Here is a 97,849-nt window from a genome sequence, read left to right on the forward strand (position 1 = left end):
ACTCATGCCGGCACTCCGCTTCGCTGCGTGCCGCCATGAGGCACCATCGCACTGAGCCCGATGATTCGTTCGCTGTGCTCACTCATGCCGGCACTCCGCTTTCAATCCGTAGCTGCCGGCCGATCGTACCGGTCGGGGTGACGTAGCCGACATCCCGCCCGCCGCCGATCGTCGGGGCGTACCGTCCGGGCAGCTCAGGTGGCCGCGGCGTCGGCGGCGCGCTCGCGGGCCTCCTGGCGGTCCAGGTCGCGGTCGACCCGGCGTGCCTCGCGCTCGGACTGCTTGATCCACTGGACCACCAGCACCGCGAGCATGGTCACACTGACGAATTCGCCACCGGCCCAGAGGATGCCGCCCGCGACCACCTGGTCGGCCTTCGGGTCGGACCAGGCGAGGTTGAGCGACGGGTACCAGTCGCCGCCGAAGAGCGTGGTGCTCTGCATGATCGTGAGACCGAGCACGGTGTGGAACGGCACGGAGAGCAGCATCAGCAGCGCACGTGCCGGGTACGGCCAGCGGCCGGGCAGCGGGTCGAGCCCGAGCAGCGGCCAGAAGAACACGCAGCCGGTCATGATGAAGTGCGCGTGCACCAGCTCGTGCGCCCAGGCGTGTTCGAGGGTGAAGCGGTACAGGTCACTGAAGTACAGCACGAACGGGTTGACCACGAAGATGGCGAACGCCACCAGCGGGAAGCTGTAGACCCGGGCGACCCGGCTGTGCACGATCGCCAGCAGGCGCTTGCGGGGCCCGACCGGCAGGGTGCGCAGGGCCAGGGTCATCGGCGCGCCCAGCGCCAGGAAGATCGGCGCCACCATGGAGAGCACCATGTGCTGGATCATGTGCACGGACAGCAGTGCGGTGTCGTACGCGTGCAACCCGCTGACCGTGACCAGCGCGATGCCGCCCAGCCCGGGGCCGAGGAAGAACACGGTACGGGCGATCGGCCACCGGTCACCCCGCAGGCGCAGCCGGTACACCCCGTAGAGGTACAGGCCGGCGGCGAGCACCAGGCCGAGGGCCAGCCAGCTGTCCAGCCGGGTCTCGGTCAGCACCGTGCCGACGGTGAACGGCGGCGGGGCCGAGGTGGCGGCGAGAATCGGATCGACGTGCAGCACGCTTTTCAGGCTAGGCCAGGCGAACCGGACCCTGACGGTCGGGCCACGGAAGGCGCAGGTTTGCCACCCCGCTGATCGGCGGCCCCGGTCAGGGGCAATAATGACGGCGTGACTGCGGCCCCAGCCATTGACAAGAGCCGGATCCACTCTCTGACCCGACCGAACATGGTCAGCGTCGGGACGATCGTGTGGCTCTCCAGCGAACTCATGTTCTTCGCGGCGCTGTTCGCGATGTACTTCTCGATCCGCGCAGCTGCGCCGGAGCAGTGGGAGAAGCACACCGAAGCGCTGAACATCCCGTACGCGACCACCTTCACGGTGATCCTGGTGCTGTCCTCCGTGACGTGCCAGCTCGGCGTCTTCGCGGCGGAGAAGGGTGACGTGCACGCGCTCAGGCGCTGGTTCACCGTCACCTTCGTGATGGGCCTGATCTTCGTGCTCGGCCAGCTGAACGAGTACCGGCACCTGGTCGCCGACGGCGTCAAGATCAACGAAGACGGTTACGGGTCGGTGTTCTACCTGACCACCGGCTTCCACGGTCTGCACGTGACCGGCGGCCTGATCGCCTTCATCATCTTCATGGTCCGCACGACCATGGGCCGGTTCACCCCGGCGCAGGCGACCTCGGCGATCGTCGTGTCGTACTACTGGCACTTCGTCGACGTCGTGTGGATCGGGCTGTACGCCATGATCTACTGGCTTCAGTGATCTTGCGCGTCACATTCCGCGCTGCTGCTCCGTCCCCTGAGACAGGTCCAACCGGTTAAGGACACCGCTCATGACTTCTGACAACGACCGCCGACGCGGTCTGCTTGCGCGGTTGCGCGAGCGGCCCGCCGCGCGCAGCAGGGGCCGCCGCCGGCTGGGCGCCGCGGTCCGGCTGATCGCCGCGCTGATGCTCGCCGGTGGCGCCTACACCGTCTTCGCCCCGGGTGCCCAGGCGCAGGACAACCCGCAGCTGACCGGCGCCGCCGCCGAGGGCAAGGCGCTGTTCGACGTGAGCTGCGTGACCTGCCACGGTCGCAACGCCCAGGGTGTCGAGGGCCGCGGGCCGAGCCTGATCGGCGTCGGAGCGGCCTCGGTCGAGTTCCAGGTCAGCTCCGGGCGGATGCCGCTGGCCCGCCAGGAGGCCCAGGCCCACCGCAAGCCGCCGGTCTTCACCGACGAGCAGACCCGTCAGCTGGCCCAGTACGTCCAGGAGCTGGGTGGCGGCCCGGTCGTGCCCGACGGCGACGACCTCCGTGAGGACGGCAACATCGCGTCCGGCGGTGAGCTGTTCCGGATCAACTGCTCGCAGTGCCACGCGTTCGGTGGCGGCGGCGGTGCGCTCTCCTCGGGCAAGTTCGCCCCGAGCCTGCACCCCGCGACCGACCGCCAGATCTACGCGGCGATGCTGAGCGGCCCGCAGAACATGCCGGTGTTCGGCGACAACCAGCTTCGGCCGGAGCAGAAGGCCGACATCATCGCCTACATCCAGGAGACGCTGAAGCACGACCAGGACCCGGGCGGCTTCAACCTCGGGCGGTACGGCCCCTCCACCGAGGGCCTGGCGATCTTCCTGGTCGGCATCGTGGCGCTCGTGTTCGCCAGCCTGTGGATTGCGGGCAAGTCGTGACCGAGCGGATACTCCTAATCAGCGCTGTGGTGCCGCTCGGCGCCACCCGTAGCGAGGTGACGGCATGAGCACCCACACCGAGCACCAGGCCTCGCAGGGCCCGGAGCCGCTCGACGTGAACGACCCCAAGCTGACCCGGTTCGACATCGTTCGTGAGGGCGCGCGTCGGGACGACATCGAGATCGTCCACTACGAGCCGCAGGTGCTGCCCGGCACCAAGGCGGAGCGTCGGCTGACCCGGGTGGTCGCCGGCTTCTTCCTGCTCACCGGTCTGGCCGCGACCGCCTTCATGGTCATCTACATCGCCTGGCCGTGGCAGTACGAGCCGGGCCGGGGCGGCGACAAGTTCTACACCCCGCTGCTCGGTTTCACCCTCGGCATCGCGCTGCTCGCCGTCGGCTTCGGCATCCTGACCTGGGGCAAGAAGTTGCTGCCCAAGGAGGTCTCGATCCAGGACCGGCACGAGGGGCAGGTGGACTCCGAAGGCCGCACCATCACCGGCCAGACCATGCTCTACATGGCGGACGAGCTGGGCGTGAAGCGTCGCCCCCTGCTCGGCATCTCGCTGCTGGCCGGTCTCGCGCCGGTCGGCGCGGTCCTCGCGGCACCGCTGGTCGGTGGTCTGATCTCCCAGCCGCACAAGAACAACCAGATGTTCACCACTGGGTTCGCCACCGCCGAGGGCGGCGAGCGGATCCGCCTGGTCCGCGAGGACGGCCGGCCGGTCCGCCCGGCGGACATCAGCGCCGGTGGCCAGCTGACCGTCTTCCCCGGCATCGACCACGGCGTGAGCAACAAGCACGCCGACTCGCCGACGCTGCTGATCCACCTCCGGGACTCGGACGCGCAGGAGTCGCGTCGGGCCAACGAGAAGATCGGCCACGGCGACTACATGTGGGGCAACTACGCGGCCTTCTCCAAGATCTGCACGCACGCAGGCTGCCCGGCCAGCCTGTACGAGCAGCAGACCAACCGGCTGCTCTGCCCGTGCCACCAGTCCCAGTTCCTGATCACCAACAACGCCAAGCCCATCTTCGGCCCCGCCAGCCGGCGGCTGCCACAGCTGCCGATCGAGGTGGACTCGGAGGGCTTCTTCGTGGCGAAGTCCGACTACACCGAGACCGTCGGGCCTGATTTCTGGGAGCGGCCATGAAGCGTCGAAAGTTTGACCTTGCGGCGACGCCGGGCAAGGCCGCGGTGGGAGTGGACGACCGCTTCGCGGTGGCCACGCCGCTGCGCAAGCTGCTGAACAAGGTCTTCCCGGACCACTGGTCCTTCCTGCTCGGCGAGATCGCGCTGTTCTCGTTCGTCGTGCTGTTGCTGACCGGTGTCTTCCTCACCCTCTTCTACGAGCCGGCGATGACCGAGGTGGTCTACGACGGCAGCTACGCGCCGTTGCAGGGCACGCCGATGTCCGCCGCGTACGCCTCCAGCCTGGACCTGTCGTTCGACGTCCGCGGTGGTCTGGTGATGCGGCAGATGCACCACTGGGCGGCGCTGCTGTTCATGGCCGCGATCGTCGTGCACATGCTGCGGGTGTTCTTCACCGGCGCCTTCCGCAAGCCGCGCGAGACCAACTGGATCATCGGTTCGCTGCTGTTCTGGGTCGGCTTCCTCGCCGGCTTCACCGGTTACTCGCTGCCGGACGACGGCCTGTCCGGCACCGGCCTGCGGATCGCCTCGGCGATCATGCTGTCCATCCCGGTGATCGGCTCCTGGGTCACCTCGTCGATCTTCGGCGGCGAGTTCCCCGGCACGATCATCATCAGCCGGTTCTTCATCGCCCACGTGCTGCTCATCCCGGGCCTGCTGCTCGCGCTGATCAGCGTCCACCTGGGCCTGGTCTTCAAGCAGAAGCACACCCAGTGGCCCGGCCCCGGCCGGACCAACAACAACGTGGTCGGCGAGCGGATGTTCCCGCGGTACGCGCTGAAGCAGGGCGGCTTCTTCATGGTCGTCTTCGGCGTCATCGCGCTGATGGGCGGCCTGTTCCAGATCAACCCGATCTGGCTGTTCGGCCCGTACGAGGCGTGGGTGGTCTCGGCCGCCAGCCAGCCCGACTGGTACGTCATGTTCCTCGACGGGTCGACCCGACTCATGCCGGCCTGGGAAATCAACATCCCGCTCGGCGACGGGTACGTGATTCCGCCGCTGTTCTGGCCGACGGTCGTGCTGCCCGGCATCCTGGTCGGCCTGTCGACCATGTACCCGTTCCTGGAAGCCCGGCACCTCAAGGACCGCAAGAGCCACAACCTGCTCGAGCGTCCCCGTGACGCTCCGGCCCGGACCGCGGTCGGCGCCATGGCCGTCTCGTTCTACGTGGTCCTGACGCTCTCCGGCGCCAACGACGTGATCGCCGACAAGTTCCAGATCAGCTTGAACGCTATGACCTGGGCCGGCCGGGTCGGTCTGCTGGTGGTCCCGCCGATCGCGTACTACATCACGTACCGGCTCTGCCTGGGTCTGCAACAGCACGACCGGGAGGTGCTCGCGCACGGCGTCGAGACCGGCATCATCCGGCGCATGCCGGACGGCCAGTTCGTCGAGGTGCACCAGCCGCTCAGCGCGCAGAACGGGCACGCGGACGGTCACGGCCAGCTGGAGTACGTCGGCTGGGTCGTACCGAAGAAGATGAACCGGCTGGGCGCCCTCGGGCCGGCCATCCGAGGCTTCTTCTACCCGATCGAGAAGCCCGCCGAGGCGCCGGTCTCGCCGGGGCACCCGCCGGTCGAGGCCCGGCCCGAGCGCGAGGAGATCGGCAGCGGCGAGAGCCGCCGCTGACCGCCCGATCGCACCGTTACGTGGCGCCCGCCGGATTCCGGCGGGCGCCACGTCGTATCCGCAGTCGCCGCCCATCCGAGGCGGAGTCGGACGACCGCGGCGGGACCGGTCGACCCCGCGCGACGGGCGATCGCAGGAATAACCCCGGTGAGCCGGGTATCCGTGCGGTCCAACGTCTCAAGGGGGGGAAGCATGTTGGGTATCAAACGCCTCGGCCTGTTGGCCGCGCTGGTACTGGTCGGTGTCGCGCCGGCTGCGGCCGCGCAGGCCGCGGCACAGCCGTCGACGCAGGACACCCAGTACCTGCAGGCGGTTCACCAGGTCAACCTGTTCGAGATCACCGCCGGTGACCTGGCCCAGCAGAAGGGTCAGGACCAGGGGGTCAAGGACCTGGGTGCGATGCTGAAGACCGACCACACCCAGCTGGACCAGACGGTGCAGCAGACCGCGTCCCAGCTCGGTGTGGAACTGCCGAACGAGCCCAGCGCCGATCAGCAGGCGGTCATCGACAAGCTGAACAACGCCAGCGGTGCGGAGTTCGACCGGCTCTGGGTGACCAGTGAGCTGGCCGGTCACGTCCAGGCCATCCAGGCCACCCAGACGGAGATCTCGCAGGGCTCCGAGCAGTCGGTGGTCCAGTTGGCACAGACTGCTCTGCCGACACTTCAGGCGCACTACGACGAGCTGGTGCAGCTCGCCAACCAGTTGGGCATCCCGGTTCCGCAGACCAGCGCCAGCGGTACGCCCAGCCCGGGCGGCACCGGCACTGAGTCGCCGGCTCCGGGCGGCACCGGCACCGAGTCGCCGGCTCCGGGTGGCAACACCGAGTCCCCGGCTCCGGGCGGCGGCACCACCGAAACGCCGGCTCCCAGCGAGAGCTGACGTAGCGACAGCAGACGGCCGGTCCACCCGCGCGGTGGACCGGCCGCCGTGCGTGCGGGTCAGTCGGCGCTGGCCAGCCCGATAGCGAACGCTTCCTCGAGGTCGGTCTGCGAATACGCCCGGAACGCGATGTGCGACTCGGTGTTGAGCACGCCCGGCACCTTGGAGATGCTGCCCGCGATGACCTGGGCGATCTGGTCGAACTCGCGGACCCGGACGATAGCGATGAGGTCGACGTGCCCGGCCACCGAGTAGACCTCGCTGACGCCGGGAAGGTTGGCCAGGGTCTCCGCTACCTCGGGGATCGCATCGGTGGCGCAGTCGATCAGCACGATCGCGGTGATCACGGGACATCTCTCCGTTCGTCGGCGTCGTCGCCCATGCTAGATGTTTCGGTCGGGAACTGGAGGCGGGAGCCGTCGGGCCTCAGCCGTGCGCGGTGCGGGGCACGGTGAGGTCGTCCCCGGCCCGGATCGCGTCGTGCAGCCGCTCGCCGTCGCGCACGGTCGCGCCCGGCCAGACCACCGCGCGGCGAACATCGCCGCCCACCCGGGCGCCAGCGCCGACCACCGACTCCACGCAGTGACCGGTCACTGTGGCCGACGGGTCGACGAGGACGCCACCGGCCGCGGCATGCAGGTTGGCCGCCAGGTAGTCGGCCGGGGTGCCGGTGTCGTAGAAGGTGCCCGGGAAGGGCACCACCTCCAGGGCGCCCGCTGCCTCGGCGGGGCGCCACACCGCGTGGACCAGGTCGGAGACGACGACCGGCAGGTCGCGGACCAGTCGCCAGGGCAGAAGCGAGAAACCGGTGAAGCAGTGCCCGGAGAAGGTGCCCGGCGCCGCCGGGTCCGCGGCGGGCTGACCCAGCAGGCGTACGGTGTGCCCGTCCCAGCCGTCGAGCAGAGCGGCCACGTCCGGGCCGGGCGCAGCCGCCGGATCGGCGAGGTACGCGTCGGCGTTGCCGACCAGCACCGGCCGCCCGTCGATCCAGTCCCGCAGGCGGGCGACCCCGCCCGCGGTGCCCAGCGGGTCACCCGGCTCCACCGACAGGTGCGCGCGGTCGCCGACGTGTGCGACGACCTGGTCGCCGAGGTAGCAGGCGTTCACCGCGACCCGGCCGGGACCGGTCAGGCCGAGCCCGGCCAGCCGGGCCAGCGCGAGGTCCAGCAGTGGCACGTTGCCCACCGGGCAGAGCGCCTTGGGGACCCGCTCGGTCAGCGGGCGCAGCCGGGTGCCCTCGCCGGCGGCGAGCACCACCGCGCACAGCTCCGCCGGCACACCGGCCGTGCCGGTCACGGCAGGTTGTCGGGCACCGGTGGCGGGAACTGCCCGGCCAGCGGCCCGATGTCGTAGTAGGCGAGCAGCCGGGCCGTCGCCCAGCTCAGCTTGGGCAGGTCGTCCAGCGGGTGCCAGGCGGCCTCGAAGACCTCCGCGCCGTCGACCGCCAGCTCGGTGGTGGACGCCGGCACCTCCGTCTCGAAGACCATGTCCACCCAACCCTTGGCGTGCACGATCGCGTTCGGCACCGCCGGGCGCAGTCGGGACGGGGGGAGCCGGATGCCGGACTCCTCGAACAGCTCGCGGGCCGCTCCCACCACCGGGGGCTCGCCGCGGTCCAGCAGGCCCGCGGGCAGTGACCAACCCCGGCCGGGCGGCTGGCGCAGCATCAGCAGACGACCCGCGCCCGTCGCCTCGCTGTCGCGGACCAGGGTGACCGCGCCGACGATGTACTTGGGCACGGCCAGCCGGACCAGGCGCCGACGCACCGGCAGCGGCAGCCGGTAGAAGGCCTGGTAGAAGATGGCCCGACCGGTGGCGCGGGAGCGGGGGATCATGACTCCAGGCTAGTGGTCACGAATGTCCCTCGGACGCGCCGGGGCCGGACCGGTCACTGTCGATGGTCGACCAGGTCGATGAGCTGGCGTACAACGGTGTCGGGTTCGATCACCCGGTCGAAGACCGCGACCAGCAGGGTCTCCAGGTCGGGATAGCCCAACTCCTCGGAGAGGCGCAGCAGTGGCAGGTCACTGGCGAGGCCACGGTTGTGCTGACGAAGGGCCAGCCCGATGGTGGCCCGCCCGAGACGGACCTTGTCGCTGATCGTGATGCCTGGCTCGGTGTGCTCGGCGAACCACCTGTTGATCTGCATCTGCGCGTGCGGCGACTTGACGAAACTCAGCCACTCCCGGCGGGGGCCGCGCGGCGCGACACCGGCCTCGAAACCGTTGTCGCCGTCGTTCTCCGTGAAGATCTCCACCACGTCGCCCTCGTCCAGCTCCGAGCTCAGCGGGGCCAGCCGACCGTTGATCCGGGTGGCGAGACAGTGGTCGCCCCGCTCGTTGCCCAGCTCGTACGCGAGGTCGACGGGCGTCGCGCCGGCCGGCAGCACGATCTGCCGCCCCTCGGCGAAGACCTGGATCTGGCCCTCGGCGAGGTCGCACCGCAGCGATTCGAGGAACTGCGCCGGGTCGGCCGCACCCGGCTCCCAGTCGAGCACCCGGCGCAGCCAGTCCAACTGCTCGGCGCGCGCCGCGGCGCTGCTGGCCCCCGAGCGGGGAAAGCGGAAGTCGGCGGCGATGCCGTACTCGGCCGCGCGGTGCATCTCCTCGGTGCGGATCAGCACCTCGACCGTGCGGTCCTGCGGGCCGCAGACGCTGGTGTGCAGCGAGCGGTAGAGGTTGTTCTTGGGGGAGGCGATGAAGTCCTTGAAACGGCCGGGGATCGGCCGCCAGGTGCCGTGGATCGCGCCCAGCGCGGCGTAACAGTCGGTGGGCGGGCCGTCGACCACCACCTCGATGCGGGGCAGATCGTACGGGGCCGTGTGCTCGCCGGCGATGGTGTCTTTCCAGATCGAGTAGAGGTGCCGGGGGCGAGGGCTCACCTCGGCGTCGACCCGGCTGCGCTTGAGCGCCCCCTTGGCCCGGGTGACCACCGAGTCGAGGTACGCGTCCCACCCCGGCCGGTCGTGCACGTGCCGGGCCAGCCGGGCGTGCTCGTCGGGCTCCAGGTGCAGCAGCACCACGTCGTCCAGCTCGCGCTTGAGGGTCTGGATGCCCAGCCGGTCACAGAGCGGGACCAGCACCTCCTGGGTCTTGCGGGCGATCCGTTCCCGGGAGGACGCCGAGCGCACCCCGAGGGTGCGCATGTTGTGCAGCCGGTCGGCCAGCTTGATGATCAGCACCCGGACGTCCTTGGCGGCCGCGACGATCATCTTGCGGATCGTCTCCGCCTCGGCGGCCTTGCCGTAGAACGCCTTGTCGAACTTGGTCACCCCGTCGACCAGGTGGGCCACCTCACCGCCGAAGTCCTCGGAGAGCGCCTGGAGGGTGTAGCGGGTGTCCTCCACGGTGTCGTGCAACAACGCCGCGACCAGGGTGGTGGTGTCCATCCCCAGCTCGGCGCAGATCTGCGCCACCGCGAGGGGATGGGTGATGTACGGTTCCCCGCTCTTGCGGAACTGCCCGCGGTGCATGTTCTCCGCGATCGTGTACGCGCGTCGCAGCACCGCGGGGTCGGTGCCGGCGTGGATGCCCCGATGGGTGCGCACCAACTGGGTCACCGGATCGGAGTCGGTGGTCGGCCAACTGAGCAACGACCGCAGCCGGCGGGCGAGCGGCAGCTCACCAGGCTGTGTCGGCAGGGCGCCCCCCAGGGCGGCGCCGTGTCCGGCGTCGACGTCCACGAGGGACACCTCCTCACCCCGGCTCCGCATCGCCGAAACCCGGCGGCGGGGAGCAGGCCCACGAATCGGGCAGGACTGCACTTCTCTAACAGCCTAAGCGAGTCGACGTAGTCCGATCGGTCAGTTGGTCATGAGCGTTCGGTCGAGAGTTGGTGGGACGCGCCGTTCTCGGCCTTCGCCAGCAGGTCACGGAACCGCCCCGCACCACCGGCCGGGGAGGACCAACCGGAGGACATCTCCACCAGTCGGGTCTCCGGTCGTTCCAACCAGGACAGAATCCGCTCGGACTCCTCGGCGGTGGCCGCCGGCACCGGACCGTGCCCGCCCGACACCGTCTCGGCGGTAGCCCGGATGGTGGTCAGGGTGGGCCGCGGGTGCACGCCCGGCGGGGACACCCCCGCACCGGCCAGCCGGCCGTGCCGCACCAGCGCCAACTCCCAGCCGCCCCGGGCGGCCGGCCGTGCCGCGGCCAGCTCCACGATGCCGGTCAGCGCGGCCAGCCGCTGCATCCGCACAGTGGCCCGCAGCACCGCGGCCAGCCGGGACCGCAGCACCGCCGCGTCCTCGTAACGCTGGTCACGGGAGAGCACGTCGATCCGGGCGAGCAGCGCGTCCACCACCGGCTGCGGGTCGCTGGCGGTGGCGGTGCGGAAGGGCGCGGCCGCCTGGTGGTCGTACTCCTCGGGGGTGATCTTGTGCTCGCACGGTGCCGGGCAGCGACCCAGCTCGGCCAGCGCGCAGGCCGGCGTGACCGTGCGCAGCGAGAGCCGGTGCGTGCACTGGCGCAGCGGCACCGCGTCGTGGAAACCGGCGGCGGCCAGCTCCGCGGCTCGGCGGGAGGTGAACGGCCCGAGGTACGCGGTGTCGGTGGGGGAGAGGTCGCGGACGATCGACAACCGAGGGTACGGACCGTCGGTCAGCTTGAGCCAGACCATCCGCTCCGGGTATTTCGACCGCCGGTTGTACGGCGGTGCGTGCGCGGCGATCAACCGCAGCTCGCGGACCTCCGCCTCCAACGAGTGCGCGCACTCCACCGCCTCGACCCGCTCGGCCGCCGCCAACATCTCGGAGATCCGGGCGCGCTTCTCCCCGGCGGTGAAGTAGCTGCGCACCCGGGTGGCGATGTCGACGGAGGTGCCCACGTAGAGCGGGCGGTCGTCGGCGGCCCGGAAGATGTAGACCCCGGGGACCTTCGGCAGCCCCTCGGCCAGGTGCCGCTTGCGTCGCTGGGTCGGGGTGACCGCCCGGGCGAACTCGATGGCGTCGCCGACCGTGTCGACCCGGTGCCCGCCGAGCCGGCCGATCAGCCCGTGCAGCACGTCGACGGTGGCCTTCGCGTCGTCGAGCGCCCGGTGCGTGGGCTGGGTATTGGTGCGAAAGTAGGCGGCCAGGGTGCCGAGCTTGCGGTTGGGCACCTCGTCGCGGGTCAGCACCCGGCGGGCGAGCGCCGCCGTGTCCAGAACCCGGGGGTTGGGCCAGCGGTAGCCGTGCTTCGCGCAGGCGGCCTTGAGGAAGCCCACGTCGTACGGGGCGTTGTGGGCCACCAGCACCGCGTCGGCGATGAACTCCAGGAAGCTCGGCAGCACCTGCTCGATCGGCGGCGCCGGCAGCAGCATCGCCTGGGTGATCCCGGTCAGCACAGTGATGAAGGGTGGGATCGGCTGCCCCGGGTTGACCAGGGTGGCGAGCACGCCCAACTGCTCACCACCGCGCACCTTGACCGCGCCGATCTCGGTGATGCCGCCGCCGTCCGGCGCGCCGCCGGTCGTCTCCAGGTCGACCACCACGAAGGTGGTCGCATAGAGCGGCAGCGCCGGGTCCACCCCACCCACCGCCGGGTCGAGACCCGCCAGCGACTCCTGGACGTACTCCGCCTGTGCCATCGGCGGCACGCTAGCGTGTCGGTCCGACACTCCCGTCGCAGCCGTCTCACCAGTCACCATGGGGCTAGGATGAGAGATCGGCTCACTCACCGGGCGGTGGGCCCGGTCGCGGTGGGAGACTTGCCACATGCCCCTCGCCGAGCCGCACGACGACCACCTCCCAAAGGAGGATCAGGTCGCGCTCGACGGGGCCTTCGGCAACCCGGACGACAACGTAGTCAGCGAGACATCCGGGACATCCGGCCCCACGGCAACAGGCGACGGCCCGAGCGTCCAGTCGGAGTCGGCCCTGCCTGAGTCGGCCTTGCCCGAGTCGGCCTTGCCTGAGTCGGCTCTGCCTGAGTCGGCTCTGCCTGAGTCGGCCTTGCCCGAGTCGGTCCTGCCCGAGTCGGTCCTGCCGGAGCCGGAGCCGACCCTGCCCGAGCCGGTCCGGCAGCGGATCGTGACGCTGACCGCCGCGGTGCTGCCCACGCTGCCCGCCGACGAGGTGCCGGTGCCGTTGCGCCGGGTGGCCAAGTTCGCTCCCAACCGGCGGGCCCGGCTCGGCGCGCCGGTCATCGCCGCCCAGCTCACCGCAGACCCGCTGTTCCGGCAGCGGGTCACCGCCCGCGTCCTGGCCGACGCCGGTGACCTCGGTGCCGCCGTCGTCGAGGGCACCGCCCCCGCCGCCGCCGACCCGGTCGAGGTCGCCGCGCTGGCCTACCTGGCCCGGCCGCGCGGTTGGCGGGAGCTGATCGACGCCAGTGGCGCCGCCGTTCGCGCCGAGGCGGACAGCGCGGTCGTCGCGGAACTGGTCCGGGAGGCCGAGCAGCGCGCCACCCGCGCCGAGCACGACCGGGCGGTGGCCCGGGTCGAGGCGGAGAAGTTGCGCGACGAGCTGGCCCGCGTCCGCGAGGAGCTGGGTCAGCTCCGTGAGGAGTCCCGGCAGGTGGCCCGTACTCTGCGGGAGACCCAGGCCCGCGAGCGCAAGGCCACCGAACTGCTGGCCACCGAACGCGGCCGGGCCGCGCGGGCCAGCGCCGACGTGGACGCCGAGCTGCGCCGCGCCCGGGCCCGGCTGGCCGAGGCGGAGGCCGCCGCCGGCGTGGCCCGGGCGAGCGCCAAGGAGGCGCGCTCGGTCGACGACGCCCGGCTCTGGCTGCTGCTGGAGACCATCGGTCAGGCCGCCGTCGGCCTGCGGCGGGAGCTGGCCCTCGACCCGGTGGACAAACTCCCCGCCGACTTCGTCGCCGACGCGTTCGCCGAGCAGCCGGGCACCGCCCCGGCCAGCCCCGCCGCACGCGCCCGCGACACCGACGACCCGGCCCGGCTCGACCAGCTGCTCGCGCTGCCCCGGGCGCACCTCGTGGTGGACGGCTACAACGTCACCAAGCGTGGCTTCGGTGACATGTCCCTGGAGCAGCAGCGCAAACGCCTCATCACCGGGCTCGGCGGGATCGCCGCGCAGACCGGCGACGAGATCACTGTCGTGTTCGACGGTGCCGAGCGGATGCACGGGCTGCCGCCCGCGCCGCGCGGCGTCCGGGTGCTCTTCTCGCGCAAGGGCGAGACCGCCGACGAGCTGATCCGGCGGCTGGTCCGTGCCGAGCCGTCGGGTCGACCGGTGGTGGTGGTCTCCTCCGACCGCGAGGTCGCCGACGGGGTACGCCGGCACGGCGCCTACCCACTGGGCGCCGACTCGCTGCTGCGGCGGCTCGCCCGCTCCTGAGGGCATCTCGCAGGGGTCGCTGCCACGAGGCTCGCCGCGGCCCTGTCGGACGGTGTCGCACGCGGTCCTCTCGCTAGATCGACACGGGTTTCTTGAAGTCGGGGCGTCCGGCCGGGCGGGATGGCCCGGTTTCGCGGAACTGGAGTGGATCTCACCCTCGAACGACCGGTCGGTGCGGTTCTGTCGTACCCGGTGGTTAGCGTCGATGTGACCGACGGTGCCCGGGTGGCGACGACAAGGCGTCAGCTGGGCATCGCGAGCCGATCAGGAGGCGTGATGCTCATCGACTGCGACGGGTGCGCGAAGCGGGCCGACGGCTGTTCCGGCTGCCCGCTGACCGCCCTGTTCGACGAGACGTCCCCGGCGGCGGGGCTGGTCGCCGCAGAGGTCGAGGCCATCGAGGTGTTCGCCCGGGCCGGCTTCGACGTGGAGGTGCTGGCCGCGCCCGCGCGGCCGGAGACCGCTCGTCGCCGTGCCACCCGCCGGGTCGCCTGAGCGCGACACCGCGCCCGGGAGCGCGCTTTCCGCGGGCCATAGGATGGGCGGTCACGGCGGGAGGAGCGGCGCGATGAGCGGGGTACGACGGGACGACGGCACACTCGTCGGCGCTGCACCTGCTGGCGCTGCACTAGCTGGCGCTGCACCTGCTGGCGCTGCACCTGTCGGCGCTGCACTTGCTGGCGCTGCACCTGCTGGCGGCGACGACGCCCGCCGTGCGGGGTGCACGGCGGTGATCCGGTGACCCCGCGCGGGTGGGCGTTGCTGACCCTGGCCGGGCTGACCGTCGCGTTGGTCGTGCTCGCCGCGCTGCTCATTCCGTGGCACCGGCCGCCCGCACCCCGCGCCGACCAGCTCGCCGCGCTGGGTGACCTGCCGGCCGAGCAGGTGGCGAAGGGGCGGGAGTTCCGGGCCGCGCTGCGCCCCGGCGGCTACACCGCGCTCGCCATCGGGCTGCTCGTCGCCCTGGCACTCGGGCTCACCCCGCTGGGCAGCCGCCTGGTCGAGCTGGCGGGCCGGCCCTTCGGCGGGCACTGGGCCGCGCAGGCCGTGCTCGGTGGGCTCGCCGTGGTGCTCGTCGCCGACCTGGTGACACTCCCGTTCGCCGCCTGGCGCCAGAGCGTGCTCACCCGTTACGGGTTGAGCACCAACGGTTGGAGCGGCTGGGCGGTCGACCTGCTCAAGTCGTACGCGGTCAGCGCGGTGATCGGCGCGGTGGCACTGTTCGGCTTCTACGCGGTCATCCGGCTCGCGCCGCGCTGGTGGTGGGCGTTCGGCGCGGGCGGCGCGGCGCTGCTGGTGGTGCTGCTGTCGTTCGTGCTGCCGGTGCTGGTCGAGCCGGTGTTCAACCGGTTCACGCCGATGGAGCAGGGCCAGCTGCGCACCGAGCTGATGAGCATGGCGGCCCGCGACGAGGTGCCGGTGCGCGACGTGCTGGTCGCCGACGCCTCCCGGCGCACCAAGGCGGTCAACGCGTACGTCTCCGGGCTCGGCCCGACGCGGCGGGTCGTCGTCTACGACACGTTGCTGACCGAGGCGACCCCGGCCGAGGTGACCGCCGTGGTGGCGCACGAGTTGGGGCACGCCAAGGACTCCGACGTGGCGGCCGGCACGCTGACCGGGGCGCTGGGCGCCGCCGCCGCGGTGGTGGCGCTCTACCTGCTCGGCTCGTGGGGGCCGCTGCTCCGGCTGGCCGGCGTCGACTCGGTCGCCCAACCGAGCGCGTTCCCGTTGCTGCTGGCCGTCGTCACGGTGGCCGGGTTGGTCGCCGCGCCGGTCCAGGCACTGATGTCGAGGCGGGTGGAGGCACGGGCCGACGCGCACGCGCTCGCGCTCACCCGTGACCCGGAGGCCTTCGAGTCGATGCAGCGTCGGCTCGGCTCGGTCAACCTCGGCGACCCCGATCCGCCGCGCTGGGAATACCTCTACTCGGCCTCGCATCCGTCCACCGTGGAGCGGATCGCCGCCGCCCGCGCGTACGCCCGGGAGTTTGGTCGATGAACCGCACACTGCTGATCACCAACGACTTCCCGCCCCGCCCGGGCGGGATCCAGTCCTTCGTGCACAACCTCGCGGTGCGTCAACCGGCCGGCTCGGTGGTCGTGTACGCGTCGAGCTGGCGCGGAGCCGCGAAGTTCGACGCCGACCAGCCGTTCGAGGTGATCCGGGAGCGCACCCGGGTGCTGTTGCCCACCCCGTTGATCGCCCGCAGGGCGGCGCGGCTGGCTCGCGAATACGACTGCGACACGGTGTGGTTCGGCGCGGCGGCACCGTTGGGGCTGCTGGCCGCCGGTCTGCGGCGGCGGGCCGGCGTACGCCGGGTGGTGGCGCAGACCCACGGCCACGAGGTTGGTTGGGCGGCGCTGCCGGCGGCCCGGCCGGCGCTGCGACGCATCGGCCGAGGCGTCGACGTCACCACCTACCTGGGTGAATACACCCGCAGCCGGTTGGCCCGCGTGCTGGACGGGGTGACCGAGCTGCGCCGGCTGGCGCCCGGGGTCGACGTGGACGCCTACCACCCGACCGTGGACGGCGAGCAGGTCCGGGCCCGACTCGGGCTGACCGACCGGCCGGTGGTGGTCTGCGTGTCCCGGCTGGTGCCGCGCAAGGGTCAGGACATGCTGATCCGGGCACTGCCGGAGATCCGTCGCCGGGTGCCCGAGGCGGCGCTGCTGATCGTCGGCGGCGGTCCGTACCGGGCCACGCTGGAGAAGCTGGCCCGGCAGAGCGGGGTGGAACGGGACGTGGTGTTCACCGGCTCGGTGCCGTCGGCCGAGTTGCCGGCGCACTACGCGGCCGGCGACGTCTACGCGATGCCGTGCCGCACCCGCAACCGGGGTCTCGACGTCGAGGGGTTGGGCATCGTCTACCTGGAGGCCTCCGCGACCGGCCTGCCGGTGGTGGCCGGTGACTCCGGCGGCGCACCGGATGCGGTCCGCGAGGGGGAGACCGGTTACGTCGTCCGCGGTCGGGACGTCGCCCAGCTCGCCGACCGGGTCGCCCGGCTGCTCGCCGACCGGGACCTGGCTCGCCAGTTGGGCGCCGCCGGCCGGGCGTGGGTGGAGCGGGAGTGGCGCTGGGAGGCGCAGGCGGACCGGATGGCGGCGTTGCTGGCCGGCTGATCGCCGAGCCGCGCTCAGCTCTCCCGGGGCGGTGCGTAGCGCGGCACGTACTCCTGGCCGGTGAGCTTCTGGATCGCCGCCATGACCTCGTCGGTGATCGTCCGGATGTCGCGTGGCCCGGTGATCCGCTCGGCGACCGGGATCGGCGGGCCGAAGCGCAGGGTGACGGGGTGTCGGCGGGGCAGCCGCGCGTCGACCGGCAGCACCTCGGCGGTGCCGGTCACGCCGACCGGGATGATCGGCACCTCGGCGTCGCGGGCCAGTCGGGTCATCCCGACGCGGCCCCGGTAGAGCCGTCCGTCCGGGGAGCGGGTGCCCTCCGGGTAGACGGCGACGAGGCCGCCCGCGCGCAGCACCGGTACGGCGGCGTCGAGGGCGCGCAGAGCGGCCCGGCCGTCGGCGCGGTCGACCCGGATGGCACCCATGCCGGCGACGATGCGCCGGTTGAGCCAGCCACTCGGACCGCGGCCGGTGAAGTACTCGGCCTTGGCCCAGAAGGTCACGTGTCGGGGCGTCGCGGCGACGAGGAACAACTCGTCGGCGACGGACAGGTGGTTGCCGGCGAGGATCGCGCCGCCGTGCCGGGGCAGGTGCTCCAGCCCTTCCACACGAGGGTGCCAACCCAGCCGCAGTGCGGCGCCGACGGTCAGCTTGGTGAGGTCGTACAGCAGGGGCACGTGTTCTCCGGGGCTCTCGGGGTCAGGTGGGGGTCGGGCCGAGATGGGCATCGAGCGCGGCGTGCAGCAGGGCGTCGTCCTCGGTGGCGCCCGTGGCCAGCGGCAGACTGCCCCAGGCCCAGAGCTGGGCGATGCCGTGCAGGTTGGCCCAGAGCGCGCCGGCAAGCACCGGCGCGGGGGCGTCGGTCGGTCGGCGTACCTGGGCCACCAGGTCGGCGAGCACGGCGAACAGCGGCAGGCTCGTCTCGCGCAGCCGCAGACGGCCGCTGTCCAGCAGGTCGTGGCGGAACATCAGCTCGAACATGCCGCGGTGGGCCGCGGCAAAGTCCAGGTACGTCCGGGCCAGCGCGGTCAATCGGGTACGCGGGTCCGCCTCGACGTCGCGCATCGTTGCTTCGACGCGGGCGGTGAGGTCGGCGAAGCCCTCCCGGGCGATGGCGGAGAGCAGGTCGACGTGGGTGGGGAAGTAGCGGCGCGGGGCACCGTGTGAAACCCCGGCGCGGCGGGCGATCTCCCGCAGTGACACCGCCGACTGGCCCTCGCTGAGCACCAGGTCCACCCCGACGGCGACCAGTCGCGCTCGCAGCCCCTTCTCGTCCGCGTCCATAGACAGTGTCTACCAGCAGCCGTAGACGCTGTCTACTCGGCGTGCGGGTTCGTGGGCCTGCTCAGCCGGCATCGGGTCTGTCGTTGGTCTGCCGGGGACGTGGGAGTGGTCGTGTGAGCGGTATACCTCTGAGTCATATAAATACCTGTGCGGTATACCGCCTTCGCTCGACCTTGCCGCTCGACCGCGAACCCGATGATCTGAGGTGAGCGGGCGGGGCGGTGGTGGGACTCCGGCGACGTTGCGCGGCGCCCAAAAAGGACAGACCGTGCAGCCCGCGATCGCGCCGTCGTGTGATCCACTCCGGTTTCATGAAGTCGGGGTGTCCTGTTGGCAGGGATACCCCGACATCCTGAAAGGCGAGTGGATCATGCCCGATCGAGCTGGTCGCGGGCGACCGGCGGACCACGTGCGGCGGTCGGCCCGAGGATTCAGCGGATGCGGGCCAGGATGCGATCGGCGGGGGCCGGGCGGCCGAAGTGCCAGCCCTGGGCGGCGTCGCAGCCGATCGCCCGCAGTCGCTCGGCCTGCCCGGCGGTCTCCACGCCCTCGGCGGTGACCGTCAGGTCCAGCGCGTGCGCCAGCGAGACCAGCGAGGCGAGGATCCGCTCGTCGGTCCGGCCGACCGACGGCGACCGCAGGCCGGCCACGAACTCCCCGGCCACCTTCAGCTCGGTAACCGGCAGATCCCGCAGGTACGCCAGGTTGCTGTAGCCGGTGCCGAAGTCGTCGATGGCGATCCGCACCCCGAGGTCGGCCAGGACCCGCAGGGCGCGTACCGGCTCCTCGGCGGTGCTCATCATCGTGCTCTCGGTGATCTCCAGTTGCAGCCGCTCCGGCGGTAGGCCGGTCTGCCGCAGCAACGCGCGGACCTCCTGCACCAGCCCGGGCCGGTGCACCTGGCGTACCGCCAGGTTGACGCTGACGAACGGTGCGGCGGCGCCACCGGCCGACCAGGCCTCCGCCTCGCGGCACGCCTCGGCCAGCACCCACCCACCCAACTGCACGATCAGGCCGGTCTCCTCGGCCAACCCGATGAAGCTGTCCGGTCGCAGCACGCCCAGCTCCGGGTGTCGCCAGCGGACCAGCGCCTCGACGCCGACCAGGCTGCCGTCGCGCAGTGAGGTCAGCGGCTGGTAGTCGAGGTAGAACTCGCCCCGCTCCAGGGCGGCCGGGATGGCGGCGGAGAGCGCGTACCGGGCCAACTCACGTTGGTTGCGCTCGGCGTCGTAGAGGGCCCAGCGGGCCCCGCCGGCGGCCTTCGCCCAGTGCAGCGTGCTGTCGGCGGCCCGCATCAGGTCACTGGGGTTGGCCCCGGCCACCTGGCGCTCCACGATGCCGATGCTCGCCGAGATCTGTAGCTCGTGCCCGTCCACCAGCGCCGGTGTGCGTACCGCGGCCAGGGCGGTCTCGGCCACCTCCACCATGCCGTCGGTGCCGCCGCTGCGCTCCACCAGGATGACGAACTCGTCCCCGCCGAGCCGGGCCACCAGGTGCTCACCCATGGCCTTGCACAACCGCTCGGCCACGGTGACCAGCAGCTGGTCACCAACCTGGTGGCCCAGGGTGTCGTTCACGACCTTGAACCGGTCCAGATCCAGGAAACACACCCCGACGCGTTCCGCGCCGCGGCCCGGCTCGTTCAGCGCGGCGGTGAGCCGCTCGGTGAAGAGCGTCCGGTTGGGCAGGCCGGTGAGGGGGTCGTGGGTGGCCTGATGCCGGAACCGGGCCTCGCTGGCCCGCAGCGCCCGCTCGGCCTGGGTGCGGGCCCTCATCGCGGCCCGACGGATCGACTCCTGCTCGTCGAGCGTCCGGTCGCGCAGCGCCCGGGCGTAGCCCGTCGCCACCGCCGCCAGCAGCCGGGCCATGCGGTCCTCGACGTCCTCGGCCACCAACCCCAGGTCGCGTACCAGGCGGAGTTGGATGACCTCGACGGTACGACCAAGGCCCTCGGCGGAGGCGATGTGCGCGGCCACCAGCTCGGCGCCGACCCGGTGCCCGGCACGCAGGTCGAACGGCTCGGTGAGCAACGCGCCGGCCAGTTGCCCGGTGAGCCGGTGCAGCAGGGTTTCCAGCTGGGCCTGCGTCATCGGCAGGTAGCTGGTGCCGGAGACCGCCTTCGCCCAGGCGCGCGCGAACGTGCCCGGGTGGGAGGTCACCCCGGGCAGCTCAGCCACCGAGTCGCCCGACGCCGCCCATGAAGACCGCCCGCTCGGCGTCCTCCGCGCTCTCCGGGGTGTCCGGTCGCCACTCGGGCACCCAGACCACGCCGGGGTCGAGCAGCTCGAACCCGTCGAACAACGCGGTCAGCTCCGCACGGCTGCGCACCCAGAGCGGGTTGTCGGTGCGCCGGTAGACCCGCTCGGCCTCGGCGCGTTCGTCCTCGCTGCGCCCGTCGTCGCTGGCCTGCGACAGCACGAGGTAGCTGCCGGGGGCCATCGCGTCGCGCAGTGTCCCCAGCAGCTCCGCCGGGCGGTCGTCGTCGGAGACGAAGTGCAGGACGGCCACGACCATCACGGCGACCGGCTGGCTCAGGTCGAGCAGCTTGCGGACGTCCGGGTGGGCCAGGATCGCCTCCGGGCGCCGCAGATCCTCCTGGACGACCACCGCCCGCTCGTTGCCGGCGAGGATCTCACGGCTGTGTGCCACGGCCACCGGGTCGACGTCCACATAGACCACTCGCGACTGCGGGTCGAGCCGCTGGGCGATCTCGTGCACGTTGCCGACGGTCGGGATGCCCGAGCCGATGTCCAGGAACTGCCGGATCCCCGCGTCGGCGAGGTGGTGCACGGCCCGGCGCAGGAACGCCCGGTTGGCCTGGGCCATCAGTGGCGCCTCGGGCACCGCCGCGACCATGGCCTGCGCCGCGGCACGGTCGGCGGCGAAGTTGTGCGAGCCGCCGAGGTAGTAGTCGTACATCCGCGCGACGCTCGGGCGCTCGATGTCGATGGTTTCGGGTGCCCAGTCCGGCCGCTGCATGCGTCAACCCCTCGAATCCGCGACGCGGGCGTCGTCGCCCGCGCGGGTATTGTGCACCCGCCACGCACGCCAGACCATAGCGCGCCGGAGGTTGCCCGCCGACGTCGGTCGCGACGTCCCGCTCGACGAGCGGGGACAGGTCAGAACTTGGGAGCGTCCGGTGCCTCGAGCAGGCCGAGCCGGAGCGCGGTCATCAGGGCCTGAGCCCGGTTGGCCGCACCGAGCTTCTCGTAGAGCTTGGAAATGTGCGTCTTGGCGGTGGACTCGCTGACGAACAGCTGCTTCGCGATGCCCGCCACGCTCATCCCGTCGGCCAGCAGCCGCAGCACCTGCCCCTCCCGCGGTGACAACTGCGGGCCGGACGGGGCGAGCCGACGCTTCATGGCCTCGGCCAGGTCGGCGGCGGTGAACGCGCTGGGGGAGGAGGCGGCGTGCCGTGCGGCGGCCACCACCTCGTCGGCCGGGGCGGTCTTCGGCACGAAGGCGCTCGCACCGGCCTCCAGGGCGCCGAAGAGCTGATCGTCGCCGGCGTACATGGTCAGCACCACGATGCCCATCGACGCGCTGGACTTGCGCAGCGCGCGGGTGGCCTCCAGGCCGCTGCCGTCGGGCAGCCGCAGATCCATGATCACCACGTCCGGCTGCAGAGCGCCGGCCTGGCGTACGCCCTCCGCCGCCGTGGCCGCCTCACCGACGACCTCGAACTGGCGGTCACGCTCGAAGGCGTGCCGCAGGCCCTTGCGAATCAGGTCATGATCGTCGACAAGGAGGACCTTGGTGCGGGTGGCCGGTGTCGGACTTGTGGTCATCCTCGGGTTACTCCCCTTCTGATGGTGCTGCGCTGTCGCGCACGTTGTCGCGCCGGGCCGAGGTGCCGAGAACCACCGCCACGGTCGTGCCGCTGGGTTGCCGCGGCCTGATCTCCAACCGGCCCCGGATACGTTCCGCCCTCTCGGCCATGATCGCAAGACCGTACCGTCCGTCGGGGCGCTGGTCAGCCATCCCCTGACCGTCATCCGACACTTCTATTTGTGCATACGGCGGGTCGACCTCACACGTGACCCACAGATTCGAGGCTCCGGCGTGCTTACGCGCGTTGGTCACCGCCTCCTGCGCGATGCGCAGCAACTCGGCCTCGGTGGCGGCCGGCAGCCGCGCGGTGGACTCGTCCAGCGAGAGGTGCACCCGCAGCCCGCCGGACGCGCCCACGGTGCGCGCGTACTCGGCGATCGCCGCGGCCAACCCACCCTGCCGGTCCACCTCGCTGCGCAGCTCGAAGAGGCTCAGCCGCAGCTCCTGGATCACCCGGGTCACCTCGGTGCGCAGCGTACGCAGGGCCTCGGCGGTCTCGTCGGCGTCGTCGAAGACGGTGGCCAGGGCGTTGTCGATGCCGTAGCCGACCATCACCAGCTCCTGCGCCACCCCGTCGTGGATCTCCCGGGCCAGCCGCTGCCGCTCCTCGTTGGTGGCCAGCGAACGCACCTCGTCGAAGAGCAGCGCCGCCTCCAACCGCAGCGCGGCCGGGCGGGTCAGCGCGGTCACCCGGGACACGACCGGCGGGGGGTACGCGTGGGCGGCGTCCGCCTCCAGCACCACCAGCCCCACCGTGCGTACCCCGGCGACCAGCGGAACGATCAGCGCGGACACGTCACCGCCGCGGTGCGAGCGGGACTGCGACCGTGCGGCCGTCGTGGCCTGCTGGCTGGCCCAGGCGTCGGCGATGGCCGAGTCCGCGTCGAGGGTCGTCTCCCAGTCCACCCGGTCGACGCCGGCCTGGGCGAGCACCACGAGCCGGCCGCCGCCACTGGCCGACAGCACCGCGCCCCGGTCGGCCTGGGCCACCGTGCGCAGCTCCTCCAGCAGGTGCTCGGAGATGCCGCCCGGATCCAGGGTGGCCCCGGGCAGCTGCCGGGCGACCGTCCGCAGCTGGGTCAGCAGTCGGGTGGCCTCGGCGTACGGCTGGGGTTTGCCCTCGTTGCGCACGGCCATCACCCGGTGCAGGGTGCCGGCGGCGTAGAGCCCCAGCGCCGCCAGGATGAGCCACTGCGCGCAGACCGCGAGGTAACCGAGCTGGCCGAGCTGGAGCCCTCCGCCGACCTGGGTCAGCGCGCCGCTGACCAGCAGGGTCGCGGCGGTGACCGCGAGCAGGGCGGTGCCCTCGGAGAAGCGGCGGCGCAGCGCGGTGACGGTCACCGGGACCGCCAGGTAGGGCAGCACCGCCGAGGCGCCGAGGCCGTCGACGGTGCCGCCGATCGAGGCGACCGCCGCCACGTGGCTCGCGGCGAGGCCCAGCACCACCACCTCCGCCACCCGGCTCAGCGGCGCGATCAGCCGGTGCTGTGGTGCCAGCAGGGACGGCAGCCCGGCCACCGCCAGCAGCGCGATCCACCAGAGCTGGCTGACGTCACGGGTGGCGAACAGGGTCAGGATGGCGATCAGCGCCAGCATCACCAGGCGGGCGGCCGCGGCGAGGGGATGCGGGTGCGGTGCGGTTGCTGTGGATGCGGGCACGTGACGGATGGTAGTCAGCCTCGGTAGATATCGGCGATCTCCGCCGCGTACGTCTTGTGGACAACCTGGCGTTTGACCTTGAGCGACGGGGTCAGTTCCCCGGTCGCCTCGGTGAAGTCGCGGGGCAGGACCCGGAACACCTTGATCGCCTCGGCCTTGGACACGGCCTGGTTCGCCGCGTCGATCGCGGACTGGATCTCCTGACGCAGGCCCTCGTGCTCGCGTAGCTGCTCGACGGTGGTGTCGGCGGGCATGCCGGCGCCCTCCAGCCAGGTCGGCAGCGCCTCCTCGTCGACGGTGACCAGCGCCGCGATGAACGGCTTACGGTCACCGACCACCACACACTGGCTGATCAACGGGTGCGCCCGGACCAGGTCCTCCAGTACCGCCGGGGCGACGTTCTTTCCGCCGGCGGTGACGATCAGCTCCTTCTTGCGGCCGGTGATGCTGAGGTAACCGTCAGTGTCGAGGTGGCCCAGGTCGCCGGTGCGGAACCACCCGTCGGAGCTGATCGCCTCGGCGGTCGCCGTCTCGTTGCGCCAGTAGCCCTGGAAGACCAACTCGCCGGAGATCAGGATCTCGCCGTCGTCCTCGATGCGGACGGTCACGCCGGGCAGCGGACGGCCGACGGTGCCGATCCGGGTGCCGTTCGGCAGGTTCGCCGCGGCGGCGGGCGACGTCTCGGTGAGGCCGTAGCCCTCCAGGACCGTCACGCCGATGCCCCGGAAGAAGTGACCCAGCCGGGCGCCGAGTGGCGCACCGCCGGAGATGGCGTCCCGGCACCGGCCGCCGAGGGCGGCGCGCAGCTTGCGGTAGACCAGCCGGTCGAAGACGACGTGCTGGGCGCGCAGCGCCAGGCCAGGCCCGCCCGGGGTCTCCAGAGCCTCGCTGTACGCGATGGCGACCTGCTCCGCGCGGGCGAAGATGCCGCCCTTGCCGTCCGCCTCGGCCTTCTGCTTGGCCGCGTTGTAGACCTTCTCGAACACCCGGGGCACGGAGAGCACGAAGGTCGGCCGGAACTCCTGCAGCTCCGCGACCAGGTTCTTGGTGTCGGCGCAGTGCGCCATGGTGGCCCGGGCCTGCACGACGCCGATCTGGATCAGCCGGGCGAAGGCGTGCGCCAGCGGCAGGAAGAGCAGCGTGGTCGCGCCGGGGTTGAACAGGTTCGGCAGCACCGGCACCGCGTTGGCGATGTCGGCGTACATGTTGCGGTGGGTGAGCACGCAACCCTTGGGCCGGCCGGTGGTGCCGCTGGTGTAGATGATCGTGGCGAGGTCGCCGGCGTGGACGGCCTTGCGCCGCCGCTCGACCTCGGCCAGCTCGACGGTGGCACCGCTGGTGACCAGTTCGTCGACCCCGCCCTGGTCGATCTGCCAGACGTGGTTCAGCTCGGGCAGCCGGTGTCGGACGCCGGCGACCAGGGCGGCGTGCGCCTCGGTCTCCACCACGACGGCGACCGCGTTGGAGTCCTCGAGGATCCACGCGGCCTGCTCGGCGCTGGAGGTCTCGTAGATCGGCACGGTGACCGCGCCGACGGCCCAGATGGCGTAGTCCAGCAGCGTCCACTCGTAGCGGGTGCGGCTCATCAGGCCGACCCGGACACCGGGCTCGATGCCGGCGGCGACGAGCCCGCGGGCGACGGCGGCCACCTCGTCGCGGAACTGGAGGCAGGTCACCTCGGCCCAGGCGGTGACGGCGCCCTCGGCGCTCGCGGTGGGGCGGGCGAACTGGACGGCGTCGGGCGCGACCTCGGCGTTGTCCCAGACCGGATCGGTGAGGTTGGCCGCGTCGCCAACGGTGACGATCGGCGGGACGGAGAACTCGCGCACCTGCACTCCTTCGTGCTCGTACTGGTCGGGCCAGCCGCCACCGTGGGCGTCGGCTGTGTGTCGAAACCTACCCGGTGAGCATGGGCACACCGCCAACGCCCGGGGCTGTTGCGGCCCCCTGCGGACCTCGGCGACGTGCCGACGGGGGCGGCGCGGCGCGGGGGCGGTACCCGCCGGGTAGCCTCCCCCCATGGCGGACTCCTCCACCCAGTCGATCATCATCGGCGCCGCACCGGAACGGGTGACGGCGGTCATCTGCGACTTCGCGTGCTACCCGGAGTGGACCGACGCGGTGCGCCGGGTCGAGGTCGTGGAGGAGTACGAGGACGGCTACGCCAGCCAGGTGCGCTTCACCATCGACGCCGGGGTGATGGCCGACGAGTACGTGCTCGCCTACTCCTACGCCGAGGACCTGTCCCGGATCGAGTGGCACCTCGTCGCCCCCTCGAAGATGCAGAAGAGTCAGCGCGGGTCGTACGACCTGGTGGGCAACCCGGACGGCAGCACGACGGTGACCTACACGCTGGAGGTCGACCTGTCGGTGGGAATGCTCGGGATGTTTCGGCGCAAAGCCGAGAAGATGATCATGGACACCGCGTTGAAGCAGCTCAAGCGCCGGGTAGAAGCAACCGGTGCGGCGCAGTGACGTGTCCGGTGGCACGGTAGAGGAGCCGAGGGTGGGCGCAACGGATCCGGGTTCGGCCCGGGAAGAGGCGGAGCGGCTGGTCGCCACCCTGCTCGCGGGGGCCCGACTGGCCTCCGCCGGCTCGGCGAACGGCGCGTTCGGCTCGCTGGGCGGGGTGCTGGCCGGTGTCCTCGGTCACAGTGCCGGCCCGGAGGGCCGGCCCGGCCCCGCAGGTGCTTTCGCCACCGGATCGGCCGAATGCTGCGTCTGCCCGGTCTGTCGGGGCATCGCCGCGTTGCGCGACCCTAGTCCGGAATTCGCCGAACGCCTGGCGACCGGCGCCGGAGACCTGGCGGCGGGCGTCGCCAGCCTGCTCCGCGCGTTCTCCCCGGCGGAACCGCCCCCGACGAGCCCCTCCGAGCCGCCATTCGAGCGGCCCGCCGCCACCTCGCCGACACCGGCCCCGAGCACCGACGATGTGCTTCCGCAGCCGGCACCGCACGAGCCGTCCGCCGCAACCGGCGACAACCACGTGTGGCGCGATGCCACCCGCACCGGGCATGATTCTCAGCCGGCGCCGGAGCGGGATGTCTGGTCGGTCGCCACCCGGACGGCGGACCCACTCGCCCCGGCCGCCGCACCACCCGTCGACGACGCCGGGTCGGCGACCGTACCGGCACCGACCACCCGTCCCGTGGTGCCCGCCTCGCGGGCGCCTGACGACACCGACGCGCAAGCATCGGGCGACGGCGCCTGAGCGCGGGACATTCCGACCCGGACCGGCATGCCGCCGGGACACCGGCCGGACGGCACAGCAGAGGGGGCGGCAGCGGTGACGCTGACCATCGGAGTCGACGTCGGTGGCACGAAGGTGGCCGGCGGTGTCGTGGACGACACCGGCAAGGTCCTCGTGCAGACCCGACGGGACACTCCCGCCGATGACGTCGGCAAAACCCGCGACGTCATCATCGAGCTGGTCGGCGAGCTGGCAGCCGGGCGGACGATCGAGGCCGTCGGCATCGGCGCGGCCGGCTGGATCGACGCGAGCCGCTCGACAGTGCTCTTCGCCCCGAACCTGGCCTGGCGCGACGAACCACTGCGCGAGTACGTCAGCAAGGCCGTCGGCCTGCCGGTGATCGTGGAGAACGACGGGAACGTGGCCGCCTGGGCCGAGTTCCGGTACGGCGCCGCCCGCGCCGCCGACGACTCCATGATCATGTTCACCATCGGCACCGGTGTCGGCGGCGGCATCGTCCTCGGCGGCGAGCTGATGCGCGGCGCGCACGGAATCGCCGCGGAACTGGGCCACATGCTGGCCGTCCCGGACGGGCACCAGTGCGGCTGCGGCCGGCTGGGCTGCATCGAGCAGTACGCCAGCGGCAGCGCCCTCGTACGCTTCGCCCGGGCCGGCGCACGCCAGGAGCCGAACCGGGCCACCGCGCTGCTGGATCTGGCCGGCGGCGAGGCCGAGGCGATCACCGGCCCGATGGTGACCGCCGCCGCGCAGGGCGGCGACCCGATCTCCGCCGAGGCGTTCGCCCAGATCGGCCGGTGGCTGGGCACCAGCCTCGCCGACATGGCGCAGATCCTCGACCCGCAGACCCTGGTGGTGGGCGGCGGTGTGATCGACGCTGGTGACCTGCTGCTCGGCCCGACCCGCCGTTCCTACCGCGACGCGCTCGCCCAGCGTGGTCGCCTGCCCGTCGCCGAGGTGCTTCCGGCGGAGCTGGGCAACAGCGCCGGCGTGATCGGCGCCGCCGACCTGGCCCGCCGGATCTGAGGCGGTCGGGGATGGGCTCACCACTGCGGGTGGTGTCGTACAACATCCACAGCCAGCGCGACGACACCGCCGCGCTGGCCGCGGTGGTCCGGGCCGCGCGCCCGGACGTGGTGATCGTGCAGGAGGGGCCGCGCCGGTTCCGGTGGCGGCAGAAGTCCGCCACGCTGGCCGAGTCCTTCGGCCTGGTGGTGGCCGCCGGCGGGCTGCCGGCGCTGGGCAACCTGCTGTTGACCAGCCTGCGGGTCCAGGTGCGGGCCACCCGGTGCCAGCGCTTCCCGCTGACCCCCGGCCGGCACCTGCGCGGCGCCGCCTACGCCGACTGCCGGGTCGGCGACGCCCGCTTCACCCTCGCCGGCTCACACCTGTCCACCGACCCGGCTGAGCGGCCGGCTCAGGCCGCCGAGTTCAAGCGCGTGCTGGACGAGGCGACCAACCCGGTGCTGGCCGGGGCGGACCTCAACGAGGGCCCGGACGGGCCGGCGTGGGCGACCGTGTCGCGCGGGTTGACCGACGCCGCGGTCGCGGCCGACCGGGCGGACCGGCTCACCTACTCCTGCGCCGAGCCGCGCCGCCGCATCGACGCGCTCTTCGTCGACCCGCGGATCACGGTGGTCGACTACGACGTGGTGGACACCCCGCAGACCCGCCGGGCCAGCGACCACTTCCCGGTCCTGGTCGACCTGCTGCTGCCCGACGCCGACTGACCCCCGACGCCGGCTCGACCGTCGACGCTTCCCCGTCAGGGCTGGACATCCGGCTCCGTTGTGGAGAGGATTTCGCGGCGACCGGCACGCCTGCCGTACCAAAAGGAGTTGTTCCGGTGTCCACCTCCACCGACCACGGCCGGCCCGACCCCGAGACGACCCCGTCCGCGCTGAGCAGCGACGGTCGCCCGGTCTCCGACCGGGGCGACACGGTCTGCGTCATCGGGGCCGGGGCCAGCGGCCTGACGGCCATCAAGAACCTGCGCGAGCACGACTTCGGCGTCGACTGCTACGAGCGGGAGACCGGCGTCGGCGGCGCCTGGAACTGGCGACACGACCGCAGCCCGGTGTACGCGAGCACCCACCTGCTGTCGTCGAAGCCGTTCACCCAGTTCCCCGACTTCCCGATGCCGGACTCCTGGCCGGACTACCCGCACCACAGTCAGCTGCTGTCGTACTTCGAGCGCTACGCCGACCACTTCGACCTGCGCTCGCACATCTGGTTCGGCACCGAGGTGATCCGGGTCGAGCCCGCCGAGGGCGACCGGTGGGACGTGACCACCCGCTCCACCGGCGGGTACGGCCCGGAGCGCACCTCCCGCTACGCCGCCGTGGTGATCGCCAACGGCCACAACTGGTCGCCGAAACTGCCCCGCTACGAGGGGCTGGAGGAGTTCCGCGGCGAGATCATGCACGCCTCGTCCTACAAGGACCCGGCGCAGCTGCGCGGCAAGCGGGTGCTGGTCGTCGGCGCCGGCAACACCGGCTGCGACATCGCCGTCGAGGCCGCCCAGCAGGCGTCGCGCTGCTGGCACTCCACCCGGCGCGGCTACTGGTACGCGCCGAAGTACGTGCTCGGCCGCCCCGCCGACCAGGTCAACGACACCCTGCTGGCGCTGCGCGTGCCGCTGCGGGTGCGGCAGTGGCTCTACCACTGGACGCTGCGCCTGACCGTCGGCGACCTCACCCGCTTCGGCCTGCCCAAGCCCGACCACCGGGTGTACGAGACGCATCCCATCGCGAACAGCCAGCTCGTCTACTACGTGGGCCACGGCGCGATCGGCCCGGTGCCGGACATCGCCCGGTTCCACCCGTACGCCGTGGAGCTGGCCGACGGTCGTCAGATCGACCCCGAGGTGGTCATCTTCGCCACCGGCTACCTGCCGCGCTTCGAGTTCCTCGACGCCTCGGTGTTCGCCGACAGCGCGGGCGCGGGCCGGCCCACCCTCTGGCTCAACGCGTTCACCCCCGGGCACCCGACGCTGGCGGTCGCCGGCCTGTTGCAGCCGGACTCCGGGTTGTTCACCCTGTCGCACTGGCAGACGGTGCTCTTCGCCCGCCTGCTGCGGGCCCGTCGGGACCGGCCGGAGCGGGCCGCCGCGTTCGCGTCTCGGGTGCGGGAGCGGGCCGGGGAGCGCTACTCCGGGCAGGTCAAGGAGAGCAGCCGGCACTGGTTCGAGGTCGGTCACGCCGACTATCTGCGCGCCATCCAGCGCGCCCTGCACGACCTGGAGGCCAAGTGACTTCCCCCGGCCGCGGACGAGAGGCAGACCAGTGACCGAGCTGCGGATCATGCGAGGCCGGGAGTGGTCGCGTCCGGTCCGGCCGGCGCGGCGGGAGGTGCTCAGCGCCCTTCCCGAGCTGGAGGAGGGGCGTCCGCCGCTGCTGTTCGTCCCCGGCTTCGGGCACGGCGCGTGGGCGTTCGCCGAGCACTGGTTGGGTCACGCCGCGTCGCGGGGTTTCCCGGCGTACGCGGTGAGCCTGCGGGGGCACGGTGGCAGCGAGCCGGCGCCGGAGGCGACCCTGCGGGCGTACGCCCATGATGTGGTCCAGGTGGCGGCGAGCCTGCCGCGGCAGGCGGTGCTGGTGGGCCACGGCGCCGGTGCCCTGGTGGTGGCGCACGCGTTGGCCCGCTACCCGGCGCGGGGCGCGGTGCTGGTGGCACCCGTCTTCGGTGGGTGGGGGGTGCTGGGCGCGGCGCTGCGCCGGAACCCGGCGGGCACCCTGCCGGCGGTGTTCGGCGGGCCGCTGCGGCTCAACCGCGGGCAGTTGTTCAGCCGCGAGCTGCCCGACGAGGAGGCCCGACGGCACGTCGGACGGCTCGGTCGGGCGGGCCGGCGGGCGCAGTGGGCGCTGCTGGGCGAGCCGGAGGCCGAGCCGGCCGTGGGCTCGCCTCCGGTGCTGGTGCTGGGCAGCCCGGACGACCGGGTGGTGCCGGCGTCGACGTTGACCCGGGTGGCCCGCCGCTACGGTTCGGCCCCGCTGCTCTTCCCCGGCATGGGCCACGACCTGATGTTGGACGCGCGGTGGGCGGAGCCGATCGACGCGATCCTGGACTGGCTGGAGAAGGAGCCCGCCCCGGCGCGATGAGCCCTGGGGCCTCGGTGCGGCCCGTCGGTCAGCCGCTGGCCTGGTGGGTGGCCGGGCTGGCGGTCGGGGCGGTGGCGGGTCGCGGCACCCGGGCGACGCCGTCGGGGTTGGCGTCGGTGCTGGACAGGCGACCGACCACGGTGCCGCCCTCGTCCAGCGCCCGGAGGTAGGAGCGGGCCCACGCCTGGATGTCGTGCTCGTCCAGGTGGGCGCGCATGGCCCGCATCCGTTGGGTGACGTCGGCCGGGCTGGCCCGCAGCGCCGCACGGAGGCCCTGCTTGAGCCCTTCCAGGTCGTGCGGGTTGACCAGGTACGCCTGGGACAGCTCAGCGGCGGTGCCGGCGAACTCGCTGAGCAGCAGCGCGCCGGTGTCGTCCACGCGGGCGGCCACGTACTCCTTGGCGACCAGGTTCATCCCGTCGCGCAGCGGGGTCACCGCCATCACGTCGGCGACCCGGTAGAGCGCGGCCAACTCGGCCCGGTCGAAGGGCTGGGTGAGGTAGTGGATCGCCGGCTCGCCGACCCGCCCGAACTCGCCGTTGATCCGGCCCACCTCGCGCTCGATGCGCTCACGCAGGATCTGGTACTGGCCGACGCGTTCCCGGCTCGGCATCGCGACCTGCACCAGCACCGTGTCGCGGACCTTGACGTCGCCGGTGGCCAGCAGTTCGCTGTACGCCTTGAGGCGCTGCTCGATGCCCTTGGTGTAGTCCATCCGGTCCACGCTGAGGATGACCTGCCGCGGGTCGCCGAGATCCTGTCGGAGTCGGCGGGCCCGGGCGGCCACGTCGGGCCGGGCGGCGAGCGCGCCCATCTCGGCGGTGTCGATGGAGACCGGGAACGCGCCGATGCGGACGACCCGGTCGTCGATGCCGATCCGGCGGTCGGTGGCCGGCAACTCCAGCACCCTGGTCACCAGCTGGGCGAAGTTGTGCGCCGCCTGCACGCGCTGGAAGCCGACCAGGTCGGCGCCGAGCATGCCGCGCAGCAACTCGGCCCGGCGGGGCAGTTGCATGAACAGCTCCGGCGGCGGGAATGGCACGTGCAGGAAGAACCCGATGCGCAGGTCGGGGCGGAGCGTGCGGAGCAGGCCCGGGACGAGTTGCAGGTGGTAGTCCTGCACCCAGACCACCCCGCCGGGCTCGGCCACCTGGGCGGTCGCCTCGGCGAAGCGCTGGTTGACCCGCTGGTACGCCTCCCACCAGCGGCGGTGATGCTGCGGCTGCTCCACGGCGTCGTGGTAGAGCGGCCAGAGGGTGGCGTTGGCGAACCCCTCGTAGTGGTCGCGCAGGTCTTCCGGGCTGAGCGCGACGGTGTGCATCCGGACGCCGTCCACGTCCGGCAGTGCGGGGGCCGGCCCGGTGCCGCCGGCCCAGCCGACCCACGTCGCCGGGGTGTGCCGCAGAAGTGGGTGCAGCGCGCTGACCAGCCCACCCGGACTGCGTCGCCACTCGCAGGCCCCGTCCGGGGCCTGGCTGTCGTCGATGGGGAGGCGGTTGGCGACCACCACGAGGGAACTCTGTCGCATCTCGGGCATTCCGATCAGCAGAGGACTGACCGCCGCGAGCAAGGGAAAACCGGTCAGTCAGCGGGGGAAGTGACGTACAGCGGTATTCCTACTGACAGTAAGTTACACCACTGTTACGGCGTCGGCGGGCCGGTGCTGTCCCGGGATGCGGGCCGGAGGTCAGACGACGGCGCCGTTGTCCGGGTCGTCCTCGTCCTCGTCGCCGGGGCGCAGCCGCCAGATCAGCGTGACGAAACCGGCCAGGATGCCGGTGAACCCGAACAGGGTGACCGCCGACTTGTCGATCGGGAGCAGCCAGGGGAAGAGGAAGAGCATGAACCCGACGACCACCCCGAGCACACCGATCACCGCGTACTTGCTGAAGCGGGGCAGCGGCGGCGGCGGGGGCGGGTGGTAACCCTCGTCGTCGTCCTCGTCGTCGGGCAGGTCGGCGCCGAAGGTGTCCAGCCCGTCCAGGAGTGACGGCTCGTCCGGTCGGGTGCCGCGCCCGACCGAGATCCCCGAGATGTCGGTCGCGGACGGCAGCCGGCGCACGTCGGTGGCGGTCGGACCGGGCTCGTCGGCCCCGGAGCGGGTCAGCGGACCGGCGGTCGGCTCGTCCCGGGCGTCCCGTTCGTCCACGTTCTCCGAGGCCGGCCACGGGTGCTCGTCGGTCGTCGGGGTGGTGTGGAAGCCGGCCACGATGCGCGCCCACTCGGCGTCGATGTCCGGTTCGTCGCGCGCTGGCGGCTGCTCCGGGGTGCTCTCGTCGGCAAGCTGGGTCAGGTAGTCCCGTGCGGTGGTCAGGTGCGAACGGTCGACGTAGAGCCGGTCGACCGGCCGGGCCGGCACGGTGGTGGTGCGGGTGACCGGGTTGAGGTCGGCGGAGGGCTGGAGGTAGGCGGCGATCCCGCCCGCGGCCAGCACGTCGAGCAGGTGCTCGCCGACGCGCGGATCGACGTCGCCGACGACGGCGTACTCGTTCGCGTCGAGCCCGTTGTCCCGCCGTCCCCGGCGGGCCCCACCCGCTGACACCCGGACTTCCCCCTTAACGCGCCTTCCGGCGCGGCCACTTCGCCCCTCGACGCCCGTCCGCACGCCGTGCTCTGAATCGTGACACGTCAGGGCATGGTTCCGGGAGTGCGTTGTGTCGCGTCTTCCAAAGTCACGGCTGCTGCCGCAGGTCACGGCAGGGCTCCTTTGTCCGTTCTTGCGCGACAAGTGCGATCTCGGTGATCGGTGGCATTCAGGCGACCGACGCCCTGTTCACCTACCAACGATCGAGGACCGGGGGTGCGGTCGATGCGTCAACTCGGCGCTTCGTCCGTTGTGGGGAGGGCGCGCGCTTCGTAGGCTCGGCGGCACGCTCCCGGGCATGGTGCTGTCCCGGGGCACACCACGGGAAAGGACGCCGGTGCTCTACTGGCTGTTGAAGTACGTGCTCCTCGGTCCGCTGCTCAAGCTGATCTTCCGCCCGCAGGTGGAGGGGCTGCACCACGTGCCGGCGACCGGCCCGGTGATCCTGGCCAGCAACCACCTCTCCTTCTTCGACTCGATCTTCATCCCGTTGATCGTTTCGCGGAGGGTCACCTTCGTGGCCAAGGCGGAGTACTTCACCGGCAAGGGGATCAAGGGCCGGTTGATGAAGATGTTCTTCGTCGGCACCGGCACGATCCCCGTGGACCGTTCCGGCGGTCAGGCCGCCCGCGCCGCCCTGGACACCCAGTTGCGGGTGCTGCGCGCTCAGGGAGTGGCCGGCATCTACCCCGAGGGCACCCGCTCCCCGGACGGGCGGCTCTACCGGGGAAAGACCGGGGTGGCCCGGCTGGCCCTGGAGAGCGGTGCGGTGGTGGTGCCGGTGGCGATGCTCAACGCCGACGAACTCCAGCCGCCCGGCCGGCTCCTCCCGCGGGTCGGCCAGGTGCGGGTCCGCTTCGGCGCGCCGCTGGACTTCTCCCGCTACGCGGGGCTGGCCGGCGACCGGTTCGTCGAGCGCGCGGTCACCGACGAGGTCATGTACGAGTTGATGGAACTCTCCGGCCGCGAGTACGTCGACATCTACGCGCAGAAACTCAAGACGCCGGTCGCGGCTTGACGCGGGCTCAGCCGTTGAGCCGCGTCAGACGGCTCAACACGCCACCGCCGGCCCGGTCGGGCTGATCGGCCGACCGGTCAGGGCGAGCAGACCGGGGGCGTCGTTGCGCAACGCGAAGGTGCGTACCTCCGCGCGGGTCGTCCGTGCGCCCGCCGGGTCGCCGGCGCGAGCCTGCTCCGCCGCCGCTAGCGCGAGCGCCAACACCCGGTCGCTCACGTCCGGGATCCGCCCGTAGGTCTCGGCGGCGGCCAGGTGCAGCTCGGCGGAGCGCCGGTGGTCGCCGTCCGCCGCGGCCAGGGCCGCCGTCACCGTCCGCAACGCCGCCTCCGACCAGGGCGTGCGGTGCCCGACCCGGCCCAGCATCGTGCGGACCCGCACCGCCGCGCTCCGACCGCTCAGGGCTGCGGCGTACGCGGCCGCGGCGATCCACTCGCCACTGGCCAGGGCCGGCACCGCCGACCAGCGTTCGTCCAGCTCCTCGATCAGCTCGGCAGCCTCGGCGGCGCGCCCCTGCAACGCCCGGCACAACGCGGCCATGCCCAGCATCGTCCAGAGCAGCCGGTGGAACCCACTGCGCCGTGCGGTGTCCAACGCATCGGTCAGGTCGTCCGGATCCTCGTCGTCGCGCAGCACCAGCAGACAGCAGCGCAACCCACGCACCTGCATGTCCCAGCTCCCGGTGGGCGTGTCCACGAACGCCTCCGCCGCCGCGAGGAGCCGGCCGAAGTCGCCGTCGAACCAGGCCAGCATCGCCTCCGCCGAGTAACTGGTGGTCAGGGTCTGACCGCTGGCGGTCCGCGCCGGCGCGGCCGAGAGCAGGGCGTTGGACCGCAGCCAGTCGCCCTCCTCCCGGATCGCCCAGGCGAGGTTCTGGGTGGCCCGGGGCAACGCCAGCAGCTGACCGGCGCGGGCGAACTCGACGATCGCGTGCAGCTCGTCTAGGCCGACCCGGTCCCCGGACTGGTAGCGGGCGGTGGCCGCGGTGATCCGGGCGTTGGTGCGGGTCTCGGTCAGGCCCAACCGCTCGGCGATCTCCGCCGCCGTGTCCGCCGCTGTCACCGCCGGGTCCCGCTCGTAGTTGAGCATGTGCAGCCGGCCCATCTCGGCGTACGCGTCCGCCTTCTGCGGGCTGTCCGGTAGAGGTTCGAACAACTGCACCGCGCGGTCCAGGCAGGCCAACGCGTCGCCGCGGTCGGCCCGCAGCCAGGCGGCCTGGCCGAGCAGCGTCCACGCCCGGGCGGCGCAGGCGTTGTCGCCGTGCGACAGCAACCGGTCGGCGAGCGTGTGCACCTGCTCCGCCCCGCCTCCGGAGAGGAACGCGTTGCCGTCCCGGTAGAACGAGATCTCCGTGCTCAACAGCTCCAACTGGAGCCGGCCCACCGGGTCGCTGTCGTCGGTCAGGCCCAGTGCCCGGCCCGCGTGGCTGGCCGCCGCGTCCAGCCCGTGCAGCGCGTACGCCCGTCGGGCCGCCCGGTGCAGCGCCTGCCGCGCCGGCCCGGCGTAGCGCCGCACCTGCATGCCCAGCGAGCGGGCGATCTCGTGCGCCGCCCAGCGGTGGTGGGCGAGCACCTCGGCCAGGTCGGTGTCGCGGGAGTGCGACAGCGCGTCGAGCCAGTCGGCGGCCCGCTCGTGCCGGGCCACCCGCTCGGTGCGCGGCAACCGCTGGTAACAGACGTCGCGGACCAGCACGTGGCGGAACCGGAACTCCGCCTGCCCGGCCATCGTCGACGCGGCCTGCTCGTGCACGAAGTCGCGCTGTTCGAGTCGGCGCAACGAACGCTCGACCGACTCGACCTGTTGCCCCAGCGCGGCAGCCACCGCGCCGGGCCAGAACTGCACCCCGACCACCGACGCCGCCAGCAGCACCGCGCGGTCCTTGGCGTCGAGCAGGTCCAGCCGGTTGGCGATCACCGCGTGCACGCTCTCCGGCATGGTCAGCTCGAGCTGCTTGTCCAGCGACCACCCCCGCCCCGACTGGCGCAGCGCCCCCTGCTCGATCAGCATCCGCACGTACTCGTGCGCGTAGAGCGGATTGCCGCCGGCCACCTCGATCAGCGGGGTCAGCATGTCGGCGGAGAACGCCGCCTGGCCGAACAGGTGCGCGTACAGGGCGGCGATGCCGGTGTCGCGCAGTGGCGGCAGGGTGATGGTCACCGAGCCGGTGATCGTCCCCGCCCAGCTCGGGTCCCGGTCGACCAGCTCCGGGCGGGCGGTGCAGAGCAGCAGCAGCGGCACGTCGCGGGCCGCCGCCCCGAGCAGCTCCACGAAACGCAGCATCGCGTCGTCGGCCCAGTGCAGGTCCTCGAAGACCAGCACGGTGGGACGCCGGGTGGCCAGCGCCAGCAGGAAGCGACGCCACGCCGACTCCGCCTCCTCGGCCGGCAGCGGCGTGCCGGGCAGCCCGACCAGCGGGCGCAGCGCGTCCACCACCCGGTCCCGTTCGCCCGGACCGATCAGCTCGCCCACGGCGGCAGCCAGCCGCTGCGCGGCGCTGGCCGCCGGGTCGGTGTCGAGGATGCCGGCCTCGGACTTGACGATGTCGGCGAGCGCGGCGAAGGTGACGTTCTCCCCGAACGGCGGGCAGCGCCCGGTGCGCCAGGTCAGCGGCTCGTCGACCAGCCGGCCGGTGTGCCGGTAGAGCTCCCGCAGCAGCCGACTCTTGCCGATGCCGGCCCGACCGAAGATGGTGACCACCTGCGGTCGCCGGTCGCGCAGCGACCGGTGCAGGGCGTTGACGAGCATCCCCAGCTCGTGTTCCCGGTCGACCAGCGGCGTCGTGTCCGGCTCCCGGTCGGTGGGTTGGCGGCGCAGCGGGGACAGGGCGAGCCACACCTCGGTCGGTGACGACCGGCCGCGCAGGGTGACCGGGGGCTGCTCCTCGTAGCGGATCGCGTCCTTGGTGAGCGCGTGGGTGGTGCCACAGACCAGCACCCCTCCTGGTGGCGCGACCGACTGCATCCGGGAGGCCGTGTTGACCACGTCGCCGGCCACGATGGCCTGACCGCCGTCGCGCGCGGCGGCCACGTCGACCAGTGCCTCGCCGGTGGCCACCCCGACCCGGAACCGCAACTCGGCGCTGCCCGTCGGCGCGAACCGGGTGAGCACCCGTTGCAGCTCCAGACCGGCCCGTACGCAGCGCAGCGCGTCGGTCTCGGTGGCGATCGGGGCACCGAAGAGCGCCATCACCGCGTCTCCGATGTACTTCTCCACCACCCCGCCGTACTGACCGACCACCCGGCGGGCGGCGGAGAAGAACCCGGTCTGCATCCCGCGGACCTGCTCCGGGTCGGCGCGCTCGACGTACGGCGTGAAGTCGATCAGATCCACGAAGAGGACGCTCACCCGGCGGCGGTCCTCCTGCGGGGTCACCGCGGCCGGCCGATCCGCGCCCGGTCGGGGCGACCCGCAGGACGTGCAGAACGTGACGTCCGAGGCGAGTGGGCGCAGGCAGTGCGGGCACACGGCACCCAGCTCGGCGCCGCAGCCGCCGCAGAAGCGGTCCCCCTCGGCGGCCGTGCGTCCACAGCGTCCACACTGCGCGGCGATGACATTCCCCCAGAAGTGAACGGGTCGACGCCGATGGCGTCCCCTGACCGGAATTATCGCCCCCACCGGCCTCTGTCAGGTACCGGCCTGTTGGCTTGTGGACAGTCACCAAGGGTGCTGACCGACTAGATTCAGGCGGCCAGATATCGATCAGGGACCAGAGGGGGACAGGTCAATGGTGTACGTCAAGCTGGAGAGCGACTGGACCGACGGCAACGGGGTCAGCCACTCCGCGGGCGACTCGGTGGACGTCGACGCTGCCACGCTCGCCACGCTGCAGGCCGAGGGCATCGTGAGCGAGCAGTCCCACGGCCCGGGTGGCGACGGCAAGGGCCCGGACAAGTGGGCCGGGCCGGGCAGCTCCGGGGTGTGACCTCACGTCGATGACGCTGAGACGGCCGGGTCGCCCACGGGTGACCCGGCCGTTTCGCGCCGTGTGTGAGGTGTCAGCGGTCGTTCATGCCGGCGCGGCGGCGCAGCGCGGCAACGTCGGTCACCACGATCCGGCGGCCCTCCGTGCGCAACCAGCCGCGGCTGGCGAACGAACCGATCGCCTGGTTGACGCTCTGCCGGGAACCGCCGGCCATCTCGGCCAGCTGACTCTGGTTGAGCTCGATCGTGATCATGGGTGCCTGGCTCTCGCCGGCCAACCGGACCAGCGTCTTGGCCACCCGACCGGGCAGGTCGAGGAACACGTGGTCGGCGTTCTGCTCGGTGAGCCGACGGATCAACCCGCCCAGCGAGCGCATCACCGCGTCCAGGATGCGCGGGTTGGAGTGCACCAGCTCCATGAACGCGCCCCGGGAGAGCGCCAGCGCGGCGCAGTCCTCAATGGCCTCCGCGGAGGCGGACCGGGTCGACGCGTCGAGCAGGGAAACCTCGCCGAGCACGTCCGGGGGTCGGATCACCGACAACACGGCCCGCTCGCCGGTCGGCGCGGTACGAAAGACGGCCACCGCGCCGCGGCGCAGCACGATCAGTGATTCACCCGGGTCGTTCTCCACGAAGAGCAGTTGGCCCTTGCGGTAGGTGCGCGGGACGGCGGCGGCGATGACACGCTGTCGTACCTCAGGCTCCAACCCGGCGAACATCTCCACACCCGTGAGCGCGTCACCCGGCTCCGGCAGGCGCATCTCCACGGCCCAACCCCTCCCCGGTCATGGACCACAAACTCGCTCACCGGGTGAACCTGATGGCCCTGACAAGGTGAACTGACACCGATTCGGCGTCCGGTAGCGGTACACATCAGATCATGACGGTCCGGTCGCTTGCTGTACACCCCTCGAAGCACTTCCGTGACCGTCGCGAGCTGCGGGCGTACCCCTTTTGGAGTTGCCGGCCCGGCCTGGACGCCCGCGTGACCACCAGAGCCGGGGCGGACCCCCCGCCGGGTACGGCCCGGCGGCGGTGGGCGAGGATGGCCGGAATGGTCTACCGCTACTTCTACGACTGCGAGTTCATCGAGGACGGCACCACCGTCGACCTCGTCTCGATCGGTGTCGTCGACGAGTACGGCCGCGAGTTCTACGCGGTCTCCACCGAGTTCGACGACTCCCGTGCCGTGCCCTGGGTCCGGCGCAACGTACTGGACAAACTGCCCTCCCCGGCGGACCGGGCCTGGCGGTCGCGCGAGCGCATCCGCGACGACCTGTACGACTTCCTGGTCGAACCGATTCGGGACCGGCCGGGCGAGCAGTTGGAGCTGTGGGCCTGGTTCGCCGCGTACGACCACGTGGTGCTCGCGCAGCTCTGGGGTGCGATGCCGGCGCTGCCCCGGGAGATCCCCCGCTACACCAAGGAGTTGCGGCAGCTCTGGGACGACCGCGGTCGCCCGACCCTGCCCGAGGCGGACGCGGCCCGGCACGACGCTCTCGTCGACGCCCGGCACAATCTGGCCCGCTGGCGGGCGATGACGACCCGCTGAACGCCGGTCGTGCCGTCGTAGGTTTGACCGGTTCTGTCCCGGGCATCGGTTCGACGAACCGAAGCGGAGGAGAGTGCCATGAGCAACGAGCCGACCAGCGCCGCCGAGGCCCGCGCCCGGGTCACCGAGTTGGCCCGGGCCGCACGGATCTGCATGCTCACCACGATCGCGCTGGACGGGCGACAGGTGAGCCGGCCGATGGGGCTCCAGGAGGCCGAGTTCGACGGCAACCTGTGGTTCTTCGCCCACGCCGACTCGGCCAAGATCCGTCAGATCCGGGTGAACCCGGAGGTCAACGTCGCCTTCTCCGACCAGAAGCACAACGCCTGGGTGTCGATCTCGGGGACCACCACCGAGGGGTTCGACCGGGCCCGGGCCGAGCAACTGTGGAACCCGCTGCTCAAGGCGTGGTTCCCCGACGGGCTGGAGACCCCCGGTCTCACGTTGATCAAGGTGCACGCCAGCTCGGCCGAGTACTGGGACTCGCCGAGCAGCACCGTGGTCAATCTCCTCGGCTACGCGAAGGCGGCGGTCACCGGCCACCCGCCGAAGGCCGGGGAGAACCACGAGGTGACCTTCTGAGTCGGGTCGCCCCGGGGCGCGCTGTCGTCGCACCGGCACGCGGACTACAGTTCGCAGTGACGGCCCGCCCCGGGCCGGCAACGGCGCCGATGGTCTGACCTGACACATACCCTGGGGCATATCGGGCTTTACCTGATGCTCCAGGAGGATGACGGATCATGCGTATCGGCGTGCTCACCGGCGGCGGCGACTGCCCAGGTCTCAACGCGGTCATCCGGGCGGTGGTCCGCAAGGGTGTCGCCACGTACGGTCACGAGTTCGTGGGCTTCCGGGACGGCTGGAAGGGCCCCCTGGAGGGTCTGTCCCGCCCCCTGGACATCGCTGACGTTCGCGGCATTCTGCCCCGCGGCGGCACCATCCTCGGCTCGTCCCGGACCAACCCGTTCAAGATCGAGAACGGCGTCGAGCGGATCAAGGACAACCTCGCCGCCCAGGGCGTGGACGCACTCATCGCGATCGGCGGCGAGGACACCCTCGGCGTGGCCACCAAGCTCTACGAGCTGGGCGTGCACGTGGTCGGCGTGCCGAAGACGATCGACAACGACCTCGGCGCCACCGACTACACCTTCGGCTTCGACACCGCGGTCAACATCGCGATGGAGGCCATCGACCGCCTGCACACCACCGCGGAGAGCCACCACCGCACCCTCGTCGTCGAGGTGATGGGCCGGCACGCCGGCTGGATCGCCCTGCACGCCGGCCTGGCCGGCGGCGCCAACGTGATCCTGCTGCCCGAGCGGCAGTTCGACGTCGACCAGGTGGCCGGCTACGTCGAGAAGCGCTTCCAGCACCAGTACGCCCCGATCGTGGTCGTCGCCGAGGGCGCACAGCCGCTCGACGGCCAGATGGTCCTCGCCAACCAGGAGCTGGACTCGTTCGGTCACGTCCGCCTCGGCGGCATCGGCCAGTGGCTCGCCGAGCAGCTGGAGGCCAAGACCGGCAAGGAGGCCCGCACCGTGGTGCTGGGCCACATCCAGCGCGGTGGCACCCCGACCGCCTTCGACCGGGTGCTCGCCACCCGCCTGGGCCTGCAGGCCATCGACGCGGTCAACGACGGCGACTGGGGCAAGATGGTCGCGATGCAGAGCACCGACATCGTCCGGGTGCCGCTGGCCGAGGCCACCCGCGAGCTGAAGACCGTGCCGCTGGAGCGGTACGCCGAGGCTGAGGTGTTCTTCGGCAGCTGATCGACGGTCGGCGGCGCGGCGGGCCTGCGGGTCCGTCGCGCCACGACCCGACGTGGCGCGGCCGGACCTGCGGGGTCCCTCGCGCCGCGAGCCGACGTGGCGCGGCGGACCCGCGGGGCCCTCGCGCCGCGACTCGATGCGGAGAGGGGTACGGCCGAGATGTCAGCAGGGGTGCACACGGTCGCGGTGATCGGCGCGGGCAAGATCGGTGAGCTGATGCTCTCCGGCCTGCTGCGCTCGGGATGGCCGGTGGACCGGCTGCTGGCAACCGCCCGCAGGCCGGCCCGCGCCGAGGAGTTGACTGCCCGCTACGGCGTACGGGTGGTCGACAACCTGACGGCGGTGGACGAGGCAGCGGTGCTCGCGGTCTCGGTCAAGCCACAGGACGCCGCCGCGCTGCTCGACGAGATCGGCCCCAAGGTGCCGGCCGACAAGCTCGTCATCTCGCTCTGCGCCGGCCTGCCCACCAGCTTCTTCAGCCGCCGGCTGCCCGACGGCACCCCCGTCGTCCGGGTGATGACCAACACCCCGGCGCTGGTCGACGAGGCGATGACCGCGATCTCGGCGGGCGCGCACGCCACCGGGGAGCACCTGGCGTTGGCCGAGGAGATGTTCAAGCCTCTCGGCCAGACGATCCGGGTGCCCGAGTCGCAGCAGGACGCGGTCACCGCGCTCTCCGGCTCCGGCCCGGCCTACTTCTACCTGCTGGTCGAGGCCATGATCGACGCCGGCATCCTGCTCGGGCTGCCCCGGCAGGTCGCCCACGAACTGATCGTGCAGACCGCGATCGGCTCCGCGGTGATGCTGCGCGACTCGGGCGAGCACCCGGTCAAGCTGCGCGAGGCGGTCACCTCACCGGCCGGCACCACCATCTCCGCGATCCGCGAGTTGGAGAAGCACGGCGTACGCGCCGCGATGCTCGCCGCACTGGAAGCCGCCCGCGATCGAGCCCGCGAGCTGGCGGCACAGGCCGACTGAGCGTTCCGGGCGCGTCGGGGAGCCGAGCGTGCCGCATACTGGCGCGGTGTTCACACTTGCCCAGGCCCGGCACCTCGTGGCCACCCTGCAGCCGCGCGTCAACGAGCTGATCCGGGTCCGGGCCGACCTGGCCGAGCTGCGCGCCGACCTGGCCGACCACGGCGTCAGCGCGCTCGGCGGGCTGGCCGAGGTCAAGGGGCTGGAGGCCCGGCTGCACGCCGTCGTCGACGAGCTGCACCAGCACGACATCCAGGTCAAGGGCATCGCCCCGGTCCTGCTCGACTTCCCCGGCGAGCGCGCCGGCCGCGCCGTGCTCTGGTGCTGGCTGGAGGGCGACTCCGACGTGCGCTGGTACCACCGGGCCGAGTGCGGCTTCGCCGGCCGCCGCCCCCTCTGACCCACCCGCCGCAGGCCGTCCGCCGGGCGTCGTGGGCTGGCCCGTGCTGGGGCGCGTGATCGACTCGGGTTCCTGTAAACCGTGGTGTCCGGGTGGGGTGGATACCCCGACTTCCGTGAACCCGAGTTGATCGAGCTGTGACGGGGGCTGCGGCCCGCTCGGCCCGCTCGGCGGCCCGGTGAGCGGCCTGCCGCTCACCCGGTTTTGGAGCCCGGCAGCACCGGATCGGGCGCTTCGGTCACCGCGAAAACCACGACGTTGTCCCGGTAGTGCCCGCTGCGCCGGTCGAAGTCACCTCCGCAGGTGACCAGGCGCAGCTCCGCGCCGGGCGTCGGCCCGTAGACCGCGGCGGTCGGGAACTCGTCCTTGCGCGCACGGATCGACCCGGTCACCCGGAACGACAGCCGTTGCCCGCCGCGCCACACGTCGACCCGGTCGCCGGGCCGCAGCTCGCCGAGCCGGGCGAAGACCGCCGGGCCGCGTCGCGAGTCCAGGTGGCCGGCGAGCACGGCGGGGCCGGTGTCGCCGGGGGCCGGGCCGCCCCCGTACCAGCCGGCGGTGTGGAAGTCGGTCGGCGGGATCAGTGCACCGCCGCGGTCCAGGCCCAGCACCGTGAGCGCGGAGTCGACACCGATGCGCGGTACGCGTACTCGCGTGGGTGGACCCTGTGGCGTGGGCGCGGCGGCCACCGACGGGCAGTCTGCGGTGCAGCCGGGGTGCCAGATCGCGGCCGGTGGCGCCGGGCCGGTGGTGGCCAGCCCGACCCCGGTGCCGGCGGCCAGGCAGACCGCCGCGCCTGCCGCGACCAGCCCGACCAGCGGCACCCGGCGGTCGCGGTGCCGCCGGATCGACGGGTCGGGCCCGGTGGTCACCAGGTGGTGCGCCGCCGCCGGCGCCACATCAGCAGGCCCACCACGACGGCCGCCGCGGCCAACCCGCCGGCCACCAGGGGGTACGCCCCGAGCCCGGTCGTGGCGGTGCCGCCAGCGCCGGTGTCCACCCCGCCCGCGGGAACGACGGTGCCGCCCTCGGCGTCGCGGCGCAGCTCGGCGGTCAGCCCGCCCTGCTTCGCGTCGAGCACCAGCAGTGAGTAGACGGCACCGCCGACGAGCCGCACCTCGGCGTCGGTGCTCGGCCCACCGGCACCCGTCAGCCGTAGCCGCCAACTGCCGGGGTCGACCTGCTGGTAGGCGGTCGTCGTCGCGAACTGCACGCCGTCGGCGATCATCGGCCCGTCGGCGGCGGCCACGTCGAGCACCGGGGTGCGCACGGAGGCCTGCACGACGCGCACCTTGGCCCGGCCCTGCGTGGGGGCGCTGAGGTCGTCGTTGAGCACCCGCAGCCCGAGATCGGCGTGTCGGCCGACGCCGGCCACCGTGTACGCCTCGCCGCTGGTCACCGCGACCTCGGTGGTGAGCACCGGGGGGTCGCTGGCGGGCGCGCCGGCCTCGCGCATCGCCACCGCGTAGCGCCCGGGTGCGAGTTCCAGGTAGTCGGAGACCACGCCGTAGCCGACCCCGGGGAAGACCCTCGGTTTCGCGGCGTCCGGCGCGGCCAGGTAGACGTCGACGGCCGGGGTGTCGGGGGAGAGGTGAGCCAGCCGGACGTAGCCGACGGTGTCGGCGCCGGTCGCGGCACCGGCCGGAACCGGGACGCCGGTGGCAGCCAGGGCGGTGGTGACCAGGAGCGCGCCGGAGCCGGCCAGCAGCCGGCGGGGAAGGGTGCGGAGCGTGTACATGTCGCCTCCGGAAGCACTTTCGGTGAGCGGGCGGCAACCCAGAGAACAGGGTCCCGCGCACGGGACTGCAACGCAAGTTGCCGACGAGATGTTTCTCGGCGTGTCCTCGCCCGCTGTCGCCCCTCGGCGCCGCGCCCGACCCCCGGCGCGTCGCCCTCCGCGCCGCGCCCGACCCCCGGCGCGTCGCCCTCCGCGCCGCGCCCCCTCGCAGGATCCGCGCAACTTCGGCGAAACTGCTGCCTCGTTTCGTGTTGAGGCAGCAGTTTCCCCGAACCTGCGCGGATCTTGGCTCTTCGCGCGGGGCGCGGGGCGGGCGACGTGTCGCTACCCCTCGCGGACGGCCAGGAGGCCGAACAGGTCGAGGGCAGAGGTGCCGACGTCTGTCACTACGGGGCCGCCGCGGACGGCAGCGCTCGCCTATCCTCGATCGATGCGGGATCGCCGGGTGGCGCTGGTGTGGGCGGCCTTCGTCGTCGTCGCGCTGGTGTCCTGTGCGCTCGTGCTGCGGCGCGATGACCGCCTCTCGGACCTGCACATCTACTACGGCGCACTGTCCGATCTGCACGCCGGTCGCCCGCTGTACGGGTTCGTGGCGGCCAACGGCGGTCCGTTCACGTACCCGCCGTTCGCCGCGCTCGTGCTGGCCCCGATCACGGCCGTGAGTGAGGGCGTACTCCAGGGGATCTGGCTGGTGGCGACGTGCGCGGCGGTCGTCGCCATCGCCGGGGCGGTCGGCGTCGCGCTGACCACCCGGCGGTCCCGGCGGCCGCTCGTGGTGGCGGTGGCCGCCACGGCGCTGATGCTCTCCGCGCCGGTGCAGAGCAATCTGCGCTTCGGTCAGGTCAGCATCTTCATCGTGCTGATGGCCCTGCTCGACGGGATGGGTGTCGTCCCGCCCCGGCTGCGCGGGGTGTTGGTGGGGGTCGCCGCGGCGATCAAGTTGACCCCGCTGCTGTTCGTGGTCTACTTCCTCGCCACGGGCCGCTACCGTGACGCCGGCCGCACGGTGGCGACGTTCCTGGCCTGCGCGGCTCTCGCCGCGGTGGTGTTGCCGGGGGAGAGCTGGACGTACTGGACCGAGGCCGTGCGGCAGACCTCGCGGATCGGCAACCTCGCCTCACTGGGCAATCAGTCCCTGCACGGGATGTTGCTGCGCGTCGGCGTCGACGAGGCGATGTTGCCCCTGCTCTGGGCCGGTCTGGTGGCACTCGTGTGCGCGGCGGCGCTGCTGCGGGCCCGACAGTTGACGGTGCGGGGCCGCCCGGGGCACGCGGCCGTGCTGGTCGGCTGCGCCACCGTCGCCGCGTCCCCGGTGTCCTGGACGCACCACCAGGTGTGGCCGGTGCTCGCCGCGATGCTGCTGATCGGCGCGTCCGGCGTCGCCCAGCGCGCCGCCGGCGTGGCGCTGCTCGCCGCCATGGTCGTCTCGTTGGGCGCGGTCCTCGGCCCGGTGTCGACACGGCCGGGCGTGCAGTTCCTCTTCGAGAACGCCCGCGCGGTCGGGGTGTGCCTGCTGTGCCTGGTCGGCTTCGGCGGCGTCGCGGTCGCCGCCACCCGAACGGCTCGCAGGCCGGCCGGCGCGCGGGGTTGGCTGCGGGTGGGCGTCACCGCCACGGTGGCGGTCGCGTTCTTCGCCGTGCAGCCGCTGCCCGCCGGAGCGGACCCCACCTTCAAGGCGTACGCCCTCGACGACGTGGTCAACCCGCGATACTTCTTCGTCTGCCGTGGCCCGGCCGAGTGCGCCGCCTACGGCACCGACGCGCCGGTCACCTTCGGCACCCGCGCCGAGAAGACGAAGGTACGGGTCAACGGCGTGGTCTCCCCGCAGGTGACCCGCCTGGAGTACTACTCCGCGCCCGGCGGGGCGCCCCGGGCCATCCCGCTGCTCGACGCGTACCCGGGTAGCCGGACGTTCTCGTTCCGCTCGGCGCACATGGCACAGGGGCGGCTCGTCGCGTACGCCTCGGACGGCCAGCCGATCGCCAGCTACGACGAGGAACTGGCCGCCGCCCTCCGTACGACCACCCGGTAGGTGAGCGGGGGAGGGCGGCGGGTCAGCTCAGCGGGTCGCGGCGGCCAGGGCGGTGCGCAGCTTGTCGGCGTCACCCGGTGCGGGGTGCTCCCAGTCGGTCGGGCTGGCGGAGTAGAGCGTGCCGTACGCCGGGGTGTCCGGCTGGTAGCGCCACCCCTCGGCCAACGGGCCGACGTCCACCGCGTCGTAGCCGATCCGGTCCAGGAAGGCGGTCACCTCGGCCTTCGCGGCGTCGTCGTCGCCCGCGATGGCGAGGGCGCTGCGGTCGGCCGCGCCGGACGGGCGGGGGAGCGCGGCAAGGCCCTTGTAGTAGATGTTGTTGAAGACCTTGACCACCCGCGAGTCCGGCAGGTGCCGCTGGAGCAGTTCACTGCTGGTGGTCTCGCCGGAGTCCAGCTCGGGGAAGGTCCCGTCGCGCTGCGGGTAGTAGTTGTTGGTGTCGATGACGACCTTGCCGGCCAGTGGCTCGACGGGCACCGCGCGGTACGCCTTCAGCGGCACGGTGACCACCACCAGGTCCCCGACCTGCGCCGCGTCCTGCGCCGTGCCGGCACTCGCGTGCTCGCCCAGCTCGTCGGCGAGGTCCTTCAGCGTCTCGGGGCCCCGCGAGTTGCTCAGCACCACGTCGTAGCCGGCGTCCACCGCCAGCCGGGCCAGGGTGCCGCCGATGTTGCCACTGCCGATCAGTCCCACAGTTGTCATGTTCGTTCCCAACTCCGTCCACCCACGACCCATTCCCGACCGAGGTGGTGGGTTATTCCGGTTACCCGGAGTCGACCGGCTGCGCAGACTGCCGGGAATGCGCTGTCTCGTCGAGGACCTCGCGACCTTCGCCGTCACGGCGGGTGTCTGGCTGCGCCGCGAGCCCGTCCTGCACAACGTACTGCTCACACGTGTCGCCGACCGGGTCTCCGCGGACGTGCCACTCTCCGGTGACGGGCGGTCGCCGCGTCCGCAGAGGTGTGATCAAGAGGTTTGTGTCGGGAACGGGCGCCGGGCTGACGCGAACCTCTTGATCACCGCTCTCAGGCGGGGAGGGCCTTGTCGATCGCTGCCTGGAGGTCGGCGGAGTCGGGGGTGACCGTGGGGGCGAAGCGGGCGGCGACCGTGCCGTCCGGGGCCACCAGGAACTTCTCGAAGTTCCACCGGACGTCCCCGGTGTGCCCGTCGGCGTCCGGGGTGTCCACCAGCGCGGCGTAGAGCGGGTGCCGGTCGGGGCCGTTGACGTCGACCTTCTCGGTCAGCGGGAAGGTCACCCCGTAGTTGACCTGGCAGAAGTCGCTGATCTCGGCGGCGCTGCCGGGCTCCTGCCCGGCGAACTGGTTGCACGGCACGCCGAGCACCACGAGGCCACGGTCGGCGTAGGTGTCCGCGAGCGTCTGGAGGCCGGCGTACTGCGGGGTGAGGCCGCAGCGGGAGGCCACGTTGACGACCAGCAACGCCTTGCCGCGGTAGCGGGCCAGGTCGGCGGGCCCGCCGTTGAGGGCGTCGATCGGGATGTCGAAGACGGTCATGGGCCGAGGCTACGCGCCGGCCGGGCACCGACCCCTGGTGGGCGCAGCGTACGCACTCCGTGCACCAGGAGAAATCGAAACATGGACATCTTGACGAACTGATGACGCCGTGAGTACCGTCTCACCATCTCTTTTGGAAAGTTTCCTAACAGTTCGGGAGACGCCTCATGAAAAGATCGCTCCGCCGGGCCCTCTGGGCCGGTGCCGTGGTCGCCGTGACCGTCGCAGCGGTACCGGTGACGACTGCGTTCGGCGCCGGCACGGTCACCACCACGTTCACCAGGGCACAGGACTGGGGGACCGGTCACGAGACGAGGGTGACCGTCACCAACGGATCGAGTGCCGCCATCAGCACCTGGCGCATCGAGTTCGACCTGCCGTCGGGCACCACCATCAGCAGCGCCTGGGACGCCGACGTCACCAGCAGCGGCAACCACTACGTCGCGGTCAAGAAGAGCTGGGCCGGTGGCATCGCCGCGGGCGCCTCGTTCAGCTGGGGCTACAACGGCACCGGTGCCTTCAAGGCGCCGCTGAACTGCACCATCAACGGTGCCGCGTGCGGCGGCGGTACGACCCCGCCGACCACCACGCCCCCGACCACCACCCCGCCGACCACGACGCCCCCCACCACGCCCCCGCCCACCACGCCGCCGCCGACCACCAACCCGCCGAACCCCGGTGGCAAGAAGGTCGTCGGCTACTTCGCCGAGTGGGGCGTCTACGGGCGCAACTACCACGTCAAGAACATCCAGACCAGCGGCTCCGCCGCCAAGCTGACCCACATCCTGTACGCCTTCGGCAACACCACCGGTGGTCGTTGCTCCATCGGCGACAGCTACGCCGACTACGAGAAGGCGTACACGGCGGCGGACAGCGTGGACGGCGTCGCCGACACCTGGGACCAGCCGCTGCGGGGCAGCTTCAACCAGCTGCGCAAGCTCAAGCAGATGAACCCCCACCTCAAGGTGATCTGGTCGTTCGGCGGCTGGACCTGGTCCGGCGGCTTCACCCAGGCCGCGCAGAACCCGGCCGCGTTCGCCGAGAGCTGCCACAACCTGGTCGAGGACCCGCGCTGGGCGGACGTCTTCGACGGCATCGACGTCGACTGGGAGTACCCGAACGCCTGCGGTCTGACCTGTGACACCAGCGGCCCCAACGCGTTCAAGAACGTGATCAGCGCGCTGCGGTCGAAGTTCGGGTCCAGCGCTCTGGTCACCGCCGCCATCACCGCGGACGGCAGCAACGGCGGCAAGATCGACGCCACCGACTACGCCGGCGCCATCGGCAACCTCAACTGGCTGATGCCGATGACCTACGACTACTTCGGGGCGTTCGCCGCGCAGGGTCCGACGGCACCGCACTCCCCGCTCACCTCGTACACCGGCATCCCGCAGCAGGGCTTCAACTCCGACGCGGCGATCCAGAAGCTCAAGAGCAAGGGCGTCCCGGCCAACAAGCTGCTGCTCGGCATCGGCTTCTACGGTCGCGGCTGGACGGGTGTCACCCAGGCCGCACCGGGTGGCAGCGCCACCGGGGCGGCACCGGGCACCTACGAGGCGGGCATCGAGGACTACAAGGTCCTCAAGAACACCTGCCCGGCCACCGGCACGATCGCCGGCACCGCGTACGCCAAGTGCGGCAACAACTGGTGGAGCTACGACACCCCGTCGACCATCAACGGCAAGATGACGTACGCGAACAACCAGGGCCTCGGTGGCGCGTTCTTCTGGGAGCTCTCCGGTGACACCAGCAACGGCGAGCTCATCGGCGCCATCAAGGGCGGTCTCGGCTGAGCCGACGGCCGACGCGTCACCCACACGGCGGGGAGGGGCCCGCACCGTCCCTCCCCGCCCGTGACACCACGACCCGGCCGGCGCCCAGCGTCGGCCGGGTCGCCGTCGTTGGGCTGGCCCAGCTCGATGTGGCAGACTCGCGGCTCGGCACGTCTCGATCTCGATGGCACCGGCGACGGAGGTGGTCATGCGTCCGACCCACCGCAGGCTGGCGGCAACCGCCGCCGGGCTGGTGCTGCTGCCGGTCGCCCTGGTCGGCTGCGGGATCGGCGGCGACGACGACACCAAGGACGAGCCCACGCCCAAGCCCGCGCGGGCCCCCGCCGAGGAGGCCGCCGCCCGCTCCCGCGAGCGCGTGCAGGCGTACCTCGACGCGATGACCGCGAAGGACGTCGCCGCCGGCCGGAGCCAGCTCTGCGCACTCCTGCACGACGGCTTCGACCTGGGTGCCACCGGCCCCAACGGTGACTTCGCCGACCACTTCCAGGTGCCCGAGACGGCCATCACCGACATCCGGTCCGGCCCACTGGGCCAGGAGGTCAGCGTCTCGGTCTCGGTCACCGCCGGCAAGAGCACCGTCACCCGGGCGCTGGTGTTCACCGTGACGCGCGACGGCAGCGACTGGTGCATCGCCGCGGAGGCGCCCGCCGGCCCGCCGCCGGCCGGCTCGTCGAGTGCCGGCCCACCCCCGACCGGCGTCGCCCCGACCCGCGCGTCCTGACCGGCTCCCGGCGGATTGATCTCCCATCTGCCGGAACCGTCCCCCTCGCCGCCCGGTCACCCCGACCGTCGCCGTACGCTTTCTGTCATGCGCCATGAGTGGCATCAGCTGAGCCATCCCGCGGTGAGCAGCCCGGGCCTGCAGACCAGCCGACCGACCGTCGACTCCGCCGAGGACGCCGCGCTCGGGCTGGACCGATGGCGGGAGCTGCCCCGCGAGCAGGTCCCACCGTGGTCCGACCCGGCCGCCGTCGCGGCGGTCTGCAAGGTCCTCGACACCGTGCCGTCGGTCGTCGCGCCCTACGAGGTGGACCAACTCCGGCAGAAGCTCGCTCTGGTCTGCGAGGGCAAGGCGTTCCTGCTCCAGGGCGGTGACTGCGCCGAGACGTTCGTCGACAACACCGAGAGCCACCTGCTGGCCAACGCCCGCACCCTGCTCCAGATGGCGATCGTGCTCACCTACGGCGCGTCCCTGCCGGTGGTGAAGGTCGCCCGGGTGGCCGGGCAGTACACCAAGCCCCGCTCGCTGCCCACCGACGCGCGCGGCCTGCCCGCGTACCGCGGCGACATGATCAACTCGCTGGAGGCCGACCCGGCCGCCCGGGTCGCCGACCCGCAGCGCATGATCCGCGCGTACGCCAACTCGGCGGCGGCGATGAACATGCTCCGGGCGTACCTGGCCGGTGGTCTCGCCGACCTGCATGCGGTGCACGACTGGAACAAGGGCTTCGTGAAGAACTCCCCGGCGGGGGAGCGCTACGAGGCGATCGCCCGGGAGATCGACCGGGCGCTGGCGTTCATCCGGGCCTGCGGGATGACCGACGACGAGGCGCTGCGGACGGTCACGCTCTACTGCTCCCACGAGGCCCTGGCCCTGGAGTACGACCGGGCACTCACCCGGGTCTCCGACCGTCGGGCGTACGGGCTCTCCGGGCACTTCCTCTGGATCGGTGAGCGCACCCGGCAGATCAGCGGCGCGCACATCGACTTCATCTCCCGCATCGCCAACCCGATCGGCGTCAAGCTCGGCCCGACCACGTCCCCGGACGAGGCGATCGAGCTGTGCGAGAAGCTCAACCCGGACAACGTCCCCGGTCGGCTCACCCTGATCAGCCGGATGGGTAACCACCGGGTGCGCGACGCCCTGCCGCCGATCGTCGCCAAGGTCACCGCCGCCGGCGCCAAGGTGGTCTGGCAGTGCGACCCGATGCACGGCAACACGCACGAGTCGTCCAACGGCTACAAGACCCGGCACTTCGACCGCATCGTCGACGAGGTGCTCGGCTACTTCGAGGTGCACCGCGGGCTGGACACCCACCCCGGTGGCCTGCACGTCGAGTTGACCGGCGAGGACGTCACCGAGTGCCTCGGCGGCGCCCAGGGCATCGAGGATCTCGACCTGCCCGACCGGTACGAAACCGCCTGCGACCCGCGACTGAACACCCAGCAGTCGTTGGAGTTGGCGTTCCTCGTAGCGGAGATGCTCCGTGGCTGAGCTTGCGAGCCCCGCAGTCGGCAGCCGAAAGGACGACAGTGGCTGATCTTTTTGTGGACCTGCGTTCCGACACGGTGACCCGGCCCACCGCCGGGATGCGGGAGGCGATGGCCACCGCCGAGGTCGGTGACGACGTCTACGGCGAGGACCCGACCGTCAACGCGCTGGAGGCCGAGGTCGCCGCGTTGTTCGGGCACGAGGCGGCGCTGTTCGCCCCGAGCGGGTCGATGGCCAACCAGATCGCCCTGCAACTGCTGGTGTCGCCCGGCGACGAGCTGCTCTGCGACGCGGACGCGCACGTGGTCACGTACGAGATCGGTGCCGCGGCCGCGTACGGCGGGATCTCCTCGCGGACCTGGCCTGCGGTCGGCGCGAACATCGACCCGGAGGCGGTGGCCGGGATGATCCGGCCGGACGGCTACTTCGCCGTTCCCACCCGTGCGATCGCCGTCGAGCAGACCCACAACCGGGGCGGTGGCGGGGTGATTCCGCTGGCCACCCTGCGGGATCTGCGGGGGGTTGCCGACGAGGCGGGTGTCGCGCTGCACTGCGACGGCGCCCGGATCTGGCACGCGCACGTCGCGGACGGGGTGCCCCTGATCGAGTACGGCCGGCTCTTCGACACGCTGTCGGTGTGCCTCTCCAAGGGCCTCGGCGCGCCGGTCGGCTCACTGGTGGTGGGCAGTGCGGACAAGATCGAGCGAGCGCGGATGATCCGTAAGCGGATGGGCGGCGGTATGCGTCAGGCCGGCATCCTCGCCGCGGCCGGCCGGTACGCGCTCGCGCACCACGTCGACCGGCTGGCCGACGACCACGCCAGGGCCGCCCGGCTCGCCGAGGCGGTCGCGCCGTTCGGCGTGCTGGCCACCACGGCCCGCACCAACCTGGTGGCACTGGATCTGACCAAGCACGCGGTGGACGCGCGTACCCTGGCCGCCGCCGCGCGGGCCGAGGGCGTACTCATCTCGGTGCTCGGCCCCCGCAGCGCCCGCCTGGTCACGCACCTGGGCCTCGACGACGCGGCCATCGACCGCGCGGTCGCGGCCCTGCCCCGCGTCCTCGCCGCGTCCTGACCTCCGGCCGGCGCCCTTCCACGGCCTGGTGATCAAGAGCTTTGCGTCAGATTCCGGTCTCCGGATGACGCAAACCTCTTGATCACCGAGGTGGGGTGGGGGGTGGGGTCAGGCGGGTCAGCGTCGTTATGTCGGCGGTGTGGCCGATCTGCTTCTCGCTCGGGGTCTCCACGACGACGGGGACGCCGGCGGTGGCGGGGTGGGTCATCAGCTCCGCGAAGGCGGGCTCGCCGATGGTGCCCTTGCCGATGTTCTCGTGCCGGTCCCGGGTGGAGCCGCACAGATCCTTCGAGTCGTTGGCGTGGACCAGTCGCAGCCGGTCCGCGCCGACCGTGGCCACCAGTGTGTCCAGCGTCGCCGTCATGCCGCCCTCGACCGCCAGGTCGTGACCGGCCGCCCAGGCGTGGCAGGTGTCGAAGCAGACCCCGAGCATCGGGTGCCGGTCCACCGCGTCCAGGTAGGGCCCGAGCTGCTCCACGCGGGAGGCGAGTGAGCGGCCTCCGCCCGCGCTCGGCTCGACCAGCAGCATCGGCCCGCCAGCGTCGGCGGCCCAGTCGAGCAGCGGCAGCAGCTCCTGGCGGACCTGTCGCATCGCCGCCTCGGCGTACCCCTCGTCCACCGAGCTGCCGGCGTGGAACACCACCGCCCGAGCACCGATCGCCACGCCCCGACGCAGCGCGTGCGCCAGGGTCTGTGCCGACCTCTCGACCGTGGCCGGGGTGGGCGAGCCGAGGTTGACCAGCAGCGAGGCGTGGATGAACGCCGGGATGCCCCGCTCGGCGCAGCCGTCACGGAACAGGGCGTCCTGCACGGGGTCACCGTTGGGCAGTGCCCAGCCCCGCGAGTTGGAGACGTAGACCTGCACCACCTGGGCGCCGGTCGCGTCGGCGTACGGCAGGGCGGCCTTGGCCAGCCCACCGGAGGTCGGGGTGTGCGCGCCCACCGGACGCGAGGTGACCGCCGGCATCAGAAGCACGTGAGGGTGACCGGGGTGCCCGGCGGCACCTGCGAATTCTCGCCCGGGACCTGGATCCGGACCACGGCGTTCGGGTTGACCACGACCGTCACCGGGAAGCCCTGGGCCTCCAACGCCTGCTTGGCCTGCTGACACGGCAGGTCGATCACCCGCGGCACGACGATCGCCGGGGGGCCCTTGCTGACGTCCAGTTTGACCTGGGTGCCCTTCTCCACGCCGGCACCATCCGCGGGGCTCTGGCCGAGGATCTCGTCCCGGGGCTTGTCGGAGTCCTTGTAGGTCTCCACCAACACCAGGTTGAGTTGGGCCAGGGTGGTCCGGGCTTCGGCCAGGCTCTTACCGACCAGGTTCGGCACCGACACCGGCGCCCGGCCGCGACTCAGAATGAGGGTGATCTTCGCGCCGGGTTTGACCTCGGTGCCCACCTTGGGGGAGGTGTCCAGTACGACCCCGGCCGGCAGGCTGTCGTCGTAGCGGGGGGCGCCCTTGGCCACCACCAGCTTCACGTTGACCAAGTCCGCCTCGGCAAGCTCGAACTCCTTGCCGATCACGTCCGGCACGGGGAAACGCTCCGGGCCGAGGGAGAGGGTCAGGGTGATCGCGCCACCCTTGACGATCTTGGTGGCGGACGCCGGGCTCTGCTCCAGCACGCTGTCCTTCGGTGCCTGCTCGTCGAAGCGCGGCTCACCGTACTTCAGGGTGATCCCGGCGCGATCGGCCTGCGCCTGCGCCTCGGCCTTGCTCAGACTCACCAGCTGCGGGGCATCGGTGTAACGACCGACACCGAACCACCAACCACCGATCGCGGCCACCAGGCCCAGCGTCACCACCACGGCCGCGACGGCCAGCCGGCCGCGCGGGCTCGCCAGCAGGGTGCTGCGCAGCGCTGCGAGTCGGGACCCCAGGCCCTCCGTGGGCTCCGGAGCAGCCCGACGTCGACCCGGCCCCTGGTTGCTGGCCCCCTCGGGCAGCCGTGCCCAGGCCGGGCGGTCGGCGGGGCGGACCGTCGCGACCACCATGGTCGGCTGGGAGAGTGGCTCGCCGCTCACCGGGCGGAGCACGGCGGTGTGGCTGTTGGCGTCACCCAGGCGGTCCCGGGCGACCTGCACCTCGGTCAGCAGCGCGCCGGCGTCGGCGGGCCGCGCACCGGGGTCGCGCCGAGTCGCCCGTTGCACCAGGTCGTCGAGGACCGACGGCAGGCCGGGCACCAGCGTCGAGGGTGCCGGCACGTCCCGGTCGACGTGCTGCCAGGCGACGTCCACCGGGCGGTCCCCGTCGTAGGGCACGCGGCCGGTGAGCATCTCGAACAGCACGATGCCGGCCGAGTAGACGTCGGTACGGGGATCGGCGCGGCCCTCGGTGACCAGCTCCGGGGCGACGTACGCCACGGTGGCCATCAGCTGGTTGCCCTGCTCCTCGTCGGCGCTCGCCTCGACCGCCCGGGCCAGCCCGAAGTCGGCCACCTTGACGACGCTGTCGACCAGGTTGGCGACACCGCCGGTGGGTGCCTCGGCGACCAGCACGTTCTCCGGCTTGACGTCGCGGTGCACCAGACCGGACCGGTGCGCGGCGGCGATCGCGGCGAGCATCTGCTCGACGATGGCCAGCGCCTCGTCCGGGTTGAGCCGGCGTCGCTCGGCCAACACGTCGCGCAGCGTACGGCCGCGGACGTACTCCATCACCAGGTACGGCAGGCCGGCGTGGGTGCCCTGGTCGTAGACCGCCACCACGTTCGGGTGGGTCAGCCGGGCGATGGTCTTCGCCTCGTCGGTGAACCGGGCCACGAAGTTGGCAATCCGGGCTCTGGCCTCGGGCGCCTGGGTCGGGTGAATGATCTTGACAGCGACGGTGCGCTCGAGGCGCTCGTCGGTGGCGGTGTACACGGTCGCCATGCCACCACGGGCCACGCGACCGCGAATGCGGTAGCGCCCGTCGATCAGCGAGCCCAGCAACGTGTCGGCGACCTGAGTGTCCATCGGCAGGGAGTCTATGTGTCCAGGGGGTGAAGGATGAACAGGATGCTACAGCCGTCCGCCGAAATGGTCCGTCCCGCCGCGCTCGCCGCCGCTCACCCGCCGCTCACCCGCTGGTCAGCGATGCGGACGAAACCGGGCACCAATCGGTCGTCCGGGGTGCCGGTGGCTCGTCGTGATGACGACGTGGCAGGGTGGTCGGGTGACCGAACCCGTACCTGAGCAGGCCGTGCCCGGCCCGGAGCTCGCCGGACCCACCGACCCGGCCGGTTGGCTGACCCTGCCGGACGTCGCCGAGCGCCTCGACGTGTCGATCAGCAAGGTGCACCAGATGATCCGTGACCGGGAGTTGCTGGCGGTCCGCCGCGACGGCGTCCGCCGGATCCCGGCGGAACTGGTCGCCAACGAGACCGTGCTCAAGCACCTGCCCGGCGTGCTCAACCTGCTCGCTGACAACGGCTACGACGACGAGGCCGCCCTGCGCTGGCTCTACGAGCCGGACGACACCCTCCCCGGTGCCACCGCAGCCGCCGCCCTCTCGGGTGACCAGGCCCGCGAGGTGAAACGCAGAGCCCAAGCCCAAGCCTTCTAACCCCACCCGGACCGACCCCCGCCCACCTCCGGCCCACCCACCCCACCAGCTCTCGTCGATCATGAAGTTAGCGACGCGACACGCCGTCGCGGACGCCGCTAACTTCATGATCGACCGGGCCGGGGGCGGGGCCGGGGGTCGGGGTCGGGGGTTAGTCGGCTCGGCGGGTTGCGGCTATGGCCAGGTCGACCAGGGCCTGGCGGGCCTCGGTGTCGAGGTCGACGGCGGCCAGGGCGGCCAGCGCGGCGTCGGTGAGCGTGACGATCCGCTGTTCGGTGCGGGCGAGAGCGCCGCTCGCGGTGATCAGCTCGCGCAGCCGGGCCACCCCGTGCTCGTCCAGTTCCGGGTCGCCGAGCCGGCTGCGCAGCAGCTCGCGGCCCGCGTCGTCGGTGGTCTCCCCGGCAGCCGCCACCAGGAAGGTGCGCTTGCCCTCCCGCAGGTCGTCCCCGGCCGGCTTGCCGGTCAGCGCCGGGTCACCGAAGACCCCCAGCACGTCGTCGCGGAGCTGGAACGCCTCGCCCAGCGGCAGCCCGTACGCCGAGTAGGCCGTCCGCACGTCGGCCGTCGCGTCGGCCAGCGCGGCGCCGAGCAGCAGCGGGCGCTCGACGGTGTACTTCGCCGACTTGTAGCGGGCGACCTTACTGGCGCGTTCCACCGAGGTGTCCCCGGTGGCCTGCGTCAACACGTCGAGGTACTGCCCGACGGTGACCTCGGTGCGCATCTCGTCGAAGACCGGCCGGGCCCGGGCCAACGCCCGGAGATCCAGGCCCGAGGAGTGCAGCAGCTCGTCGGACCAGACCAGGCAGAGATCGCCGAGCAGGAGGGCCGCTGCGTCACCGAAGCCGTCCGGGTCGCCGCCCCAGCCGGACTGCCGGTGCCGGGCGGCGAAGCGGCGGTGCACCGCGGGCTCACCGCGGCGGGTGTCGGAGCGGTCCATCAGGTCGTCGTGGATCAGGGCGCTGGCCTGGACGAACTCCAGTGCGGCCAGGGCGGTGAGCACCTGGTCGCCGTCCACCCCGCCGGCGCCCCGGAACCCCCAGTACGCGAATGCCGGACGCAACCGCTTGCCGCCGCCGAGCACGAAAGCCTCGATCGCCTCGGCCACCGGCACCAGGGCGTCGTCCACGGCGGCGAGCCGGACCCGTTGACCGGCCAGGAACTCGGTGAGGGCCTTGTCGACCCGCTGCCGCAGGCCGGCACGGTCGACGGGAGACACGGGAGCAGCGTGGGTCACTCCCCGACGCTAGCGGGTCGCCCTGGCCCGCGCTCCACCGCCACGCGTAGTCCCGCCGGCGCGGCCCGGACCGGTGCGCCCCGCCGGTGGCGTGCCGACCCGTGCGGCGCGGCCCGGCCCGGCGGCCCGGGTCGACCCGGCCCGGCGGGTGGCCGCGGCGGCCTCGGCGAGCGCGACCAGCGGCACGTCCAGGACGACGGCGAGCCAGCCGAGCCAGAAACCGCCGGGCACGCGGCGCTGTCGTTCCCAGCGGGACACCTCGTGTCGGCTCAGCGTCGGCACCCCGGAGGCGGCACACAACTCGGCGGCGGCGCGCTGCTGGCTCCAGCCGCGGGACAGCCGGCAGCAGGCCAGCAGCGGCCCGAGCTGCGCGGGGCGCGGCGCTGCGGGTGGGATCACGGGTCCTCCTGGCGGGCGTCGGTGCGGTGACGACCCGCCCGCCCGACCTGGCCGGGACCGGCGTCACCGCTCGGTTGCTGACCCCCGCGCGAGACCCCGGAGCCGCCCCCGCCGCCCCTCCCACGCCACCCATTTCTACCCCGGGGGTACGACACCCCTGCGCCCAGCGGGCCGGGGCGCGCAGAGCGGCAGGGGTCACCGGGTGGGAAGCGCCTGGGTCGCGGTGGCGTCGCCCGCTAGAGTCGGGTCGTGGCGCTCGGTCTTCCCTCGGTCCTCCCCAATCCGCAACCGGCGATCGGGGAGCTCATCCGTGAGCGCCAGCCGACCTTCTCGTTCGAGTTCTTCCCGCCCAAGACCGAGGCCGGGGAGAAGCTGCTCTGGCAGGCCATCCGCGAGCTGGAGTCCCTGCGCCCGTCGTTCGTGTCGATCACGTACGGCGCGGGCGGGACGACCCGGGACACCACGGTGGCGGTGACCGAGCGGATCGCCACCGACACCACCCTGCTGCCGATGGCCCACCTGACCGCGGTCGACCACTCCGTCGCCGAGCTGCGGCACGTGATCGGCCGGCTCGCCGGGGTGGGAGTGCGCAACGTGCTGGCGGTCCGCGGCGACCCGCCGGGCAACCCGGGCGGTGAGTGGATCCGCCACCCGGAGGGCGTCGACTACGCCGAGGACCTGGTCCGCCTGGTACGCGATGCCGGCGACTTCAGCGTCGGCGTGGCCGCCTTCCCGTACAAACATCCCCGCTCGCCCGACGTGGCCAGCGACACCGCGCAGTTCGTCCGCAAGTGCCGTGCCGGCGCGGAGTTCGCGATCACGCAGATGTTCTTCGACGCCGACGACTACCTGCGGCTGCGTGACCGGGTGGCCGCAGCCGGCTGCGACACCCCGATCCTGGCCGGGGTGATGCCGGTGACCCAGATCCGCACCATCGAGCGGTCCGTGCAGTTGTCCGGTGCGCCCTTCCCGTCGGCGCTGGCGGCCCGCTTCGAGCGTGTCGCCGATGACCCGGAGGCCGTCCGCCGGCTCGGCGTCGAGCAGGCCAGCGAGATGTGCCGCCGACTGCTGGACGAGGGCGTGCCCGGGATCCACTTCATCACCCTCAACCGGTCCACCGCCACCCGCGAGGTCTGGCAGAACCTGAAGGCCGGCGCGCGGGTGTGAACGTTGGTTCTGCGACACCTGATGCCCGGCACGACGGTTGATCCGTGGTGGGCACACAGCTGAACTGGGATCAGTACGCCACGGCGTGGGCGCGGTTGCACGGCGGGTTCGACCCTCGGGTCGCAGCGCCGGTGGTCCGCGCCTGGCTGCGGTTCGCGTACCACGTCGGCTATGTGCTGGGCCGGCTGCGGGTCAGCCCGACCGCGGTCACCGTGGCCGGGGTGCTGCTCTGCTTCTGCGTACCGTTGCTGGTGACCCGCCCGGGGAGCGGGCCCTTCCTGGGCGCGTTGTTCGTGCTGCTGGCCGCCGTGGCGGACAGCGTGGACGGTGCGGTGGCGGTCGCCACCGGCCGCACCACGCGGCTCGGCTACGTCTACGACTCGGTCGCCGACCGGCTCGGTGAGGTGGCGTGGTTGCTGGCGTTCTGGCTGGTCGGAGCACCGGGCGCGCTGGTCGTCGCGGGCGGCGCGCTGTCCTGGCTGCACGAGTACGTCCGGGCCCGGGCGGTCGCCGCCGGCATGCGCGACATCGGCGCGGTCACCGTGGGCGAACGTCCCACCCGGGTCTCGGTGGCGCTGGCCGGGCTGCTGGTCGCCGGGCTGGCCGGGCTGATCGAGCCGGACCTGGCCGCCGGCACCATCACCATGGCGACCGCGGTGTGGGTGCTGCTGGCCGGTTTCGGCCTCGGGCAGCTGCTCTCCACCATCCGCCGCGCCCTGCTCGACGCCGGCTGAGCGGCGCGGCGCTGTTCGGGACTCCCGCCCGACCTCAGGCGGGAGGAGCCACGCCCACCACCATCTCGTACGGAGTCGTCAGCTGCCGTTCGAAGGCATCCACTGCCGTTCGGGCGTCGTCGAGCGTCACCTCGGGGGTGTTCCATCGGGGCGCGGGCAGCAGACCTCGGGCCGGTACCCGGGTCCGGTAGACCGCCGTGGTCGTGTCGATCGCGACGCCGGCGGCCAGGTGGATCGGTGACTCGGCGCCGAAGAGGTCGAGCAGGACGCGCCGGTCGAGTTCCGCCGCCACCAGATGCTGCTCCACCTCGGCCGACGCCGGGAACGCGGTGACCGCGGACGGTGTGATCCGGCGCAGCGGGTCGCGGGGGCCGGCGACGCCGGTCGCCTGTTCGGGCGGCGGTGACTCGGCCATCCGGTCGACTGCGGCCCGCAGTCGGTGCAGCAGGCCGGCCGGCACCTGGACGAGCGGCGGCGCGGCACCGGGCCGGTCCACGCTCAACCGCGCCCACATCGTGGTGGTGCGGATCGCGGGAAAGACCGCGAACACGATGATGGCCAGGAGCGCGACCACGACGGTCAGTCCGGCCCAGCGGCCGGTGACGTCGGCTGTCAGTCGCCACTGCAGGATGCCCACGACGTCCGGCCCGGGCAGTGAGTCGGTGACGTGCCACAGCGCTGCGGGCAGCGCCACGGCCGCACCCGAACGGTCCGCGCTGCCGGTGCGACCGGCCGCGTCGGTGGACTCCAACACCGCCAGGGTCGCGCCGGCGACGATGACGATCTGCGTCGCGACGTACAGATAGGCGCGCAGCTGGACGCGGACCGGCACGCCGATCGGCCCCAGCCCGAAGGTGCCCGCCATCCGGGCGAGGCGCGGCAACTGGAACATGAGATGGGCCAGGTATCCGACGGTCAGACCGACGCCCGCGGCGGCCAGCGCCGGCCCCGGCGCGAAGCCCCATGGCTGCCATTCGACGGTGCTGACCAGCCACCGGGACAGGGGCGGGTCCGCGCCGACGAAGCCGAGCACGAGGACCAGCGCCAGCGCTGTCTGGGGCAGTTCGGGCTCTGCCCAGATGATCAGCACGAGGACCGACAGCACCGCCCAGATCGCCAGAGTGGCACCGATCCTGCCCCAGGTGCCGACCTCGACCAGACCGGGGAACGCGGCACGGCGTACGGCGGTGTCGAACCACACCAGACCGACGGCGGCCGCCAGGGTCAACGTGAGAGGTTGCTCGTACAGCAGCTCCACCGTCGCGGCGGCCACCGCGGCCACGATCGCCACCCCGACCAGGGCGGCCAGGAAGGCGATGCCGGACCGGGAGAGCAGTTGCGGGCCGACACCAGTCCACGGTACGAGCCAGCTCCACGCCACGGCCGCCGCGGCGACCAGCGCGGCGGAGTGGGGCAGCAAGCTGTCGACGAACGCGTACGGTCGGGGACCCCGTACCCGTTCCGCGATCGCGCGAGCGTAGCGGCGTTCCCCGGCACTGCGCTCGGCCAGTTCGTACACCGCCACCACCAGCCGGACCAGGGGCGGGATCACGGTGACGGTGAAGGCCAGCACGAGCAGGCGCCCGTCCAACCCGGTGAGGATGTTCGGCTCGGTCCACCCGATCCGGCGCGGCAGATCGAGCAACGGCACGGCGTCGACCAGACACCACAGGTAGAACCGCTCGGCCCGGACCAGGCCGGCCTGGCCACCGGCCAGCGCCACGGTGGCGGCGGCGAACGCCACGACGCTGGTCAGCACGGCCGCCGCGCTGGTCAGCAACGCGACCAGCAACGAGCGTCGGTGTGCGGGTTCGACGATGGAGATGACGACGTTGCGGATCACGACCCCGAGCAGCAGCAGCGCGAGCAGACCGGCCACCGCGACTCCGCACCACCGCCACCCGTCGCCGCCACGAAGCGCGGCGGCGAGCAGCAGCTGGAGCAGCCCGGCGAGGGTGAGCGTGCCGGCCAGTGCGACGGCGAGGTATCTGAGCCAGGCCCGGGGTGACTGTCCCGCCGCCGCGTCCAGCCGCGCGTCGATCCGCCCCCACAGGGCGTCCGATGTCTCGAACAGCGACTCAAGGCGCGCCTGCCACCGACCCGATGCGGCATCCATGGCCCTCACCTTCGGGTGCGGTGGACGTCGTCGCAAGCACCTGGGCGACAGCGCCTACCAGGCAGGGCCGATCTCGTCGGCGACGATCTGCGCGGACAGGGTCACCATCGGCAACCCGCCGCCGGGGTGGGTGGAGCCGCCCACCAGCCACAACCCGTTGGCCGGGCCCCGGTTGGCGGGGCGGAGCAGCCCGCCGGCGGTGCCGTAGATCGAGCCACCCGGCGCGCCGGTCGCCGCGTCCAGGTCGGCCGGGGTGCGGAACTCGCGGAACAGCAGCCGGTCGCGCACGTCCACGCCGCGCCGCGCCAGCACGTCCAGGATCCGATCGGCGTACGCGTCGGCCAGCCCCGGCCGCCGCCAGTCGACAGCGCCCGCCGCGGTGCCCTGCCGAGGGGCGTTGACCAGCACGAACCACGCCTCGTGTCCGGCCGGGCGGACCATCGGGTCGTCGGCCACGGTGACGAACACCGTCGGGTCGGCCGCCGGCCGGGCCCGTACGCCGCGCCCGGGGTTGCCGAAGACCGCGTCGAACTCCGCGTCGTAGTCGCGCGGGAAGAAGACATTGTGGTGGGCCAGCCCGGTGCTGCCGGAGACCCCGAGCAGCAGCACGAAGCCGGCGAGGCTGCGGTCGGTCAGCCCGGCCAGCCGACGCGGGTGCGGCAGCAGGTCACGGTAGACGGTGAGGGCGTCCACGTTGGCCACCACCACGTCGGCGGGCACCGGCGCGGTGACACCGGCGAGGCGTACCCCGTGCACCCGGCCACCGGTGGCGTCGATCCGGGTGACCGTGGCGTCGGTCTGCACGACCACGCCGAGGTCCAGGCAGCGGGTGAGCAGCGCGTCGGCAAGCGTGCCCAGCCCACCGCGCAGATACCAGCCACCGAAGGCCAGCTCGGCGTACGGGACCGCGACGAGCGCCGCCGGCGCCCGGCGCGGGTCGGCGCCGGTGTAGGTGGCGTACCGGTCCAGCATCATCCGCAGCCGCGGGTCGGACAGGTGCCGGCGGCCCAGGCCACGCAGGGTGCGGCCCGGGGCGATGGCGGCCAGGTCACCGACCCGCCAGGCCAGCGACGCGAGGTCACGGGGGGAGTCGACGGTACGGCGCAGGATGTCCCGCGAGGAGGCGTTCCACACCCGCGTGGCCCGGCGCCACAGCCGCTGCCAGTCGGCCGCCGCCCGATCGCCGAAGGCGGCACCGACCCGGGTGGCGAACTCCACCGGGTCGGCGCACGAGTCCAGTGCCGGGCCGTCGCCTCCGAAGACGTGCCGGACGATCGGGTCCAGCGGCACCAGGTCCAGGTATTCGTCGAGCTTCGCCCCGGTCGCCTCGAACAGGTCGTGGAAGACCTCGGGCAGGGTGAGCAGGCTCGGCCCGGTGTCGAAGTGGAACGACCCGGCCGGGGTCTCGTGCGCGTACCGGCCGAGCTTGCCGCCGACCGCCTCGGCCCGCTCGAAGACGGTCACCTGGTGCCCGGTGGCGGCCAGCCGGGCGGCGGTGGCGAGGCCACCCACCCCGGCGCCGACGACCACGATCCGCGCCATGCCGCGTCCTCCTAGCTGACCGGGCGACCCCGCCAGGTCAGGCGGCGTCGCTTTCGCAGATGGTACGACCGCAGGGTCAGCCAACCGAGGACCACGACCGACACGGGGTGTGCGAGCGCGTCGGGCCACCACCGGCCACCGGTCGCCCGGGCGGTGAGCACCCGCCCGGCCACCCCGAGCAGGTAGCCGACCACGCCCACCGCGACCACCCCCGGCACGCCGGTCGCCGCACCCACCAGCGCGATCAGCGGCGGCGCCGTGTAGAGCAGCAGCAGCGACGCCACCACGACCGCCGCCGCTCCCGGGTGCCCGAACGACGCCCAGAGCGACTTCGAGTACCCGTCGCGCAGCTGCGGCCAGTCGTCGTACATCCGGCAGGCGGCCAGCCGGGAGCCGTCGGCCAGGGCGATCCGCCCGCCGGCCCGCTTGACGGCCCGGGCCAGCTCGACGTCCTCCAGGATCTTGTCGGCGACCGCGGCGTGCCCGCCGGCGGCGGTGTAGCCGGCCCGGTCCAGCACCAGGAACTGGCCGCCCGCCGCGGCCAGCGACGGCCGCGACGAGCGCTCCATCGCGCGCAGCGGCAGGAAGGTCAGCCAGAGCCACTGCAACAGCGGCTGCACCAGCCGGTCGGCCGCCGTCGCTACCACGATCTGGGGGTACGGCGACAGCAGCGTCGCGCGGGCGGCGCGCAGCTCGGTGACGGCCGAGGCCACGGCGTGCGGGGCGAGCACCACGTCGGCGTCGACGAAGACCAGCGCGGTGGCGTCCGGGTCGGCCCGGGTGGCCAGTTGCCAGCAGGCGTGCGGCTTGCCCAGCCAGCCCGGCGGCGGGGCGACCCCGGTGAGCAGCGTGACCCGGGGGTCGTCGCCGGCCACCGCGCGGACCACGTCGGCGGTGCCGTCGGTGGACCCGTCGTCGAGGACCACGACGCGCAGCCCGGGTACGCCGCGCTGGGCGAGCAGGGCGCGCAGGCAGGGCGTGACCCGGGTGGCCTCGTCGCGCAGCGGCAGCAGCACGGCGACCCGCTCGTCGACCTCGTCGGGCCGGTCGGTGGGCCGACGCAGCCAGCGGGTGGCGTTGAGCCAGGTGTGCCCGGTCAACGCGGCGACGGCGACGAGCAGGGCGAGCAGGACGCTCATCGGGTCGCGTCGACGCCGGGCCGGTGCGGCTGGTGGTCCTCCGGGCGGGTGTCGCGAGCCCGGCGGGCACGCAGCAGGGTCACCGCCAGCGGTACCGCGGTCACGGACATGCCGGCGGCGCCCCAGAGCGCCGAGGCGGGCAGGTCGAGGAAGACGGCGTGGGCCAGGATGCTGGAGAAGTACGTCCACAGGTAGAGCGCGACCATCGGGTGGTCCCGCCGATCGGTGTGCTCGGCGGCCGGCCCGGCCAGCGGGCGCAGCGCGCTCATCATCAGCACCGCGAAGAGCAGCCAGCCCAGGTAGTTGCTGACCGGGATGCCGGGCAGGCCGGGCAACGCCGGGGTGGCGTCCCGCCAGACCCAGTAGCCCTCGGCCACCATCTGCGGGTCGAGGAAGAGGTCCCAGGCGGCCAGCCCCACGGTGGCCAACGCGATCCGCCGTACCCACAGCCCGGTCGTCGCGCCGTTGCCGCTGGCCCGCGATGCCCCGCCGCCGGCCGTCGCGTCGTTGTCGCTGGCCCGCGACGCGCCGCCGCCGGTCAGCCGGACCGCCGCCAGCCAGGCCGGCCAGGCCATCCAGGTCCAGGCCAGTGGAATGATCAGCGGCACTCCGGCCAGTTTGGGGCCCAGCTCACCGGAGTAGTCGTAGCTGCCGAACGGCACACCGGTGGCTACGCCGATCGCCTCGATCGCGAACCCGCCACCGGTGGCCACCGCGACCAGCGCCGCCGCCACCCGAGGGCCCCGGCTGAGCAGCGCGTGGCCGACCGAGAGCAGCCACCCGAGCACGACGGTGGCCACGGTGAGCCCCGCCCTGGTGGCGCCGGTGGTGAGCGGGTAGCAGATCTGGGCGAGCACCAGGACGGCGAGCAGCGCCCAGGAGATCCGCCGGGTCATGACGCCGGTGGCTCGAGGGGCAGGTCCCGACCGAGTACGCCGAACGGCCGCTCGTCGCCGGGGAAGTGGAAGTCGCGCAGCACGTCGACGAACCCGAAGCGCCGGTACAACCGCCAGGCCCGGGAGGTCTGCTCGTCGGCCTCCGGGGTGGACAGCAGCGTGGTGTCACCCTCGGCCATGCCGAGCAGCGCGCGCAACTGGCCGGCACCCAGACCGTGCCCCTGCGCCGGTGGCCGGACGTGCAGCTCGACCACCTCGAAGCAGTGGGTGAGCCAACGCTTCCGGGTCGGGGCGTCCAGTGCCCGGTGCACCTGGTCGTGCCACCACTGACCGGAGGCGCCCAGGTAGCCGTAGCCGAAGCCGGCGAGGTGACCCTCGCTGGTCAGGCTGGCGACCGCCCGGAAACCCGGCCGGCGGACGTGGGTGGCGATGTAGCCGCGCCGGGCCTCCAGCAGGTCGGTGCGGTATCCCATCGCCTCGCCGTAGACGGTCACCACGTCGTCCAGCCGCCGGACGAGATCGTCCGGCGTCCAGCGCACCAACCTCATGCCCGTCCACCCTTCACCGTTTCCGGGCCGCCGTCGGCGACCCATCCGAGCACCGACCGGTCGCCGACCACGTCGCGCACCTCGAACCGGGCGAACAACTCCTCCGCGTACCAACCCTCGGTGGGGGTTCGCATGATCGCCGCCCGGTGCTCCGGGTGACGGTACGCGAACGCCACCAGGTCCGTCGGGTCGCGCCACACGCTCACCGTGCCCTGCCAACCCAGCGGCGCCTCCCCGACCCCGAACCGGGCCAGCAGCCCGGGCGCGTCGCGCAGGGCGGCGGCCACCGGGGGGATCGCCCGCCAGAAGGTGGCTGCCCGGCGGGCCCGCAGCCGGGCCCGGGTCAGCGCCAGCACCGGGCCGGTGACCCGGCCACCCGGCGGGTCACCGAACGGCCGCTGGCCGGACCACTCGCCCCGGCTGGTCAGCGGGCGCAGGTCGACCCGGGCGGAGGCGTGGGCGATGCGCGCCCAGGCACGCCCGACCGTCGAGTCGTCGAAGCCGGCCGCCGCCGCGGGGGAGTCCCAGACGGTCAGCGCCGCCCACCGGGTCAGGTCGGCGTCTCCCGGCCCGAATCCGGTGCCGGTCCCGGTGCCCAGCAGCTTGCCGAACCGGGCGCCCGGGAGGGCGCGTAACCGGCGTGGGTCCACCGCCATCCGGGTCAGCGCCCGGGGCAGCGCGGTGCGGGAGGTCCGCCACACGTGCAGCGTGACCAGCTCCGGTGCGGCGCTGCCGGGCTCGCCGGTTGACTCGCTCAGCTCGCTCACGCCACCTCGGCCGGGGTGCCGGCGGTGACCCGCAGCAGCTCGGTGTAGGTGGTCGGGAAGACCGCCTGCGGTACGCCACCCGCGGCCCAGATCTCGGGGTACGCCGTCAGCGCCGTGTCCACCAGGGTGCGCAGCGGGTGCGGGTGCCCGAGTGGGGCGACGCCGCCGATCGGTTGCCCGGTGTGCGTCCGCACGAACTCCGGGGTGGCCCGGCGCAGCCGGGTGACGCCGAGCGACGCCGCCAGGCCGGCGGTGTCGACCCGGTGCGCACCGGAGGTGAGCACGAGCAGCGGCGCGTCGTCCGCGTCGAAGATCAGTGAGTTGGCGATCTGGCCCACCTCGACGCCGAGCGCCTCGGCGGCCGCCGAGGCGGTGTGCACCGCGTCGGGAAGCAGACGGACCGTGCTGGGCTCACCAGCGCCGTCGAGCGCGCCGACGGCGGTGAGCGCGTCCTGCACCGCTCGTACGTTCGGGTGTGGCTGCATGTCGCCATTCTTCCCGGTCCGTCGGTGGCGGGTTCAGCCGACGCCCTTCGCGCGACTTCCCTGATGGTGCTGTCTCCGGCGCGCGGGAGGCAGCACCATCCCTGATGTTGCACGGACTGCCTCGTACCCGACGGTTCAGGCCCTGCTGGTGCGTGGCGGCCGGTCTGACCACCGACCTCGACCTGCCCGACTGTCCGACCCCGAGCGGAGCCGCCGCGCCCGGTACGCAGGGGCGGCGCGTCACACGTTGCATTTTCGTCGGAGGGGAGGTGTACTGTCAGGAGCAGTTAGAACGAGTGTTCGATTGCCTCGAACGCCCGTTCCAACCAGCCGGAGCGCGGCGTTTCGCGGCGCCAGCTCCGGGCGGTGTGGCTCCGCGGGCCGCACCTGGGTTTCCGGGCAGTCGCGAGCCTGGTCCCGACAGGCAGGATCGTCGCTCGCCGCCCACGACCCCCGGGCGGCGGGCGACGAACCCGCCGGTACGCCGGCCGGGTGTGGTGTGGGGAAGCATCCACACCCGGCCGGCCACACCCGGTGCGTCTTCCTCCGCACCACTCGACCTCGGCGTCTCGTCGGCGGCATCAGCGCGCCGGGGCGACGCCTCGGCCATGTGGAGGAGACATCCATGCCGACCAACTCGGCTCAGGCACCGACGGTGCCGGCGCACGTGCTGCCGCACCGCACCCCCGCCCAGCTGCTCACGTTGGCCCGGCGTGGGCTGGTCGAGGCCGGCCAGACCCGACCTGACGGTCTGCGCTACGCGGCTGCCCACCTGGCGGCGCTGCGCGCGGCGGCCGCACTGCTCGCCGCGCGTGCCCGGCCCGCGCCGAGTCGACGCAACCGGATCACCAGCGTCTGGGTCCTCCTCTGCGCCGTCGCTCCGGAGCTCGACGAGTGGTCCCGGTTCTTCGCCGCCGGGGCCAGCAAACGCGCTGCCGCCGAGGCCGGCATCCCCCGGGTGGTCAGCGCCCGGGAGGCCGACGATCTGCTTCGTGCCGCCGAACAGTTCGTCACGGTGGTGGAGACCGCACTCGGTGTGGCCCACCAGCCGGCCCTGGACGGCCTCGCCGCCTGATCCCGCCGTGCCACCGGCCGCCCCGCGGGGGGGAGCCGGGCGGCCGGTGGCACGGCGTGCCGGTCCTGATCTGATCCACAGCAACGACGGGGGAGTTGGTCCAATGGCGGGCCGCATGGTGGTCGGTTCCGCCGCACTGGCCGATCTGGTGCGCCCGGCGAGCACGCCCGACCAGGTCGGCGGCCACCGGGTGCTGCCGGTGGTGCCCGAGCTGACCGGTCTGCTGCCCAACCGGGGCCTGCGCCGGGGCAGCACCATCGCGGTCGCCGCCGGCCAGCCCCGCCGCAGCGGTGGCACCTCGCTGATGCTGGCACTGCTCGCCGAGGCGTCCCGGGCCGGCTCGTGGTGCGCCGTGGTCGGTGTCCCGACGTTCGGTGCGGGCGCGGCCGCCGAGCTGGGCATCGCTCTCGACCGGCTGGCCCTGGTGCCGAATCCCGGCCCCGAGTGGGCCACCGTGGTCGCCGCGCTGATCGACGGGGTGGACGTCGTGGTCACCACAGTGCCGGCCGCGGTCTCCGCCTCGGTCGCCACCCGGTTGGCCGCCCGGGCGCGACAGCGCGGCAGCGTGCTCGTCCCGTACGGCCGGTGGGACGGCGCGGACGTGACGTTGCAGGTGGTCCGTGGAGTCTGGGAGGGGCTCGGGCATGGCCGGGGGCGGTTGCGCCGTCGGGAGGTCACCGTCTCGGCGCGCGGGCGCGGGGCGGCCGCCCGACCGAAGGAGATCAAGGTCTGGCTGCCGGGCGACGAGCTGACCCGGGTGATCCCGCGTGTGCTGCCGTCGACCGTGGGCCGTCCGACCGCGCCGCTCGCCCTGGTCGGCCGGGAGTGACCGGCACGCCGGCACGGACCCTGCTGCTGTGGTGCCCGGACTGGCCGGTGCTCGCCGCCGAGATTGTCGACGGGGTGCCGGCGACCGGCCCGGTCGCCGTGCTGCACGCCAACCGGGTGGTCGCCTGCTCCGAGCGGGCCCGCGCCGAGGGGGTGCGCCGAGGGCTGCGCAAACGGGAGGCGCAGGGTCGCTGCCCGCAGCTCACCGTCGTGGACTACGACCCGGGTCGGGACGCCCGGGCGTTCGAGCCGGTGGTCGCCGCGGTGGAGGAGTTGGTCGCCGGCGTCGAGGTGGTCCGTCCGGGGGCCTGCGCGGTGGCCGCCCGCGGGCCGAGCCGTTACCTCGGTGGCGAGGAGGCGGCCGCCGAGCGGATCATCGAGCACGTCGCCCAGTCGTGCCTGGTGGAGAGCCAGGTGGGCATCGCCGACGGGGTGTTCGCGGCCGGGTTGGCCGCTCGCGCCGGTCGGGTGGTGGCACCGGGTGGGACACCCGAGTTCCTGGCCGGGTTGCCGGTCGAGGCGCTCGGCCGCTCGGCGCTGGCCGACCTGCTGCGTCGGCTCGGTGTGCGCACTCTCGGCGACTTCGCCGCGCTGCCGGCTGGCGACGTGCTGGCCCGGTTCGGGTTCGACGGTGCGCTGGCCCATCGGCTGGCCGCCGGGCGGGACCACCGCCCACTCGCCGTCCGGCAGCCGCCGGCCGACCTGACGGTGACCGCCGAGCAGGACGAGCCGATCGACCGGGTCGACGTGGCGGCGTTCGTGGCCCGGGCGTTGGCTGAGCAGTTGCATGAGCGGCTGGCCGGGCACGGGCTGGCCTGCACCCGGCTCGGCATCGAGGCGGTCACCGAGCACGGCCAGGAACTGCACCGGGTGTGGCGGCACGACGGCCTGCTCACCGCCGCGGCCATCGCCGACCGGGTGCGCTGGCAGCTCGACGGCTGGCTCTCCGGCAGCAGTGGCCGCGCCGGCGCCCGACCGGCCCGACCGACGGCCGGCATCATCCGGCTGCGACTGATCCCGGACGGGGTGATCGCCCAGGCCGGTCTACAGGCCGGCCTGTGGGGGGAGACGGGCGAGGAGCGGGAACGGGCGCACCGGGCGCTGAGCCGGGTGCAGGGCATCCTGGGTCCGGAAGCGGTGGTGACCGCGGTGCTCGGCGGTGGGCGCTCCCCAGCCGACCAGGTGCGACTGGTGCCGTGGGGCGACGAACGCCTCCCCGCGCGTCCCGGCCCGCCACCGCTGCCCGGCGGGCCGGTCGCGCCTTCCGGCTCGGCGCCGTTGTCCGGTGGGTCGGTCGCGCCTTCCGGCTCGGCGTCGCTGTCCGGTGGGCCGGTCGTGCGTACCGCTCCGGCATCGCCGCCCGGTGGGCCGGTCGCGCCTTCCGCCCCGGCATCGCTGCCCGGTGGGCCGGTCGCCAGTGGCGGCGGCCGGGCCGTCGGTGCCGGTCGGCCCGCCGACCACAGCGCGGGCGGGGTTCCACCGTGGCCCGGCCGGCTTCCGGCGCCCGCACCGGCGATGGTGCTGCCCAGCCCGCTCGCCGCGACCGTGCACGACGCCGCCGGCGAGGCGGTGGTGATCAGCGCGCGGCTGGCGGTGAGCGCTCCACCAGCCCGGCTGGTGGTCGGCACCGGCCGGCCGGCGGAGATCGTCGGCTGGGTCGGCCCGTGGCCGGTGGACGAGCGGTGGTGGGCCCCCGCCGAGGCGCGGCGGCGGGCACGGTTCCAGGTCTGCCTGGCCGACGGCACCGCCCTGCTGCTCGCCGTCGAGGCCGGGCAGTGGTTGGTGGAGGCGATCTATGACTGAGCGTCCAGCCGGGTCGATCAGGCCGAGGGTGCGGAAATGAGCTTCCACAACCCGAAGATGCCCTGGTCGGAGCTGGAGAGGGTGCTCTCCGGGCGGGTCGACGGCGGTTCCGGCAGGTCGGGCGGCGGTCGGTCGCGCGACGAGCGGCACCTGCACGTGGTGGACCCGCTCGCCGTGGACGCCGACGGGGGAGACTCCCCGGCCTGGAGCCGCCACCGCGAGCGGTACCAGCCACCGGAGCTGACCCGCCCCGACGGGGTGGTGCCCTACGCGGAGCTGCACGCGCACACCAACTTCAGCTTCCTCGACGGTGCCAGCCATCCCGAGGAGTTGGCCGAGGAGGCGGCCCGGCTGGGGCTCACCGCGCTCGCCGTCACCGACCACGACGGCTTCTACGGGGTGGTCCGCTTCGCCGAGGCGGCCCGCACGCTGGGCCTGCCGACCATCTTCGGCGCGGAGCTGTCCCTCGGGCTGCCCGGCCCGCAGAACGGCGAACCCGACCCGCACGGCGCGCACCTGCTGGTGCTCGCGCACGGCCATGAGGGGTATGCCCGGCTGGCCACCACCATCGCCCGCGCCCAACTGCGCGGCGGGGAGAAGGGCCGCCCGGTCTACGGAGAGCTGGAGGAGGTCGCCGCCGAGCTACGCGATCACGTGCTGGTGCTGACCGGCTGCCGCAAGGGGCACGTGCCGGGCGCGCTGCTCACCGAGGGGGTGGACGCGGCGGCCCGCGAGCTGGACCGGCTGACCTCGCTCTTCGGTGCGGAGACGGTGGCGGTGGAGCTGACCGACCACGGCCATCCTGTCGACGCCGACCGCAACGACGCGCTCGCCGACTTGGCCGCCGCAGCCGGGTTGCCGACGGTGGCCAGCAACAACGTGCACTACGCCAGCCCCGGCCGGCGTCGGCTGGCCACCACCGTCGCCGCCGTCCGCGCCCGACGCAGTCTGGACGAGATCGACGGCTGGCTGCCCGCGGCGGCCACTGCCCACCTGCGCAGCGGCGCGGAGATGGCGGCCCGGTTCGCCGCGTACCCGGGCGCGGTGGCGCGGGCTGCCGAGTTCGGTGCCGAGTTGGCCTTCGACCTCCAGCTCGTCGCGCCGCAGCTGCCGGCGTACCCGGTGCCACCGGGGCACACGGAGATGAGCTGGCTGCGGAAGTTGACCGCCGACGGGGCACGGGAGCGCTACGGGCCGCCGCAGGCGCACCCGACGGCGTACGCGCAACTCGACCACGAGCTGAACATGATCGAGGAGTTGGGCTTCCCCGGCTACTTCCTGGTGGTCTACGACATCGTCACGTTCTGCCGTGAGCAGGACATCTACTGCCAGGGTCGGGGCTCGGCGGCCAACTCGGCGGTCTGCTACGCGTTGCGGATCACCAATGTGGACGCGGTCCGGCACCGGCTGCTCTTCGAGCGGTTCCTCGCCCCGGAACGCGACGGCCCGCCGGACATCGACGTGGACATCGAGTCCGACCGTCGGGAGGAGGTGATCCAGCACGTCTACACCCGCTACGGCCGGGAGCACGCCGCCCAGGTCGCCAACGTCATCTCCTACCGGCCCCGGTCGGCGGTGCGGGACGTGGCCAAGGCGTTCGGCTACTCGCCGGGGCAGCAGGACGCCTGGAGCAAGCAGATCGACCGGTGGGGCTCGGTCGCCACGGTCGACGTGGAGAACATCCCGGAGCAGGTGGTGGAGTACGCCAACGAGTTGCAGACGTTCCCCCGGCACCTGGGCATCCACTCCGGCGGCATGGTGATCTGCGACCGGCCGGTGATCGAGGTCTGCCCGGTGGAGTGGGGGCGGATGCCCGGGCGCAGCGTCCTGCAGTGGGACAAGGACGACTGCGCGGCGGTCGGCCTGGTCAAGTTCGACCTGCTCGGGCTGGGCATGCTCTCCGCCCTGCACTACGGCTACGACATGATCGGCCAGAGCCTCGACCTGGGTGACATGACCCTGGACGACCCGGAGGTCTACGACATGCTCTGCCGGGCCGACTCGGTCGGGGTGTTCCAGGTGGAGAGTCGCGCGCAGATGGCCACCCTGCCCCGGCTCAAGCCCCGCGAGTTCTACGACCTGGTGGTCGAGGTGGCGCTGATCCGGCCCGGCCCGATCCAGGGTGGTTCGGTGCACCCGTTCATCCGGCGCAAGAACGGCCAGGAGCCGGTGACCTTCGCGCACCCGCTGATGCGCAACGCCCTGGAGAAGACCCTGGGTGTGCCGCTGTTCCAGGAGCAGTTGATGCAGCTCGCCATCGACCTGGCCGGCTTCGACGCGGCCGAGGCCGACCAGCTGCGTCGGGCGATGGGCGCCAAACGGTCGGTCGAGCGGATGACCCGGATCGCCGATCGGCTCTACGCCGGGATGGCCGAGCGGGGCATCACCGGTGAGTTGGCCGACGACGTCTACCGCAAGCTCACCGCGTTCGCCAGTTACGGCTTCCCGGAGAGCCACGCGATGAGCTTCGCCTACCTGGTCTACGCCAGCTCCTGGCTCAAGCGTTACCACCCGGCGCCGTTCCTGGCCGCGCTGCTCAACGCCCAGCCGATGGGCTTCTACTCACCGCAGACCCTGGTCGACGACGCCCGCCGGCACGGGGTGGAGGTCCGTCGCCCGGACATCAACGCCAGCGGGGCGTTGGCGGTGCTGGAGTCCACCCCGGACACCCGGTGGGGCAGTGGGCCGGGGGAGCCGCCGCACGCCTGGGGGTTGGGCGGCCCGGCCGTCCGGCTCGGCCTGTCCGGCGTACGGACCCTCGGCGCCGACGTGGCCGAGCGGATCGAGGCCGAACGGGCCGCCGGTGGGTCGTACCGGGACATGCCTGATCTGGCCCGGCGGGTCGGTCTCACCGCCGCGCAGCTGGAGGCGTTGGCCACCGCGGACGCCTTCGCCTGTTTCGGGCTGACCCGGCGGCAGGCGCTGTGGGCCGCCGGTGCGGCCGCCCAGGACCGGCCGGGCCGGCTGCCCGGCACGGTGACCGGCGCGGCGGCGCCCACGCTGCCCGGGATGGAGGCGGTGGACCGGCTGGTCGCCGACGTGTGGGCCACCGGGCTGTCGCCGGAGAGCCATCCCGCCCGGTTCATCCGGGGTCAGCTCGACGTGTTGGGCGCGGTGCCGATCGCCCGGCTCGGCCGGGTGGAGCCGGGGCAACGGATCCGGGTCGGTGGCATCGTCACCCACCGGCAACGCCCGGCGACCGCGGGCGGGGTCACCTTCCTCAACCTGGAGGACGAGACGGGGATGCTCAACGTCACCTGTTCGCCGGGGCTGTGGCAGCGCTACCGGCGGGTGGCCCGCACCAGCGCCGCGCTGGTGGTCCGGGGCCGGTTGCAGCGGCACGAGGGGGTGACCAACCTGGTCGCCGACCGGCTGGACGCCATCGAGCCGCCGGTCAGCCCCGCCTCCCGTGACTTCCGGTGACCGGTCGGCTACGTAAATCTCACGTTTGAGCTGCGCTTCTGAGGAGAAGTGCAGGTCACGCGAGCGGTGTGGCGCGCGTGGACTCGGGAGGGACACATGTCACGGATACTGCGGGCGACGGCCTTCGCCGGGGCGCTCACTCTGGTGCTCAGTGGCTGTGGGGGCGTCGGCGGGGACAGCGACGCGGGCGGCGGCACCGCCGCCAAGGGCACGCTGAGCACCATGGGTTTCGGCTTCTCCGACGAGATCGCCACCACCCGGGTGGACGCCTTCAAGCGTGACCATCCCGACGTCGAGCTGAAGGTCACCGAGGGGGCCTTCGACGAGCAGCAGTTCCTCTCCGCGGTCGCCTCGGGCAACCCCCCGGACCTGGTCTACATGGACCGCAAGCTGATCGGCACGTACGCCAAGCGCGGGTCGATCCAGCCGCTGACCGACTGCGTCAAGAAGCAGGCCATCGACCTGGAGCAGTACCGGCCGGCCGCCCGCGCCCAGGTCACGCTCGACGACACCGTCTACGGCATCCCCGAGTTCTCCACCGTCCGGGTGGTCTACCTCAACGAGGGGCTGCTCAAGCAGGCCGGGCTGACCGCCGACCAGGTCAACCTGGCCGACTGGGCCGCGTTGCCCCAGCTCAACGCCAAGCTGGCCGAGGTCTCCGGCGGCCGACTCTCCCGGATCGGCATCGACCCGAAGGTCCCCGAGTTCCTGCCGATGTGGGCCAAGGCCAACGGCGCCGACATGCTCTCCGCCGACGGCCGCACCGCCAAACTGGACGATCCCCGGGTGGTCGAGGCGCTGACCACCGGGGTCAACCTGATCCAGCAGCAGGGCGGCTGGGGCAAATTCAAGTCGTTCCGGGACACCTTCGACTTCTTCGGCGCACAGAACCCGCTGACCCAGAAGCAGATCGTGGCGTGGCCGATGGAGGAGTGGTTCCTCAACCAGGCCGCCAAGAACAGCCCGAACGCCGAGTTGGTGGTCAAGCCGTTCGTGGACCGGCAGGGCAAGCCGCTGACCCAGTCCGCCGGGCAGGCCTGGGTGGTCACCAAGGGCGCGAAGAACCCGGACGCGGCGTGTGCGTTCGTCAAGCAGATGACCGCCACCGACACCTGGGTGGCCGCCGCGAAGGCCCGGGTGGACGCCCGCAAGGCCGCCGGCCAGCCGTTCACCGGCCTCTACACGGCGAACGCCATCGCCGACAAGAAGATCTTCGACGAGCTGTACCAGCCGACCGGCAACAAGCGCTTCGATGACGCCGTGGCCACCATCCGCTCGGTGCAGGACGCCGCGTTCGCGATGCCCGCCTCTCCGGCCGGGGCGGAGTTCGACAAGGCGTACTACGACGCGGTCAACCGGGTGCTCGCCGGCCAGGCGCAGCCCGCGCAGGCGTTGCAGCGGGCCCAGCAGGAGGCCACCGCCGCGCTGGACAAGGCCGCGAAGTAGCCCGCGATGGCCACCGTCACCGCTCCCGCTCCGGGTCGGCGCCGTCGTACGCCGCTGGCCCGGCGGGAGGCGCGCTGGGCGTACCTCTTCCTGGCGCCGTGGATCGTCGGGTTCCTGGTCTTCTCGGCCGGGCCGATGATCGCCAGTCTCTGGTTGAGCTTCACCGAGTACGACGTGATCAACCCTCCGGAGTACACCGGGCTGGACAACTACCGGCAGCTGATGAGTGACCCGGCGGTGGCCCGCAGCCTGGGCAACACCGTCTACTACACGGCGCTGCACGTACCGCTGGTGATGCTCATCTCGCTGGGCCTGGCGCTGCTGCTCAAGCGGGTCGGCCGGTTGCAGGGCTTCTTCCGTACCGTCTTCTACCTGCCGGTGATGACCCCGGCGGTGGCCGTCGGCATCCTGTTCCTGCTGCTGCTCAACACCCAGGACGGCCTGATCAACCGGGTGCTCGGCCTGGTCGGGATCGACGGTCCGAGCTGGACCACCGACCCGGGCTGGGTGATGCCCGGCATCATCCTGATGAGCCTGTGGAGCCTCGGCTCCACGGTGATCATCTATCTGGCCGCGTTGCAGAACGTGCCCCGTGACCTGTACGAGGCGGCTGCCATCGACGGTGCCGGCCCCTGGGCCCGGTTCCGGTCGGTCACCCTGCCGATGATCTCGGGTGCGCTGTTCTTCACGCTGATCGTCAACACGATCGCGTCGCTGCAGATGTTCACCGAGGTCTACACGATGTACTTCGGCAACCGGCAGACGCAGAACTCGTTCAACAGTGACGCGGCCACCTTCTACGTCATCCACCTGTTCCAGGAGGCGTTCCAGTTCCTGCACATGGGCTTCGCGTCGGCGATGGCGTGGCTGCTTTTCGTGATCATCTTGATCATCACTCTGATACAGGTGAAACTCAGCAACCGGTTCGTGTACTACGAGGGAGAAGACACGTGACTTCGATGATCGGCCACAACGGCGTGGCCAACGCGCGGCGTACCCGGCTGACCGCGGGCTGGGTGCCCGAGCAGCAGATCGAGCCGCGCGAGTACCAGCTCACCGACGGTCCGGTCGCCAACGTTCGGCGGTCGCGGGCGGAGGAGGATCCGGCAGCTGGGGCCGAGTCGTGACCACCGCCGTCGAGCGGGGCGCCGCGTCACCGGTCTCCGGCATCTCGCCGGCCCGGCCGGCGGCGCCCCGGTCGGCGGCCGGTGCGGGCCGTCGGTCACCCTGGCAACGGGTGCTCTTCGTGGTGGCGCTGGTGGGCGCCGCCGTGATCTTCATGCTGCCGTTCGTCTGGCTGGTCAGCGCCTCGCTGCGCCCCCGGGAGTACGTCTTCGCCCCCGGCTTCCTGCCGGTCCCGTTCGCTCCGGAGAACTACGCCGAGGCCTGGCGGGCCGTGCCACTGGTGACCTGGTTCGGCAACAGCGTGGTGGTCGGTGTGGCCGCCGCCGCGGCGGCGACCCTCTCCAGCGCCTGGGTGGCCTTCGGCTTCGCCTACTTCCGCTTTCCCGGCCGCAACCTGCTCTTCGGGCTGGTCCTGGCGACCATGATGCTGCCGTTCGCGGTCACCATGATCCCGACGTATCTCATCTGGTCGGACCTGGGGTTGACCGACACCCAGGTGCCGCTCTGGGCGGGCAACCTGTTCGGCTCGGCGTTCTACATCTTCCTGTTGCGGCAGTTCCTGCTCGCTCTGCCCCGGGAATACTTCGAGGCCGCCCGGGTGGACGGGGCGAGTTACCCGCAGCTGTTCTGGAAGATGGCCTTTCCGCTGATCCGCCCGGCGCTGCTGGTCGCCTTCGTCTTCGAGTTCAAGGCCAGCTGGACGGACCTGCTCAAGCCGCTGATCTACCTGCGCAACGAGCAGCTCTACACCCTGCCGCGCGGGCTCAAGGTCGTGCTGGACCGGTTCGGCTACGGCGGTGAGCAGCAGTGGGAGATCGTGCTCGCCGGGAGTGTGCTGGCCACCGTCCCGATGATCATTCTGTTCTTCCTGGCCCAGCGGCACTTTGTCGAGGGCATCGCCACCACCGGCCGCAAGGGCTGACTGGACCGGGTGACTAGGCTCGACCGGGTGGAGCAGACCCGAGGCCGGTTCGCCGGGCCGCCGCTGACCCCCCGTACCGCCGTGATCTGGTCGGTGCTCCGTGCCGAGCTGGACCGGCGCGGCGACGCCGAGCTGACCGTGCTGGACGTGGGCGGCGGCACCGGCGGTTTCGCCGTCCCCCTGGCCCGCGCCGGGCACCGGGTCACCGTGGTCGACGCCAGCCCCGACGCGCTCGCCGCGCTCACCCGCCGGGCCGCCGAGGCCGGCGTGGCCGACCGGATCGCCGCCGTGCAGGGCGACGGCGACGCCCTCGCCGGGCTGGTCGAGCCGGCCGGCGTCGACCTGGTGCTCTGCCACTCCGTGCTGGAGGTGGTGGACGACCCCACGCCGGTGGTGACCGCGCTGGCCACCGCGCTGCGCCCCGGCGGCGCGGCCAGCGTGCTCGTGGCCGGGCGGGCCGCCGCCGTTCTGGGCCGCGCGATGAACGGCCACCTCGACGTCGCGGCGGCGCTGGCCGCCGACCCGGCCGGCACCGCCGGACCACGGGACACGCTGCGCCGACGCTACGACGCCCCCGGCGCCGCCGCGCTGCTCGACGCCGCCGGTCTCGTGGTCGAGGAGATCCACGGGGTACGCGTGCTCGCCGACCTGCTGCCGGCCGCGGTCTCCGACGGGCAGTCCGCCGCCCTGGTGGAGCTGGAACGCGCGCTGGCCGCCCAACCGCCCTACCGGGACCTGGCCGCCCAGCTGCACCTGTTCGCCCGCCGGCCGGCATGAGCGACTCGCCGACCCCCGCACCGCTGACGGTCCTCGGGCCGCACCACGGCGGTGGCCGTCTCGCCGACGTGCTGCCCAGCGCGCTCGCCGTGCTGGGCGTGCCCGGCTCGGTCGACCCGCTCGGGCTCGTCCCCGCGCTGGCCGGGGTACGCCGGATCGCCGTGCTGCTGGTCGACGGGCTCGGCTGGTACCAGCTGCCGACCGCCGCCCCGTACGCGCCGACCCTGGCCGGGCTCGCCGCGACAGTGGCCCGACCGCTCCTCGCCGGTTTCCCGTCCACCACCCCGACCAGCCTGGTGACGCTGGGCACCGGCGTCGCGCCGGGCGCGCACGGGGTGCTCGGCTTCACCGTGCGGGTGCCCGGCACCGACCGGGTGCTCACCCACACCGACTGGGCCGCTGACCCGTCGCCGCTGCACTGGCAGCCGGTGCCCACCCAGCTGGAGCTGGCCCGCGCCGCCGGTGTGACGGTGACCGTGGTGAGCCGGCCGGAGTTCGGTGGCAGCGGCTTGACCCTCGCCGCCAACCGGGGCGGCGACTTCCGGGGCGCCGCCGGTGGGGACGCGGTGGCCGCCACCATGCTGGCCGCGCTGGCCGCCGGCCCGGGCCCGACCCTGGTCTCCGGCTACCACGCCGACCTGGACCGGCACGGCCACCTCAGCGGCGTCGACTCGGCACCCTGGCGGGTCGCCGCCACCGAGGTGGACGCCCTGCTCGCCCGGTTGGTCGACGGGCTGCCACCCGACGCGGCGCTGCTGGTGACCGCCGATCACGGCCAGCTCGACATTCCCGCCGAGCACCGCTTCGACCTGGACACCGACCCCCGACTGCGCGCCGGGGTGCGGGTGGTGGCCGGTGAGGCCCGGGTGCGTTACCTGCACGCCGAGGCGGGCGCGGTCGACGACGTGCGGGCCGCCTGGTCCGAGGTGCTGGGCGCCGCCGCACGGGTACGCACCCGCGACGAGATGGTGGCCACCGGCTGGTTCGGGCCGGTGCCCGAGGAACACCTGGGGCGGATCGGCGACGTGGTGGTGACCTGCAACGACACGTACGCGGTCATGGCCAGTCGCACCGAGCGGCCGATGGCGTCGAAGCTGGTGGCGTACCACGGGTCGGACACCGCGGCCGAGCTGACCGTGCCCCTGCTGGTCGTCCGCGGCTGAGCGGCGTCCGGTCCGGCCCGCCGGCGGCTGGTGGTGTCGTACCGACGGGTTAACCTGCCGGGATGGGCCGCAGCCAGTCGTTGCCCCGAGGCGATGATCCGCGCTTCGGGCCGGACGCCGACGACTCGGGCAGCCCCATCCTGCACGTCGACATGGACGCGTTCTTCGCCGCCGTCGAGGTGCGCCGCCGACCCGAGCTGCGCGGCCGCCCGGTGGTCGTCGGCGGCGTCGGGCCACGCGGGGTCGTCAGCTCGGCCAGCTACGAGGCCCGCCGCTACGGCGTGCGCAGCGCGATGCCGACCGGTCAGGCCCGAGCCCGCTGCCCGCACGCGGTCTACCTGCCACCGGACTTCACCGCCTACACCGCCGCCTCCCGGGCGGTCATGCAGATCTTCCGCGACGTCACCCCGCTGGTCGAGCCGCTCTCCCTCGACGAGGCGTTCCTCGACGTGACCGGCGCCCGCAGGCTCTTCGGCTCCCCGGCCACCATCGCCCGGCTGATCCGCCGCCGGGTCGCCGACGAGCAGGCGCTGACCTGCTCGGTCGGGGTGGCGCCCAGCAAGTTTGTGGCCAAGCTGGGTTCCACCCGGGCCAAACCGGACGGGCTGCTGGTGGTGCCCCCGGGGCAGGTGCTCGACTTCCTGCACCCGCTGCCCGTGGACGCGCTATGGGGGGTGGGGGAGCGCGCCGCCGAGTCGCTGCGTCGTCTCGGCCTGACCACCGTCGGCGACCTCGCCGAGGCGCCGGTGGGCATGATCCGCCGGGCGGTCGGCGCCGCCTCGGCGGCGCACCTGCACGAGCTGGCCTGGGGACGGGACCCGCGCGGGGTCAGCCCGGAACACGTCGACAAGTCGATCGGCGCGGAGGTGACCTTCGAGGTCGACGTGGCCGACCCACTGGAGATCCGCCGCGCGCTGCTCGCGCTCAGCGCGAAGGTCGGCGTCCGGTTGCGGGGCTCCGGGCAGGTCGGGCGCACCGTCGCCCTCAAGGTCCGGCTGGCCGACTTCCGCACGGTGAGCCGCTCCCGCACCCTCGACGTGCCCACCGACACCGCCCGCGAGATGTTCGACACGGTTTGGGCGCTCTACACCGCGTTGGACCCGGGCGAGCGGATCCGACTCGTCGGTGTCCGGGTCGAGGGGCTCGCCCCGGCGCAGGGCGCTCCCCGGCAGCTCACCCTCGGCGCGCCCGAGCATGGTTGGCGCGAGGCGGAAGCTGCCGCGGACGCCGCTGCTGCCCGTTTCGGGCGGTCCGTCATAGGTCCGGCCAGTCTGATGGGCGACCGTGACAGCGGTCGAAAGGAAAATCCACCCCACCCATAGGTCGTCCCGCTTTCCGACGCGCGAGCCCCCTCGTAGACTTGCGGGTAAGCAGTCGGATGGCTGCCACGGTCTGTCGGCCCGAGTGGGCCCGACCAACGTGACCGGGGAGGAGTGCCGTGCCGCTCTCGGAGCACGAGCAGCGGCTGTTCGAGCAGATCGAGCGGTCGCTTGCCGAGGACCCCAAATTCGCCTCGGCCGTGCGCGCCAGCGATCCGCGCTTCCATGCGCGGCGTCGCCTGCTCGTCGCCGCCGGCGTCATCATCGCTGGCTTGGCTCTACTGGTCTATGGCGCGGTGATCAAGACTCCACCGCTGGCGGTGGCGGGCTTCGTCGTCATGCTGGCGTCGGCCGCGTTCGCGGTGCAGTCGCACCGGCGGGCACAGTCACCTGACCTGCACGTGGTGGGCGGCACGACGAGTCGTCGTCGCCCCCGCGGTGGCCGATCCGGTCGCAAGTCGTCACTCCTGGACCGCATGGAGGACAGGTGGCGGCAGCGCCCGGAGGGGCACCGGTAGGCCAGTTCCGCCCCTGAGGCGGGCGTGCGCCGCTCAGGCGGCCGTACGTCGCGACGAGTGGGTCGCCGGGCATTTCCGCCGGCGACCTCAGTGGTATCCGCGCGCCCTCTGCCCGCTGCCACCTTCCCGGCTGTCTCCTTCCCGGCGACTCTCTTCCCGGCAGTCCCTGTCCCGGCTGTCTCCCTCGCGGCTGTCTCCTTGCCCGCGGTCTCCCCGGCTGTCTCCTTCCCCCGTGCCTCCCGTGCCGGGCCCCTTTCCGCATGATCGTGCTCGATCCTGGATGTAGTGGCATCGGGCGCGAGGGGAGGGGACTGGTTCCTGGATCGAGCACGATCTTGGAGGGCCCGCTATCCCGCCCGCTGCCCGCGTCGCCTCGCCCCGCGCCCCCACCTCGGCGCGCCGCACCGTTCGACGATTGGCGTAGGGGGCCACTGAGGGTTGACGCCTGAAGCAGCGTGGGGCGGCGGTCCACCGACCGCCGCCCCACCCGTGGACCTGCGTTGCTCAGCGGGCCGCCCGGTCGGCCAACAGCCGTCGCGGGTTCCAGCGCAGCAGCCGGTACCGGGTCCGCCCGGTCAGCGCCGCCATTCGGCCGGACGTGTCCGCCATGCCCGTTCTCCACCGCAGCAGCACCGACGGCGGCAACACGGCGGCGAGGAGGCGGGTCCGTCGGTCCGCCCGGGAGGCGAGCGCCCCGCGGACCGTGCGCAGTGCCGGCAGCAGCCGCTCACCGGTCAGCGGATCCCGCGCGTAGCGGGCCCGCTCCTCCGCCCTGCCGAGCAGCCGTGCCGACTCCACGGCGGCGGTGTCGTCGCTGAGGGTGTCCCGGACGAGCCGGTCCGCGGTCGCCCTCGGCGTCTCGGTGAGGTCGACCGGGACCCGGAAGTCCACCAGGGTGTCGAGCAGCTCCGCCCAGGCGGCGTGCGCATCCGCGCGGGCGCGGCTGGCGTCGGCGGCGACCGTCACCACGCGGGAGCCCGGCTCGGTGCCGTCGGTGACGGTCGTGGCGGCCACCGTCGCGCTCGCCGCCCGGCCACCCCGTCGACGCCGCAACGCGAGCCGGCGCAGAGCGGGCACCGCCAGGAGCAGCAACAGGGCCAGCAGGCCGGCCGCCCACCAGGGCCAGACCGGAGGCTGTTCGTCCGGCGTCGTCCCGCCGAGTGAAAGCCCCTCGTCGGTGTCCCGGTCGGCGTTGTCCGGTCCGGCCGGACCAGCTGAGGCCTCGGGGCCCGCGGGGGTGTCCGTGACACCGGTGCCCGGAGCGGACGGTTCCGGCGCGTCGGTGTCCGGCGCCCAGGCCGACCGGGTGGAGCCGGGCACCCCGGACGCCGGGGTGGCGTCGAACGGCACCCAACCGAGGCCGTTGAAGAAGACCTCCGTCCAGGCGTGCAGGTTGAGATTGGTCAGCGTGAACGTGTCGCCGTCGCGCTTGCTGCCGTTGGTGAAGCCGAACGCGACCCGGGCCGGGATGCCGGCCGCGCGGACCAGCCAGGCCATCCCGGCGGCGTACTGCTGGCAGTAGCCGACCTTGTTGGTCAGGAAGTTGACGATGTCCTGCCCGCTGCTGCCGCTCTCGGTGCTCAACCGGTAGGCGAACCCGTTGTCCGCCGAGAAGTGCTGGTAGATGGCCAGCACCCGGTCGTAGTCGGTGCGCTTGCCCTGGATGAGCCCCTTGACCAGCTCCTCCACCTCCGGCACCCGCTCGGGGGTGGCGGTCAGCTGCCGGCGTACCGGGTGGTCGGTCGGGAGCGGCAGCGCGGCCCGCAGCGCCGCCGGGGTGTACGTCGAGCGGACGTAGTCGAAGGAGTACTTGCGACCCCGGGAGTTTTCCCGGTTGGAGAAGACGACCTGCTGGTTGGGGTCGTAGAGCCAGTTGCCGTTGAGGTCCTCGGTGCGGACCGGCTCGGCGTACACCGGCATCAGCGACATGCTCAGGCTCTTGGTGACCTCGACGGTGGCCCGGTAGGTGGTCTGCTGCACGCCCCGGCCGGCCCGGTCGGCCGGGTTCGGCAGGTCCCGGTTGGCCGGCCGGCCACTCGGGTTGCGCGCCTGGAAACCACCCGGGCGCAGCTCGTCGGCGACCGCGTAACGCAGGTAGAACGGGCTCTGCTCGGACGTGGTGACCTTGACCAGATCGGCCACCTGGGACTGGTTGAGCTGGCCGGCGAGCGAGGCGAACAGGTCGATCCGACCCGACGTGCCGCCCGAGCCGGTCCCGTTGCCGGTGCCGTTGCCCGGACCCCGGCTGAGGGAGTCGAGCAACCCGCCCGTCATGCCGGGCACCGCCAGCGGCAGCACCACGGCCAGGGCCACGCCGACCGCCGCGAGCCGGCGGCCGGCGGACGCCAGCGGCGAGGCCTCCCACACGTCGACGTCGCGGCCGTCACCGGTGAACCGGCGCCCGAAGCGGCGTACGCGGTCCACGTTGTCGGTGACCAGCAGCCAGAGGTAACCGGCGGCGCCCACCACGAACGGCACCGCGGGGACGCTGTCCACGTAGACGGCGACCGGCACCGAGTAGATGGCCAGCATCGGCAGCCCCGCCAGCGCGGGCCGGCGCAGCCCGACGGCCAGCACGTCGACCAGGACGGCGACCCCACCGACGCCGAGCACGGTGATGAACAGCAACGGGTCGGTGTCGGGGACCTCGACGCCGTACGAGCGCATGTCCTGCATGGACCCGGCGAGCAGGTCGTTGAAGTGCGCGAGCGTGCCCGGCGTGGGCAGGACGGCCAGCAGCTCCGCCCCACTGGGGAACAGCCAGGTCAGGGCAAGGAGCAGGCCGGCCAGCATACCCAACACCTGACCCCACAGGGGGGCCCGGGCGAGCCGGGTCAACGCGGCCACCCCGGCCACCACGGCGACCGCGATGACCGACTGGATGAGCCACGTCCAGCTCTGGAAGATGGCCGACAGCGGCGCGGCGGCCAGCAGGGTTGCCGTGGCCGCCACCAGGCCGATGTTCCGACTGGCGATCATGAGGGGAACCTTCCGTTCATCGCACGCCGCCGGCCACCGTCTCGGCCAGTGCGGCGCGAAGCGCGAAGCCCTGGGAGCCCCGGCCGGCCTGCGGCCACAGCGCGGGCAGTCGGCCGCCGTGGTCGACACCGACCACCCGCCAACCGCTCTGCAGCATGGCGAGGACGGCGGCGGCGTGGGCGTGCTCCGCCTCGGCCCGGGCCTTTTCGGGCAGGCTGAGCCAGGTGGAGCTGTTGAGCAGGAAGCCGACGCAGGTGGCGCCGTTGCCCCGCAGGCCGGCCAGCAGCTCGGCCTCGGCCACACTCACCGTGCCGAACAGCCCGATGATCAGACCGCCGTCGGCGCGTTGGCGGACCCGTTGCACGAGGTCGGTCAGCTCGGCGCGCTGATCCAGTCGGACCTCCGCGAGGTGGTCGAGCAGCGCACCGTCACCGCCGGCCTCCGAGGCGTCGACATCCGCCCCCGAGCCGGTGACCAGGCGCAACTTGTAGCCGGCCTGGCGCAGGTGGACGGCGATGCTCGCGGCGGCGGAGACGGACCACTCGAAACTGGCCGTCGGCCCCTCGCCGCGGTGGCCGTACGCGCGGGTGTCCAGGACGACAGTGGCCCGGCTCTCCCACGGCTGCTCCTCGCGGCGCACCATCAGCTCGCCGGTGCGCGCGGTGGACTTCCAGTGCACCCGGCGCAGGTCGTCGCCGCGCCGATATTCCCGGGTCGCCGCGTCGTCCTCGCCGTGCACCGCCACCGAGCGGGCCCGACTGTCGCCGCTGCCCGCGTACTCCCCGGGGAGCCGGACCGACGGCAGGGCGGTGACCTGCGGGATGACCGTCAGGTGGTCGGTGCTGGGAAAGGACCTGGTGAGTTCGCAGAGGCCGAACGGGTCGGTCATCCGGACCACCAGCGGGCCCACGTCGTAGCGGCCCCGCACGTCGGCCCGCACGGTGTACGCCACGGAGGTGGCCTGGTGCGCGCCGAGCCGCTCCAACACCACCCGGGGCCGGCTGCCCAGCGCGTAGGGCAGCCGGTCCTCCAGGAGCAGGGTGCCGGTCGGCAGCCGGGAGAGGTTCTGCAGGCGCAGCACCACCCGGGAGTTGGCGCCGACCGGAACCCGGTGCGGGTCCAGTGAGCGGTTGCAGGCCAGCTTGTAGCGGCTGCGCCCGACGTAGGCCGCGGCCAGCAACGGCAGGATGGCCAACAGCACAGCCACCCGGAGCAGGTCCTTCTCGCCCAGGATGCCGGCCGAGATCGCCGCCGCGAGGGCGGCGGCGAGGAAGGAGCGCCCGCGGGTGGTCAGCCCGCGCAGCCCGGCACGCACGTCATGGCCTCCGCGGCTCGTAGGGAGCGCGGCCGTTGCCGCCGGTGCCGGGCCGGGTGTCGTACGGGTTGCGCTGCCGGTCGTGCGGCAGCGGCAGGCGGTGCACCAGCTCGGAGACGATCGCGTCGGTGGTGCGTCGGGCGAGCTGCGCGTCGGCGGTCGGGATGATCCGGTGCGCGAGCACCGGCACCGCCAGGGCCTGCAGGTCGTCGGGGAGCACGTAGTCGCGACCCTCCAGGGCGGCGACCGCCCGGGCCGTGCGCAGCAGTTGCAGGGTCGCCCGGGGGGAGGCGCCGAGCCGCAGGTCGGGTGCCTCGCGGGTGGCGGTGACCAGGTCGATCGCGTACTGCTTGACCGCGTCCGCGACGTGCACCTGCCGGACGGTGGCGATGAGCTGCCGGACGATGGCCGCGTCGGAGACCGCGCGCAGCTCGTTCAGCGGGTCGGTGGCACCGTGCCCGTCGAGCATGGCCAGCTCGGCGTTGGAGTCCGGGTAACCCATGGCGATGCGGGCGGTGAACCGGTCGCGCTGCGCCTCGGGCAGCGGGTAGGTCCCCTCCATCTCGATCGGGTTCTGGGTGGCGATGACCATGAACGGGGTCTGGAGCTGGTAGGTGACACCGTCGACGGTGACCTGCCGTTCCTCCATGCACTCCAGCAACGCCGACTGGGTCTTCGGCGAGGCACGGTTGATCTCGTCGCCGACCACCAGGTTGGCGAACACGGCACCGGGACGGAACTCGAAGTCGTGCGTCTCCTGGTTGTAGACGCTGACCCCGGTGACGTCGCTGGGCAGCAGGTCGGGGGTGAACTGGATCCGTCGCACGGTGCAGTCGATGGACCGCGCGAGGGCCTTGGCCAGCTTGGTCTTGCCGACGCCCGGCACGTCTTCGATCAGGAGGTGACCCTCGGCGAGCAGAACGGCCAGGGCGAGCCGCACGGTGGCGGTCTTACCCTCGATGACCTGCTCGATGTTGGCCACAATGGCCTCGCTGGCGGCGCGGAACTCGTCGTGCGGCAGTAGGCCGCCCACCTCGTCCCAGGTCTGTTGTGTCACGGGCCTCCTCCTCGTCGCCATGACGGCAGCTCTGTAGAGAGCACCTGGACCCGCCGTTGGGTTCGCGACGTCGAGCCTCGTCTGCCGCAGGAATCTCACTGGTCTCTCAGGCTAACCATGTTTGTCGTTATCGCCGACCCCCGCAGGTAGTCCGTCGGTTACCCACCGGAATATTCGCCTTTCGGGAGATGCGTGACCGGTCCCCACGCGGGTACCCGATGTGGTTTTCAATTTCCAGCAGTGCTGGGCTTCACCCCCGACACCGCCCGGTTCGCCGCGGCCGGGTGACCGCCTCGCGCCCTGCCTGGCGGCGGCACATCGTCGCGCCGTGCAGCGGGGTACACTGCCGGACATGGCCGGAGTCTTCCTGCTTCTTACCGGGCCGTGCTGATGCGTTGAACGCGCGACAGCACGGCGGCCCCTCCTGCGCGAGGGGCTTTTTTGTGCCCGCCGCCGGCCCGGCCCGGTGGTGCCGAGACGAAGCGAAGCGAAGCGAGGAGAGACGATGAGTGAGGCAGCCGCACCGGCGGGCGACATCCCCCCGTTCCGGTACACCGCGGCCCTGGCCGACGAGATCGAGATTCGTTGGCAGGACACCTGGGCGCGCGAGGGCACCTTCCACGCACCGAACCCGACCGGCCCGCTGGCCGATCCGACCCACCCGCGCGCCGGCGCGGAGAAGCTGTACGTGCTGGACATGTTCCCGTACCCGTCCGGTGCCGGCCTGCACGTCGGTCACCCGCTGGGTTACATCGGCACCGACTGCTACGCCCGCTACCAGCGGATGGCCGGCCGCAACGTGCTGCACGCGATGGGCTTCGACGCGTTCGGCCTGCCCGCCGAGCAGTACGCGGTGCAGACCGGCACCCACCCGAGGACCACGACGGTGGCGAACATCGAGCGGTACAAGGCGCAGCTGCGCCGGCTGGGGCTGGCGCACGACGAGCGTCGTTCGGTGGCCACCATCGACACCGACTTCTACCGCTGGACCCAGTGGATCTTCCTGCAGATCTTCAACTCCTGGTACGACCGGGACGCCGGCCGGGCCCGCCCGATCGCCGAGCTGATCGCCGAGTTCGAGGGCGGCAACCGGCCCACCCCGGACGGCCGGGCGTGGGCCGAGCTGAGCGTCGCCGAGCGCCGCCAGGTCGTCGACGACCACCGCCTGGCGTACGTCTCCGAGGCCCCGGTGAACTGGTGCCCCGGGCTGGGCACCGTGCTGGCCAACGAGGAGGTCACCGCCGACGGTCGCTCCGACCGGGGCAACTTCCCGGTCTTCAAGCGCAACCTGAAGCAGTGGAAGATGCGGATCACCGCGTACGGCGACCGCCTGATCGACGACCTGGACACCCTGGACTGGCCCGAGCCGATCAAGCTGATGCAGCGCAACTGGATCGGTCGTTCCACCGGTGCGCACGTCGACTTCCCCACCGGGCAGGCGCCGGTGCGGGTGTTCACGACCCGACCGGACACCGTCTTCGGTGCCACTTACATGGTGCTGGCGCCCGAGCACGAGCTGGTCGACGCGCTGGTGCCGGCCGCCTGGCCGGACGGGACGAGAGACGCCTGGACCGGCGGGCACGCCAGCCCCCGGGTGGCCGTCGAGGCGTACCGCAAGACGGCGGCGGCCAAGACCGACGTCGAGCGGCAGTCCGACACCAAGGAGAAGACCGGCGTCTTCATCGGCGCGTACGCCACCAACCCGGTCACCGGCGGTCAGATCCCGATCTTCATCGCCGACTACGTGCTGGCCGGCTACGGCACCGGCGCGATCATGGCGGTGCCGGCGCAGGACGAGCGGGACTGGGCGTTCGCCGAGGTCTTCGAGCTGCCCATCGTGCGTACCGTGCAGCCGGCGGAGGGCTTCGACGGCAAGGCGTACACCGGGGACGGCCCGGCGATCAACAGCGCCGCGCCCGAGCGCGGCCTGGACCTGAACGGGCTGGGGGTCGCCGACGCCAAGGCGGCGATCATCTCCTGGCTGGAGGCGAACGGGCACGGCACCGGCGCGGTGACGTACCGGCTGCGTGACTGGCTGTTCTCCCGTCAGCGTTACTGGGGCGAGCCGTTCCCGATCGTCTACGACTCCACCGGCGCGGCCATCGCCCTGCCGGAGGAGATGCTGCCGGTCGAGCTGCCGGAGGTGGACGACTTCTCGCCGAAGACGTTCGCCCCCGACGACGCCGCCAGCAACCCGGAGACCCCGCTGTCGCGGCGGCGCGACTGGGTCGAGGTCGAGCTGGATCTGGGTGACGGGCCGCAGCGCTACACCCGGGAGACCAACGTGATGCCGCAGTGGGCCGGCTCCTGCTGGTACGAGCTGCGCTACCTGGACCCGACCAACAGCGACCGGTTCGTCGACGCGGAGAACGAGCAGTACTGGATGGGCCCGCGCGGCGACGGCGACTGCGGGGGCACCGACCTGTACGTCGGCGGCGCCGAGCACGCCGTGCTGCACCTGCTGTACGCGCGGTTCTGGCACAAGGTGCTGTACGACCTGGGGCACGTGTCGTCGTTCGAGCCGTTCCGCAAGCTGTTCAACCAGGGCATGATCCAGGCGTACGCGTACACCGACTCGCGCGGCAGCTACGTGCAGGCCGAGGAGGTCATGGAGCGCGACGGCGCCTACTACCTGGGCGACCTGACGGTCAACCGCGAGTACGGCAAGATGGGCAAGTCGCTGAAGAACGTGGTGACCCCCGACGACATGTGCGCCGCGTACGGCGCGGACACCTTCCGGGTGTACGAGATGTCGATGGGCCCGCTGGAGGTGTCCCGCCCCTGGGAGACCCGGGCGGTGGTCGGTTCGCACCGGTTCCTGCAGCGGGTCTGGCGGGCTGTCGTCGACGAGCAGACCGGGGCGCTGCGGGTCACCGAGGACCCGGCCGACGAGGCGACCCGCCGGCTGCTGCACAAGGTCATCGACGGGGTCCGTGGCGACATGGACAACATCCGGTTCAACACCGCGATCGCCAAGCTGATCGAGCTGACCAACGGGCTGACCCGGCTGTCGTCCACGCCCCGTGAGGTGGCCGAGCCGCTGGTGCTGATGGTGGCGCCGTTCGCCCCGCACGTGGCCGAGGAGTTGTGGCGCAAGCTGGGCCACGACACCTCGCTGACGTACGCGGACTTCCCGACCGCCGACCCGGCGCTGCTGGTGGCCGACACGGTGACCTATCCGGTGCAGGTCAACGGCAAGGTCCGTGGCCGCATCGAGGTTCCCGCCGACGCCGCCGAGGAGACCGTCCGCGCGGCGGCCCTGGAGGCGGTGGCCGCAGCCCTGGCCGGCAAGGAACCCCGCAAGGTCATCGTGGTGAAGGGCCGGATGGTCTCCGTCGTCGCCTGACGCTGCCCGCCCTCTTCGGCGTCGATCATGGAGTTGTGGTGCCTGGTTCGCCCCGTGACAGGGGTTTGATACCCCACCACAACTCCATGATCGACCGAGGAAACGGCCGGTCAGGCCTCCAGCGCGGCCGCCACGGCTTCGCGGTGGGTTCGCAGCCAGTCCTGCCAGCGGCGGATCCCGTTCACCGCGCCCTTGTCGCGTAGCCGGCGCATGGCCGGCTCGTCGCGGTCGGCGCCGGCGTCGATGCCCCGCCAGGTGCTCTCGATCTGGTCGAGCATCACGCCCACCAACTCACCCCGCGCCAGCCTGGCCGGTGCGGCAGCGGTCGACGCTCGGTCGTAGGCGTCGCAGAGGAGTCGGCAGCGCCGGCCCAGCTCGGCCGGGTCGGCGTCGTCGCCCAACGCCGCCCAGTGCCAGCCGGCGAACGCGACGTCGTCGATCCGGCGGCCCGGGGCGGCCAGGTCCCAGTCGAGGAAGGCCACCGGCAGTGGCCCGGCCGGGAAGTCCCGGTACACCGTGTTCTTCGGCGACAGGTCACGGTGGCACACCGTCTCGGCGTCGCCCGCCAGCCCGGTGCCCGCACACGCGTCGTGCAGCCGCCGGATCAGCTCGGCCAGCCGCACCAGCGCCGCGTCGCCGAAGAACGCCGGGTCCTCCCGGTCCCGCCACGGCACCCGCCCCGCGACATAGCTGAGCATCTGCCGACCGTGGGCGTCGACGCCCAGGTGGCGGGGCGCGAGGTCCGCGCCCACCCCGGCCAGGTGGCGCAGCAGCGCGCCGACGAAGTCCAGGTTGGCGGGCGGGGTACGTCGTACCGTGTCACCGACCCGGACCACGTCGGCGACGAACCCGCCGGACAGGGGCTCCTCGGCCGGGCTGTCGGTCGGCTCGGGCACGGTCAGACCGGCATACGTCGGCGTCGACGCTCGGCGCGCCACCACTGGTGGACGAGCACCACGCTGGCGATCAGGCCGAGGCTGGCCGGGGCGGCCGCGTACCAGTTGACGTGGCCGGGGGAGCTGACCGCGGCGCCGATCGCGGCGTAGCCGACGGCGGTCGGCGCGGAGGCGATCACGCTGCCGGCCAGGAACGGCAGCACCCGTGCGCCGGTCGTGCCGTAGCCGTAGCTGACCAGCCCGAATCCGGCGATGGGCAGCAGCCGGACGGTGACCACACCGAACACGCTCTGCCGGGCGAACCAGCCATCGAGGCGGGCCAGGCGACCACGGACCCGTTCGGCTACGAACTCCCGGCCGAGCAGCCGGCCGACCGTGAACCCGATCGCCGCGGCCACCAGCGCGGCGCCCAGGGCGTACGCGGCACCCTCCAGGGGGCCGAAGATCGCGCCAGCGGCGAGCGTGATGAAGGTACGGGGGACCAGCGCGACCAGCAGCAGCGCGCCGCCGAGGATCGCCGCCACCGGGGCGAGGTCGCCCAGCCGGTCGGCCAGCAGGGGAAGCTGCTCCGGGTCCGGTCGGGGCACCAGGAGCAGCAGCAGCCCACACCCGCCGATCAGCAGCACGAGCAGGGCGAACCGGGCGGCCGACGGCTGCCGGAGCAGCCGCCGGACGGCACGGATCATGTCCGGGCGGCGGCCACCGCGGAGCGGCGCTCGTTGCGGAGCCGGTCGGGCCAGGTGTCGTCCAGCGGGGGAAGCTGGTGTGCCCCGGTGGCCCAGCGCAGCAGCAGGTCGGCCAGGGCGGGGTTGCGAGCCAGCGCCGGGCCGTGCGAGTAGGTGCCCAGCAGCTTGCCGCGCCACGCGCCCTCGGTGGCACCGTCGTTGCCCACCCCGGCGGTGACCCGGGCCAGCGGGGAGACCTCCGGCCCGAGGTGGGTGCGGCCGCCGTGGTTCTCGAAACCGGTCAGCGGTGGTAGGCCCAGCCGGGGGTCGATCTCACCGGCCAGCTCGCCCACGGCCCGGCTCTCGCCCCGGTCGGACTGGAGGTCGAGCAGCTCCAGCCCTCGACACTGCACACCCTTGGCGAAGAAGGAGGTGCCGAGCAGCTGGTAACCGGCACAGACGCCGAACACCACCGACCCCTGGGCGACCGCCCGGTGCAGACCGCCGTCGGCGAGCAGGCGCTGCGCGCCCAGCGCCTGAGGGCCGTCCTCGCCGCCGCCGACCAGGTAGATGTCGGCGGTCGCGGGCAGCTGCTGGTCGGAGCGGACCTCCAGCACCTCGACGGGCATGCCACGTTGGCGGGCCCGGCGGGCGAGGATCAGGGCGTTGCCCCGGTCGCCGTAGGTGGACAGCAGGTCGGGGTAGATCCAGACGATGCGCAGGCTCTCAGATGACACGGTCCAACTCCGCTCGGATGTCCTGGAACGCGGTGTAGTTCGCGATGACCTCCAGCCGCCCGGGCGGGACCGACCGGATCGCGTCGTCGAACGTGCGGACGTGCTGGAACGGGACGTCGTTGACGTCCAGTCGAACCGCCAGGTCGTATGCACGGTCGCCGGTGATCAACACCTGCCGGCCACGGAGCGGGGCGAAGTCGACGTCGTAGAGCCAGGAGGTGTCCAGACCGTCGGGGTCGCGCGCGTTGATGGAGAGCAGGGTCGGCGCGTTGTCGGCCATGTCGAAGGCCTCCAGCCAGCTGGCCGGGTTCTTGGCCAGCAGCAGCCGGATGTTGCGCCCGTCCTTGTCGACCTGCGCGTAACGGCCGGCCACCGAGGTGACGATGCCGAGGCGGGACACCGCGTCGACCGGGCGTACGCCGAACTCGGCGGCCACGGCCAGCGCGGTCGCCGCGTTGCCGAGGTTGACCTTGCCGGGCAGTTGGAGGGAGACCTTGTGCCAGGCGCCGGTGGGGTCGAGCACGCCCTCGTCCTCGACGACCCACTGCGGCTCCGGCCGGCGCAGGGCGCAGCCGGTGCACCACCACTGGTCGCCGGAGCGCTGGATGGTGGAGCCGCACTCCGGGCAGACCCAGGAGTCGTCGTGCCAGCGCTGGCCGGCACTGAACCAGGTCACGTGCGGCGGGTGGATGCCCCGGGCGGGATCGCCCGGCGGGGTGGCGGCCCAGACCACCAGCGGGTCGTCGGCGTTGGCCACCACCCGCACGTTGGTGTGCCGGACGAGGGCCGCGCGCCAGAGCTGCGCCATCATGGCGACCTCCTTGGCGCGGTCGAGCTGGTCGCGGGAGAGGTTGAGCAGCGCGACCACGTGCGGCTCGGTCGCCTCCAGCACCTGGGCGAGGTAGTGCTCGTCCACCTCCAGCACCGCGTACGGGGTGCTGCCGGCCTTGGCCAGCGCCGAGGTGTGCCCACTGGGCATGTTGGCGCCGAACGAGTTGGTGGCGACCCGGCCGAGCACGCCGACCGCGGCGGAGGTCAGCCGGGTGGTGGTGGTCTTGCCGTTGGTGCCGGAGACGAGCGCGATCGCCCGCCCGGCCGACAGGTGGGCCAGCAGGTCCGGGTCGATCTTCAGGCCGATCCAACCGCCGATCACCGAACCGTCGCCGCGGCCGGCCGCCCGGGAGAGCGCCGCGGCGGTCCGTGACACGGAGCTGGCCACCTTGGCCCGTAGGGGCATTTTCGCGTCGGTCACGCGAGCGAGGTTACCGGACCGCCCGTCCCGCCAGATCGCCGCCGACTCCGAACCGTTCGGCCGTGGTGGTCGCGCGGGCGGCCGGGTGGGCCTCCGCCGGACGGAGTCGATCTATGTCGGAAAGCGGACCACGCCGGAGGGCGGCCCAGGCCCTCCACTCCGCTCCACCCCTCGTGACGTGCGGTTTTAGGCGGGGATGGGGCGCGCCACGCGGGCGAATCTGGTTGCGGGTGGAGGGAAGTGGAGTAGAGTGGGGACCAATGGTGAGGCCGGGAGGGCTCACCGGCCCGGGGGGTCAGCGGCGCCGCGAACGCCGCTCAAGGGCGAGGGGGTTGGGCCGATGTTTCTCGGCACCCACACTCCGCGCCTGGACGAAAAGGGCCGGTTGATCCTTCCGGCCAAGTTTCGGGATGAGCTGGCGGGGGGTGTCGTGGTCACCAAAGGGCAGGATCGTTGCCTCTACGTCTTCCCGACTCCTGAGTTCCAGCGGATCGCGGAGCAGTTGCGCGCGCAGCCGATGACGCACAAGGCGGCCCGGGCCTACAGCCGGGTCTTCTTCGCCAGCGCGCACGACGAGGTTCCCGACAAGCAGGGTCGGGTGACCATTCCGGCCCATCTGCGGGAGTATGCCGCGCTCGACCGCGAGTTGGTGGTCATCGGCGCGAGCACGCGGGTGGAGATCTGGGACAAGGCCGCCTGGGAGACCTACCTCGCCGAGAGCGAAGACGACTTCGCCGACATCGAGGAGGGGGTGCTGCCCGGCGGTCTGTAGGGCGGAACGGCGCCCGACGTACTGCGAGATCTCCAGCCGCTTTCGAGTTCCTGGCACCCCTTCCCCGGTGCCAGGCGCACGATCCAGTCATCGGGCGACGGTTCGGTGTCCGGCGGGAGCGGATGGGGATCTGGCGGTACGACGGCAGCGCCGTCCGACGACAGGCGCACGAAGAGAACGGACGTTTCAACCAGTGGGGGTCATCATGGGGGAGTTGCGCGGCACGCACGTGCCGGTGCTGCTCGAGCGGTGTCTCGAGCTGTTGGCCCCCGCGCTGGGTCGAGGCGACCGGACGGTCTACGTCGACGCGACGCTCGGCCTGGCCGGGCACGCGGAGGCGGTGCTGGAGGCGCACCCGGGGACGGTCCTGATCGGGCTCGACCGGGACACCGAGGCGCTCGCCCACGCGCGGGTCCGACTGGCCCGGTTCGCCGATCGGGTGCACCTGGAGCACGCCGTCTACGACGAGCTTCCGGACGTGCTCGACCGGCTGGGCTATCCGGGCATCGACGGGATCCTGTTCGACCTGGGTGTCTCGTCGTTGCAGTTGGACGCGCCCGACCGCGGGTTCGCGTACGCCCAGGACGCGCCCCTGGACATGCGGATGGACCAGACCCGGGGGGTGACCGCCGAGGAGGTGGTCAACACCTACGGCCATCCGGATCTGGCCCGGGTGCTGCGGGTCTACGGCGAGGAGAAGTTCGCCGGCCGGATCGCCTCGGCGATCATCCGGGAGCGGGAGCGCGCCCGGATCACCTCGTCCGCGCTGCTGGCGGAGCTGGTGCGGGACTCGATCCCGGCACCGGCCCGACGGACGGGCGGACACCCGGCAAAGAGAACGTTTCAGGCTTTACGGATCGAGGTAAACAGAGAGCTGGCAGCGCTGGAGACAGCGTTGCCATCCGCGCTCGACGCACTGACCGTGGGCGGTCGCATGGTGGTCCTGTCCTACCACTCGCTGGAGGACCGGCTCACCAAGGCGGCGCTCGCGGACCGGGTCCGCAACACGGGCCCGGTCGACCTCCCGGTCGAACTTCCCGGGTCCGGTCCGACGTTCCGGCTTCTCAGCCGGGGCGCCGAACTGCCCGGGGAGGCGGAGGTCGCCGCGAACCCGCGGGCCGCCTCGGTGCGGCTGCGGGCCGCGGAGCGACTCGACCCGAACGCGACAGAACAGGGGCGGACCGACCGCGAACGGTCTCGCCGACGGGTGAAGGGAATGCACCAACCGGGCACGGGGTCCGCCTGATCCGTGGGGGGTCAGGGGCACCGGGACGGCAGAGGGACGGATGTTGAGGGGGAGGGACATGAACATTGACAAGCGCGGCCGCCGGGACGTCACCGGCGGCGAGCAGCGCGCACCGCGGTCGGGGGGCCGGACCGCGGCGGAGCGGGCTCCGCGCCTCGGAAACGGTACGCCACGCATCGATCGAGTGAACCGGCAGGGGGAGACTCGCGCCCGGGGGGCGCGCGAGTTCCCGACCCAGGGCACCGCCGCGCTGCGGCCGGTCGAGAAGGCTGGCAGCGCCACCGCTGCCCGCCCGCCTCGGCTGCGGGTGGCGCCGCCACCACCGGTGTCGGTGCCGCGCGCGCCGTTCGCGGCGCTGATCGTGGTGCTGGTGGTCGGCGGGGTGCTGGGCATCCTGGCGGTCAACACCAAGATCAATGAGAACGCGTTCCGGTTGGAGCGGTTGCAGCAGCAGCAGGCTCGACTGGACCTGGAGAAGCAGCAACTGGACAAGCAGATCGCCGAGGCCGAGGCACCGGGCAACCTGACCGCCAACGCGCGGCGGCTCGGTCTGGTGGACGCCGGCGAGCCGGGCTACATCCGGCTGCCGGACGGCAAGACCATCGGCGTGCCGCAGCCGGCGACCGGCCAGCCGTCCGTGACCAGCCAGGGTGCGGGAGGCTGACCAGTGCCACCACGGTCGGACGAGCCGCGCCGGGACCCTACGGGGGCCCGGCGCGGTTCTTCGCGTGACGCCGGCTCCGCCGACGGGGAGTCCCGCACTCCAGAACCGGGCATCGGGGGCATCTCCGGGGCTCGCGCGTACACCCCGAGGGGTCGCACCGTCCGCGAGGAGCGCGGCACGCCGACGCGCGCCGGGGGCGCCGAACAGCGGCGTACGCCGCGCAGCACCCGCGCCGGCGACCCGTTCCGGCCGGCGTTGCAGGTGCTCGACGGTGGCCGGGCCGCCGCCCGGGCCGGCAGCACCGCCGCCACCCGCCGCCCCGGCTACGCGACCGTCCCGAGGCCCGACCGCACCTCCCCGCGGCCGGTCACCGGTGACGGCTCGTTCCCCGGCCAGAACACCCCCGGCACCGGTGGCGCGCCGACCGTCGGCAGCGGCACGGTCGGTGTCGGCGGCGATGTCGACAGCCCCGGCACCTCACTCGCCGGGGCGGACCCGCTGGTCG

General features: G+C 72.7%; 84 protein-coding genes and 2 pseudogenes. 47 read left to right on the forward strand and 39 right to left on the reverse strand.

All coding sequences use genetic code 11. The features are described 5' to 3' along the window. Window positions 1–194: 194 nt before the first annotated feature. A complete protein-coding gene (locus LADH09A_RS00005) occupies window positions 195–1,115 on the reverse strand; it encodes a cytochrome c oxidase assembly protein (protein ID WP_372492193.1) in 921 nt (306 codons plus the stop codon). A 108-nt stretch (window positions 1,116–1,223) separates the two neighbouring features. Between LADH09A_RS00005 and ctaE the strand changes: the two genes are divergently transcribed. The 5 genes from ctaE to LADH09A_RS00030 all read left to right on the forward strand — a co-directional run bounded on the left by ctaE (window position 1,224) and on the right by LADH09A_RS00030 (window position 6,393). After that, complete coding sequence (gene ctaE, locus LADH09A_RS00010; RefSeq protein WP_238642380.1) at window positions 1,224–1,823, forward strand: aa3-type cytochrome oxidase subunit III; 600 nt, start codon at window positions 1,224–1,226, stop codon at window positions 1,821–1,823. A 70-nt stretch (window positions 1,824–1,893) separates the two neighbouring features. Continuing rightward, the gene (gene qcrC, locus LADH09A_RS00015) at window positions 1,894–2,730 is read left to right on the forward strand and encodes a cytochrome bc1 complex diheme cytochrome c subunit (RefSeq protein ID WP_238642382.1); all 837 of its coding nucleotides are present in this window, start codon (window positions 1,894–1,896) and stop codon (window positions 2,728–2,730) included. Between the two features lie 64 nt (window positions 2,731–2,794). After that, window positions 2,795–3,883, forward strand: a complete 1,089-nt coding sequence (gene qcrA, locus LADH09A_RS00020) for a cytochrome bc1 complex Rieske iron-sulfur subunit (RefSeq protein WP_238642383.1) — start codon at window positions 2,795–2,797, stop codon at window positions 3,881–3,883. Further along, on the forward strand, window positions 3,880–5,511 hold the full coding sequence (qcrB, locus tag LADH09A_RS00025; RefSeq protein ID WP_238642385.1) for a cytochrome bc1 complex cytochrome b subunit: 1,632 nt from the start codon (window positions 3,880–3,882) through the stop codon (window positions 5,509–5,511). The genes qcrA and qcrB overlap by 4 nt, the downstream gene beginning before the upstream one ends. Window positions 5,512–5,703: 192 nt before the next feature. Continuing rightward, window positions 5,704–6,393: a DUF4142 domain-containing protein gene (locus LADH09A_RS00030; RefSeq protein ID WP_238642386.1), complete on the forward strand. Its 690-nt coding sequence runs from the start codon at window positions 5,704–5,706 to the stop codon at window positions 6,391–6,393. Window positions 6,394–6,452: 59 nt separating this feature from the next. Here the strand turns inward: LADH09A_RS00030 and LADH09A_RS00035 are convergent, their stop codons facing one another. From LADH09A_RS00035 to LADH09A_RS00055, 5 genes are all read right to left on the reverse strand, one after another. Further along, window positions 6,453–6,740 carry an Lrp/AsnC family transcriptional regulator gene (locus LADH09A_RS00035; protein ID WP_088949449.1) on the reverse strand — a complete coding sequence of 96 codons (288 nt, stop codon included), beginning with the start codon at window positions 6,738–6,740 and terminating at the stop codon, window positions 6,453–6,455. 79 nt (window positions 6,741–6,819) lie between these two features. Next, on the reverse strand, window positions 6,820–7,689 hold the full coding sequence (locus tag LADH09A_RS00040) for a nucleotidyltransferase family protein (RefSeq protein WP_238642388.1): 870 nt from the start codon (window positions 7,687–7,689) through the stop codon (window positions 6,820–6,822). Next, on the reverse strand, window positions 7,686–8,228 hold the full coding sequence (locus LADH09A_RS00045; RefSeq protein ID WP_088949447.1) for an NUDIX hydrolase: 543 nt from the start codon (window positions 8,226–8,228) through the stop codon (window positions 7,686–7,688). The genes LADH09A_RS00040 and LADH09A_RS00045 overlap by 4 nt, the downstream gene beginning before the upstream one ends. A gap of 53 nt (window positions 8,229–8,281) precedes the next feature. Beyond that, the gene (locus LADH09A_RS00050; RefSeq protein WP_238642574.1) at window positions 8,282–10,075 is read right to left on the reverse strand and encodes a RelA/SpoT family protein; all 1,794 of its coding nucleotides are present in this window, start codon (window positions 10,073–10,075) and stop codon (window positions 8,282–8,284) included. 128 nt (window positions 10,076–10,203) lie between these two features. Continuing rightward, window positions 10,204–11,958 carry a DEDD exonuclease domain-containing protein gene (locus LADH09A_RS00055; RefSeq protein ID WP_238642391.1) on the reverse strand — a complete coding sequence of 585 codons (1,755 nt, stop codon included), beginning with the start codon at window positions 11,956–11,958 and terminating at the stop codon, window positions 10,204–10,206. Window positions 11,959–12,307: 349 nt separating this feature from the next. On the opposite strand from LADH09A_RS00055, the gene LADH09A_RS00060 reads away from it, so the two are divergent. From LADH09A_RS00060 to LADH09A_RS00075, 4 genes are all read left to right on the forward strand, one after another. After that, window positions 12,308–13,666 (forward strand): NYN domain-containing protein, encoded by a 1,359-nt coding sequence (locus tag LADH09A_RS00060; RefSeq protein ID WP_372492195.1) that lies wholly within the window; start codon window positions 12,308–12,310, stop codon window positions 13,664–13,666. A 276-nt stretch (window positions 13,667–13,942) separates the two neighbouring features. Then, window positions 13,943–14,161: a hypothetical protein gene (locus tag LADH09A_RS00065; RefSeq protein ID WP_238642395.1), complete on the forward strand. Its 219-nt coding sequence runs from the start codon at window positions 13,943–13,945 to the stop codon at window positions 14,159–14,161. A 243-nt stretch (window positions 14,162–14,404) separates the two neighbouring features. Then, window positions 14,405–15,664 (forward strand): M48 family metallopeptidase, encoded by a 1,260-nt coding sequence (locus LADH09A_RS00070; protein WP_238642396.1) that lies wholly within the window; start codon window positions 14,405–14,407, stop codon window positions 15,662–15,664. Continuing rightward, entirely contained in the window at window positions 15,661–16,785 is a 1,125-nt protein-coding gene (locus tag LADH09A_RS00075) for a glycosyltransferase family 4 protein (RefSeq protein WP_238642398.1), read from the forward strand. Before LADH09A_RS00070 ends, LADH09A_RS00075 begins: the two co-directional genes overlap by 4 nt. A gap of 14 nt (window positions 16,786–16,799) precedes the next feature. Here LADH09A_RS00075 and LADH09A_RS00080 read toward each other — a convergent pair whose 3' ends face one another. The 7 genes from LADH09A_RS00080 to LADH09A_RS00110 form a co-directional block, all read right to left on the reverse strand. After that, a complete protein-coding gene (locus tag LADH09A_RS00080; RefSeq protein ID WP_238642400.1) occupies window positions 16,800–17,462 on the reverse strand; it encodes a lysophospholipid acyltransferase family protein in 663 nt (220 codons plus the stop codon). Between the two features lie 22 nt (window positions 17,463–17,484). Beyond that, window positions 17,485–18,069 carry a TetR/AcrR family transcriptional regulator gene (locus tag LADH09A_RS00085; protein ID WP_238642402.1) on the reverse strand — a complete coding sequence of 195 codons (585 nt, stop codon included), beginning with the start codon at window positions 18,067–18,069 and terminating at the stop codon, window positions 17,485–17,487. 431 nt (window positions 18,070–18,500) lie between these two features. Further along, window positions 18,501–20,159 carry a putative bifunctional diguanylate cyclase/phosphodiesterase gene (locus LADH09A_RS00090; RefSeq protein WP_238642576.1) on the reverse strand — a complete coding sequence of 553 codons (1,659 nt, stop codon included), beginning with the start codon at window positions 20,157–20,159 and terminating at the stop codon, window positions 18,501–18,503. Window positions 20,160–20,238: 79 nt separating this feature from the next. Then, a complete protein-coding gene (locus tag LADH09A_RS00095) occupies window positions 20,239–21,048 on the reverse strand; it encodes an SAM-dependent methyltransferase (RefSeq protein WP_238642403.1) in 810 nt (269 codons plus the stop codon). Between the two features lie 140 nt (window positions 21,049–21,188). Next, on the reverse strand, window positions 21,189–21,857 hold the full coding sequence (locus tag LADH09A_RS00100) for a response regulator transcription factor (protein WP_007072219.1): 669 nt from the start codon (window positions 21,855–21,857) through the stop codon (window positions 21,189–21,191). Between the two features lie 7 nt (window positions 21,858–21,864). Continuing rightward, a complete protein-coding gene (locus LADH09A_RS00105) occupies window positions 21,865–23,559 on the reverse strand; it encodes a sensor histidine kinase (RefSeq protein ID WP_238642405.1) in 1,695 nt (564 codons plus the stop codon). Window positions 23,560–23,573: 14 nt separating this feature from the next. Continuing rightward, window positions 23,574–25,388 carry an AMP-dependent synthetase/ligase gene (locus LADH09A_RS00110; RefSeq protein WP_238642406.1) on the reverse strand — a complete coding sequence of 605 codons (1,815 nt, stop codon included), beginning with the start codon at window positions 25,386–25,388 and terminating at the stop codon, window positions 23,574–23,576. A gap of 190 nt (window positions 25,389–25,578) precedes the next feature. Between LADH09A_RS00110 and LADH09A_RS00115 the strand changes: the two genes are divergently transcribed. From LADH09A_RS00115 to LADH09A_RS00140, 6 genes are all read left to right on the forward strand, one after another. Further along, window positions 25,579–26,034 carry an SRPBCC family protein gene (locus tag LADH09A_RS00115; RefSeq protein WP_238642413.1) on the forward strand — a complete coding sequence of 152 codons (456 nt, stop codon included), beginning with the start codon at window positions 25,579–25,581 and terminating at the stop codon, window positions 26,032–26,034. Window positions 26,035–26,065: 31 nt separating this feature from the next. After that, complete coding sequence (locus LADH09A_RS00120) at window positions 26,066–26,770, forward strand: hypothetical protein (protein ID WP_238642415.1); 705 nt, start codon at window positions 26,066–26,068, stop codon at window positions 26,768–26,770. A gap of 75 nt (window positions 26,771–26,845) precedes the next feature. Beyond that, a complete protein-coding gene (locus LADH09A_RS00125; RefSeq protein WP_238642417.1) occupies window positions 26,846–27,793 on the forward strand; it encodes an ROK family glucokinase in 948 nt (315 codons plus the stop codon). An 11-nt stretch (window positions 27,794–27,804) separates the two neighbouring features. Then, window positions 27,805–28,497: an endonuclease/exonuclease/phosphatase family protein gene (locus LADH09A_RS00130; RefSeq protein WP_372492194.1), complete on the forward strand. Its 693-nt coding sequence runs from the start codon at window positions 27,805–27,807 to the stop codon at window positions 28,495–28,497. A 116-nt stretch (window positions 28,498–28,613) separates the two neighbouring features. Continuing rightward, entirely contained in the window at window positions 28,614–30,020 is a 1,407-nt protein-coding gene (locus tag LADH09A_RS00135) for a flavin-containing monooxygenase (RefSeq protein ID WP_238642419.1), read from the forward strand. A 49-nt stretch (window positions 30,021–30,069) separates the two neighbouring features. Next, window positions 30,070–30,867 (forward strand): alpha/beta hydrolase, encoded by a 798-nt coding sequence (locus LADH09A_RS00140; protein ID WP_238642580.1) that lies wholly within the window; start codon window positions 30,070–30,072, stop codon window positions 30,865–30,867. Window positions 30,868–30,895: 28 nt separating this feature from the next. On the opposite strand, the gene LADH09A_RS00145 is transcribed toward LADH09A_RS00140, so the two are convergent. Together LADH09A_RS00145 and LADH09A_RS00150 are read right to left on the reverse strand one after the other, a co-directional pair. Further along, on the reverse strand, window positions 30,896–32,395 hold the full coding sequence (locus tag LADH09A_RS00145) for an alpha,alpha-trehalose-phosphate synthase (UDP-forming) (protein ID WP_238642428.1): 1,500 nt from the start codon (window positions 32,393–32,395) through the stop codon (window positions 30,896–30,898). 159 nt (window positions 32,396–32,554) lie between these two features. Beyond that, complete coding sequence (locus LADH09A_RS00150; protein WP_238642429.1) at window positions 32,555–33,409, reverse strand: DUF308 domain-containing protein; 855 nt, start codon at window positions 33,407–33,409, stop codon at window positions 32,555–32,557. Between the two features lie 379 nt (window positions 33,410–33,788). On the opposite strand from LADH09A_RS00150, the gene LADH09A_RS00155 reads away from it, so the two are divergent. Further along, on the forward strand, window positions 33,789–34,469 hold the full coding sequence (locus tag LADH09A_RS00155; protein WP_238642582.1) for a lysophospholipid acyltransferase family protein: 681 nt from the start codon (window positions 33,789–33,791) through the stop codon (window positions 34,467–34,469). 33 nt (window positions 34,470–34,502) lie between these two features. Here LADH09A_RS00155 and LADH09A_RS00160 read toward each other — a convergent pair whose 3' ends face one another. After that, window positions 34,503–38,081, reverse strand: coding sequence for an ATP-binding protein (locus LADH09A_RS00160; RefSeq protein ID WP_443677146.1), 3,579 nt, complete (start codon window positions 38,079–38,081; stop codon window positions 34,503–34,505). Between the two features lie 109 nt (window positions 38,082–38,190). On the opposite strand from LADH09A_RS00160, the gene LADH09A_RS00165 reads away from it, so the two are divergent. Then, a complete protein-coding gene (locus LADH09A_RS00165) occupies window positions 38,191–38,388 on the forward strand; it encodes a hypothetical protein (protein ID WP_088949427.1) in 198 nt (65 codons plus the stop codon). Window positions 38,389–38,461: 73 nt separating this feature from the next. Here the strand turns inward: LADH09A_RS00165 and LADH09A_RS00170 are convergent, their stop codons facing one another. Further along, window positions 38,462–39,154, reverse strand: a complete 693-nt coding sequence (locus LADH09A_RS00170; RefSeq protein ID WP_007463121.1) for a Crp/Fnr family transcriptional regulator — start codon at window positions 39,152–39,154, stop codon at window positions 38,462–38,464. A 287-nt stretch (window positions 39,155–39,441) separates the two neighbouring features. Between LADH09A_RS00170 and LADH09A_RS00175 the strand changes: the two genes are divergently transcribed. The 5 genes from LADH09A_RS00175 to LADH09A_RS00195 all read left to right on the forward strand — a co-directional run bounded on the left by LADH09A_RS00175 (window position 39,442) and on the right by LADH09A_RS00195 (window position 43,083). Continuing rightward, on the forward strand, window positions 39,442–39,939 hold the full coding sequence (locus LADH09A_RS00175) for a polyadenylate-specific 3'-exoribonuclease AS (protein WP_179783497.1): 498 nt from the start codon (window positions 39,442–39,444) through the stop codon (window positions 39,937–39,939). Between the two features lie 78 nt (window positions 39,940–40,017). Beyond that, the gene (locus tag LADH09A_RS00180; RefSeq protein WP_238642438.1) at window positions 40,018–40,521 is read left to right on the forward strand and encodes a pyridoxamine 5'-phosphate oxidase family protein; all 504 of its coding nucleotides are present in this window, start codon (window positions 40,018–40,020) and stop codon (window positions 40,519–40,521) included. Window positions 40,522–40,679: 158 nt separating this feature from the next. Continuing rightward, window positions 40,680–41,708: a 6-phosphofructokinase gene (locus LADH09A_RS00185; RefSeq protein ID WP_091408060.1), complete on the forward strand. Its 1,029-nt coding sequence runs from the start codon at window positions 40,680–40,682 to the stop codon at window positions 41,706–41,708. Between the two features lie 159 nt (window positions 41,709–41,867). Continuing rightward, a complete protein-coding gene (gene proC / locus LADH09A_RS00190) occupies window positions 41,868–42,686 on the forward strand; it encodes a pyrroline-5-carboxylate reductase (protein WP_238642440.1) in 819 nt (272 codons plus the stop codon). Window positions 42,687–42,732: 46 nt separating this feature from the next. Beyond that, the gene (locus tag LADH09A_RS00195) at window positions 42,733–43,083 is read left to right on the forward strand and encodes a DUF2203 domain-containing protein (RefSeq protein WP_088949422.1); all 351 of its coding nucleotides are present in this window, start codon (window positions 42,733–42,735) and stop codon (window positions 43,081–43,083) included. Between the two features lie 194 nt (window positions 43,084–43,277). On the opposite strand, the gene LADH09A_RS00200 is transcribed toward LADH09A_RS00195, so the two are convergent. Next, on the reverse strand, window positions 43,278–43,955 hold the full coding sequence (locus LADH09A_RS00200) for a class F sortase (RefSeq protein ID WP_238642448.1): 678 nt from the start codon (window positions 43,953–43,955) through the stop codon (window positions 43,278–43,280). Beyond that, entirely contained in the window at window positions 43,952–44,821 is an 870-nt protein-coding gene (locus LADH09A_RS00205; RefSeq protein ID WP_238642450.1) for a DUF4397 domain-containing protein, read from the reverse strand. Before LADH09A_RS00205 ends, LADH09A_RS00200 begins: the two co-directional genes overlap by 4 nt. A 430-nt stretch (window positions 44,822–45,251) precedes the next feature. Between LADH09A_RS00205 and LADH09A_RS00210 the strand changes: the two genes are divergently transcribed. After that, on the forward strand, window positions 45,252–46,853 hold the full coding sequence (locus LADH09A_RS00210) for a glycosyltransferase 87 family protein (protein ID WP_238642452.1): 1,602 nt from the start codon (window positions 45,252–45,254) through the stop codon (window positions 46,851–46,853). A 27-nt stretch (window positions 46,854–46,880) separates the two neighbouring features. Here the strand turns inward: LADH09A_RS00210 and LADH09A_RS00215 are convergent, their stop codons facing one another. Next, entirely contained in the window at window positions 46,881–47,555 is a 675-nt protein-coding gene (locus tag LADH09A_RS00215; RefSeq protein ID WP_238642454.1) for an NADPH-dependent F420 reductase, read from the reverse strand. Window positions 47,556–47,878: 323 nt separating this feature from the next. Then, window positions 47,879–48,367, reverse strand: a complete 489-nt coding sequence (locus tag LADH09A_RS00220) for a glutathione peroxidase (protein ID WP_238642456.1) — start codon at window positions 48,365–48,367, stop codon at window positions 47,879–47,881. Window positions 48,368–48,534: 167 nt separating this feature from the next. Here LADH09A_RS00220 and LADH09A_RS00225 point away from each other — a divergent pair, with 167 nt between their 5' ends. From LADH09A_RS00225 to LADH09A_RS00240, 4 genes are all read left to right on the forward strand, one after another. Then, window positions 48,535–50,160 carry a glycosyl hydrolase family 18 protein gene (locus tag LADH09A_RS00225; protein ID WP_238642458.1) on the forward strand — a complete coding sequence of 542 codons (1,626 nt, stop codon included), beginning with the start codon at window positions 48,535–48,537 and terminating at the stop codon, window positions 50,158–50,160. A 187-nt stretch (window positions 50,161–50,347) separates the two neighbouring features. Further along, window positions 50,348–50,881, forward strand: a complete 534-nt coding sequence (locus LADH09A_RS00230; protein WP_238642460.1) for a nuclear transport factor 2 family protein — start codon at window positions 50,348–50,350, stop codon at window positions 50,879–50,881. A gap of 87 nt (window positions 50,882–50,968) precedes the next feature. Further along, complete coding sequence (locus LADH09A_RS00235; protein ID WP_238642468.1) at window positions 50,969–52,375, forward strand: class II 3-deoxy-7-phosphoheptulonate synthase; 1,407 nt, start codon at window positions 50,969–50,971, stop codon at window positions 52,373–52,375. A 38-nt stretch (window positions 52,376–52,413) separates the two neighbouring features. Then, entirely contained in the window at window positions 52,414–53,448 is a 1,035-nt protein-coding gene (locus LADH09A_RS00240) for a threonine aldolase family protein (protein WP_238642470.1), read from the forward strand. Window positions 53,449–53,530: 82 nt separating this feature from the next. On the opposite strand, the gene LADH09A_RS00245 is transcribed toward LADH09A_RS00240, so the two are convergent. Together LADH09A_RS00245 and pknB are read right to left on the reverse strand one after the other, a co-directional pair. Next, window positions 53,531–54,415, reverse strand: coding sequence for a deoxyribonuclease IV (locus tag LADH09A_RS00245; RefSeq protein WP_238642471.1), 885 nt, complete (start codon window positions 54,413–54,415; stop codon window positions 53,531–53,533). Next, window positions 54,415–56,400 (reverse strand): Stk1 family PASTA domain-containing Ser/Thr kinase, encoded by a 1,986-nt coding sequence (gene pknB / locus LADH09A_RS00250; protein ID WP_238642473.1) that lies wholly within the window; start codon window positions 56,398–56,400, stop codon window positions 54,415–54,417. Before pknB ends, LADH09A_RS00245 begins: the two co-directional genes overlap by 1 nt. Before the next feature lie 199 nt (window positions 56,401–56,599). On the opposite strand from pknB, the gene LADH09A_RS00255 reads away from it, so the two are divergent. Next, window positions 56,600–56,989, forward strand: coding sequence for an Rv2175c family DNA-binding protein (locus LADH09A_RS00255; protein WP_238642475.1), 390 nt, complete (start codon window positions 56,600–56,602; stop codon window positions 56,987–56,989). Window positions 56,990–57,140: 151 nt separating this feature from the next. Here the strand turns inward: LADH09A_RS00255 and LADH09A_RS00260 are convergent, their stop codons facing one another. Both LADH09A_RS00260 and LADH09A_RS31535 read right to left on the reverse strand, forming a co-directional pair. Continuing rightward, entirely contained in the window at window positions 57,141–58,223 is a 1,083-nt protein-coding gene (locus LADH09A_RS00260) for a polyprenyl synthetase family protein (RefSeq protein WP_238642477.1), read from the reverse strand. 9 nt (window positions 58,224–58,232) lie between these two features. Continuing rightward, window positions 58,233–58,622: a helix-turn-helix domain-containing protein gene (locus LADH09A_RS31535; protein WP_308194435.1), complete on the reverse strand. Its 390-nt coding sequence runs from the start codon at window positions 58,620–58,622 to the stop codon at window positions 58,233–58,235. 249 nt (window positions 58,623–58,871) lie between these two features. On the opposite strand from LADH09A_RS31535, the gene metF reads away from it, so the two are divergent. After that, entirely contained in the window at window positions 58,872–59,789 is a 918-nt protein-coding gene (gene metF, locus LADH09A_RS00270) for a methylenetetrahydrofolate reductase [NAD(P)H] (protein ID WP_238642478.1), read from the forward strand. A gap of 44 nt (window positions 59,790–59,833) precedes the next feature. Further along, window positions 59,834–60,523 (forward strand): CDP-alcohol phosphatidyltransferase family protein, encoded by a 690-nt coding sequence (locus LADH09A_RS00275; protein ID WP_238642480.1) that lies wholly within the window; start codon window positions 59,834–59,836, stop codon window positions 60,521–60,523. 34 nt (window positions 60,524–60,557) lie between these two features. Here the strand turns inward: LADH09A_RS00275 and LADH09A_RS00280 are convergent, their stop codons facing one another. The 7 genes from LADH09A_RS00280 to LADH09A_RS00310 are packed head-to-tail and all read right to left on the reverse strand — an operon-like array spanning window position 60,558 to window position 68,016. Beyond that, on the reverse strand, window positions 60,558–62,639 hold the full coding sequence (locus LADH09A_RS00280; RefSeq protein WP_238642481.1) for a hypothetical protein: 2,082 nt from the start codon (window positions 62,637–62,639) through the stop codon (window positions 60,558–60,560). A gap of 54 nt (window positions 62,640–62,693) precedes the next feature. Next, complete coding sequence (locus LADH09A_RS00285; RefSeq protein ID WP_238642483.1) at window positions 62,694–64,181, reverse strand: phytoene desaturase family protein; 1,488 nt, start codon at window positions 64,179–64,181, stop codon at window positions 62,694–62,696. A gap of 11 nt (window positions 64,182–64,192) precedes the next feature. Next, a complete protein-coding gene (locus LADH09A_RS00290; protein WP_238642485.1) occupies window positions 64,193–65,320 on the reverse strand; it encodes a glycosyltransferase family 2 protein in 1,128 nt (375 codons plus the stop codon). Further along, window positions 65,317–66,216, reverse strand: a complete 900-nt coding sequence (locus tag LADH09A_RS00295; RefSeq protein ID WP_238642487.1) for a carotenoid biosynthesis protein — start codon at window positions 66,214–66,216, stop codon at window positions 65,317–65,319. Before LADH09A_RS00295 ends, LADH09A_RS00290 begins: the two co-directional genes overlap by 4 nt. Further along, window positions 66,213–66,764, reverse strand: coding sequence for a GNAT family N-acetyltransferase (locus LADH09A_RS00300; RefSeq protein WP_238642489.1), 552 nt, complete (start codon window positions 66,762–66,764; stop codon window positions 66,213–66,215). The genes LADH09A_RS00295 and LADH09A_RS00300 overlap by 4 nt, the downstream gene beginning before the upstream one ends. Next, window positions 66,761–67,522 carry a monooxygenase gene (locus tag LADH09A_RS00305; RefSeq protein WP_238642585.1) on the reverse strand — a complete coding sequence of 254 codons (762 nt, stop codon included), beginning with the start codon at window positions 67,520–67,522 and terminating at the stop codon, window positions 66,761–66,763. The genes LADH09A_RS00300 and LADH09A_RS00305 overlap by 4 nt, the downstream gene beginning before the upstream one ends. A gap of 5 nt (window positions 67,523–67,527) precedes the next feature. After that, window positions 67,528–68,016, reverse strand: coding sequence for a YbaK/EbsC family protein (locus tag LADH09A_RS00310; RefSeq protein ID WP_238642491.1), 489 nt, complete (start codon window positions 68,014–68,016; stop codon window positions 67,528–67,530). A gap of 625 nt (window positions 68,017–68,641) precedes the next feature. On the opposite strand from LADH09A_RS00310, the gene LADH09A_RS00315 reads away from it, so the two are divergent. The 12 genes from LADH09A_RS00315 (at window position 68,642) to LADH09A_RS00370 (ending at window position 82,415) form a co-directional block, all read left to right on the forward strand. Then, window positions 68,642–69,091 (forward strand): SAV_6107 family HEPN domain-containing protein, encoded by a 450-nt coding sequence (locus LADH09A_RS00315; protein WP_088949400.1) that lies wholly within the window; start codon window positions 68,642–68,644, stop codon window positions 69,089–69,091. A gap of 103 nt (window positions 69,092–69,194) precedes the next feature. Continuing rightward, window positions 69,195–69,920: a DnaE2-dependent mutagenesis accessory factor ImuA' gene (gene imuA', locus LADH09A_RS00320; protein WP_238642493.1), complete on the forward strand. Its 726-nt coding sequence runs from the start codon at window positions 69,195–69,197 to the stop codon at window positions 69,918–69,920. Then, window positions 69,917–71,722, forward strand: a complete 1,806-nt coding sequence (locus LADH09A_RS00325; RefSeq protein WP_238642496.1) for a Y-family DNA polymerase — start codon at window positions 69,917–69,919, stop codon at window positions 71,720–71,722. The genes imuA' and LADH09A_RS00325 overlap by 4 nt, the downstream gene beginning before the upstream one ends. 36 nt (window positions 71,723–71,758) lie before the next feature. Continuing rightward, window positions 71,759–75,145, forward strand: coding sequence for an error-prone DNA polymerase (locus LADH09A_RS00330; protein WP_238642503.1), 3,387 nt, complete (start codon window positions 71,759–71,761; stop codon window positions 75,143–75,145). Between the two features lie 96 nt (window positions 75,146–75,241). After that, window positions 75,242–76,591, forward strand: a complete 1,350-nt coding sequence (locus LADH09A_RS00335; protein ID WP_238642505.1) for an ABC transporter substrate-binding protein — start codon at window positions 75,242–75,244, stop codon at window positions 76,589–76,591. Between the two features lie 6 nt (window positions 76,592–76,597). After that, the gene (locus tag LADH09A_RS00340) at window positions 76,598–77,545 is read left to right on the forward strand and encodes a carbohydrate ABC transporter permease (protein ID WP_238642507.1); all 948 of its coding nucleotides are present in this window, start codon (window positions 76,598–76,600) and stop codon (window positions 77,543–77,545) included. Then, window positions 77,542–77,718, forward strand: coding sequence for a hypothetical protein (locus LADH09A_RS00345; RefSeq protein ID WP_238642595.1), 177 nt, complete (start codon window positions 77,542–77,544; stop codon window positions 77,716–77,718). Before LADH09A_RS00340 ends, LADH09A_RS00345 begins: the two co-directional genes overlap by 4 nt. Then, window positions 77,715–78,638: a carbohydrate ABC transporter permease gene (locus LADH09A_RS00350; RefSeq protein ID WP_238642509.1), complete on the forward strand. Its 924-nt coding sequence runs from the start codon at window positions 77,715–77,717 to the stop codon at window positions 78,636–78,638. The genes LADH09A_RS00345 and LADH09A_RS00350 overlap by 4 nt, the downstream gene beginning before the upstream one ends. Before the next feature lie 9 nt (window positions 78,639–78,647). Continuing rightward, complete coding sequence (locus LADH09A_RS00355; RefSeq protein ID WP_238642512.1) at window positions 78,648–79,415, forward strand: methyltransferase domain-containing protein; 768 nt, start codon at window positions 78,648–78,650, stop codon at window positions 79,413–79,415. Further along, entirely contained in the window at window positions 79,412–80,578 is a 1,167-nt protein-coding gene (locus LADH09A_RS00360) for an alkaline phosphatase family protein (RefSeq protein WP_238642521.1), read from the forward strand. The genes LADH09A_RS00355 and LADH09A_RS00360 overlap by 4 nt, the downstream gene beginning before the upstream one ends. Window positions 80,579–80,640: 62 nt before the next feature. Next, window positions 80,641–81,900, forward strand: a complete 1,260-nt coding sequence (locus LADH09A_RS00365; protein ID WP_238642522.1) for a DNA polymerase IV — start codon at window positions 80,641–80,643, stop codon at window positions 81,898–81,900. A 116-nt stretch (window positions 81,901–82,016) separates the two neighbouring features. After that, on the forward strand, window positions 82,017–82,415 hold the full coding sequence (locus tag LADH09A_RS00370) for an SCO2097 family morphological protein (RefSeq protein ID WP_238642524.1): 399 nt from the start codon (window positions 82,017–82,019) through the stop codon (window positions 82,413–82,415). 504 nt (window positions 82,416–82,919) lie between these two features. Here the strand turns inward: LADH09A_RS00370 and LADH09A_RS00375 are convergent. From LADH09A_RS00375 to LADH09A_RS00385, 3 genes are read right to left on the reverse strand one after another with little or no spacing between them, the layout of a single operon-like run. Continuing rightward, entirely contained in the window at window positions 82,920–85,394 is a 2,475-nt protein-coding gene (locus tag LADH09A_RS00375) for a transglutaminase TgpA family protein (RefSeq protein ID WP_238642526.1), read from the reverse strand. Window positions 85,395–85,410: 16 nt separating this feature from the next. Further along, complete coding sequence (locus LADH09A_RS00380; protein ID WP_238642528.1) at window positions 85,411–86,709, reverse strand: DUF58 domain-containing protein; 1,299 nt, start codon at window positions 86,707–86,709, stop codon at window positions 85,411–85,413. A gap of 1 nt (window position 86,710) precedes the next feature. Continuing rightward, window positions 86,711–87,766 carry an AAA family ATPase gene (locus LADH09A_RS00385; protein WP_238642530.1) on the reverse strand — a complete coding sequence of 352 codons (1,056 nt, stop codon included), beginning with the start codon at window positions 87,764–87,766 and terminating at the stop codon, window positions 86,711–86,713. 505 nt (window positions 87,767–88,271) lie between these two features. Here LADH09A_RS00385 and leuS point away from each other — a divergent pair. After that, window positions 88,272–91,112 (forward strand): leucine--tRNA ligase, encoded by a 2,841-nt coding sequence (gene leuS, locus LADH09A_RS00390; RefSeq protein ID WP_238642537.1) that lies wholly within the window; start codon window positions 88,272–88,274, stop codon window positions 91,110–91,112. 110 nt (window positions 91,113–91,222) lie between these two features. On the opposite strand, the gene LADH09A_RS00395 is transcribed toward leuS, so the two are convergent. Genes LADH09A_RS00395 through LADH09A_RS00410 form a run of 4 tightly spaced genes read right to left on the reverse strand, consistent with a single transcriptional unit; the run spans window position 91,223 to window position 94,647 of the window. Further along, on the reverse strand, window positions 91,223–92,008 hold the full coding sequence (locus tag LADH09A_RS00395) for a phosphotransferase (RefSeq protein ID WP_238642539.1): 786 nt from the start codon (window positions 92,006–92,008) through the stop codon (window positions 91,223–91,225). A 2-nt stretch (window positions 92,009–92,010) separates the two neighbouring features. Further along, on the reverse strand, window positions 92,011–92,694 hold the full coding sequence (locus tag LADH09A_RS00400; protein WP_238642547.1) for a TVP38/TMEM64 family protein: 684 nt from the start codon (window positions 92,692–92,694) through the stop codon (window positions 92,011–92,013). Then, a complete protein-coding gene (locus tag LADH09A_RS00405) occupies window positions 92,691–93,410 on the reverse strand; it encodes a type 1 glutamine amidotransferase (RefSeq protein WP_238642549.1) in 720 nt (239 codons plus the stop codon). The genes LADH09A_RS00400 and LADH09A_RS00405 overlap by 4 nt, the downstream gene beginning before the upstream one ends. Further along, window positions 93,400–94,647 carry a MurT ligase domain-containing protein gene (locus tag LADH09A_RS00410; RefSeq protein ID WP_238642587.1) on the reverse strand — a complete coding sequence of 416 codons (1,248 nt, stop codon included), beginning with the start codon at window positions 94,645–94,647 and terminating at the stop codon, window positions 93,400–93,402. Before LADH09A_RS00410 ends, LADH09A_RS00405 begins: the two co-directional genes overlap by 11 nt. Window positions 94,648–95,002: 355 nt before the next feature. On the opposite strand from LADH09A_RS00410, the gene mraZ reads away from it, so the two are divergent. The 4 genes and pseudogenes from mraZ to LADH09A_RS00430 form a co-directional block, all read left to right on the forward strand. Beyond that, window positions 95,003–95,434, forward strand: a complete 432-nt coding sequence (gene mraZ, locus LADH09A_RS00415) for a division/cell wall cluster transcriptional repressor MraZ (RefSeq protein ID WP_238642562.1) — start codon at window positions 95,003–95,005, stop codon at window positions 95,432–95,434. Between the two features lie 205 nt (window positions 95,435–95,639). Continuing rightward, window positions 95,640–96,749: pseudogene (rsmH, locus tag LADH09A_RS00420) on the forward strand (16S rRNA (cytosine(1402)-N(4))-methyltransferase RsmH). After that, window positions 96,739–97,344, forward strand: a complete 606-nt coding sequence (gene ftsL / locus LADH09A_RS00425; protein ID WP_238642564.1) for a cell division protein FtsL — start codon at window positions 96,739–96,741, stop codon at window positions 97,342–97,344. Before rsmH ends, ftsL begins: the two are co-directional and overlap by 11 nt. 3 nt (window positions 97,345–97,347) lie before the next feature. After that, a pseudogene (locus LADH09A_RS00430) lies at window positions 97,348–97,849 on the forward strand (hypothetical protein); the annotation flags it as partial.

Source organism: Micromonospora cabrerizensis (genome assembly GCF_022230955.1).
Taxonomy (GTDB): Bacteria; Actinomycetota; Actinomycetes; order Mycobacteriales; family Micromonosporaceae; genus Micromonospora; species Micromonospora cabrerizensis.

Bases quoted from the DNA above. Each gene is read 5' to 3' on its own strand.
- qcrC (WP_238642382.1), top strand. From the start codon at position 1,894: ATGACTTCTGACAACGACCGCCGACGCGGTCTGCTTGCGCGGTTGCGC.
- qcrA (WP_238642383.1), top strand. From the start codon at position 2,795: ATGAGCACCCACACCGAGCACCAGGCCTCGCAGGGCCCGGAGCCGCTC.
- qcrB (WP_238642385.1), top strand. From the start codon at position 3,880: ATGAAGCGTCGAAAGTTTGACCTTGCGGCGACGCCGGGCAAGGCCGCG.
- LADH09A_RS00030 (WP_238642386.1), top strand. From the start codon at position 5,704: ATGTTGGGTATCAAACGCCTCGGCCTGTTGGCCGCGCTGGTACTGGTC.
- LADH09A_RS00045 (WP_088949447.1), bottom strand. From the start codon at position 8,228: ATGATCCCCCGCTCCCGCGCCACCGGTCGGGCCATCTTCTACCAGGCC.
- LADH09A_RS00055 (WP_238642391.1), bottom strand. From the start codon at position 11,958: ATGGCACAGGCGGAGTACGTCCAGGAGTCGCTGGCGGGTCTCGACCCG.
- LADH09A_RS00065 (WP_238642395.1), top strand. From the start codon at position 13,943: ATGCTCATCGACTGCGACGGGTGCGCGAAGCGGGCCGACGGCTGTTCC.
- LADH09A_RS00075 (WP_238642398.1), top strand. From the start codon at position 15,661: ATGAACCGCACACTGCTGATCACCAACGACTTCCCGCCCCGCCCGGGC.
- LADH09A_RS00085 (WP_238642402.1), bottom strand. From the start codon at position 18,069: ATGGACGCGGACGAGAAGGGGCTGCGAGCGCGACTGGTCGCCGTCGGG.
- LADH09A_RS00090 (WP_238642576.1), bottom strand. From the start codon at position 20,159: ATGACGCAGGCCCAGCTGGAAACCCTGCTGCACCGGCTCACCGGGCAA.
- LADH09A_RS00095 (WP_238642403.1), bottom strand. From the start codon at position 21,048: ATGCAGCGGCCGGACTGGGCACCCGAAACCATCGACATCGAGCGCCCG.
- LADH09A_RS00100 (WP_007072219.1), bottom strand. From the start codon at position 21,857: ATGACCACAAGTCCGACACCGGCCACCCGCACCAAGGTCCTCCTTGTC.
- LADH09A_RS00115 (WP_238642413.1), top strand. From the start codon at position 25,579: ATGGCGGACTCCTCCACCCAGTCGATCATCATCGGCGCCGCACCGGAA.
- LADH09A_RS00130 (WP_372492194.1), top strand. From the start codon at position 27,805: ATGGGCTCACCACTGCGGGTGGTGTCGTACAACATCCACAGCCAGCGC.
- LADH09A_RS00140 (WP_238642580.1), top strand. From the start codon at position 30,070: ATGCGAGGCCGGGAGTGGTCGCGTCCGGTCCGGCCGGCGCGGCGGGAG.
- LADH09A_RS00145 (WP_238642428.1), bottom strand. From the start codon at position 32,395: ATGCGACAGAGTTCCCTCGTGGTGGTCGCCAACCGCCTCCCCATCGAC.
- LADH09A_RS00165 (WP_088949427.1), top strand. From the start codon at position 38,191: ATGGTGTACGTCAAGCTGGAGAGCGACTGGACCGACGGCAACGGGGTC.
- LADH09A_RS00175 (WP_179783497.1), top strand. From the start codon at position 39,442: ATGGTCTACCGCTACTTCTACGACTGCGAGTTCATCGAGGACGGCACC.
- LADH09A_RS00180 (WP_238642438.1), top strand. From the start codon at position 40,018: ATGAGCAACGAGCCGACCAGCGCCGCCGAGGCCCGCGCCCGGGTCACC.
- LADH09A_RS00185 (WP_091408060.1), top strand. From the start codon at position 40,680: ATGCGTATCGGCGTGCTCACCGGCGGCGGCGACTGCCCAGGTCTCAAC.
- proC (WP_238642440.1), top strand. From the start codon at position 41,868: ATGTCAGCAGGGGTGCACACGGTCGCGGTGATCGGCGCGGGCAAGATC.
- LADH09A_RS00205 (WP_238642450.1), bottom strand. From the start codon at position 44,821: ATGTACACGCTCCGCACCCTTCCCCGCCGGCTGCTGGCCGGCTCCGGC.
- LADH09A_RS00210 (WP_238642452.1), top strand. From the start codon at position 45,252: ATGCGGGATCGCCGGGTGGCGCTGGTGTGGGCGGCCTTCGTCGTCGTC.
- LADH09A_RS00215 (WP_238642454.1), bottom strand. From the start codon at position 47,555: ATGACAACTGTGGGACTGATCGGCAGTGGCAACATCGGCGGCACCCTG.
- LADH09A_RS00220 (WP_238642456.1), bottom strand. From the start codon at position 48,367: ATGACCGTCTTCGACATCCCGATCGACGCCCTCAACGGCGGGCCCGCC.
- LADH09A_RS00225 (WP_238642458.1), top strand. From the start codon at position 48,535: ATGAAAAGATCGCTCCGCCGGGCCCTCTGGGCCGGTGCCGTGGTCGCC.
- LADH09A_RS00230 (WP_238642460.1), top strand. From the start codon at position 50,348: ATGCGTCCGACCCACCGCAGGCTGGCGGCAACCGCCGCCGGGCTGGTG.
- LADH09A_RS00235 (WP_238642468.1), top strand. From the start codon at position 50,969: ATGCGCCATGAGTGGCATCAGCTGAGCCATCCCGCGGTGAGCAGCCCG.
- LADH09A_RS00245 (WP_238642471.1), bottom strand. From the start codon at position 54,415: ATGCCGGCGGTCACCTCGCGTCCGGTGGGCGCGCACACCCCGACCTCC.
- pknB (WP_238642473.1), bottom strand. From the start codon at position 56,400: ATGGACACTCAGGTCGCCGACACGTTGCTGGGCTCGCTGATCGACGGG.
- LADH09A_RS00280 (WP_238642481.1), bottom strand. From the start codon at position 62,639: ATGGATGCCGCATCGGGTCGGTGGCAGGCGCGCCTTGAGTCGCTGTTC.
- LADH09A_RS00285 (WP_238642483.1), bottom strand. From the start codon at position 64,181: ATGGCGCGGATCGTGGTCGTCGGCGCCGGGGTGGGTGGCCTCGCCACC.
- LADH09A_RS00290 (WP_238642485.1), bottom strand. From the start codon at position 65,320: ATGAGCGTCCTGCTCGCCCTGCTCGTCGCCGTCGCCGCGTTGACCGGG.
- LADH09A_RS00295 (WP_238642487.1), bottom strand. From the start codon at position 66,216: ATGACCCGGCGGATCTCCTGGGCGCTGCTCGCCGTCCTGGTGCTCGCC.
- LADH09A_RS00300 (WP_238642489.1), bottom strand. From the start codon at position 66,764: ATGAGGTTGGTGCGCTGGACGCCGGACGATCTCGTCCGGCGGCTGGAC.
- LADH09A_RS00310 (WP_238642491.1), bottom strand. From the start codon at position 68,016: ATGCAGCCACACCCGAACGTACGAGCGGTGCAGGACGCGCTCACCGCC.
- LADH09A_RS00315 (WP_088949400.1), top strand. From the start codon at position 68,642: ATGCCGACCAACTCGGCTCAGGCACCGACGGTGCCGGCGCACGTGCTG.
- imuA' (WP_238642493.1), top strand. From the start codon at position 69,195: ATGGCGGGCCGCATGGTGGTCGGTTCCGCCGCACTGGCCGATCTGGTG.
- LADH09A_RS00330 (WP_238642503.1), top strand. From the start codon at position 71,759: ATGAGCTTCCACAACCCGAAGATGCCCTGGTCGGAGCTGGAGAGGGTG.
- LADH09A_RS00335 (WP_238642505.1), top strand. From the start codon at position 75,242: ATGTCACGGATACTGCGGGCGACGGCCTTCGCCGGGGCGCTCACTCTG.
- LADH09A_RS00340 (WP_238642507.1), top strand. From the start codon at position 76,598: ATGGCCACCGTCACCGCTCCCGCTCCGGGTCGGCGCCGTCGTACGCCG.
- LADH09A_RS00360 (WP_238642521.1), top strand. From the start codon at position 79,412: ATGAGCGACTCGCCGACCCCCGCACCGCTGACGGTCCTCGGGCCGCAC.
- LADH09A_RS00365 (WP_238642522.1), top strand. From the start codon at position 80,641: ATGGGCCGCAGCCAGTCGTTGCCCCGAGGCGATGATCCGCGCTTCGGG.
- LADH09A_RS00375 (WP_238642526.1), bottom strand. From the start codon at position 85,394: ATGATCGCCAGTCGGAACATCGGCCTGGTGGCGGCCACGGCAACCCTG.
- leuS (WP_238642537.1), top strand. From the start codon at position 88,272: ATGAGTGAGGCAGCCGCACCGGCGGGCGACATCCCCCCGTTCCGGTAC.
- LADH09A_RS00400 (WP_238642547.1), bottom strand. From the start codon at position 92,694: ATGATCCGTGCCGTCCGGCGGCTGCTCCGGCAGCCGTCGGCCGCCCGG.
- LADH09A_RS00410 (WP_238642587.1), bottom strand. From the start codon at position 94,647: ATGCCCCTACGGGCCAAGGTGGCCAGCTCCGTGTCACGGACCGCCGCG.
- mraZ (WP_238642562.1), top strand. From the start codon at position 95,003: ATGTTTCTCGGCACCCACACTCCGCGCCTGGACGAAAAGGGCCGGTTG.
- ftsL (WP_238642564.1), top strand. From the start codon at position 96,739: ATGAACATTGACAAGCGCGGCCGCCGGGACGTCACCGGCGGCGAGCAG.